At 59.2% G+C, this 110,306-nt stretch carries 119 protein-coding genes and 5 tRNA genes (2 of these 124 running past the window's edge); 57 read left to right on the top strand and 67 right to left on the bottom strand.

What is annotated here, in order from left to right; all coding sequences use genetic code 11:
• From ACJ8QI_RS05520 to hinT, 7 genes are all read right to left on the bottom strand, one after another.
• Positions 1-601, bottom strand: partial view of an NAD(P)/FAD-dependent oxidoreductase gene (locus tag ACJ8QI_RS05520; protein ID WP_004928794.1) — the start only. The gene continues 704 nt to the left of window position 1, outside the view; 601 of the gene's 1,305 nt are visible here — the first part of the coding sequence; the start codon lies at positions 599-601; its stop codon lies off the left edge, out of view.
• 332 nt (positions 602-933) lie between these two features.
• Entirely contained in the window at positions 934-1,476 is a 543-nt protein-coding gene (gene ycfP, locus ACJ8QI_RS05515) for an alpha/beta hydrolase YcfP (protein WP_033638056.1), read from the bottom strand.
• A gap of 79 nt (positions 1,477-1,555) precedes the next feature.
• Positions 1,556-2,575: a beta-N-acetylhexosaminidase gene (gene nagZ, locus ACJ8QI_RS05510; RefSeq protein WP_033646434.1), complete on the bottom strand. Its 1,020-nt coding sequence runs from the start codon at positions 2,573-2,575 to the stop codon at positions 1,556-1,558.
• Positions 2,576-2,613: 38 nt separating this feature from the next.
• Positions 2,614-3,480 (bottom strand): thiamine kinase, encoded by an 867-nt coding sequence (gene thiK / locus ACJ8QI_RS05505; protein ID WP_308342736.1) that lies wholly within the window; start codon positions 3,478-3,480, stop codon positions 2,614-2,616.
• Entirely contained in the window at positions 3,461-4,051 is a 591-nt protein-coding gene (gene lpoB, locus ACJ8QI_RS05500; protein WP_336842909.1) for a penicillin-binding protein activator LpoB, read from the bottom strand. Before lpoB ends, thiK begins: the two co-directional genes overlap by 20 nt.
• Before the next feature lie 26 nt (positions 4,052-4,077).
• On the bottom strand, positions 4,078-4,467 hold the full coding sequence (locus tag ACJ8QI_RS05495; RefSeq protein WP_336842910.1) for a YcfL family protein: 390 nt from the start codon (positions 4,465-4,467) through the stop codon (positions 4,078-4,080).
• 11 nt (positions 4,468-4,478) lie between these two features.
• Positions 4,479-4,829 carry a purine nucleoside phosphoramidase gene (hinT, locus tag ACJ8QI_RS05490; protein WP_004928776.1) on the bottom strand — a complete coding sequence of 117 codons (351 nt, stop codon included), beginning with the start codon at positions 4,827-4,829 and terminating at the stop codon, positions 4,479-4,481.
• A gap of 219 nt (positions 4,830-5,048) precedes the next feature.
• Here hinT and ACJ8QI_RS05485 point away from each other — a divergent pair, with 219 nt between their 5' ends.
• Positions 5,049-5,954 (top strand): transporter substrate-binding domain-containing protein, encoded by a 906-nt coding sequence (locus tag ACJ8QI_RS05485; RefSeq protein WP_336842911.1) that lies wholly within the window; start codon positions 5,049-5,051, stop codon positions 5,952-5,954.
• Here ACJ8QI_RS05485 and ACJ8QI_RS05480 read toward each other — a convergent pair.
• Positions 5,951-6,328: a winged helix-turn-helix transcriptional regulator gene (locus tag ACJ8QI_RS05480; protein ID WP_442532184.1), complete on the bottom strand. Its 378-nt coding sequence runs from the start codon at positions 6,326-6,328 to the stop codon at positions 5,951-5,953. The genes ACJ8QI_RS05485 and ACJ8QI_RS05480 overlap by 4 nt on opposite strands.
• 99 nt (positions 6,329-6,427) lie before the next feature.
• On the opposite strand from ACJ8QI_RS05480, the gene ACJ8QI_RS05475 reads away from it, so the two are divergent.
• Positions 6,428-7,177 (top strand): SDR family oxidoreductase, encoded by a 750-nt coding sequence (locus ACJ8QI_RS05475; protein WP_442532183.1) that lies wholly within the window; start codon positions 6,428-6,430, stop codon positions 7,175-7,177.
• Positions 7,178-7,219: 42 nt separating this feature from the next.
• On the opposite strand, the gene ACJ8QI_RS05470 is transcribed toward ACJ8QI_RS05475, so the two are convergent.
• Positions 7,220-8,524, bottom strand: coding sequence for an Nramp family divalent metal transporter (locus ACJ8QI_RS05470; protein WP_049271379.1), 1,305 nt, complete (start codon positions 8,522-8,524; stop codon positions 7,220-7,222).
• Between the two features lie 230 nt (positions 8,525-8,754).
• Between ACJ8QI_RS05470 and mntR the strand changes: the two genes are divergently transcribed.
• Positions 8,755-9,225, top strand: a complete 471-nt coding sequence (gene mntR, locus ACJ8QI_RS05465; RefSeq protein ID WP_038875534.1) for a manganese-binding transcriptional regulator MntR — start codon at positions 8,755-8,757, stop codon at positions 9,223-9,225.
• A 14-nt stretch (positions 9,226-9,239) separates the two neighbouring features.
• A complete protein-coding gene (locus tag ACJ8QI_RS05460; RefSeq protein ID WP_442532182.1) occupies positions 9,240-9,605 on the top strand; it encodes a DUF4180 domain-containing protein in 366 nt (121 codons plus the stop codon).
• Between the two features lie 56 nt (positions 9,606-9,661).
• On the opposite strand, the gene ptsG is transcribed toward ACJ8QI_RS05460, so the two are convergent.
• From ptsG to yceD, 14 genes are all read right to left on the bottom strand, one after another.
• Positions 9,662-11,095, bottom strand: coding sequence for a PTS glucose transporter subunit IIBC (gene ptsG, locus ACJ8QI_RS05455; protein WP_019455831.1), 1,434 nt, complete (start codon positions 11,093-11,095; stop codon positions 9,662-9,664).
• Between the two features lie 343 nt (positions 11,096-11,438).
• The gene (locus ACJ8QI_RS05450; RefSeq protein ID WP_442532181.1) at positions 11,439-12,215 is read right to left on the bottom strand and encodes a metal-dependent hydrolase; all 777 of its coding nucleotides are present in this window, start codon (positions 12,213-12,215) and stop codon (positions 11,439-11,441) included.
• Positions 12,216-12,234: 19 nt separating this feature from the next.
• Entirely contained in the window at positions 12,235-13,242 is a 1,008-nt protein-coding gene (holB, locus tag ACJ8QI_RS05445; RefSeq protein WP_197809075.1) for a DNA polymerase III subunit delta', read from the bottom strand.
• A complete protein-coding gene (gene tmk / locus ACJ8QI_RS05440) occupies positions 13,242-13,880 on the bottom strand; it encodes a dTMP kinase (protein WP_442532180.1) in 639 nt (212 codons plus the stop codon). The genes holB and tmk overlap by 1 nt, the downstream gene beginning before the upstream one ends.
• Positions 13,870-14,895, bottom strand: coding sequence for an endolytic transglycosylase MltG (gene mltG / locus ACJ8QI_RS05435; RefSeq protein ID WP_442532179.1), 1,026 nt, complete (start codon positions 14,893-14,895; stop codon positions 13,870-13,872). The genes tmk and mltG overlap by 11 nt, the downstream gene beginning before the upstream one ends.
• Positions 14,896-14,908: 13 nt before the next feature.
• Positions 14,909-15,706: an aminodeoxychorismate lyase gene (gene pabC / locus ACJ8QI_RS05430; protein ID WP_060419536.1), complete on the bottom strand. Its 798-nt coding sequence runs from the start codon at positions 15,704-15,706 to the stop codon at positions 14,909-14,911.
• A 145-nt stretch (positions 15,707-15,851) separates the two neighbouring features.
• On the bottom strand, positions 15,852-17,093 hold the full coding sequence (gene fabF, locus ACJ8QI_RS05425; RefSeq protein WP_049197999.1) for a beta-ketoacyl-ACP synthase II: 1,242 nt from the start codon (positions 17,091-17,093) through the stop codon (positions 15,852-15,854).
• Between the two features lie 82 nt (positions 17,094-17,175).
• Positions 17,176-17,412 (bottom strand): acyl carrier protein, encoded by a 237-nt coding sequence (acpP, locus tag ACJ8QI_RS05420; RefSeq protein ID WP_004719003.1) that lies wholly within the window; start codon positions 17,410-17,412, stop codon positions 17,176-17,178.
• Between the two features lie 154 nt (positions 17,413-17,566).
• The gene (fabG, locus tag ACJ8QI_RS05415) at positions 17,567-18,301 is read right to left on the bottom strand and encodes a 3-oxoacyl-ACP reductase FabG (protein ID WP_016928193.1); all 735 of its coding nucleotides are present in this window, start codon (positions 18,299-18,301) and stop codon (positions 17,567-17,569) included.
• A gap of 11 nt (positions 18,302-18,312) precedes the next feature.
• Positions 18,313-19,242 carry an ACP S-malonyltransferase gene (fabD, locus tag ACJ8QI_RS05410; RefSeq protein WP_015377451.1) on the bottom strand — a complete coding sequence of 310 codons (930 nt, stop codon included), beginning with the start codon at positions 19,240-19,242 and terminating at the stop codon, positions 18,313-18,315.
• An 18-nt stretch (positions 19,243-19,260) separates the two neighbouring features.
• Entirely contained in the window at positions 19,261-20,214 is a 954-nt protein-coding gene (locus tag ACJ8QI_RS05405; RefSeq protein ID WP_025302411.1) for a beta-ketoacyl-ACP synthase III, read from the bottom strand.
• Positions 20,215-20,220: 6 nt separating this feature from the next.
• Positions 20,221-21,255, bottom strand: coding sequence for a phosphate acyltransferase PlsX (gene plsX / locus ACJ8QI_RS05400; protein WP_071845251.1), 1,035 nt, complete (start codon positions 21,253-21,255; stop codon positions 20,221-20,223).
• Positions 21,256-21,266: 11 nt separating this feature from the next.
• Positions 21,267-21,434 carry a 50S ribosomal protein L32 gene (rpmF, locus tag ACJ8QI_RS05395; RefSeq protein WP_004927778.1) on the bottom strand — a complete coding sequence of 56 codons (168 nt, stop codon included), beginning with the start codon at positions 21,432-21,434 and terminating at the stop codon, positions 21,267-21,269.
• Positions 21,435-21,450: 16 nt separating this feature from the next.
• Positions 21,451-21,972, bottom strand: a complete 522-nt coding sequence (gene yceD, locus ACJ8QI_RS05390; RefSeq protein ID WP_004927780.1) for a 23S rRNA accumulation protein YceD — start codon at positions 21,970-21,972, stop codon at positions 21,451-21,453.
• Positions 21,973-22,113: 141 nt separating this feature from the next.
• On the opposite strand from yceD, the gene ACJ8QI_RS05385 reads away from it, so the two are divergent.
• Positions 22,114-22,695, top strand: a complete 582-nt coding sequence (locus ACJ8QI_RS05385) for a Maf family protein (protein ID WP_060419540.1) — start codon at positions 22,114-22,116, stop codon at positions 22,693-22,695.
• A gap of 6 nt (positions 22,696-22,701) precedes the next feature.
• Here the strand turns inward: ACJ8QI_RS05385 and rluC are convergent, their stop codons facing one another.
• Positions 22,702-23,661 (bottom strand): 23S rRNA pseudouridine(955/2504/2580) synthase RluC, encoded by a 960-nt coding sequence (gene rluC / locus ACJ8QI_RS05380; protein ID WP_442532178.1) that lies wholly within the window; start codon positions 23,659-23,661, stop codon positions 22,702-22,704.
• Positions 23,662-24,213: 552 nt separating this feature from the next.
• Between rluC and rne the strand changes: the two genes are divergently transcribed.
• The gene (rne, locus tag ACJ8QI_RS05375) at positions 24,214-27,573 is read left to right on the top strand and encodes a ribonuclease E (RefSeq protein ID WP_442532177.1); all 3,360 of its coding nucleotides are present in this window, start codon (positions 24,214-24,216) and stop codon (positions 27,571-27,573) included.
• Between the two features lie 61 nt (positions 27,574-27,634).
• Here the strand turns inward: rne and ACJ8QI_RS05370 are convergent, their stop codons facing one another.
• A complete protein-coding gene (locus tag ACJ8QI_RS05370) occupies positions 27,635-27,922 on the bottom strand; it encodes a putative quinol monooxygenase (RefSeq protein ID WP_015377446.1) in 288 nt (95 codons plus the stop codon).
• A gap of 213 nt (positions 27,923-28,135) precedes the next feature.
• Between ACJ8QI_RS05370 and pyrC the strand changes: the two genes are divergently transcribed.
• The 8 genes from pyrC (at position 28,136) to ACJ8QI_RS05330 (ending at position 33,709) form a co-directional block, all read left to right on the top strand.
• A complete protein-coding gene (gene pyrC, locus ACJ8QI_RS05365) occupies positions 28,136-29,182 on the top strand; it encodes a dihydroorotase (RefSeq protein ID WP_060440211.1) in 1,047 nt (348 codons plus the stop codon).
• A gap of 75 nt (positions 29,183-29,257) precedes the next feature.
• Entirely contained in the window at positions 29,258-29,497 is a 240-nt protein-coding gene (gene dinI / locus ACJ8QI_RS05360) for a DNA damage-inducible protein I (protein WP_038875499.1), read from the top strand.
• Positions 29,498-29,627: 130 nt separating this feature from the next.
• Positions 29,628-29,906, top strand: coding sequence for a hypothetical protein (locus tag ACJ8QI_RS05355; protein ID WP_159317894.1), 279 nt, complete (start codon positions 29,628-29,630; stop codon positions 29,904-29,906).
• A gap of 201 nt (positions 29,907-30,107) precedes the next feature.
• Positions 30,108-30,362 carry a biofilm formation regulator BssS gene (gene bssS, locus ACJ8QI_RS05350; protein WP_004927812.1) on the top strand — a complete coding sequence of 85 codons (255 nt, stop codon included), beginning with the start codon at positions 30,108-30,110 and terminating at the stop codon, positions 30,360-30,362.
• 141 nt (positions 30,363-30,503) lie between these two features.
• Entirely contained in the window at positions 30,504-31,619 is a 1,116-nt protein-coding gene (gene solA / locus ACJ8QI_RS05345) for an N-methyl-L-tryptophan oxidase (RefSeq protein WP_442532176.1), read from the top strand.
• Between the two features lie 216 nt (positions 31,620-31,835).
• Complete coding sequence (locus ACJ8QI_RS05340; protein ID WP_038875489.1) at positions 31,836-32,462, top strand: LuxR C-terminal-related transcriptional regulator; 627 nt, start codon at positions 31,836-31,838, stop codon at positions 32,460-32,462.
• A 122-nt stretch (positions 32,463-32,584) separates the two neighbouring features.
• A complete protein-coding gene (locus ACJ8QI_RS05335) occupies positions 32,585-32,701 on the top strand; it encodes a DUF2770 family protein (RefSeq protein WP_004927822.1) in 117 nt (38 codons plus the stop codon).
• A gap of 3 nt (positions 32,702-32,704) precedes the next feature.
• Entirely contained in the window at positions 32,705-33,709 is a 1,005-nt protein-coding gene (locus tag ACJ8QI_RS05330) for a zinc-dependent alcohol dehydrogenase family protein (protein ID WP_442532175.1), read from the top strand.
• On the opposite strand, the gene ACJ8QI_RS05325 is transcribed toward ACJ8QI_RS05330, so the two are convergent.
• Positions 33,657-34,715 carry an AI-2E family transporter gene (locus ACJ8QI_RS05325; protein WP_203088798.1) on the bottom strand — a complete coding sequence of 353 codons (1,059 nt, stop codon included), beginning with the start codon at positions 34,713-34,715 and terminating at the stop codon, positions 33,657-33,659. The genes ACJ8QI_RS05330 and ACJ8QI_RS05325 overlap by 53 nt on opposite strands.
• Positions 34,716-35,157: 442 nt before the next feature.
• On the opposite strand from ACJ8QI_RS05325, the gene ACJ8QI_RS05320 reads away from it, so the two are divergent.
• Both ACJ8QI_RS05320 and ACJ8QI_RS05315 read left to right on the top strand, forming a co-directional pair.
• Positions 35,158-35,712, top strand: coding sequence for a cytochrome b (locus tag ACJ8QI_RS05320; RefSeq protein WP_147839471.1), 555 nt, complete (start codon positions 35,158-35,160; stop codon positions 35,710-35,712).
• A 23-nt stretch (positions 35,713-35,735) separates the two neighbouring features.
• The gene (locus ACJ8QI_RS05315; protein ID WP_060440214.1) at positions 35,736-36,314 is read left to right on the top strand and encodes a YceI family protein; all 579 of its coding nucleotides are present in this window, start codon (positions 35,736-35,738) and stop codon (positions 36,312-36,314) included.
• A 43-nt stretch (positions 36,315-36,357) separates the two neighbouring features.
• Here ACJ8QI_RS05315 and trhO read toward each other — a convergent pair whose 3' ends face one another.
• Positions 36,358-37,425 carry an oxygen-dependent tRNA uridine(34) hydroxylase TrhO gene (trhO, locus tag ACJ8QI_RS05310; protein ID WP_442532174.1) on the bottom strand — a complete coding sequence of 356 codons (1,068 nt, stop codon included), beginning with the start codon at positions 37,423-37,425 and terminating at the stop codon, positions 36,358-36,360.
• Between the two features lie 33 nt (positions 37,426-37,458).
• Positions 37,459-37,755, bottom strand: coding sequence for a hypothetical protein (locus ACJ8QI_RS05305; protein WP_127554732.1), 297 nt, complete (start codon positions 37,753-37,755; stop codon positions 37,459-37,461).
• A 50-nt stretch (positions 37,756-37,805) separates the two neighbouring features.
• Here ACJ8QI_RS05305 and ACJ8QI_RS05300 point away from each other — a divergent pair, with 50 nt between their 5' ends.
• The 4 genes from ACJ8QI_RS05300 to ACJ8QI_RS05285 all read left to right on the top strand — a co-directional run bounded on the left by ACJ8QI_RS05300 (position 37,806) and on the right by ACJ8QI_RS05285 (position 42,576).
• On the top strand, positions 37,806-38,726 hold the full coding sequence (locus ACJ8QI_RS05300) for a Kdo(2)-lipid IV(A) acyltransferase (protein ID WP_038875457.1): 921 nt from the start codon (positions 37,806-37,808) through the stop codon (positions 38,724-38,726).
• Positions 38,727-38,826: 100 nt separating this feature from the next.
• Positions 38,827-39,111: a YciI family protein gene (locus tag ACJ8QI_RS05295; protein ID WP_336842920.1), complete on the top strand. Its 285-nt coding sequence runs from the start codon at positions 38,827-38,829 to the stop codon at positions 39,109-39,111.
• Between the two features lie 199 nt (positions 39,112-39,310).
• Positions 39,311-40,549, top strand: coding sequence for a multidrug efflux MFS transporter MdtG (gene mdtG, locus ACJ8QI_RS05290; protein WP_442532173.1), 1,239 nt, complete (start codon positions 39,311-39,313; stop codon positions 40,547-40,549).
• A gap of 473 nt (positions 40,550-41,022) precedes the next feature.
• Positions 41,023-42,576, top strand: a complete 1,554-nt coding sequence (locus ACJ8QI_RS05285) for a peptide MFS transporter (RefSeq protein WP_046686847.1) — start codon at positions 41,023-41,025, stop codon at positions 42,574-42,576.
• A 50-nt stretch (positions 42,577-42,626) separates the two neighbouring features.
• Here ACJ8QI_RS05285 and ACJ8QI_RS05280 read toward each other — a convergent pair whose 3' ends face one another.
• Genes ACJ8QI_RS05280 through ACJ8QI_RS05265 form a run of 4 tightly spaced genes read right to left on the bottom strand, consistent with a single transcriptional unit; the run spans position 42,627 to position 44,188 of the window.
• Positions 42,627-43,025 (bottom strand): VOC family protein, encoded by a 399-nt coding sequence (locus tag ACJ8QI_RS05280; RefSeq protein ID WP_038875445.1) that lies wholly within the window; start codon positions 43,023-43,025, stop codon positions 42,627-42,629.
• Positions 43,016-43,444, bottom strand: a complete 429-nt coding sequence (locus ACJ8QI_RS05275) for a YeeE/YedE family protein (RefSeq protein ID WP_169318259.1) — start codon at positions 43,442-43,444, stop codon at positions 43,016-43,018. Before ACJ8QI_RS05275 ends, ACJ8QI_RS05280 begins: the two co-directional genes overlap by 10 nt.
• 2 nt (positions 43,445-43,446) lie before the next feature.
• Positions 43,447-43,881 (bottom strand): YeeE/YedE family protein, encoded by a 435-nt coding sequence (locus ACJ8QI_RS05270; protein WP_060440216.1) that lies wholly within the window; start codon positions 43,879-43,881, stop codon positions 43,447-43,449.
• Complete coding sequence (locus ACJ8QI_RS05265; RefSeq protein WP_048233328.1) at positions 43,871-44,188, bottom strand: ArsR/SmtB family transcription factor; 318 nt, start codon at positions 44,186-44,188, stop codon at positions 43,871-43,873. Before ACJ8QI_RS05265 ends, ACJ8QI_RS05270 begins: the two co-directional genes overlap by 11 nt.
• A 137-nt stretch (positions 44,189-44,325) precedes the next feature.
• Here ACJ8QI_RS05265 and ACJ8QI_RS05260 point away from each other — a divergent pair, with 137 nt between their 5' ends.
• Positions 44,326-45,120 carry an AraC family transcriptional regulator gene (locus ACJ8QI_RS05260; RefSeq protein WP_442532172.1) on the top strand — a complete coding sequence of 265 codons (795 nt, stop codon included), beginning with the start codon at positions 44,326-44,328 and terminating at the stop codon, positions 45,118-45,120.
• On the opposite strand, the gene leuA is transcribed toward ACJ8QI_RS05260, so the two are convergent.
• Positions 45,077-46,759 carry a 2-isopropylmalate synthase gene (leuA, locus tag ACJ8QI_RS05255; RefSeq protein WP_442532171.1) on the bottom strand — a complete coding sequence of 561 codons (1,683 nt, stop codon included), beginning with the start codon at positions 46,757-46,759 and terminating at the stop codon, positions 45,077-45,079. The two genes, ACJ8QI_RS05260 and leuA, sit on opposite strands and share 44 nt — an antisense overlap.
• A gap of 209 nt (positions 46,760-46,968) precedes the next feature.
• On the opposite strand from leuA, the gene ACJ8QI_RS05250 reads away from it, so the two are divergent.
• Both ACJ8QI_RS05250 and ACJ8QI_RS05245 read left to right on the top strand, forming a co-directional pair.
• Positions 46,969-47,346 carry a MysB family protein gene (locus tag ACJ8QI_RS05250; protein ID WP_197756752.1) on the top strand — a complete coding sequence of 126 codons (378 nt, stop codon included), beginning with the start codon at positions 46,969-46,971 and terminating at the stop codon, positions 47,344-47,346.
• Between the two features lie 33 nt (positions 47,347-47,379).
• Positions 47,380-47,925 carry a GNAT family N-acetyltransferase gene (locus tag ACJ8QI_RS05245; RefSeq protein ID WP_442532170.1) on the top strand — a complete coding sequence of 182 codons (546 nt, stop codon included), beginning with the start codon at positions 47,380-47,382 and terminating at the stop codon, positions 47,923-47,925.
• Between the two features lie 6 nt (positions 47,926-47,931).
• On the opposite strand, the gene ACJ8QI_RS05240 is transcribed toward ACJ8QI_RS05245, so the two are convergent.
• From ACJ8QI_RS05240 to ACJ8QI_RS05230, 3 genes are all read right to left on the bottom strand, one after another.
• Positions 47,932-48,129 carry a YceK/YidQ family lipoprotein gene (locus ACJ8QI_RS05240; RefSeq protein ID WP_046688460.1) on the bottom strand — a complete coding sequence of 66 codons (198 nt, stop codon included), beginning with the start codon at positions 48,127-48,129 and terminating at the stop codon, positions 47,932-47,934.
• 212 nt (positions 48,130-48,341) lie between these two features.
• Entirely contained in the window at positions 48,342-50,900 is a 2,559-nt protein-coding gene (gene mdoH, locus ACJ8QI_RS05235; RefSeq protein ID WP_038875422.1) for a glucans biosynthesis glucosyltransferase MdoH, read from the bottom strand.
• A complete protein-coding gene (locus ACJ8QI_RS05230; protein ID WP_170310507.1) occupies positions 50,893-52,461 on the bottom strand; it encodes a glucan biosynthesis protein G in 1,569 nt (522 codons plus the stop codon). Before ACJ8QI_RS05230 ends, mdoH begins: the two co-directional genes overlap by 8 nt.
• Before the next feature lie 259 nt (positions 52,462-52,720).
• On the opposite strand from ACJ8QI_RS05230, the gene mdoC reads away from it, so the two are divergent.
• The 4 genes from mdoC to ACJ8QI_RS05210 all read left to right on the top strand — a co-directional run bounded on the left by mdoC (position 52,721) and on the right by ACJ8QI_RS05210 (position 56,766).
• Entirely contained in the window at positions 52,721-53,851 is a 1,131-nt protein-coding gene (gene mdoC / locus ACJ8QI_RS05225; protein WP_141958785.1) for a glucans biosynthesis protein MdoC, read from the top strand.
• A 304-nt stretch (positions 53,852-54,155) separates the two neighbouring features.
• On the top strand, positions 54,156-54,380 hold the full coding sequence (locus tag ACJ8QI_RS05220) for a hypothetical protein (RefSeq protein WP_442532169.1): 225 nt from the start codon (positions 54,156-54,158) through the stop codon (positions 54,378-54,380).
• 283 nt (positions 54,381-54,663) lie between these two features.
• On the top strand, positions 54,664-56,385 hold the full coding sequence (locus ACJ8QI_RS05215) for a potassium/proton antiporter (protein WP_038875414.1): 1,722 nt from the start codon (positions 54,664-54,666) through the stop codon (positions 56,383-56,385).
• Positions 56,386-56,637: 252 nt separating this feature from the next.
• Positions 56,638-56,766, top strand: a complete 129-nt coding sequence (locus ACJ8QI_RS05210; protein WP_019455877.1) for a hypothetical protein — start codon at positions 56,638-56,640, stop codon at positions 56,764-56,766.
• Between the two features lie 62 nt (positions 56,767-56,828).
• Here ACJ8QI_RS05210 and ACJ8QI_RS05205 read toward each other — a convergent pair whose 3' ends face one another.
• From ACJ8QI_RS05205 to cho, 5 genes are all read right to left on the bottom strand, one after another.
• Positions 56,829-56,960 carry a hypothetical protein gene (locus tag ACJ8QI_RS05205; protein ID WP_015377413.1) on the bottom strand — a complete coding sequence of 44 codons (132 nt, stop codon included), beginning with the start codon at positions 56,958-56,960 and terminating at the stop codon, positions 56,829-56,831.
• 69 nt (positions 56,961-57,029) lie between these two features.
• Positions 57,030-57,533, bottom strand: coding sequence for a YlaC family protein (locus tag ACJ8QI_RS05200; protein WP_038875410.1), 504 nt, complete (start codon positions 57,531-57,533; stop codon positions 57,030-57,032).
• A gap of 123 nt (positions 57,534-57,656) precedes the next feature.
• Complete coding sequence (locus ACJ8QI_RS05195; protein ID WP_016928230.1) at positions 57,657-57,956, bottom strand: sigma-S stabilization anti-adapter protein IraP; 300 nt, start codon at positions 57,954-57,956, stop codon at positions 57,657-57,659.
• A 185-nt stretch (positions 57,957-58,141) separates the two neighbouring features.
• Positions 58,142-58,238, bottom strand: a tRNA-OTHER gene (locus ACJ8QI_RS05190).
• Positions 58,239-58,350: 112 nt separating this feature from the next.
• Complete coding sequence (gene cho / locus ACJ8QI_RS05185; protein WP_060440223.1) at positions 58,351-59,199, bottom strand: excinuclease Cho; 849 nt, start codon at positions 59,197-59,199, stop codon at positions 58,351-58,353.
• Positions 59,200-59,439: 240 nt separating this feature from the next.
• Here cho and ACJ8QI_RS05180 point away from each other — a divergent pair, with 240 nt between their 5' ends.
• The 6 genes from ACJ8QI_RS05180 (at position 59,440) to ACJ8QI_RS05155 (ending at position 66,482) form a co-directional block, all read left to right on the top strand.
• A complete protein-coding gene (locus ACJ8QI_RS05180) occupies positions 59,440-60,621 on the top strand; it encodes an efflux RND transporter periplasmic adaptor subunit (protein ID WP_408602610.1) in 1,182 nt (393 codons plus the stop codon).
• A complete protein-coding gene (locus tag ACJ8QI_RS05175; protein ID WP_060440224.1) occupies positions 60,618-62,555 on the top strand; it encodes a MacB family efflux pump subunit in 1,938 nt (645 codons plus the stop codon). The genes ACJ8QI_RS05180 and ACJ8QI_RS05175 overlap by 4 nt, the downstream gene beginning before the upstream one ends.
• 3 nt (positions 62,556-62,558) lie before the next feature.
• Positions 62,559-63,926: a TolC family protein gene (locus ACJ8QI_RS05170; RefSeq protein WP_442532168.1), complete on the top strand. Its 1,368-nt coding sequence runs from the start codon at positions 62,559-62,561 to the stop codon at positions 63,924-63,926.
• A gap of 414 nt (positions 63,927-64,340) precedes the next feature.
• Positions 64,341-65,843 (top strand): glycine betaine/L-proline transporter ProP, encoded by a 1,503-nt coding sequence (proP, locus tag ACJ8QI_RS05165; protein ID WP_060419579.1) that lies wholly within the window; start codon positions 64,341-64,343, stop codon positions 65,841-65,843.
• Positions 65,844-65,984: 141 nt separating this feature from the next.
• Positions 65,985-66,122, top strand: coding sequence for a hypothetical protein (locus tag ACJ8QI_RS05160; RefSeq protein WP_162215441.1), 138 nt, complete (start codon positions 65,985-65,987; stop codon positions 66,120-66,122).
• A gap of 90 nt (positions 66,123-66,212) precedes the next feature.
• Positions 66,213-66,482: a hypothetical protein gene (locus tag ACJ8QI_RS05155; RefSeq protein WP_033646469.1), complete on the top strand. Its 270-nt coding sequence runs from the start codon at positions 66,213-66,215 to the stop codon at positions 66,480-66,482.
• A 66-nt stretch (positions 66,483-66,548) separates the two neighbouring features.
• Here ACJ8QI_RS05155 and ACJ8QI_RS05150 read toward each other — a convergent pair whose 3' ends face one another.
• The 3 genes from ACJ8QI_RS05150 to ACJ8QI_RS05140 form a co-directional block, all read right to left on the bottom strand.
• Positions 66,549-67,133 (bottom strand): hypothetical protein, encoded by a 585-nt coding sequence (locus ACJ8QI_RS05150; protein ID WP_204275744.1) that lies wholly within the window; start codon positions 67,131-67,133, stop codon positions 66,549-66,551.
• Positions 67,066-67,353 carry a hypothetical protein gene (locus ACJ8QI_RS05145; RefSeq protein WP_060419583.1) on the bottom strand — a complete coding sequence of 96 codons (288 nt, stop codon included), beginning with the start codon at positions 67,351-67,353 and terminating at the stop codon, positions 67,066-67,068. The genes ACJ8QI_RS05150 and ACJ8QI_RS05145 overlap by 68 nt, the downstream gene beginning before the upstream one ends.
• Positions 67,354-67,494: 141 nt before the next feature.
• A complete protein-coding gene (locus ACJ8QI_RS05140) occupies positions 67,495-67,947 on the bottom strand; it encodes a PaaI family thioesterase (protein WP_442532167.1) in 453 nt (150 codons plus the stop codon).
• Between the two features lie 232 nt (positions 67,948-68,179).
• On the opposite strand from ACJ8QI_RS05140, the gene ACJ8QI_RS05135 reads away from it, so the two are divergent.
• Complete coding sequence (locus tag ACJ8QI_RS05135) at positions 68,180-69,520, top strand: anaerobic C4-dicarboxylate transporter (protein WP_442532166.1); 1,341 nt, start codon at positions 68,180-68,182, stop codon at positions 69,518-69,520.
• 178 nt (positions 69,521-69,698) lie between these two features.
• Here the strand turns inward: ACJ8QI_RS05135 and ACJ8QI_RS05130 are convergent.
• The 10 genes from ACJ8QI_RS05130 to uvrY form a co-directional block, all read right to left on the bottom strand.
• A tRNA-Leu gene (locus ACJ8QI_RS05130) sits at positions 69,699-69,784 on the bottom strand.
• Positions 69,785-69,794: 10 nt separating this feature from the next.
• Positions 69,795-69,868: transfer RNA gene (locus ACJ8QI_RS05125), tRNA-Cys, on the bottom strand.
• Positions 69,869-70,229: 361 nt separating this feature from the next.
• Positions 70,230-70,682: a hypothetical protein gene (locus tag ACJ8QI_RS05120; RefSeq protein WP_442532165.1), complete on the bottom strand. Its 453-nt coding sequence runs from the start codon at positions 70,680-70,682 to the stop codon at positions 70,230-70,232.
• Between the two features lie 176 nt (positions 70,683-70,858).
• The gene (locus ACJ8QI_RS05115; protein WP_442532164.1) at positions 70,859-71,104 is read right to left on the bottom strand and encodes a TfoX/Sxy family protein; all 246 of its coding nucleotides are present in this window, start codon (positions 71,102-71,104) and stop codon (positions 70,859-70,861) included.
• Between the two features lie 97 nt (positions 71,105-71,201).
• Entirely contained in the window at positions 71,202-72,077 is an 876-nt protein-coding gene (locus ACJ8QI_RS05110) for an alpha/beta hydrolase family protein (protein ID WP_442532163.1), read from the bottom strand.
• Between the two features lie 159 nt (positions 72,078-72,236).
• Positions 72,237-73,007: a hypothetical protein gene (locus ACJ8QI_RS05105; protein ID WP_060419592.1), complete on the bottom strand. Its 771-nt coding sequence runs from the start codon at positions 73,005-73,007 to the stop codon at positions 72,237-72,239.
• A 314-nt stretch (positions 73,008-73,321) separates the two neighbouring features.
• Positions 73,322-73,397, bottom strand: a tRNA-Gly gene (locus tag ACJ8QI_RS05100).
• A 144-nt stretch (positions 73,398-73,541) separates the two neighbouring features.
• Positions 73,542-74,090, bottom strand: coding sequence for a CDP-diacylglycerol--glycerol-3-phosphate 3-phosphatidyltransferase (gene pgsA, locus ACJ8QI_RS05095; protein ID WP_033642639.1), 549 nt, complete (start codon positions 74,088-74,090; stop codon positions 73,542-73,544).
• A 58-nt stretch (positions 74,091-74,148) separates the two neighbouring features.
• Positions 74,149-75,981, bottom strand: coding sequence for an excinuclease ABC subunit UvrC (uvrC, locus tag ACJ8QI_RS05090; protein ID WP_072271027.1), 1,833 nt, complete (start codon positions 75,979-75,981; stop codon positions 74,149-74,151).
• Positions 75,974-76,630, bottom strand: a complete 657-nt coding sequence (uvrY, locus tag ACJ8QI_RS05085; RefSeq protein WP_004927947.1) for a UvrY/SirA/GacA family response regulator transcription factor — start codon at positions 76,628-76,630, stop codon at positions 75,974-75,976. The genes uvrC and uvrY overlap by 8 nt, the downstream gene beginning before the upstream one ends.
• Positions 76,631-77,334: 704 nt before the next feature.
• Here uvrY and ACJ8QI_RS05080 point away from each other — a divergent pair.
• Together ACJ8QI_RS05080 and ACJ8QI_RS05075 are read left to right on the top strand one after the other, a co-directional pair.
• Entirely contained in the window at positions 77,335-77,559 is a 225-nt protein-coding gene (locus tag ACJ8QI_RS05080) for a DUF2594 family protein (protein WP_004927950.1), read from the top strand.
• A 120-nt stretch (positions 77,560-77,679) separates the two neighbouring features.
• Positions 77,680-78,021 carry a GlpM family protein gene (locus tag ACJ8QI_RS05075; RefSeq protein ID WP_038875376.1) on the top strand — a complete coding sequence of 114 codons (342 nt, stop codon included), beginning with the start codon at positions 77,680-77,682 and terminating at the stop codon, positions 78,019-78,021.
• A gap of 19 nt (positions 78,022-78,040) precedes the next feature.
• On the opposite strand, the gene ACJ8QI_RS05070 is transcribed toward ACJ8QI_RS05075, so the two are convergent.
• Together ACJ8QI_RS05070 and ACJ8QI_RS05065 are read right to left on the bottom strand one after the other, a co-directional pair.
• Complete coding sequence (locus ACJ8QI_RS05070; RefSeq protein WP_038875373.1) at positions 78,041-78,472, bottom strand: hypothetical protein; 432 nt, start codon at positions 78,470-78,472, stop codon at positions 78,041-78,043.
• A 170-nt stretch (positions 78,473-78,642) separates the two neighbouring features.
• Complete coding sequence (locus tag ACJ8QI_RS05065) at positions 78,643-78,957, bottom strand: hypothetical protein (RefSeq protein WP_060419594.1); 315 nt, start codon at positions 78,955-78,957, stop codon at positions 78,643-78,645.
• Positions 78,958-79,498: 541 nt separating this feature from the next.
• Here ACJ8QI_RS05065 and ACJ8QI_RS05060 point away from each other — a divergent pair.
• Positions 79,499-79,858, top strand: coding sequence for a hypothetical protein (locus ACJ8QI_RS05060; protein WP_004927961.1), 360 nt, complete (start codon positions 79,499-79,501; stop codon positions 79,856-79,858).
• Between the two features lie 47 nt (positions 79,859-79,905).
• Here the strand turns inward: ACJ8QI_RS05060 and ACJ8QI_RS05055 are convergent, their stop codons facing one another.
• The 4 genes from ACJ8QI_RS05055 to ACJ8QI_RS05040 are packed head-to-tail and all read right to left on the bottom strand — an operon-like array spanning position 79,906 to position 83,495.
• Positions 79,906-81,174 (bottom strand): FAD-dependent oxidoreductase, encoded by a 1,269-nt coding sequence (locus ACJ8QI_RS05055; protein ID WP_442532162.1) that lies wholly within the window; start codon positions 81,172-81,174, stop codon positions 79,906-79,908.
• Entirely contained in the window at positions 81,167-81,427 is a 261-nt protein-coding gene (locus ACJ8QI_RS05050) for a (2Fe-2S)-binding protein (protein ID WP_084826452.1), read from the bottom strand. Before ACJ8QI_RS05050 ends, ACJ8QI_RS05055 begins: the two co-directional genes overlap by 8 nt.
• Complete coding sequence (locus tag ACJ8QI_RS05045; RefSeq protein ID WP_060440233.1) at positions 81,424-82,548, bottom strand: NAD(P)/FAD-dependent oxidoreductase; 1,125 nt, start codon at positions 82,546-82,548, stop codon at positions 81,424-81,426. Before ACJ8QI_RS05045 ends, ACJ8QI_RS05050 begins: the two co-directional genes overlap by 4 nt.
• Positions 82,548-83,495 carry a 4-hydroxyproline epimerase gene (locus ACJ8QI_RS05040; protein ID WP_060419601.1) on the bottom strand — a complete coding sequence of 316 codons (948 nt, stop codon included), beginning with the start codon at positions 83,493-83,495 and terminating at the stop codon, positions 82,548-82,550. The genes ACJ8QI_RS05045 and ACJ8QI_RS05040 overlap by 1 nt, the downstream gene beginning before the upstream one ends.
• Before the next feature lie 389 nt (positions 83,496-83,884).
• Here ACJ8QI_RS05040 and ACJ8QI_RS05035 point away from each other — a divergent pair, with 389 nt between their 5' ends.
• From ACJ8QI_RS05035 to ACJ8QI_RS05015, 5 genes are all read left to right on the top strand, one after another.
• Positions 83,885-84,739, top strand: coding sequence for an AraC family transcriptional regulator (locus ACJ8QI_RS05035; RefSeq protein WP_060419604.1), 855 nt, complete (start codon positions 83,885-83,887; stop codon positions 84,737-84,739).
• 209 nt (positions 84,740-84,948) lie between these two features.
• Positions 84,949-85,869, top strand: a complete 921-nt coding sequence (locus ACJ8QI_RS05030; protein ID WP_060419606.1) for a dihydrodipicolinate synthase family protein — start codon at positions 84,949-84,951, stop codon at positions 85,867-85,869.
• 55 nt (positions 85,870-85,924) lie between these two features.
• Complete coding sequence (locus ACJ8QI_RS05025) at positions 85,925-87,541, top strand: aldehyde dehydrogenase (NADP(+)) (protein ID WP_442532161.1); 1,617 nt, start codon at positions 85,925-85,927, stop codon at positions 87,539-87,541.
• Positions 87,542-87,585: 44 nt separating this feature from the next.
• Positions 87,586-89,151, top strand: a complete 1,566-nt coding sequence (locus tag ACJ8QI_RS05020; RefSeq protein ID WP_063989483.1) for an APC family permease — start codon at positions 87,586-87,588, stop codon at positions 89,149-89,151.
• Positions 89,152-89,170: 19 nt separating this feature from the next.
• Positions 89,171-90,184 carry an Ldh family oxidoreductase gene (locus ACJ8QI_RS05015; RefSeq protein WP_089185785.1) on the top strand — a complete coding sequence of 338 codons (1,014 nt, stop codon included), beginning with the start codon at positions 89,171-89,173 and terminating at the stop codon, positions 90,182-90,184.
• 46 nt (positions 90,185-90,230) lie between these two features.
• Here ACJ8QI_RS05015 and ACJ8QI_RS05010 read toward each other — a convergent pair whose 3' ends face one another.
• From ACJ8QI_RS05010 to ACJ8QI_RS05000, 3 genes are all read right to left on the bottom strand, one after another.
• Complete coding sequence (locus tag ACJ8QI_RS05010) at positions 90,231-90,911, bottom strand: hypothetical protein (RefSeq protein ID WP_060419615.1); 681 nt, start codon at positions 90,909-90,911, stop codon at positions 90,231-90,233.
• Positions 90,912-91,088: 177 nt separating this feature from the next.
• A complete protein-coding gene (locus ACJ8QI_RS05005) occupies positions 91,089-91,517 on the bottom strand; it encodes a universal stress protein (RefSeq protein ID WP_019456450.1) in 429 nt (142 codons plus the stop codon).
• Between the two features lie 179 nt (positions 91,518-91,696).
• On the bottom strand, positions 91,697-92,413 hold the full coding sequence (locus ACJ8QI_RS05000) for an autoinducer binding domain-containing protein (RefSeq protein ID WP_060440239.1): 717 nt from the start codon (positions 92,411-92,413) through the stop codon (positions 91,697-91,699).
• Between the two features lie 334 nt (positions 92,414-92,747).
• On the opposite strand from ACJ8QI_RS05000, the gene ACJ8QI_RS04995 reads away from it, so the two are divergent.
• From ACJ8QI_RS04995 to ACJ8QI_RS04965, 7 genes are all read left to right on the top strand, one after another.
• Positions 92,748-94,277, top strand: coding sequence for a 3-hydroxyacyl-CoA dehydrogenase NAD-binding domain-containing protein (locus ACJ8QI_RS04995; protein WP_442532160.1), 1,530 nt, complete (start codon positions 92,748-92,750; stop codon positions 94,275-94,277).
• Between the two features lie 9 nt (positions 94,278-94,286).
• Positions 94,287-95,498 (top strand): acetyl-CoA C-acyltransferase, encoded by a 1,212-nt coding sequence (locus tag ACJ8QI_RS04990; protein WP_060440241.1) that lies wholly within the window; start codon positions 94,287-94,289, stop codon positions 95,496-95,498.
• A gap of 15 nt (positions 95,499-95,513) precedes the next feature.
• Positions 95,514-96,725: a 5-aminolevulinate synthase gene (hemA, locus tag ACJ8QI_RS04985; RefSeq protein WP_060440242.1), complete on the top strand. Its 1,212-nt coding sequence runs from the start codon at positions 95,514-95,516 to the stop codon at positions 96,723-96,725.
• Positions 96,722-97,894, top strand: coding sequence for an MFS transporter (locus tag ACJ8QI_RS04980; RefSeq protein WP_442532159.1), 1,173 nt, complete (start codon positions 96,722-96,724; stop codon positions 97,892-97,894). The genes hemA and ACJ8QI_RS04980 overlap by 4 nt, the downstream gene beginning before the upstream one ends.
• Positions 97,887-98,606: an enoyl-CoA hydratase-related protein gene (locus ACJ8QI_RS04975; RefSeq protein WP_149572207.1), complete on the top strand. Its 720-nt coding sequence runs from the start codon at positions 97,887-97,889 to the stop codon at positions 98,604-98,606. Before ACJ8QI_RS04980 ends, ACJ8QI_RS04975 begins: the two co-directional genes overlap by 8 nt.
• Before the next feature lie 122 nt (positions 98,607-98,728).
• On the top strand, positions 98,729-99,295 hold the full coding sequence (locus tag ACJ8QI_RS04970) for a GNAT family N-acetyltransferase (RefSeq protein ID WP_442532158.1): 567 nt from the start codon (positions 98,729-98,731) through the stop codon (positions 99,293-99,295).
• A complete protein-coding gene (locus tag ACJ8QI_RS04965) occupies positions 99,279-99,821 on the top strand; it encodes a hypothetical protein (protein ID WP_169318246.1) in 543 nt (180 codons plus the stop codon). The genes ACJ8QI_RS04970 and ACJ8QI_RS04965 overlap by 17 nt, the downstream gene beginning before the upstream one ends.
• Before the next feature lie 128 nt (positions 99,822-99,949).
• Here the strand turns inward: ACJ8QI_RS04965 and ACJ8QI_RS04960 are convergent, their stop codons facing one another.
• The gene (locus ACJ8QI_RS04960) at positions 99,950-100,252 is read right to left on the bottom strand and encodes a putative quinol monooxygenase (RefSeq protein WP_087762370.1); all 303 of its coding nucleotides are present in this window, start codon (positions 100,250-100,252) and stop codon (positions 99,950-99,952) included.
• Positions 100,253-100,635: 383 nt separating this feature from the next.
• On the opposite strand from ACJ8QI_RS04960, the gene ACJ8QI_RS04955 reads away from it, so the two are divergent.
• A complete protein-coding gene (locus ACJ8QI_RS04955) occupies positions 100,636-101,949 on the top strand; it encodes an MFS transporter (RefSeq protein WP_087762294.1) in 1,314 nt (437 codons plus the stop codon).
• Positions 101,950-102,023: 74 nt separating this feature from the next.
• The gene (locus tag ACJ8QI_RS04950; RefSeq protein WP_442532157.1) at positions 102,024-102,527 is read left to right on the top strand and encodes a DedA family protein; all 504 of its coding nucleotides are present in this window, start codon (positions 102,024-102,026) and stop codon (positions 102,525-102,527) included.
• A 220-nt stretch (positions 102,528-102,747) separates the two neighbouring features.
• Here the strand turns inward: ACJ8QI_RS04950 and ACJ8QI_RS04945 are convergent.
• A tRNA-Lys gene (locus tag ACJ8QI_RS04945) sits at positions 102,748-102,823 on the bottom strand.
• A gap of 349 nt (positions 102,824-103,172) precedes the next feature.
• Between ACJ8QI_RS04945 and cycA the strand changes: the two genes are divergently transcribed.
• Positions 103,173-104,573: a D-serine/D-alanine/glycine transporter gene (gene cycA, locus ACJ8QI_RS04940; protein ID WP_197652030.1), complete on the top strand. Its 1,401-nt coding sequence runs from the start codon at positions 103,173-103,175 to the stop codon at positions 104,571-104,573.
• 51 nt (positions 104,574-104,624) lie between these two features.
• Here the strand turns inward: cycA and ACJ8QI_RS04935 are convergent, their stop codons facing one another.
• Entirely contained in the window at positions 104,625-105,548 is a 924-nt protein-coding gene (locus ACJ8QI_RS04935; RefSeq protein WP_049201628.1) for a DMT family transporter, read from the bottom strand.
• Positions 105,549-105,615: 67 nt separating this feature from the next.
• Here ACJ8QI_RS04935 and ACJ8QI_RS04930 point away from each other — a divergent pair, with 67 nt between their 5' ends.
• The 5 genes from ACJ8QI_RS04930 (at position 105,616) to ACJ8QI_RS04910 (ending at position 109,003) form a co-directional block, all read left to right on the top strand.
• Positions 105,616-106,191, top strand: a complete 576-nt coding sequence (locus tag ACJ8QI_RS04930; RefSeq protein ID WP_060440248.1) for a helix-turn-helix domain-containing protein — start codon at positions 105,616-105,618, stop codon at positions 106,189-106,191.
• A gap of 117 nt (positions 106,192-106,308) precedes the next feature.
• Positions 106,309-106,779 carry a helix-turn-helix domain-containing protein gene (locus ACJ8QI_RS04925; protein WP_049272896.1) on the top strand — a complete coding sequence of 157 codons (471 nt, stop codon included), beginning with the start codon at positions 106,309-106,311 and terminating at the stop codon, positions 106,777-106,779.
• An 86-nt stretch (positions 106,780-106,865) separates the two neighbouring features.
• Positions 106,866-107,465, top strand: coding sequence for an NAD(P)H:quinone oxidoreductase (gene wrbA, locus ACJ8QI_RS04920; RefSeq protein WP_049201633.1), 600 nt, complete (start codon positions 106,866-106,868; stop codon positions 107,463-107,465).
• 236 nt (positions 107,466-107,701) lie between these two features.
• A complete protein-coding gene (locus tag ACJ8QI_RS04915; RefSeq protein ID WP_016928271.1) occupies positions 107,702-108,016 on the top strand; it encodes a hypothetical protein in 315 nt (104 codons plus the stop codon).
• A gap of 186 nt (positions 108,017-108,202) precedes the next feature.
• Positions 108,203-109,003, top strand: coding sequence for a DNA/RNA non-specific endonuclease (locus ACJ8QI_RS04910; protein WP_442532156.1), 801 nt, complete (start codon positions 108,203-108,205; stop codon positions 109,001-109,003).
• Between the two features lie 49 nt (positions 109,004-109,052).
• Here the strand turns inward: ACJ8QI_RS04910 and ACJ8QI_RS04905 are convergent, their stop codons facing one another.
• A protein-coding gene (locus ACJ8QI_RS04905) for a MexW/MexI family multidrug efflux RND transporter permease subunit (RefSeq protein WP_442532155.1) crosses the window boundary here: on the bottom strand, positions 109,053-110,306 show its end. It continues 1,827 nt past the right edge of the window; 1,254 of the gene's 3,081 nt are visible here — the last part of the coding sequence; the start codon falls outside the window, past its right edge; it ends in the stop codon at positions 109,053-109,055.

The raw sequence follows: 110,306 nt of genomic DNA, 5'->3' as shown, positions 1-110,306 counted from the left end.
AACCGTAGCTGTGCAGCTGCTTCACCGCGTTGTGCAGTTCGGCGGACAGCTCAACGCCGGTGGCGCCGCCGCCGACGATGGCGATGTTGACCCGCTCTTTTTGCCCCGGCTGCGCCGAGAACTTCAGGAACAGGTTGAGCATTTCGTTGTGGAAGCGGCGCGCCTGATGCGGGTTATCCAGGAAGATGCAGTGCTCTTTCACGCCCGGCGTACCGAAATCGTTCGAGGTGCTGCCCAGCGCCATCACCAGGATGTCGTACGGCAATTCGCGCGCTGGCACCAGTTCGCCGCCCTGCTCGTCGCAGATCTGCGCCAGCTGCAGCGTTTGCGTCTCGCGGTTGATGTTGGTCAACGACCCCAGTTGGAAGCTGAAATGGTGGTTGCGCGCGTGCGCCAAGTAGCTGAGCGCATCCACGCCGTCATCGAGGGAACCGGTCGCCACTTCGTGCAACAGCGGTTTCCACAAATGGCTGTGGTTGCGATCCACCAGCGTGATCTCCGCTTTGTTCTTGCGGCCAAGTTTATGGCCCAGGCTGGTCGCCAGCTCCAAGCCACCGGCACCGCCGCCAACAATAACGATTTTCTTCTTTGGCGTTGTCAAAATAACCCCCTAAATGTGAACCATTTGTTATTCCAGGGTAAATAAATAATATCCTTAGAATACATAGGGTTCGCTTAAAATAAATCGGCTCTCTGAGGCCAGAATAACATGCGAGGTTATTTGGTCATACCAAAATTGACGTACATCAAATTTTTTTGGTTAAAGGCTGGACGCGGGGATTTTTTGGGGATTGTGATTCAAATAGTTAGCGCTGAGTCACAGTTTTAAATTTTGCCGATTGCCACGAAAAACTTTACCTTGGCGTACAAAAAAGCCGCACTTTCCGTCGGTACAAAACGGTGGGTGCGGCTCGCGGCGGCGTTATGAAACTGTTAACCCAGCGCCTTGAACGCCTTGATCCGCTGCAGATGGGGTGAGATGTTTTTGAACTTGTGCGTCTGCTGTTCATCCCAGACGATTTCGTAGTAGTGATGCAGCAATTCGGCGCTGCGCCGGTTATCCAGCACCTCGTCGTGCCGCGACAGCACCACCAGACAGCGGTCGCGGTTCTTCTCGCGGAAATCCTCCACGCACTTGGTGGCAATATCGCGATACTCTTCCGGCCGGTCTATCTTGCCGTGCATGTGCTCTTCCGGGTACAGATTGGGGTTGAACATCGCCTGGCGAATGCCGCACAGGAAGCCGATGCGCTCCGCCCAGAAGCCGCCGAGGCCGACCCCGCAGATCAACGGGTGCGCGTCGCCGCCCTGCTGCACCGCCTTGTCCACCTCTTTCAACAGATGCTGCATGTCGTGACGCGGATGCAGCGTGCTGTAGCTGATGAAGCGCACGTCCGGATCGATAAACTGCAGCTGTAACACCTTTTCATGATTGCCGGGACTGGTGGAATCGAAGCCGTGCAAATAGATAATCATGTGGATCCTCGCAACAAGCCAAGGGCCGCGGGCGCGGCCCTCATCATTTCCGCTCTGCGCCGCGATGCGGCGCCTGGATTCACCCTTGCGAACGCTGCTTGTGCTCCTCCCAGCGTTCGCTCAGCGCGCTGAGCGCCTTGTGCGCCTGCTGCCAGCGCTCGGAGTCGCGCAGTTCCTGACGGGTGAACTGACCGCGATGATATAACCGCTTCACCTTCTCTGCTTTGACCGGGGACAGGTTATCCAGCACGCTGACCGCACCTTCGCGGTGGTTGCACACCAGGATCATGTCGCAACCGGCATCGAGCGCCGCCTGACCGCGCTCGGCGTAGCTGCCCATAATGGCGGCGCCTTCCATCGACAGATCGTCGGAGAAAATTACGCCGTCGAAGCCCAGCTCCTGACGCAGGATCTGCTGCAGCCAGTAAGGCGAGCCGCTGGCCGGACGCGGGTCCGCTTCAGTATAGATGACGTGGGCCGGCATGACGGCGTCCAACAGCTGGCGGTTGATCAGCTCGCGGAAGATCGCCATGTCGTGCTCGCGGATCTGCGCCAGCGGCCGCGGATCGCGCGGGGTTTCCTTGTGCGAATCGGCGCTGACGGCGCCGTGCCCCGGGAAGTGTTTACCGGTGGTTTTCATGCCGGCGCTGTGCATGCCGAGGATAAAGCGTTCCGCCATCGCCAGCGCCTGCTGCGGATCGCTGTGGAACGAACGCTCGCCGATCGCCGCGCTGCCGTGGCCGATGTCCAGCACCGGCGCAAAACTGATGTCGATATCCTGTGCGATCATTTCCGCCGCCATCAGCCAGCCGGCCTCCTGCGCCAGCCGGCCGCCTTCCTGCGCATCGTGCAACGCGGCGAACGACTGCGCCGCCGGCAGGCGGGTGAAGCCCTCGCGGAAGCGCTGTACGCGCCCGCCCTCCTGATCCACCGCCACCACCAGCCGATCGTGCGAGGCGGCGCGGATCTGGCGCACCAGCTCACGCAGCTGCTCCGCATCGTGGAAGTTGCGGGTAAACAGGATCAATCCGCCAACCAGCGGGTGTTTCAAAATTTCGCGTTCTTCTGCATCCAGCTCGTAGCCGGCGACATCTAGCATTACTGGGCCCACGGGCACCTCACTTCATTATTGTTCGTTCAGAATTCGGATGGTGATAAACAAAGCCGCCGGCGCACCGCCGCGCCCCAGCGCAAAAATTCGGCGTCGCCGCTCTGCTGCCAGCGCACTTCGAACCACAGCAGCATCAGATAATCGACCCACGGCAGCCAGCGGTGCACCTGCGCCTGCAGCCGGGCGACGTCGTGATAGCCCTGGCGCGCGTAGTACTGCAAAAAGCGCTGCTGCTGGCCGGCCGACCAACCGTTGCCGCGAAACAGCGCGGCGATATCCAGCGCCACGTCGCCGTCGGCGGCATATTCCCAGTCGATCAGCCGCAGCCCTTCGCCGGTGGCGAGCAGATTGCCCGGATGGATGTCCATGTGCAGCGGCGCCAGGCGCAGCGGCCGTGGCGAGGCGCTGCGTAAAAAATGACGCTGCAGGCGCAGCCAGTCAGGGGTTAAACGCCGCCTATCCAGCTGCTGCCAGTAGCGGCGGAACTGCCGCTGCAGATCCAGTCGGTAACCGCTGAGCGGCCGCCGGTGCAGTTCCGCCGCCATCGCCGCCAGCTCGCCGCGCTGATTCAGCGCCGCAAACTCGGTATCGGTGACGACGTCACCCTCGAGCCATTCAAGGATAAGCCACTGATTATTCTGTGCGAAAACCCGTGGCCCTAGCCCCGGCGCGCAGCGGCGCAAGACCCGCGCTTCCCGCCGGCGGCTCACGCCCAGTGCGCGTTTTTCCGCACTGTGCTGCCGCGCCAACAGCGTGATGCCCGCGCCGTCGATGCGCCAGCTCTCGCCGGTCAGCCCCTGCACCGGGCTGAAATGACAACCGGCGGTATTCACCGCCGGCAGTCTGGTTTCCATCAATCGTCGCAGCGCGGCCTCAGCGTTTAACGGCGCCATTGCCCGACCAGACGATCTCGCCGGTTTGCACCAGCATCAGCTGCATATCCAACGCCGGCGACTTCACGTCGCCGCTGACGTCGCTGTACAGCACGTACTGCGCGCCGACGATGCGCGCCAGGCCAATCGCCTTGCTGCGCGAACCGAAGCTGTCATCCGCCGACAGGCCCAGCGTTTGTCGGGCGCTGGTCAGCTTCGCTTCCGGCACCACGCTGAAGGTGGAATTCGACGCCAGCGCCTTGTACAGCGCCGCGGTGGCTTTGCCCATCTGCAGCGAACCGTTGGTATTGTTCTTGACGCTGTCCAGCAGCAGCACGCTGCCGGCCGTGACGCCATCGGCCTTCAGCATCTGCCCCACCAGCGGCTGAACGCTGCCCAGCCAGTCAAGCTGCTGGATTTTCGGCGGCTGCGGCACCGGCTCGGTGGTTGGCGGCTGTGGCTGCTCGACCGGCGGCTTCGGTTGATCCGGCTCAACGGTGACCGGCGGCAGCGGCTGATCCGACTCAGGCGGACGCGACAGACAGCCGCTGAGGGTTAATGCGGCCAGCGCCACTAAGACGTACTTTTTCATGCTTTTTCTCCAAACCTGGCAAGCGCTTACAGGTACAGATACAGACGCGCGCTTTTGGCGTCCAGGTTGCCGTTAATCGAGTAGATTTTGGCGTCCGAGTCGGGCGCCACGACGATCTCGCGCGGTTTCTCGAAGGGGCGAATATCCAGCCCCTGCGCGTCGTACCAATAGAAACGATAATGCACGGTGACCGGCGTCGATTGGCTGTTGTTGAGCACCGAGGTCGCCATCACCCGCCCGGAGGCGTTCGAAATCGAGGGCGTATCGGCCAAAATGCCGGCGGTCAGCACCGAAGGATCCATCACCACCGTTTGGCGTTGATTAACCGCGATGCCGGACGGCGAGCTGCACCCCATCAGCAACGCGACGGGCAGCGCCAACGCCATCAGACCACGCAGAGTTTTTTTACCGCGCATGATTTCCTCGCTTAGCGTGACAGCAGCGGCCCCAGCGAGCGGCCACCGACCAGGTGCATATGAATATGATAGACCTCCTGACCGGCATGGCGGTTGCAGTTGACGATCAGACGATAGCCGTCTTCGGCGATGCCTTCCTGTTCGGCGATCTTCGCCGCGGCGGTGATCATGCGGCCCAGCGCGGCTTCGTGCTCCACGGTCACATCGTTGACGGTTGGGATCAGCACGTTGGGAACGATCAGCACATGGGTGGGTGCCTGAGGGGAGATGTCACGGAAAGCGGTGACCAGTTCATCCTGATAAACCACATCAGCAGGGATTTCGCGGCGGATAATTTTACTGAAAATCGTTTCTTCGGCCATCTGGCGTTCCTTTTTACACAATTAGCTGTACGCAGTATGAGTGACAAATTCTACTGCTTTCAACCTGATTGCGCACTTTCCGCGTCGAGTGCTGCAGATTCGCGCAGGCCGGCGCCCCGCTTGTGCATCTTTTCACTTTGGTTATTCACTATTGTTGCTTTACTTGCCCCGCGCCGCCGCCAATAGTAACCCCATGATTAACAAAGAGTAGAGGGTGTTATGCCACAGAGGATTTCGGCGCTGTGCGCGCTGTTGCTGAGCGCTGCCGTTCAGGCGGCCACGGCGGGCGGTATCGATCTGCAGGCTAACCGAGAGCCGATACGCGCAGAGCCGAACCCGGCCGCTATCGCACTGATTCCGGCGAATTTTCACTTTGCGGTGCCCGGCAAGCTGACGGTGGCGGTCGCGTTCGAGAACTCCCCGCCGCTGGCGCTGTTCGCCGAGGACAATAAAACGCTGATCGGCAGCGATCCGGACATCGCCCGCCTGGTGGCCGACAGCCTCGGACTGACGCTGAATCTGGTGCCCACCTCCTGGGAAGATTGGCCGCTGGGTATCAGCGCCGGCAAATATGATGCAGCGATCTTCAACATCGCCGTCACCAAACAGCGCAAGACCAAATTCGACTTCGCCACCTATCGGGTGGACACGCTGGGCTTTTACGTCAAATCCACCAGCCATATCACCTCGATCAACCGGCCGCAAGACGTCGCCGGGCTGCGGATCATCGTCGGATCCGGCACCAATCAGGAAAACATTTTGCTGGGGTGGGATAAACAGAATCGCGCCGCCGGGCTGCCGCCGGTGCAGCCGATCTATGTGACCGACGACGCCGCCACCAACCTGAGCATTCAGTCCGGGCGCGCCGACGCGTTCTTCGGCCCCCACTCCACCGGCGCCTACAAGGCGGCGCTGACCGGCAAGACCAAAATGGTCGGCATCGGCCCCAGCGTGGCCTACGTGGCGGTTACCAGCAAGAAAGGCAACGGGTTGGTCAACGCCATCAACGCCGCCATCAACGGCGTCATCGTCAGCGGCGAATACGCGCAGGTGCTGGAGCGCTGGGGCGAAGGCGACGAAAAGGTCGAGCGCTCCGCCATCAACCCGCCGGGCATCGGCGACTAGCCGCCGATCAGCTGCGGCGCGTGCCGACGCATCCACTCGGCCAACGAGTCCAACGTCGGCCGCAGCGACTTACCGAGCGCGGTGACCTGATACTCCACCCGCGGCGGCACTTCGGGAAACACCTGCCGCGTCACCAGGCCGCGCTGCTCAAACAGCCGCAGCTGGCGCGTTAGCTCTTTTTGCGCAATGGGCGCCACCGCCCGCTGCAGCTCGCTGAATCGTACCGGGCTGTCGATCACGATCAGCCGGTACAGGATCGGTATCGCCCACTTGCCCGACACCAGATTGACGAAGTCAACCATCGGGCAGGATTCGCCCGCCGTCGGCAACGCCGCCAAATTATTTTCCGCCGCTAATGGCGCTTGCGCCGTCATTTCATCCCACCTCGCCCTTTAGTATCCAAAAGGTGCCTACTATGCAAAAGGAACTATAGCGCAAATAATGCCGCAACTGACGCTAAAGAGGAATCGGTTATGTCACGACTGCAAGGCAAATACGCATTGATTACCGGCGGCACCAGCGGCATCGGGTTGGAAACCGCCCGCCAGTTCATCGCCGAGGGCGCGACGGTGGCGATCACCGGGCGCAGCCAAAGCGCCTTGGAAGCGGCGGGCCAGGCATTGGCGGGCAAGGCGCTGTTGCTGCTGAGCGACGCCGGCGACATCCCGCAGCAGCGCGCGCTGGCGCAGCAGTTGGATCAACGGTGGCCGCGGCTGGACGTGCTGTACGTTAACGCCGGCGACGTTACGCATCGCCCGCTGCCGGAGTGGGATGAGCAGAGCTACCAGCGGCTGATGGACATCAACCTGAAGGGGCCGTTCTTTCTGATCCAGGCGCTGCTGCCGCTGCTGGCCAACCCTTCCTCGGTGATCCTATGCGGTTCGGTCAGCGCCCATATCGGCCTGCCGCAGAGCAGCGCCTACGCCGCCAGCAAAGCCGGTTTGCTGTCGCTGGCCAGAACGCTGTCCGGTGAGCTGCACGCGCGCGGCATTCGCGTCAACGGCCTCAGCCCCGGCCCGACCGAAACCCCGGCGTTGGGTAAGCTGGGGTTGGCGGAAGCGGATGAGCAGGCATTGCGCGACGATATCCGCGCGCTGGTGCCGATCGGCCGCATGGGCAGCGCACTGGAGCTAGCCAAAGCGGCGGTGTTTCTGGCGGCGGACGAGTCGGCCTTTATGGTCGGCGCCGAGCTGCAGATGGACGGTGGCGTGGGGAATTTATAATTTAATTTAGCGACGCGGCCGCGCCCCGCGCGACCCATAAGATCACCCCAGCCCAGGGATCTCGACGCCGAAGGTCTGCAACAGCAGCACCACGTTGAGCAGCACGATCACCACCGTGCCGACCACCGCCGCCAGGCTGGTCCAGCGGCCGTTGGCGAACTCGCCCATGATGTCGCGGCGGCGGGTGAACATCACCAGCGCGATCATCGGGGCCGGCAGCGCCAGGCTCAGCACCACCTGGCTGTAGACCAGCGCGTCGGTGGCGTTGACGCCCATCGCCACCACGATAAACGCCGGCACCATGGTGACCAGGCGGCGCACCCACACCGGAATGCGGAAGCCAACGAAGCCCTGCATGATCATCTGCCCGGCCATGGTGCCCACCACCGAGCTGGAAATGCCGGAGGCGATCAGCGAAGCGAGGAAGATGCCGGCGGCCGCCGCACCGAACAGCGGCGTCAGCGTATGGTAGGCGGTGCCAATTTCGGCCACGTCGCTGTTACCGGCGTGGAAGGCGCTAGAGGCCATGATGACCATCGCGATATTCACCAACCCGGCGAGCGCCAGCGCGATCACCACCTCAATATTGGAGAAACGCAGCAGCTTGCGCCGTTCGCCGTTATCGCTGGCCGGGCTGCGGTGCTGGGTCAGCCCCGAATGCAGGAAAATGGCGTGCGGCATCACGGTGGCACCGATAATGCCGACGGCGATGGTCAACGCCTGCGCGTCCGGCAGCTGCGGCGTCACCATGCCGATCCCGGCCGCCTGCCAGTCCACCGGTACGATGAACATCTCGACCAGGTAACACAGCGCGATGATCCCCACCAGGCCGCCGATCATCAGCTCGACCGGGCGGAAACCTTTTTTTTCCACCATCAACAGCGCATAGGTGATCACCGCCGTCACCCCCATTCCCGCCAGCAGCGGCATATGGAACAGCAGCGCCAGCGCGATCGCCCCGCCGAGAAACTCCGCCAGATCGGTGGCCATCGCCGCCACTTCGCTGAGCAGCCACATGCCGATCACTACCGGCCGTGAAAACTGGTCGCGGCACATCTCCGCCAGATTGCGGTTGGTGACGATGCCCAGCTTGGCCGACAGCGCCTGGAACAGCATGGCGATCAGGTTGGCCATCACCACCACCCACAGCAGGCTGTAGCCGTATTTCGCCCCGGCCTGGATGTTGGTGGCGAAGTTGCCGGGATCCATATAGGCAATAGAGGCAATCACCGCCGGGCCGGCGAACAGCAACGGCGTAAAGGCGCCGCGCTTGCGTCCGGCAAGGGCGGCGCCAATCGCAATGTTGGTCCGTTCGGTTAACGATGGAGTGGTTGCCGCATCACGCATGAAGTACCCTCAATCTTTTACTGGTTATTTTTCCACCTATCATGTTGACAATGTAGCATCGGCTACACTTTATGCAACAGGCGAAATTCATTGGCTTTGTGTAGAGATATTTCTAACTACCACAATGCGTGGCATCGAATTGATAATGTGTGCTATTTGGACTAACTTAGGGCAACCCTCCCCGTATTGCCGGGAGATGCCATTTTTATGCTTACAGGACGCCCCACGCTATGGTTACCCGCGCGCCAGATAACGCCGACCGCCACGCCCAGACCGACATGCCGGACGAGGCCGAGCACGCCCTGCGTTTTAGCCGCGCCCGCGAAGCGCAGTCCAATGCGCTGATCGAAGATTACGTTGAGCTGATCGCCGATTTGCTGCAAAGCACCCGCGAAGCCAGAACCACCGACATTGCGCGCCGCTTCGGCGTGTCTCACCCGACGGCGATCAAAAATATCGCGCGGCTGAAAAGCGCCGGGCTGGTGGAATCGCGCCCTTATCGCGGGGTGTTTTTAACGGAAGAAGGCGAGCAGCTGGCACAGAAGGTGCGCCGCCGTCACCGCATCGTGGTCGATCTGCTGATGTGCGTCGGGGTGCCGAGCGAAACCGCCGAGCTGGACAGCGAAGGGATTGAACACCATATCTCGGACGAAACGCTGGCGGTGTTCGAGCATTACCTGCAAAAGCACGCCAAACCCTGACTCCCGGAGCGCCGATGCGCTACGCCGTGCGGCAAATCCATGATCTGCGCCTGGTGGTTTTCGCCGAAGCCGGGCCGCTGTTGAAAAACGAAAACGACGTCAGCCTGTTTATCGCGCCCGCCTTTGAACACGATGCCGGGATGATTGCCCTCCCCGTCAACCGCCTCGACGCCGCCTTCTTCCAACTCAGAAGCGGCATGGCCGGCGCCGTATTGCAGAAATTCATCAACTACCGCCTGCGCGTGGCGCTGCTGGGCGATATCACCCCCTGGCTGGCGCAAAGCAACGCGCTGCAAGATTTTGTGCGCGAAGCCAACCGCGGCGAACAGGTCTGGTTCCTCCCTTCTCTCGCCGAACTCGAACAGCGGCTTGGTGCCTGACGGCAGGCAACAAAAAAGGGAGGCTTTCGCCTCCCTTGGTAACTCCCCTGCCTGAATCAATGATTACGGATGTATTCGTCCATATCGGTTTTCAGGTTGTCAGACTTGGTGCCGAAGATGGCCTGCACGCCAGAGCCAGCGACGACTACGCCGGCTGCGCCCAGTTTCTTCAGGCCCGCCTGGTCAACTTTGGACACGTCGGCCACGCTGACGCGCAGACGGGTGATGCAAGCATCCAGGTTAGTGATGTTTTCTTTACCGCCGAAGGCCTGAACCAGCGCTGCGGACATTTCGGAACCGCCCTGCGCAGTCTGCTCGGCAGCGGTGTCTTCACGGCCCGGGGTTTTCAGATCCAGTTTGGCGATCAGCACGCGGAAGATGGTGTAGTACACCAGACCGTAGATGATGCCGACGATCGGGAACAGCCAGATTTTGCTGCTGTTGCCGCTCAGTACGATAAAGTCGATCAGGCCATGCGAGAAGCTGGTGCCGTCACGCATGCCCAACAGGATGCAGATTGGGAACGCCAGACCGGCCAGGATAGCGTGGATCACGTACAGGATCGGCGCGACGAACATGAAGGAGAACTCGATCGGCTCGGTGATACCGGTCAGGAACGAGGTCAGCGCGGCGGAGATCATGATGCCGCCGACTTTCGCGCGGTTTTCCGGCTTGGCCGAGTGCCAGATGGCAATCGCCGCAGCAGGCAGACCGTACATTTTGAACAGGAAGCCGCCGGACAGTTTGCCCGCGGTTGGGTCGCCCGCCATGTAGCGAGGGATGTCGCCGTGGAATACCTGGCCCGCCGCGTTGGTGAATTCACCAATTTGCATTTGGAACGGTACGTTCCAGATGTGGTGCAGACCGAACGGCACCAGAGCACGCTCAACCACGCCGTAAATGCCGAAGGCCACGACCGGGTTCTGATAAGCCGCCCACTGCGAGAAGGTCTGGATAGCCGTACCGATCGGCGGCCAGATGAAGGACAGCACTACGCCCAGAACGATCGCCGCCAGACCGGAAATGATCGGCACGAAACGCTTACCGGCAAAGAAGCCCAGGTATTCCGGCAGTTGAATGCGGAAGAAGCGGTTGAACATATAGGCCGCGATGGCGCCGGAGATAATCCCCCCGAGCACACCGGTATCCGCCAGGTGTTTGGCCGCAATCTCTTCAGCCGGCAGGTGCAGCACCAGCGGCGCAACCACCGCCATGGTTTTCACCATGATGCCGTAGGCCACCACCGCCGCCAGCGCGGAAACGCCGTCGTTGTTGGTGAAGCCCAGAGCGACGCCGATGGCGAAAATCAGCGGCATGTTGGCGAAGACCGAACCGCCCGCCTCCGCCATCACGTGGGAGACTACCGCAGGTAGCCAGCTAAAGTTGGCGGAGCCGACGCCCAGCAGGATACCTGCGATAGGCAACACGGACACCGGCAGCATGAGCGATTTACCTACTTTTTGCAGGTTTGCAAATGCGTTCTTGAACATAGTTGAGTGTGCTCCTGAGTAATAATGCTTTGCTACTTCTTGTCGCGATGATTCGCGCTGCAAGGGGGGGAGAAAAACCCCTGCAATTCAGGGTGTCTGAGCACCCCTTGAATTTATTACGCAGAGTAAAATAAATAGCCTGCGCAATGTTTGATGACAATCACGTTTCGATGATCGAGCCGCGGTAACTTTGCATAAACCGGCTATTTTTTGGCAAAACGGGCCAAAAAACACGCATCAATCACCCTGAAACGGGAGGGAACCTTACCCGTTTCAGTGATTAATTACGAGCTTAAAAAAAATTACGCAGACAATGACCTACAGCTATAGCCTAGGTCAAAGATCACAGATCAAGGTGAAATAAGCGTGAAAAGTTGGCGGTGGTCGCTTCGGCCAGTTGTTCCAGGCTGACGCCCTTCAATACCGCCATGTATTCAGCCACATCGCGCACATAGGCGGGTTGGTTTTCTTTGCCCCGATGCGGCACCGGCGCCAGATAAGGCGAGTCGGTTTCCACCAGAATGCGATCCAGCGGCACATAGCGGGCCACCTCACGCAGCTGTTCAGCGTTGCGGAAGGTCACGATGCCCGAGAAGGAGATGTAGAAGCCCAGATCCAGCAGCGCTTCGGCCGTGGCCAGATCTTCGGTGAAGCAGTGAAGTACGCCGCTGCAGTCCTGTGCGTTCTCTTCACGCAGGATCGCCAGCGTGTCCGCACGCGCATCACGGGTGTGGACGATCACCGGTTTGTTCAGATCCCGGCCGATGCGGATATGTTCGCGGAAAGAGTCCTGCTGCAGCTCGAGGTTGTCTTTCTGGTAGAAGTAATCGAGCCCGGTTTCCCCCAGCGCTACCACCTGTTCCGCCGCCGCCAGGCGGCGCAGCTCGGCGTAATCATACCCCTCTTCCAGATTGAGCGGATGCACCCCGCAGGAGAAGGCCACGTCGTTGCGCTTGCCGATCAGCTCGGTCATGGAACGGTAGCCCGGCAGCGTGGTGGCGACCGACAGCACATAGCCGACGTCGCGCGCTTTGGCCTTGGCCAGCGCATCGTCCACATTCTGGTGCAGCGTTTGATAATCCAGACTGTCAAGGTGGCAATGAGAATCGACTAACAACATAATGTTTAACTCTTTTACTTTACAGCGAATGAGGGTGGGAATAGCCGGCGGCGCCGAGCATCTGTTCCCAGCGAAGTAACTGTTCGGTCAGCAGCAGCTCGCGATTGACGCCCACCACGCTGAGCAGCTGATGGCGACAGTTCAGCCACTGCTGCACGTTCTGCTGCAGCGAGGCGCTGCTCAGCAGGCTGGCCAGCTGATGCACCAGCGGCTGCTGATCCTGATTCAATACATACTGATGCGCGCCCTGCTGCCACTTCATCGCGTCCACCAGCAGCGCGCACAGCCAGTGCAGGCGCTCGGCGACGTCTTCATGGTTCAACACCGGCAGCAGCGACAGCATATCGCGCTGCGGCAGCGCGGCGCTCAACGCGGCGCACAGGGCGCTGCGCTGTTGCCACTGCTGCGGCTGCAACAGCTGTTCGGCGGCCAGCGGCGCGCCATCGTGCAGGCGCAGCGCCGTGAGGCGGTCCGTCTGAGAGCCGGCCGCCTGTCGGCCCAGCCACTGCAGGCTGAGCTGCTCATCCGGGCTGGCCAAATGCCAATACAGGCAGCGGCTGCGCAGCGTCGCCATCAGCCGCGACGGCTCACGGCAACCCAGCAGAAAATAGGTTTTCTCCGGCGGCTCTTCCAGCGTTTTAAGCAGCGCGTTGGCCGCCGCCTCGGTCAGCTGTTCCGCCTGCGGCAGCCAAATCACTTTAGCGCCGCCCTGCTGCGCGTGGGCGTAAAGCGTTTCAATCACCTGGCGGATCGGCTCAATGCCCAGGCTGCTCTTGCCCTTTTCCGGCGCCAGCACGTGATAATCCGGGTGGTTGCCCGCCAGCATCAGCCGGCAGCTGTGGCACTCGCCGCAGCTTTTTTCACCGTTGCGCTGCTGGCAGATCAACCAGCGGCTCAGGCCGTAGGCCAGCGCGTCGTCACCGTTGCCCGCCGCCGCGTGCAGCAGCAGCGCATGATGGCCGCGGCCGTCGGCGTACTGCCCAACCAACTGGCGATAAGGGCCGTTCAGCCACGGGTACCAGTTCATTATGCGCCTTCCTGCTGCCGCAGCCAGTGGCCGACGCAGTCACGGATCGCCGCGGTCACCTGCTCCAGCGGCTGGGCGGCGTCGACGATGACGATGGTTTTATCCTGCGCCGCCAGCTCGAGATAGCGAGCGCGGGTGCGCTCGAAGAACGGCAGCGCTTCCTGTTCGATGCGATCCAACTGACCGCGCGCCTGTGCGCGTTGCAGGCCGACCAGCGGCGGCAGATCGAGATAGACCGTCAAGTCCGGGCGAAAATCCCCCAGCACGGTGTCGCGCAGCGAGCTCATCAGCTGCGGATCCACGCCGCGGCCGCCACCCTGGTAAGCCTGTGAAGAGAGATCGTGGCGATCGCCCACCACCCAGGCGCCGCGCGCCAGGGCCGGTTTAATCACGGTTTCCACCAGCTGCACACGCGCGGCGTACAGCATCAATACTTCGGCCTTGATGGTCGGCAATTCGCCGTCGATGCCGCGCTTGAACAGATCGCGCAGCTTCTCCGCCAGCGGCGTGCCGCCCGGCTCGCGGGTGAAGACGATGTCGCTGACGCCGTGTTCGCGCAGCACATTGACCACCGTATCGCGCGCGGTGGTTTTACCCGCGCCTTCCAGCCCTTCGATAACAACGAATTTACTTTTCATTCTTTTCCTTTAACGCCTGACGGTACACGCGCACCGCCTGGTTATGGCTCGCCAGATTGGTGGTGAAGGTATGCCCACCCTTGCCGTCGGCGACAAAATAGAGATAAGGCGTTTTGGCCGGATTGGCGGCCGCCTGCAGCGAGGCCTCCCCCGGCATGGCGATCGGCGTTGGCGGCAGGCCGGCGATCACATAGGTGTTGTACGGCGTCGGCGTCTCCAGATCCTTGCGCGTGATGTTGCCATTATAGCTTTCGCCCATTCCGTAGATCACCGTCGGATCGGTCTGCAGGCGCATGCCGATGCGCAAGCGGTTGACGAACACCGACGCGACCTTGCTGCGCTCTTCCGGCACCGCGGTCTCTTTCTCGACGATCGAGGCCATGGTCAGCAGATCTTCCGGCGTTTTATACGGCAGGCTGGTATCGCGGCCGGCCCAGGCGGCCTGCAGCGCTTTGTTCATGCGCACGTGTGCGCGTTTGAGCAGCGCGATGTCGCTCATGCCGGCGGTATACTGATAGGTATCCGGGTACAAATACCCTTCCGGCGTTTCTCCCGCAGGAATGCCGAGCGCTGCGGCAATCTCCGCTTCGCTCTTGCCCGCCAGGGTGTGTTTCAGGTATTTGGACTGCTGCAGCACCTGCTGCCAATCACGCAGGCGTGAGCCTTCGATAAAGCGTGCGGTGAACTGCGCCTCTTTGCCGCTGGCCAACAGTTTCAGCATCTGGCGCACCGTCATGCCCGGCGTGAACCGGTAGGTACCGGCTTTAAACTCCGCCAACTCCGGCTCCAGCTTCAGCAGCCACTGGAACCAGCGCCCGTTGTGCACCAGTTTATCGCGTACCAGTAGCCCTTCCAGCGCTACTCGGCCGGTGCCGGCCGGCAGTTTGAAGATGGTTTCTTGCTGGATAGCCAGCGGCGTATCGGCAAAGCGTTCGATCTTCTGGTAGCCCCAAAACAGCAGTGCCAATACCAGAACAACAATAACAGACAGGACCTTCAGCTTTCTTTTCTTCATCAATCAGCCATGGTTAACAGTGTGGACGCAAAAAATCATACAGCTGGCGCGAAGCATAACGCCATGATTGCGCAGCGTTTACCGGCAGCAGCGGCATCAGCGCATTGCTCACCAGCACTTCGTCGGCATCGGCCAGCGTCTCCAGCGGTTCACTGACGCACTGCAGACGGTATTCCGAGCCCGCCAGCAGCGCGATCACCCGCCGCCGCATCAGGCCCGCGACGCCGGCCTGGCTCAGATCCGGGGTAAATACCGCTTTTCCCTTACGCCAGAACAAATTAGCCGCACAGCATTCCACCAGCATACCGGCAGTGTCAAGCACCAGCGCCTCGTCGGCGGCCGTCTGGTCAAGATGCGCGCGGATCAGCACCTGCTCCAGGCGGTTCAAATGCTTCAACCCCGCCAGCAACGGATTGCGCGCCAGCGCCACCGGGCTGAGCGCAAGCGTGATGCCCTGCTCGCGCCACTGCAAATAGTGCGCAGGGTAGCTGCTGCGGGCGACGATACGCGTCGGGTTTTCGCACCCCGTCGGGCTGTAACCCCGCCCGCCGCTGCCGCGCGTCAGTATCGCTTTGACCACGCCGAGCGGAATTGATTCGGCCGCCAGCGCCATCTCCCGCTCGAAAGCCAGCCAATCGGTGGCAGGCAGCATCAGCCGCTGCGCCGCTTGCTGCAGCCGCTCCAGATGCCAGGGCAGCAGCTCGATGTTACCGTCGATAACCCGGGCGGTAGTAAAGCAGCCATCGCCGAACTGCAGGCCACGATCGCTCGGCGCCAGCGCATCGTGGCGTTGTCCGTTAATCCAGTACATGCTTCCTCCTGTTGCCGGGTTATCTCATTACGCTCGCAGGATAGCAGGCGGCGAGACGATACGCAGCCCCACCGGCGGCCAAACGGCGGGCGTAAAAAAGCCCGGTTAAAAAACCGGGCTTTTCGTCAGCTATCCGCAGCGCGAGTTACACTCGGCGGAAGATCAGCGAGCCGTTGGTGCCGCCGAAGCCGAAGGAGTTACACAGGGTGAACTCCATATCGCTGACCTGGCGCGCTTCATGAGGCACGAAGTCCAGATCGCAACCTTCATCCGGGTTATCCAGGTTGATGGTTGGCGGTACCGCCTGATCGCGCAGCGCCAGCACGGTGAAGATAGACTCGATCGCGCCTGCCGCACCCAACAGGTGGCCAGTCATCGATTTGGTCGAACTCACCAGCACGCGGTGGGCATCGGCGCCGAAGACGGATTTCACCGCCTGCGCTTCCGCCTGGTCACCCGCCGGCGTAGAGGTGCCGTGCGCATTGATGTAGCCGATTTGTGACGGGGTCACACCGGCGTCAAGCAGGGCATTTTCCATCGCCAGCGCAGCGCCTGCGCCGTTTTCCGGCGGCGACGTCATGTGATAAGCATCGCTGCTCATCCCAAAGCCCACCACTTCGGCGTAGATTTTCGCGCCGCGTTTTTTCGCGTGCTCGTACTCTTCCAGCACCATCATGCCGGCGCCGTCGCCCAGCACGAAGCCGTCGCGATCTTTATCCCACGGACGGCTCGCCGCCTGCGGGTTGTCATTACGGGTGGACAGGGCGCGCGCTGCGCCAAAGCCGCCGACGCCCAATGGGGTGCTGGCTTTCTCTGCCCCACCGGCCAGCATCACGTCAGCATCATTGTAAGCAATGATACGCGCCGCATGGCCGATGTTGTGCACACCTGAAGTACAGGCGGTGGCGATGGAAATGCTTGGGCCACGCATGCCGTACATGATTGTCAGGTGGCCTGCAATCATATTCACGATGGTGGATGGCACGAAGAACGGACTGATTTTCCGTGGGCCACCGTTAACCAGTGAACTGTGGTTTTCTTCGATCAAACCCAGGCCGCCGATGCCGGAACCGATCGCGGCTCCAATGCGGGTGGCGTTAGCCTCGGTGATGTCCAGACCTGCATCCTGCATGGCTTGCATGCCGGCAGCGATACCGTACTGGATAAAGGCGTCCATCTTGCGCGCATCTTTGCGAGAGATGAAATCCTCAGAATTAAAATTCTTTACCAGGCCAGCAAACTTGGTCGCATAGGCAGTGGTATCGAAATGGTCGATCAGGCTGATGCCACTCTGACCGGCAAGAAGAGCGTTCCACGTGGACTCTACCGTATTGCCGACAGGAGACAACATGCCCAGTCCGGTCACAACTACTCGACGCTTAGACACGTTTGTCCTCCAGGGAGGGAAAAATATGACACTAGGGATAGAAAAAACTTAGGCGGTCGAACGACCGCCTAGATATGTTCTCTTACTGCTGGCTAGCGTTGATGAAATCAATAGCTGCCTGAACAGTAGTGATCTTCTCAGCTTCTTCGTCTGGAATCTCGGTGTCGAATTCTTCTTCCAGTGCCATTACCAGCTCAACGGTGTCAAGAGAATCAGCGCCCAGATCTTCAACGAAAGAAGCGTTGTTCAAAACTTCTTCCTGTTTAACACCCAGTTGCTCAACAATGATTTTCTTAACGCGTTCTTCGATAGTGCTCATACTCTTAAATTTCCTATCAAAACTCGCTTTCGCGATGGTTTTCGTAGTGTATAAAATGCTGAAAAAGATGCAACTAAATCCCGGCTGGTCAAACCACGATTTTACGCTATTTTGCGGTTTTTGCCTCAAATAACGCAAATGGTTTTCACATTTTTTAAATCATGTACATGCCGCCATTGACATGTAACGTTTCACCGGTGATATAGCCGGCCTCATCAGAGGCCAAAAATGCAACAGCGCTGGCGATTTCTTTAGCATCGCCCAGCCGGTTGGCTGGAACTGATGACAAAATGCCTGCGCGTTGATCATCTGTCAACGCCCGTGTCATGTCCGTCTCAATAAAGCCAGGTGCCACGACGTTGACCGTAATGCCACGCGAAGCAACTTCACGTGCCAAAGATTTGCTAAAACCAATCAAACCGGCTTTAGCCGCCGCGTAGTTCGCCTGCCCTGCGTTCCCCATGGTGCCGACAACGGAACCGATGGTGATGATACGGCCAAACCGCTTTTTCATCATAGCGCGCATTACCGCTTTTGACAGGCGGAATACGGAAGTCAGGTTGGTGTCGAGGATATCCTCCCACTCGTCATCCTTCATACGCATCAGCAGGTTATCACGCGTGATGCCGGCATTATTCACTAAAATGTCGATTTCGCCAAATTCGGCGCGAATCGATGCCAGCACGCTGTCGATAGATTGCGCATCAACAACGTTCAACATAAACCCTTTACCGTTTGCGCCCAGGTAGCTGCTGATCGCTTCAGCGCCGCTCTCGCTGGTCGCGGTGCCGATCACTTTGGCGCCGCGTGCCACAAACGTTTCTGCAATAGCTCGGCCAATACCGCGGCTCGCGCCGGTGACCAGAACGATTTTACCTTCGAAGCTCATCATTTTCCTCTTTATTGTTCAAGCGCCGCCGACAGGCTGGCGGTGTCGTTCACCGCCGCAGCCGTCAGGGTGTCAACAATACGTTTAGTCAGGCCGGTCAGCACTTTGCCCGGCCCCACTTCCAGCAGCGACGTCACTCCCTGTGCTGCGATAAATTCTACGCTCTCGGTCCAACGTACCGGGCTGTACAGCTGACGCACCAGCGCGCTGCGGATCGCTTCCGGATCGTTTTCGGTGCGCACGTCGACGTTGTTCACCACCGGCACCTGCGGCGCGTTGAAGGTGATGTCCTGCAGCGCCACGGCCAGCTTGTCGGCGGCCGGCTTCATCAGCGCGCAGTGCGAAGGCACGCTCACCGGCAGCGGCAGCGCACGTTTGGCGCCGGCGGCTTTGCAGGCGGCGCCTGCGCGCTCAACCGCTTCTTTGTTGCCGGCGATGACCACCTGGCCCGGCGAGTTGAAGTTGACCGGAGAAACCACCTGCCCTTGCGCAGACTCTTCACACGCTTTGGCGATCGCGTCGTTGTCCAGACCGATGATGGCGTACATCGCGCCGGTGCCTTCCGGCACAGCTTCCTGCATCAGCTTGCCGCGCAGCTCGACCAGACGGATCGCCGCCTTGAAGTCCAGCACACCAGCGCAGACCAGCGCCGAGTATTCGCCCAGGCTGTGACCCGCCATCAGCGCAGGCGCTTTACCGCCCTGCTGCTGCCAAACGCGGAAAATCGCCACCGAGGCGGCCAGCAGAGCCGGTTGGGTCTGCCAGGTTTTGTTCAGCTCTTCCGCCGGGCCTTGCTGCACCAGCTGCCACAGGTCGTAACCCAGGGCGGAAGAGGCCTCGCCGAAGGTTTCTTCGACGATCGGGAACTGTGCGGCCAATTCGGCCAGCATGCCAACGGTCTGTGACCCCTGGCCCGGGAAAACAAAAGCAAATTGCGTCATTTTTTCTTCCTGTCCAAATCAGAAACGAACCAGCGCCGAGCCCCAGGTAAAGCCGCCGCCGAAGGCCTCCAGCAGCACCAGTTGGCCACGCTGAATTCGCCCGTCGCGCACGGCTTCGTCCAGTGCGGAAGGCACCGAGGCGGCAGAGGTGTTGCCGTGACGATCGAGCGTCACCACCACTTTGTCCATTCCCATGCCCAGTTTTTTCGCCGTTGCGCTGATGATGCGCAGGTTGGCCTGGTGCGGTACCAGCCAATCCAGCTCGCTGCGGTCCATGTTGTTGGCCTGCAACGTCTCATCGACGATGCGCGCCAGCTCGGTAACCGCAACCTTGAAGACTTCGTTGCCCGCCATGGTGACATAGGCCGGCTTGTCTTGATTCTGACGATCTTTGTACGGCAGCGTCAGCAGGTTGCCGTAGCTGCCGTCGGCATGCAGATGGGTAGACAGAATGCCCGGCGCTTCAGAAGCCCCCAGCACCACCGCCCCTGCGCCATCGCCAAACAGAATGATGGTGCCGCGATCTTCAGGATCCAGCGTGCGCGACAAGACGTCCGCGCCGATAACCAGCGCATGTTTGACCGCGCCGTTTTTCACATACTGATCGGCCACGCTGAGCGCGTAAGTGAAGCCGGCGCAGGCCGCAGCCAGATCGAACGCCGCGCAGTCTTTGATGCCCAGCATTTGCTGCACCAGGCACGCCGCGCTCGGGAACGCGTGAGTGGTCGTGGTGGTCGCCACGACGATCAGCCCAATGTCTTCTTTAGCCACACCTGCCATTTCCAGCGCTTTCTCAGCGGCCTGGAAGCTCATCGTCGCAACGGTTTCATCCGCAGCGGCGATGCGACGTTCGCGGATACCGGTACGCGTGACGATCCACTCGTCAGAGGTATCCACCATTTTTTCCAAATCAGCATTGGTGCGCACTTGTACGGGCAAATAACTCCCCGTACCGAGAATCTTTGTATACATGTACGATCAGTCACTCTTAGGTAATACAGCCTCAAGGCGCGCAGCAATCCTTTCCGGGACTTGCCGCTGCACCGCCTGCACAGCCTGTTCGATTGCGACTGCAAACGCGTGAGGGTTCGCAGCGCCGTGGCTCTTGACTACGGTGCTGCGCAATCCTAACAGACATGCGCCATTATACTGGTCGGGGTTCAGGTGGCCGAACCGCTTAACCACCCGTTTTTGCAACCAACGGCCCAACAATTTCAGCCACCACGCTTGCTTGTTTCCGTCGCCGGACGATTTCAGCAGCGATAAGAACACCCTGACCACCCCTTCCATGGTTTTCAGGGTGACGTTGCCCACGAAGCCATCGCAAACCAACACGTCGGTCTTGCCGGTGAGCAGTTCGTTTCCTTCCAGGTAACCAATATAGTTGATTGCCGGAGTATTTTTTAGCACAGCGGCCGCTTCGCGGATATTATCCAGGCCTTTGGTCTCTTCTTCGCCAATATTCAGCAGCGCCACCCGCGGTTGCGCAATGCCAATCACCTCTTCCGCCATCACCGCACCCATCACGGCAAACTGCACCAGCATGGTACTGTCGCACTCAACGTTGGCGCCCAGATCCAGCACCACGGTTTTACTGCGTTGCTGATTCGGGATCGCCGTCATCAGCGCCGGGCGTTCGATGCCCTCCAGCGGCTTGACCAACAGCTTCGCCAATCCCATCAGCGCGCCGGTATTGCCGGCGCTGACGCAGCCCTGCGCGTTTCCGCTGCTGAGCTGCTCGAGCGCAATGCGCATCGACGTGCCGCGGCTGGCGCGTATCGCTTGTGAAGGTTTGGCGTCGCCGGCAATCACGGACTCGGCGGGCACGACTTGCAGACGCTCCAGAAGAACCGGATCGGCATGGGCAAGCAAAGGGGAGATGACGTCGGGATTGCCGACCAGCAGGAGATGAAGCTGTAAATTAGAGGCCAGTGCCTGCAACGAAGCAGGCACTGTGACGCAGGGACCGAAGTCCCCGCCCATTGCATCTAACGCCAGGGTTAGACGAGTCAAGGTATCGCTACTTAGCCGATAACCTTGCGACCGCGGTAGAAACCGTCGGCAGTGATGTGGTGACGACGGTGAGTTTCACCGGATACTTTGTCTACAGACAGAGTAGTCGTGGTCAGAGCATCGTGAGAACGACGCATGCCACGCTTGGAACGGGTTGGTTTATTCTGTTGTACGGCCATGGACCTTACTCCTCAATTACTTACGCTTTAAACTGGCTAATACGGCAAACGGATTCGGTTTCTCCGCCTCGGGAGGCAGTTGGCCGAATACCATGTCCGCTTCGGACACTTCACAGTGTTCAGATTCATGTACCGGAACGACAGGCAGTGAAAGAATAATTTCGTCTTCAATCATTGCCAACAGATCGACTTCGCCAAACTCGTCAACTTCGATCGGTTCGTACGCTTCCGGTAATGCCTCAGCCTGCTCATCATTGACGACCGGGCTAAAACAATATGTTGTGTGAACCTGATGTTCGAACGGGACTCCACAGCGTTGGCACATCAACGTTACCGTGACGTCCGCATGCCCTGTTATCACCGCGAGGCGCTGATTGTCGATATTGAACGACAACGACACCTCGACATCACTGTCCACACTGACCACGGAGTCGGCAACACGAGTAACCTGCTCAGGCGCATAGACACCAGCATAGTCCAGGCGTTTCTGAGCGGTACGTACCGCATCAATGGTCAAGGGTAATTTTACCTTTTGCATAGGGCGCGCATATTAACTTTGTAACGACATAGAGTCAAAGAAAAAGGCCGTAAAACGGCTCCTTTCACCAATATTCGCTTCCACAGCGGCCGACAGTTTAAAATGCCGTACCCATTTACGCTACGGTTTGCGAAAAAAATTATGCAGAGATTGCTTTTAGCCTCCACCTCCCCCTATCGAAAAATGCTGCTGGAGAAGCTGCAGCTGCCCTTCGACTGCGCCGCACCCGAGGTGGATGAAACCCCACTGCCGGGTGAAAGCGCCGAAGCGCTGGTGCTGCGCCTGGCGGCGGCGAAGGCTCAGGCGCTGGCCCTCGCCTATCCCGAGCATCTGATCATCGGCTCCGATCAGGTCTGCGTGATCGATGGCAACATCACCGGCAAGCCCCATACCGAGGAGAACGCCCGGGCGCAGCTGCGCCAGGCCAGCGGCCAGGCCGTGACTTTTTATACCGGCCTGGCGCTGTACAACGGCCGTAGCAAGCAGCTGCAGGCCCTGTGCGAGCCGTTCCACGTGCATTTTCGCGCGCTGAGCGAAACGGAGATCGCTGCCTATGTTCGCCTGGAGCAACCGCTGAACTGCGCAGGCAGTTTTAAGAGTGAAGGATTGGGGATCGCACTGTTCGACAGGCTGGAAGGCCGGGACCCGAACGCCCTGATCGGCCTGCCGTTGATCGCGCTGTTGGAGATGTTGCGGGCTGAGGGCATCAACCCGCTGGTCTGACGCGGATTACTTGGCCGCCTGCCGGCGCAGCACCTGCAGGCAGTGGCGCAGCTCTTCGTCCATCGGCGCTTCGATGCGCATCGTTTCGCCGGTGGAGGGATGCTCAAAGCGCAGCGCCGCAGCGTGCAGGAACAGCCGCTTCAGGCCGGTACCCGCCAGCTGGCGATCGAACTCGCGGTCGCCATAGCGATCGTCAAAGGCGATCGGGTGCCCGGCATGCAGCGTGTGCACGCGGATCTGGTGGGTGCGCCCGGTGATCGGGCTGGCCTTCACCAGGGTGGCGAATTCGTAACGCTCTTCCACCTTGAAGCGGGTTTCCGAAGGCTTGCCTTCGCTGCTGACGCGCACGATGCGCTCACCGCTTTGCAGAATGTTTTTCAGCAGCGGCGCCTGTACGGCCTTGCAGTGGGATTGCCACTGGCCGCGCACCAGCGCCAGATAATCCTTCTGCATCCCCTTCAGCCGCAGCTGTTCGTGCAACGAGCGCAGCGCGGAGCGCTTCTTGGCCACCAGCAGCACGCCGGAGGTGTCGCGATCCAGACGGTGCACCAGCTCGAGGAAACGGGCTTCCGGGCGCAGCGCGCGCAGCCCTTCGATTACGCCGAAGCTCAGGCCGCTGCCGCCGTGCACCGCGGTGCCGGAGGGCTTGTTGAGGATCAGCAGGTGGTCGTCTTCATAAAGGATGCAGTCTGCCAGTGCGGCAACCTTATCCAGCTTGGCCGACACCGGCGTCTCTTCGCGCTCGGCCACCCATACCGGCGGCACGCGCACCACGTCGCCGGCCGCCAATTTGTATTCGACCTTGATGCGTCCTTTATTGACCCGCACCTCGCCCTTACGCACGATGCGATAAATCATGCTCTTCGGCACGCCTTTCAGGCGAGCGAGCAGAAAGTTGTCGATTCTCTGACCAGCTTCGTCGTCGGAAATCGTGATGAATTGTACTGCTGGATTGTTCGTTTTCATGGTGCGGGATTCTAAATAGAGCGCGTGAATAGCGCCACATCTTTTTCTGTGCTTAACTGTCTCTCTGACGGCGGGCGAAACCCCAGCGGACAATAAGGCAGCAAGCCGATTTGAACGTTTGCGATTTCTTCCGCAGTTAAGGAAAAGTCACCTTGCTATAACGGCATCAGCAGTGGAATAATGCAGTCACTTTCCGCGTTGATTCTCGTTAAACAGGGAAAACGGTGGAATTATAAAATTTGTCTGATCGCGCAAAAACGCAGCAATGGCGTAAGACGTAATGCGAAATCAAACAATTAGCGGGCTGCGGGTTGCAGCTTGGCCGGCAAATGGAATCAGATCTGTCGACGTAAATCAGAGGCTATTCCCCTAGTAAAAGTGCTGCCTTTCACAAAGAAAAGCAGGCTTACCGAGATAATGCGCCCCTATGCAGGCGACAACCGTGAGGTTGACGGCTTTGCGAGAAGACACGGGGCTTTCGGTTTAACTCCGGCCATGAGGTTATTTTGCCCGCAGCTTTGTCGATAATGTAAAAATAACGAGTAAGTTAAGATGAAAAGAATGTTGATTAACGCAACTCAGCAGGAAGAGTTGCGTGTTGCCCTCGTAGATGGACAGCGGCTGTATGATTTGGATATCGAAAGTCCGGGTCATGAGCAGAAAAAAGCGAATATTTACAAAGGCAAAATCACCCGCATTGAACCAAGTCTTGAAGCAGCGTTCGTGGACTACGGCGCAGAACGACATGGTTTCCTCCCCCTTAAAGAAATCGCCCGCGAATACTTCCCTAGCAATTACTCTTCCCATGGCCGCCCGAACATCAAAGATGTGCTGCGCGAAGGCCAGGAAGTCATCGTTCAGGTAGACAAAGAAGAACGTGGCAACAAAGGCGCCGCCTTGACCACCTTCATCAGCTTGGCGGGCAGCTATCTGGTGCTGATGCCGAACAACCCGCGTGCCGGTGGTATTTCCCGCCGCATCGAGGGCGACGATCGCACCGAGCTGAAAGAAGCGCTCTCCTCGTTGCAACTGCCGGACGGCATGGGCCTGATCGTTCGCACCGCGGGCGTAGGCAAATCCGCCGACGCGCTGCAGTGGGATCTCTCCTTCCGTCTGAAGCACTGGGAAGCGATTAAAAAAGCCGCCGAAGGCCGCCCTGCGCCGTTCCTGATCCACCAGGAAAGCAACGTTATCGTGCGCGCCTTCCGCGATTACCTGCGCCCGGACATCGGCGAAATCCTGATCGACAACCCGAAAATTCTCGATCTGGCCAAAGAGCACATCGCTGCGCTGGGCCGCCCGGATTTCAGCAGCAAAATTAAACTGTACAGCGGTGAAATCCCTCTGTTCAGCCACTACCAGATCGAATCGCAGATCGAATCCGCCTTCCAGCGTGAAGTGCGCCTGCCGTCCGGCGGCTCGATCGTCATCGACAGCACCGAAGCGCTGACCGCCATCGACATCAACTCCGCCCGCGCAACCCGCGGCGGCGACATCGAAGAGACGGCGTTCAACACCAACCTGGAAGCGGCGGACGAGATCGCTCGCCAGCTGCGCCTGCGTGACCTTGGCGGCCTGATCGTCATCGACTTCATCGACATGACGCCGGTTCGCCACCAGCGCGAAGTGGAAAACCGCCTGCGCGACGCCGTGCGCCAGGACCGTGCGCGCATCCAGATCGGCCGCATTTCCCGTTTCGGCCTGCTGGAAATGTCCCGTCAGCGCCTCAGCCCGTCGCTGGGCGAGTCCAGCCACCACGTGTGCCCACGCTGTAACGGCACCGGCACCATCCGCGACAACGAATCGCTGGCGCTGTCCATCCTGCGTCTGATCGAAGAAGAAGCGCTGAAGGAAAACACCAAAGAAGTTCACGCTATCGTGCCGGTTCAGGTCGCTTCGTACCTGCTGAACGAAAAGCGCGAATCCGTCAGCGCGATCGAAAAACGCCAGGGCGGCGTGAAAGCCGTCATCGTGCCGAACGATCAGATGCAAACCCCGCACTACTCGGTGCTGCGCGTGCGTAAAGGTGAGGAAACCTCTACCCTGAGCTACCTGCTGCCGAAGCTGCATGAAGAAGACATGGAGCGCCCGCTGGAAGATGCGCCGATGGAACGCAAGCGTCCGGAGCAACCGGCCCTGGCTTCCTTCTCCCTGTCCGCCGATGCGCCGCCGCCGGCTGAAGAAGCTGTCGCCGTGGCCAAGCCTGCCGCTGCCGCCGCCAAGGCTCAAGCCGCAGCGCCGGTCGCCACCAAGCCGGGCTTCCTGGGCCGCCTGTTCGGGGGGCTGAAGAGCCTGTTCGCCGGTGAAGAACAACCTGCCGTCGAAGAAGCCAAACCGGCCGAAACGCCGAAGGCGGAAGGCAACGGTGAAAACCGTCGTCAGGATCGTCGCGGTCAGCGCCGTCAAGGCACCGGCCGTAAAGAGCGCGGTGAGCGTGGCGATCGTCCGGAACGCGGCGAGCGTAAAGAGCGCGGTGAAGGCCGTGACAATCGCGAGCGCGACAACCGTGAACCGCGTGAGAACCGTGAAGGCCGTGAATCGCGTGAATCCCGCGATGAACAGCGCCGTAACCGCCGCAACCAGCAGCAGAACGCACCGGTCGCTGAGGAAGCCGCCTCGGAAGAAAGCGCTAAAGCGCCGCGCGAAGATCAGCAGCAGCGTCGTGAGCAACGTGCTGAACGCCAGCGTCGTCGTCAGGAAGAGAAGCGCCAGGCTCAGCAGGAAGTGAAAGCGCTGGAAAGCGTTGAAGCGGTCGAGAGCACCGACGAAGAGCAGGAAGAACGCCAGCAGCAGAACATGCAGCGCCGTCAGCGCCGCCCTCTGTCGCAGAAAGTGCGCATCCTGTCTGCGGAAGAAGAACTGCAGCGTGCAGCGGAAGAGCTGTTGGCGCCGAAAGCGCCGGTCGCGAAAGCCGCCGACGCACAGCCGACCGCCAACGACAGCGTCAAGCTGCTGCCGGAAACCGTTGCCGCTCAGCCGGAAGACGATGCCCAGGGCGAAAACCGCGGCAACGGCGAAGGCATGCCGCGTCGCTCCCGTCGTTCACCGCGTCACCTGCGCGTCAGCGGCCAGCGCCGCCGCCGTTACCGCGATGAGCGTTACCCGCTGCAATCCCCAATGCCGCTGGCGGGCGCGTTCGCTTCGCCGGAAATGGCGTCGGGCAAAGTCTGGGTAAGCTACCCGGTTGCTCAGGTTGAAGAAACCGAAGTGCAGGCCGAAGCCGTAGAACAGGCAGCGGCACCGGTTGTCGCCGCAGCGGTTGAACAACACAGCGTTGCCGTGGAAGAAACTCAGGCTGCGGCCAGCGTCAACGAGCCGGCACCAGAAGCCGCCGTTGAAACTGCAGCCGTCACCGTAACGGAAGAAGCTGCAGCCGTGGCACCGGTCGTTGCCACCCCGGCCGAGGAAACCCCGGCGCCGGTGGAAGCCGCACCGGCACCTGCCGCAGTTGAAGAACCGAAAACGGAAGAGACTGCCCCGGCAGTGGAAGCCGAGCCGGTAGCTGAAGCCGTAACTGCAGAACCTGTGGTTGAAGAGAAGCCTGTGGTCGAAACTGCACCGGTAGAAGCCACGCCAGCGGAAGAAACGCTAGTGGCAGAAGCCGCACCTGCGCCAGCCGCCGTAGAAGCCGCTCCGGTCGAAAAAGTCCCAGCGCCAATCGCCGCGGAACCTGCGCCTGTGGTTGCTCAGCAGCCGGCACCGGTGAAAGCCGTGCAGGACGTGCTGTACAAACACATCGCCACTGCGCCGATGACCAAAGCGCCTGCGCCGGCCTACGTGCCGGAAGAACGCAAGCACAGCGACTGGCAACGCCCTTCCTTCAACTTTGAAGGCAAAGGCTCGGCAGGCGGCCATTCGGCGGTGAGCCAGGCGACCGCGCCGGCCACCAAGCCACAGCCGGTTAACGAATGAGTTAATCTGCAACCCTAAAAAAACCCGCCATCGGCGGGTTTTTTCTTGCCTGTAAAAAGGCTCAGGCTATCTTTTTCAGTTTCTTGATGTCCAAAACGTCCAACTTGCCGTCAAGCCGGCTGACGAACTGCTGAAAATGTGCCGTCTCATTATGCTTATCCAGCGCTTCGCTGCTGGCCCAACGCTCAAAGAACACGAAGACGCCCGGCTTTTCCAGATCGCGATGTAAATCATACTGCAGGTTGCCCAACTCCTGGCGGCTCGGCTCGATAATATCGTGCACCGCTTCGCTGACGGCGGCTTCAAATCCCGCTTTCGCTTGCAGGGTGGCGATAACGCGTACTTCCATTGCTTTCTCCCTTTCCACTTGATGAAGGTCGACGGTATTGGCGTCGGCATCGTTGAAATCTCTGCCACTATGCGCCCGCCGCCCTATTGATTTCAACTTGTCGCCAACAAACAGATGCATCTCAGGCACTTTCCGCTTATCCTTACACCCCGGCGTGAATAAACCCATTATTCGCTTTTCATTAGACGTATTTGACCGCCGGAGCCTAGCTAGATGACCGCACAACCTCAAGTTCTGAAAATCCGCCGCCCAGACGACTGGCATATCCACCTGCGTGATGACGAGATGCTGAAAACGGTGGTGCCCTATACCAGCCAGGTATTTGGCCGGGCGATCGTGATGCCGAACCTGGTTCCCCCCGTAACGACCGTGGCCGCCGCGCGCGCCTACCGCGATCGCATTCTGGCGGCGGTCCCGCAGGGCCACAACTTCACTCCGCTGATGACCTGCTACCTGACCAACTCCCTGGCGGCCAGTGAACTGGTCAACGGCTTCGAGCAAGGGGTGTTTACCGCCGCCAAGCTGTATCCGGCCAACGCTACGACCAACTCCAGCCACGGCGTCAGCGACGTGACCGGCATTTACCCGCTGTTCGAACAGATGCAAAAAATCGGCATGCCGCTGCTGATCCACGGCGAAGTGACCGATCCTGCCGTCGATATTTTCGACCGCGAGGCGCGCTTTATCGAACAGGTCATGGAACCTATCCGCCGCCAGTTCCCGGAGTTGAAGATCGTCTTCGAGCACATCACCACCAAAGAAGCGGCGCAATATGTGCAGGCAGGCAATCGTTTCCTCGGCGCCACCATCACGCCACAGCACCTGATGTTCAACCGCAACCACATGCTGGTGGGCGGCATTCGCCCACACCTGTTCTGCCTGCCGATCCTCAAGCGCAATGTCCACCAGGAAGCGCTGCGTCAGGCGGTCGCCAGCGGTTCGGATCGTTTCTTCCTCGGCACCGACTCCGCGCCGCATCTCAAGCACCGCAAAGAATCCAGCTGTGGCTGCGCCGGCTGCTTCAACGCGCCGAATGCCATCCCGGCTTACGCTGCCGTGTTCGAACAACTCGGCGCGTTGGAACACTTTGAAGCCTTCTGCTCGCTCAACGGTCCACGCTTCTATGGTCTGCCGCTCAACGAAGACTTCATCGAGCTGCAGCGCGTGCCGACCACCCAACCGGAAGAGATCGCCCTGGGCAATGAATCCGTGATCCCCTTCCTGGCCGGTGAAACCCTGAACTGGTCGCTGAAAAACTGATATTTTTGCTTCGCCCTCTTGCTCCCGCACCCGGTTAACTGTATAAATAAACAGTAAATCGCTTCGGGGGCAATTATGCGTGTTGAAGTCACTATAGATAAAACCCGGCCGCTGCCGGCGGGTGCCATTGAGGCGCTGACCGGCGAACTGGGCAAGCGGGTCAATCGCCAGTTTCCAGACGCCGTCGTGCAAGTACGTTATGCCGGCGCCAACGGCCTCTCCGTGCTGGGAGGCGCCAAAACCGACCGGGATCTGATCGAGGAAATCCTTCAGGAAACCTGGGAAAGCGCGGACGAGTGGTTCAGCGCAGAATAACACTGCAATGCTGTTTTTGCCGGGGGTCGCTCTCCGGCTTTTTTGTTTCTGGCGCCCTGCCCATTCATCGCTTACCCTTACTTTGGAACAAAATCCGCCTCAGCGCTGTATTTAACGCAAAGGAGTAAGCATGGCCCCGGACAAGGTGAAATCCGAAGACGCGATGACGTTTGGTGAATTGCTGGCGCTGATTGCCGATCAGAAAAGGCGCCTGAACGTATTGGAAGTGGCTTTCTCTTATCTGGCCTTCAGCCTGGATGACAAAGCCAACCAACTGCTGATCCACAGTCTGAAGCTGGAATCGCACAGCCAGAACCGCGACGCCGAAACGCAGAAACATTTCGCCCATTTGGCCGAAGAGCTGGAAAAATGCCTGCACGGTTCACCGCCGCCAACCGGCGCGGAATAATGCCCTGCGCTTTACTCATCCAAAAATTCGCATACCGGTTTGTAGAATAATTGTTCAAATAAATATTTATTTTGCAAATTTCGGTGACAACCCCCTCCACCGATGAAAGCGGATGCGTATACTGTAATTGCTCTCATGATGATGAGCCGCATTGATCCTCGTTAGTCACTCACGGTAGTTACTACTCAATAAGGGGTCTTTATGGACAGAAATGATGAAGTAATTCAGACGCACCCGCTTGTCGGTTGGGATATCAGTACTGTCGACGTTTACGACGCCATGATGATACGCCTTCATTACCTGTCTTCACTAGACCAAACGCCAGAAGAAGCCCAAGTAGACAGAACGCTTTGGCTGACCACAGATGTCGCCCGTCAATTAATCAATATCTTAGAGGCCGGCATCGCCAAGATTGAAGCTACGGATTACCAGGATCTTGATCGCAGAAAACATTGATTCATCGTCCCCTAACCCCTGAGGCGCCGCGACCCATTCCCGGCGCCTTTTTCTTTGCCTTTCGCCGTTCAATCAGTGCATTGCGCTCGGCAACCTTTTATCATGGGGCGATAAGAAATCGCTATCAGAGAGGGTGGGCACGTGGAATATGATTTGATTGTGGTGGGCAGCGGTTCAGTCGGCGCGGCGGCAGGGTATTACGCTACCCGGGCCGGCTTGAAAGTGCTGATGATCGACAGCGCCATTCCCCCGCACCGCAACGGCAGCCATCACGGTGATACCCGCATCATCCGTCACGCTTACGGCGAAGGTGAAAAGTACGTGCCGCTGGTGCTGCGCGCACAGGCGTTGTGGAATGCGCTGATTCAACAATCCGGCGAGGAACTGTTCCAGTCGTGCGGCGTGATCAATTTGGGGCCGCAGCACTCCGAATTCATTCGCAATGCTCAGCAGAGCGCGCAGAAATTCCGCCTGAACGCACAAACCCTCAGTGCCGAACAGATCGCTCAACGCTGGCCGGAATTCCGCGCGCCAGACGGTTACGTCGGCGTTTTCGAGCCGGACGCCGGCTTCCTGCGCTCCGAGCTGGCGGTGGCCAGCCTGATCAAGCTGGCGAAAGAGGCCGGCTGCAGCCAGCTGTTCAACTGCCCGGTCACCACGGTGGAGCCTATCGATGGCGGCGTTGCAGTCGTCACCGGCGAAGGGCGTTTCACGGCGCGAAAAGCCGTGGTCACCGCCGGCACCTGGGTGAAAGCGCTGTTGCCGCAGCTGCCGATTGCGCCATTGCGCAAGGTATTCTCCTGGCATCAGGCGGACGGCCGCTACAGCGTGAACAATCGCTTCCCGGCCTTTACCGTCGAAGCGCAGGACGGCACACACTATTACGGCTTCCCGGCGGATAACGACGGCCTGAAAGTGGGTAAACACGACGGCGGACAGCCGATGGACGCCCCCGAGCAGCACAAACCCTTCGGTAGCTACGCCAGCGACGGCACCGAAGTTTTCTCCTTCCTGCGGCAGTTTTTGCCGGGTGTAGGCGTATGTTTACACGGCGAAGCCTGCAGTTATGACATGAGCCCCGACGAAGACTTTATTATCGATACCCTGCCGGAGTGCGATCGCCTGATGGTCATCAGCGGATTGAGCGGCCACGGCTTCAAGTTCGCCAGCGCGCTGGGTGAGATTGCCGCCCTGTTCGCGCAGGACAAAGCGCCGCCGGTCGACGTCGCCAGCTTTGGTCTGAAACGATTTAGCTAAGCGAAGGATTTCTCTGTCCAGGTTGCCGTCGTGCCCTGGACAGCAAAATTTGGCAGTTACAATTTATTAACCTGCTAACTCTTTTAAATACCAAGTAAAAATTCTGATAACGGAAATTTCTTGCATTCAGCATTTGAATTTCCGAATTGAACACTTGCAGTGTAAGTCCTATTTTACAGAAGATATGCTCCATCGGCTTTCAACAAGGACGTCACCATGAAACTACTTGTCGTGGACGAATGCTGCTTCACCCGGGTCGGTATAGCCAGCTACTTTGCTGATAGTGGGATTACAACGATCAAGTGCTGCCACAGCATTGAGTACGCTACGCCGCTGTTGGCCAGCTTTCAGCCGAGCCACATTCTGGTGAACCTCAGCAACCAGTGCCGCTATAACGAAGCGGACGCACAGCTGCTGGCGTTTATGGAAGCCAGTCAGTCTGCCTTGCTGTTTATCTATCTCGATACGCCTTACCCCTACAGCGAAACGCCAATGCGCATCGCCGATAACGCGTTCCTGTTCAATAAAAGCATTCTGCCGCTCACCTTGCGCACGCTGCGCGAAAATCCGCTGGCGCTGGCCGATGACGGCGAAGAGCGTTCCCTGTTCAGCCCGCAGGAACTGACGGTGATGAAATATTGGATGGCAGAAATGCCCAACTACCGCATCGCGAAAAAGCTGCAGATCAGCTCGCATACGGTGTATGTGCACAAGCGTCACATCACGGAGAAGATCAACGCGCGCAACCGGCTGGAGTTCTACTCGCTGTATAACGTGCTGCGTTATTTCTACCCGCCCAGCGCACCAACGAATTCGACGCCGCTGGCGCTGCTGGCGGTGTAACATCAAGCCTGCGATAACGCAGGCTTTTTTATCGCCACTCTTCCAGCGCTCACGCGCGCCCCGCTATAAAAGGTGCCGAGAAAAGGACTATAATCAAAGGTCTCTTTCTTCAGGCGGCTGAAATGTTAAACCGAATACTGGCGGCTATCGTCAACAACGTGCGTGAGCACCTGGTGCTGTATCTTTGTCTGTGGCTGGTGCTGCTGGCGCTGGATGTCTATTTTTTCTTCGTGATGTAACCCATGCCGCCGTCATTTCCCCGATTGAGCTTCAGCCGCTTCGGCGATCCCGCCCAGGTGCTGGCGCTGCAGCAGACGAGCAGGCCGCCGCTGCGCCCCGGCCGGCTGCTGCTGCAGATGCGCTATGCCCCGATCAACCCTTCCGACCTGATCCCGATTCACGGCCAATACGCGCACCGCATCGCCCTGCCGCAGGTGCCTGGCTATGAAGGCGTAGGCGTCATCGTCGATCCGCAAAGCGGACGCTCGACCGGCCGACGCGCACTGGCGGTAGCGGGTGACGGCAGTTGGCAAACCTTCGTCACGCTGCCTGAAGAACGGGTGGTCTGGGTACCGGACGACATCGACGACGCCAGCGCGGCGCAAATCTATATCAACCCGCTCACCTGCTGGGTGCTGCTGACGCAATGGCTGCCGCTCAACGCCGGCGACGTGCTGCTGCTCAACGGCGGCGGCTCCGCCGTTAGCCTGCTGCTGGCACAGATGACGGCGCTGCGTGGCATTCGTCTGGCGGTGGTGGTGCGCAACCTCACTCATCGCCCGGCGCTGCTGGCCGCCGGTGCCTGGCGCGTTATTGAGGCGCCGCAGCTGGCGCAAATGCCCCACTTTGGCGCCCGCGCCGCTATCGACTGCATCGGCGGAGAAGACGGATTGCAGCTGGCGCGGGCGGTTCGCACCGGCGGCAATTTTGTGGCGCTGGGCCTGCTGGGTGGGCGCCAGGTGGACTGGCGGCGCGTGGTGGACGAATTGAAGCTGCGCGCTTCGCTGTTCCACCTGCGTAAATGGAATGCGCAGGCGGCACCGGCGCAGTGGCAAACGGCGTTTTATCAGCTATTCCAGCTGCTGCGGCGCGGCCAGCTGACGCTGCGCCCGCCCGCCGCGATTTACCCTTTATATCAGTACGCAGCGGCGCTGCAACACGCTGTGCAGCCCGGTGTGAACGGCAAGATCTTCCTCACTCCGGCGGCGCCGGAGGCTGACGCGGCGGGCGGCCGTCGCCCAGGATAACCGCAAGCCGATAACCGCCCTCGGTGGTTTCCAGCGCGATGCGCGCCACGATCGTCAGCGGCACTGACAGCAGCATGCCGACCGGGCCGAGCAGCCAGCCCCAAAAAATCAGCGACAGGAACACCACCAGCGTCGACAACCCCAGCCCGCGACCCATCACCCGCGGTTCGAGGATATTGCCGATCACCATGTTGACAGCGATAAAGCCGCCCGCCACCACCAGCGCATCACCCAATCCGTTGAACAGCAGCGCCTGAATCAGCGGCGGAATGGCGGCCAATACCGAGCCGATATTGGGAATATAGTTGAGCAGAAATGCCAGCAGCCCCCAGATAAAGGCAAAGCGTACGCCGACCGCCGCCAGGAAGATCCAGACGATCACCCCGGTAGCCAGGCTGATGATGGTTTTAATCACCAGATAACGCGTCACGCCGTCCAGCGCCCGCCGCATCGCGGCGAGGCCTTCATTCGGCTTATCCAGCGCCTGCTGCAGCTTATAAGGCAGCAACTGCACTTCGAACAGCATAAACACCACGGTCATCAGCAGCAGGAAGACGTTGGTCATGGCGCCAGACAGGTGCCCCAGCATGCGGGTAACCAGATTCATCGCCGCGCTGGGATCGACATATTGCAGCATCGCTTCGCTGGAGAGGCTGATATTGAAGCGATCGGCGTAATACTGCAGCTCGCGCAGTTTCTCGATCATCATGCCGCGGTACTGCGGCAGCGAACGGGCGAACTCGTTCAGCGAAGCGCCCAGCATGCCGATGAACAGCATCACGACCACAATCACCGCCGTCACCAGCAGCGTCACCCCAAGGATGCGCGGCACCCGTCTGCGTTCCAGCATCGCCACCAGCGGGTTCAGCACCATGGCGAGGAACACCGCCAGTAGAAACGGCACCACGATGTCGGCGGCGGCTTTCACCCCAGCCAGAATGATCACCAACATCGCCAGCAGGACGGCCAAACGCAGGCTGTTGTCGGTTACACGGGTTCGGCCCATGACGTTTCCTTGTTATTTCACTGGGTTAGCCGGCCATCAAGAGCCGACGCTTGGCGCTAATGGTAGCAAAGTCCGCCGTTATGCCGCAGAGGATTTCGCGTAACCGTTCGAAAAAATTAATCTTTCCGCCCTGCTCTTCGCCGCGAGAAATAGGCATAACCTTTGCCAACAAATAATCCCACCGAGCAATTTATGGACGGTTTACGTAAAATGACAAAAGCTGACATTAATAGATAATAAGCCTAATTTTCAACAACTAGCATAATCATTACGTGAAAAAAATAATATCATCTTCAACGATTTATCTGATGAACTCCGAACATCTCAAACAAATTCACTGACTAATATTTCTAAGAAGTAACATAGTTAAATTTATTATTGATTTTATGTTTCCTAAAGTTTAATTATTGCAGCCAGCCAATCGGTAATCGAAGGAAACAGGATGCTCTGGAAAAATACCGCCGATCGTTTCGGCCATGTGTCAGTGTTGATCCACTGGCTGGTGGCGCTGACGGTGTACGGCATGTTCGCACTCGGCCTGTGGATGGTCACGCTGGGCTATTACGACGTCTGGTACCACCAGGCGCCGGAGATCCACAAAAGCATCGGCGCGCTGCTGTTCATCATCATGGTGATCCGCGTGATCTGGCGCTTTGTCTCGCCGCCGCCCAAGCCTCTGGCCAGCTATGGTCGCCTCACTCGCGTCAGCGCCATTCTCGCGCATCTGGCGTTGTACGCCGTGCTGTTCGGCATTCTGATCAGCGGCTATCTGATCTCGACCGCCGACGGCCAACCGATCAGCGTATTCGGCTGGTTCGACGTGCCCGCCACTGTGACCGGCATGGCGGAGCAAGCCGATACCGCCGGCGCCATTCACCTTTACCTGGCCTGGGCCGTGGTAGTGCTCTCGGTACTGCACGGGCTGGCCGCGCTTAAACATCACTTTATCGATCGTGATGTCACTTTGAAACGGATGCTGGGTAGCAGCGCCGATTAACCTTTGGATTTATGGAGATTGCTATGTTGAAAAAGACCGTATTGGGCCTGACCGCAGGCGCCCTACTGCTGAGCGCCGGTTCCGCACTGGCGGCGGACTACAAGATCGACAAACAGGGCCAGCACGCCTTTATCGAATTCCGCATCCAGCACCTGGGCTACAGCTGGCTGTACGGCAGCTTTAAAGACTTCGACGGCGGCTTCACCTTCGACGAAAAAGATCCGTCCAAGGACAAGGTCAACGTGACCATCAATACCGCCAGCGTCGACACCAACCACGCCGAACGCGACAAGCACCTGCGCAGCGCCGAGTTCCTCAACGTAGAGAAGAACAAGCAGGCCAAGTTTGAATCCACCGACGTGAAGAAAAGCGGCGACGGTTATGCGGTGGTCGGTAACCTGACGTTGAACGGCGTGACCAAGCCGGTCACGCTGGACGCCAAACTGATTGGCCAGGGCAACGATCCGTGGGGCGGCTACCGCGCCGGCTTTGAAGCCAACGGCAAGATCAAGCTGAAAGACTTCGGCATCACCACCGATCTGGGCCCGGCGTCGCAAGACGTTGAGCTGATCATCTCCGTAGAAGGCGTACGCGAGAAATAAAAAAAAGCCCGGCTTGGCGGCCGGGCTTCTCATTTCCGCAGGCTCAGCGGGCTGGGCCTTCTTCTTCCGGTGCCGGAATGTGCATCGTGGTCTGCAACAAGCCTTTCGACTTATTGAAGATCTTGACGCCGTTTTCACGGCCGGCACGGCGCGCGCGCTGCTCTTCGCGCGGCAGCTTCAGCTCTTCGCGGCAAATCTCGCTGCAGCACCCTTCAAACTTGGCGGCGCAACTCGGGCACTGAATGAACAGCAGATGGCAGCCGTCATTCTTGCAGTTGGTGTGGGTGTCGCACGGCGCACCGCACTGGTGGCAGTTGGCGATCACATCGTCGGAGATGCGCTCGCCCATGCGCTCATCGAACACGAAGTTTTTGCCGATAAACTTCAGCGGCAACCCCTGCTCTTTCGCTTTGCGGGTGTACTCGATGATCCCGCCTTCCACGTGGTAGATGTTTTTAAAGCCGTTGTGCAGCATATAGGCGCTGGCTTTTTCACAGCGAATGCCGCCGGTGCAGTACATGACGATGTTTTTGTCTTTGCTGTCCTGCAGCATCTCCACCGCCATCGGCAGCTGATCGCGGAAGGTATCCGACGGCACCTCCATGGCGTTTTCGAAGTGACCGACTTCGTACTCATAGTGGTTGCGCATATCGACGAACACCGTATTCGGATCGTCGATCATCTGATTGACGCGATCGGCCTGCAGATACTCGCCAACGTTGCTTGGGTCAAAGCTCTCGTCATCGATGCCGTCGGCCACGATACGCTCGCGCACCTTGAGGCGCAACACCCAGAAGGATTTGCCGTCGTCTTCCAGCGCGATGTTCAGGCGCACCTGATCCAGCGCCGGGTGCGAGGCGAACAGCGCGGCTTTGAACGCGTCGAAATTATGCTGTGGCACGCTGATCTGCGCGTTGATGCCCTCTTTCGCCACGTAGATGCGGCCGAACACCTTCAGTTTTTCGAACTGAACGTACAGGCTGTCGCGAAACGCTTTGGGATCGTCGATGGAGAAGTATTTGTAAAAAGAAACTGTGGTGCGAGGCTCGGTTTCCGCCAGCATGCGCGCCTTCAGTTCCTCGTTAGAAATTCGGTTATGTAACACTGGCATGGTGTACTTTCCTGTCTTTCGGGAGGTGACTGATTATCGCGCGCAGCCTGCCGGCCCGCGCGCGGCGCACATCATACCCGAAAAACCGCCGCCGCGCAGCCCCGCCATCATGCCTACACGGTTGCTCCTGAATAATGCCCGGCCATGATATTGCCGTTGGCCTTTAGCGGGAAATATTGTGGAAAAATCCGGCACCTGATGCATATTTAACGCCGAAAAGGGGATTTTAATGCGTTGTGTTTTCCCGGAGCACGAGAAAAATGCCACAATAGTCGCAAACAAACGGCAGAAACGAACCTTGCGGCCGAACTCACCCGGCTGCCAGACCATGCTATGACTCTGTCATTACACTTAAACAACCGTATTCAAACAGAGAACCCATGACTCAAGTTCCTACTTTCAATCGCTCCTTATTGCACCCACGCTATTGGCTGACCTGGGTCGGCATCGGCTTGCTGTATCTGCTGGTGTTGCTGCCTTACCCCGTCATCTACTGGCTCGGCACCTCGATCGGGCGGTTTGCCATGCGCTTTCTCAAGCGCCGCGTCGCTATCGCCCAACGCAACCTCGAGCTCTGTTTTCCCGACATGCCGCAGGCCGAACGCGATGCACTGGTGGTAAAGAATTTCGAATCGGTCGGCATGGGGCTGTTTGAAACCGGCATGGCGTGGTTTTGGCCTAACTGGCGCATCGAGCGCTGGTTCAAGGTCAGCGGCCTGGAACACATCCAAAAGGCGCGCGACAACCACCAGGGCGTGCTGCTGATTGGCCTGCACTTTTTGACGCTGGAGCTGGGCGCGCGCATCTTCGGCATTCATAACCCGGGCATCGGCGTTTACCGCCCGCACGACAACAAGCTGATGGACTGGCTGCAAACCTGGGGGCGCATGCGCTCCAACAAGTCGATGCTGGATCGCAAGGACGTCAAAGGCATGATCCGCGCCCTGAAACAGGGCGATATCATCTGGTATGCGCCGGATCACGACTACGGCCCGCGCAGCAGCGTTTTCGTGCCGCTGTTCGCGGTCGACAAGGCCGCTACCACCACCGGCAGCTACGTGCTGGTGCGGATGGGCAAACCGGCAATCATTCCGTTCACCCCGCGCCGCCTGCCGGACGGCAAAGGGTATGAGCTAATCATGCAACCGGCGGTGGAAAACTTCCCGCTGGATAATGAAATCGAGGCCGCCGCCTTTATGAATAAAGTGGTGGAAAAAGAGATCCTGATGGCGCCTGACCAATATATGTGGCTGCATCGTCGCTTCAAGACCCGCCCGGAAGGCGAGCCTTCGCTCTACTGATAAAGCAAACCCGCCACCGGCGGGTTTTTTATTGCGCACCTCTTGAGAATCGACGGCGAGGGTGGGATGGTAAAGCCTTTGCCGCCAACCTGGAGCCGCTATGTACATTGTCAGCCTGACCTACCATCGCCCGATCGTCGAAGTCGACAGCCACCTTGACGGGCACATCGCCTGGCTTAAGAAATATTTTCAGGACGGCACCTTCGTCGCCTCCGGCCGCAAAAATCCCCGTACCGGCGGCGTGATCCTGGCCAAGGGCATTGAGCGTGCGCGGCTGGATGCCATCCTGGCCGAAGATCCCTTCAACGCCGTGGCCCACTACGAGGTCACCGACTTTAGCGCCACCACCACCGCCGCCGGTTTCGAGGCGCTGGCCGGACTATAAAACACTGTAAATTCCGCGCGCTAAGCGCGGAATAAGGTTTAAACGTCTTTTTTAAAACTTTATTTCATTTTTTGCCCAATCCTTGCCCCCTCGTTTGCCGTCGCCGCGCTGGCGGCGCATACTTACCAAGCTAACTTTCACGTTTTGCCCCTTCATCTTGCCGCCGGCAAAGCGCGTCACCTTTCGGCAGTGGACATTTATGGCTTCGGCAGCAGAACCCGTTAACTGGAAACGCAACCTTTTCGTCGCCTGGGTAGGGTGTTTCCTCACCGGCGCCGCCTTCAGCCTGGTGATGCCGTTTCTGCCGCTGTATGTAGAGACGCTGGGCGTAACCGGCCATCAGGCGCTCAACATGTGGTCCGGTCTGCTGTTCAGCATCACCTTCCTGTTTTCCGCTATCGCCGCGCCATTCTGGGGCGCCCTGGCCGACCGACGCGGCCGTAAACTGATGCTGCTGCGCTCAGCGTTGGGCATGGCGATCGTCATGGTGCTGATGGGCATGGCGCAAACGGTCTGGCAATTTCTCGCGCTGCGAGCGGTGCTGGGGCTGCTTGGCGGGTTCATACCCAACGCCAACGCGCTGATCGCCACCCAGGTGCCACGCAACCGCAGCGGCTGGGCGCTCGGCACCCTGTCAACCGGCGGTGTCGGCGGTGCGCTGATCGGCCCGCTGATCGGCGGCCTGTTGGCCGACCTCTATGGTCTGCGCCCGGTGTTTTACATCACCGCTGCGGTGCTGTTCGTCTGCTTCGTGCTGACGCTGCTGTATGTCAAAGAGCAATTCACCCCGGTACAAAAACGCGACATGTTGCACGCACGGCAGGTGTTTGCCTCGCTGAAAAACCCGAAGCTGGTGCTCAGCCTGTTCGTGACTACCATGATTATCCAGATTGCCACTGGCTCAATTGCGCCGATCCTGACGCTGTATGTGCGCGATCTGGCCGGCGCCACCCATAACCTGGCGTTTATCAGCGGGCTGATCGCCTCGGTGCCCGGCATCGCGGCGTTGATGAGCGCTCCACGGCTGGGCAAGCTGGGCGATCGCATCGGCCCGGAGCGCATTCTGATATGTATGCTGATCGTCTCGGTGCTGTTGCTGATCCCGATGGCCTTCGTGCAAACGCCGTGGCAGCTCGGGGTGCTGCGCTTTCTGCTGGGGGCGGCCGACGGCGCGCTGCTGCCGGCGGTACAGACGCTGCTGATTTACAACTGCACCAATCAGGTGGCCGGCCGCATTTTCAGCTATAACCAGTCGTTCCGTGACGTCGGCAACGTCAGCGGCCCATTGCTTGGCGCCGCGGTCTCCGCCGGCTACGGTTTTCGTGCAGTCTTCGGCGTCACCGCTTTGGTGGTGCTGTTCAACGCCGGTTATTCCTGGTGGTGTCTGCGGCGGCGGCCGGGCTACATGCGGGAAGACACGCTGCAGGAAGAACAATAGCTGCATTTATCGCCAATTTCCGCCATTGGCCGGATCAACGCCGCGTTTCCCCTACTTTTAATAATGCTTCCTTCGGGCCTGCGAATTTTCGGCCCACTCGGAACATTCTTACCTCAACATCTTGTTTATCAACAATTAATTAACTTTCAGCGCATAAAACCCGCTGTCAATCATATTCCCGCCACAACCAACAGAAAAACCAGAAAAGGAGATGCTTGTCGACTTTTCGTCTAAAAAATGGGATACAGGTACTAGACAAAACCAACGACCAGTTATCAAATGGTTAAATAATATCACGCCAGATGTGAACCATCGGCCAAGTGAAAAAAGGTCAGCACGCTTTCCACGGTTTATCAGCGTTGCAGCCGCGGTTTTGTCGGGTAATCCGCATTGGGCGGATCGCCTTCATTAAATACACATACAACCACAGTACGGGCTGCAGCCATGCAGCGCCTTTTTATTGGGAAATCGTTATGCAATCCTCTGTCAATAAGTCAGAAAGCCGGACCTTCTTCGGCCATCCCTATCCGCTGGGTTCTCTGTTCTTCACCGAAATGTGGGAACGCTTTTCGTTCTACGGCATCCGTCCGCTGCTGATCCTGTTTATGGCCGCCACCGTGTACGACGGCGGTCTGGGTCTGGCGCGTGAGAACGCGTCGGCGATCGTCGGCATTTTCGCCGGCAGCATGTACCTGGCGGCACTGCCGGGCGGCTGGCTGGCGGACAATTGGCTCGGCCAACGCAAGGCCGTCTGGTACGGGTCTATCCTGATCGCCCTCGGTCACCTGTCGATCGCCCTGTCCGCGGTGATGGGCACCAACCTGTTCTTCATCGGCCTGATGTTCATCGTGCTCGGTTCCGGCCTGTTCAAGACCTGTATCTCGGTGATGGTCGGCACGCTGTACAAGAAAGGCGATGCGCGCCGCGACGGCGGTTTCTCGCTGTTCTACATGGGCATCAACATCGGTTCGTTCATCGCCCCGTTGATCTCCGGCTGGCTGATCAAATCACACGGCTGGCACTGGGGCTTCGGCATCGGCGGTATCGGGATGCTGGTGGCGCTGGTGATTTTCCGGGTGTTCGCCGTACCGGCGATGAAACGCTATGACCGCGAAGTGGGCCTGGATTCCACCTGGAACAGCCCGGTCGCGAAGAAAAAAGGCGTCGGCGCCTGGCTGCTGGCATTGGCGGTAGTCCTGGCTGCGGTCATCGTGCTGATCGCTCAGGGCACCATCGTCATCAACCCGGTTGAGGTAGCCAGCGTGCTGGTGTACGTCATCGCCGCGTCGGTCACCCTGTATTTCATCTACCTGTTCGCCTTTGCCGGCCTGAGCCGCAAAGAGCGTGCACGCCTGCTGGTGTGCTTCATTCTGCTGATCTCCGCCGCGTTCTTCTGGTCGGCGTTTGAACAGAAGCCAACCTCGTTCAACCTGTTCGCCAACGATTACACCAATCGCATGGTCGGCGGCTTCGAGATCCCGGCGGTGTGGTTCCAGTCGATCAACGCCCTGTTCATCATCCTGCTGGCGCCGGTGTTCAGCTGGGCCTGGCCTGCGCTGGCGCGCAATAACGTGCGTCCGAGCAGCATCACCAAGTTCGTGATCGGTATCCTGTGCGCCGCCGGCGGTTTCGGCCTGATGATGTTGGCCGCGCAGAATGTGCTCAGCAACGGCGGCGCCGGCGTATCGCCGATGTGGCTGGTGGGCAGTATCCTGATGCTGACGCTGGGTGAGCTGTGCCTGAGCCCGATCGGGCTGGCCACCATGACGCTGCTGGCGCCGGAGAGAATGCGCGGGCAAATGATGGGGCTGTGGTTCTGCGCCAGCGCGCTGGGCAACCTGGCCGCCGGCCTGATCGGCGGCCACGTCAAGGCCGACCAGCTGGATATGCTGCCGGATCTGTTCGCTCGCTGCTCCGTCGCGCTGCTGATCTGCGCCGCCGTGCTGATCGTGCTGATCGTGCCGATTCGCCGCATGCTGGAAAATACCCAGTCCAAGAGCGCGCAAAAACCGGCGACCAACGCCTGACGGATAACCCGTTTTTATCTCGCAAACCGGCGCTCGAGGCGCCGGTTTTTTTATGCTTGCCAGGCCTGATGTTGCAGGACCACCCGGTAGCCGTCAGGATCTTCAAAGGTTTGCCCCGCCCTATCCCAATAGGGGTTATAGGCGACGACCGCCAAGAATCCCGCCGCCCGCATCCGCTCACACCCGGCTCGCCATTCGTTCTCATCCGGCAGGTAAAACACCAGCAGATGATCCTGCGTCGGCGCCTGCCCGACCCGCACCCCGCGATGCTGCGTGAACTCCAGATGGTAGGCATGCTGCGGATGCCCGATCATAATGCCGTCAAAGCCCTGATGATCGACAAACTCGCCTAGCCTTTCAAACCCCAACCCGCGGCAATACAGCGTGGCAATCTCTTGCAACCGATCGGTCGGGCGCGCAATGCGCAGCACCGCCTTGGCTATCGACATGAACGCCTCCACCTCATGATAATCTCATACAGCGCCATGCCCGCCAGCATCGCCAGCAGGAACGGCCATACCCGTTGTATTTCCGCCCCCGTCAACACCCAGGCCGGGCCAGGGCAAATGCCCGCCATGCCCCAACCGATGCCGAACAGCGCGCTGCCCACCAGCAAACGGCGATCCACACGCCCGGCGGCCGGGATCTGCAGCGGTTCCCCCAACAGGCTCCGCTGGCGTCGGCGCGCCCACATAAAGGCCGGCGCCGCCACTGCAATCGCCCCAACCATCACCAACGCCAGCGAAGGATCCCACTGACCGGTAATATCGAGAAACGCCAGTACTTTAGCGGGATTGGCCATGCCGGCGATAATTAACCCCAGACCGAAAATCACGCCGCTCAGCAGCGCCAACAGAGACTTAAGCATCTTCAGCCTCCCAGCAGATGGCGCATCAGCCACACGGTCGTAAAGCCCAGCAGCATAAACACCGCCGTGGCGGCCAACGATCGCGGCGCCAACCGCGCGACGCCGCACACGCCGTGCCCGCTGGTGCAGCCGCTGCCCAACCGGGTACCCACCCCCACCAACAGCCCCGCGATCGCCAGCCAGCCGCTGCCGGCAGCGATCTCACCTGGAGGCAAAGCCGCCGCAGCAGCATACAGCCAGGGAGAAATCAGCAACCCGCCAAGAAATGCGGCGCGCCAGCCCCGCTCCCGGCCGCCCGCGCTCAATAAGCCGCCGGTAATGCCGCTGATGCCGGCGATGCGGCCGTTGAACAGCAGCAGCAGCGCTACCGCACCGCCGATAATGGCCCCGCCCGCGAGCGCGGAATAGGGCGTGAAGTGTTGCCAGTCAATGGTCATCGCGGTTCTCCGGCTGTGGGCAATACAGTTGATACAGGGTCGTTAGCAGCGCCAGCGCTTTGGCATCGGCCACCGCATAGTAAATCTGCTTGCCGGCTCGCCGGGTGGAGACCAGCCCCTCCTCGCGCAGCACGCCAAGCTGTTGGGACAATGTCGGCTGGCGGATAGCCAGCGCCTGCGCCAGCTCGCTCACTGCCATCTCGCCCTGGCTGAGTCGACACAGCAGCAGCAGCCGATCTTCATTGCCCAAGGTGCGCAGCATCGCGCCGGCCTGCGCCGCCGCCTTGCGCATCGCGTCAATATCCATCACCCCTCCAATCAGTTTATAAAATTATATAATATCATTTTATAAACTATTCATCTGCCGCGTGCCACAGGCTGGTGTGGAACCGCGCCGCATGGCATGCTGTCATCCCCCTTTTTGCCGCGCGGAGGCCGCTAACGATGCTGCTGTTTCATGACGTTCTGCCGGTCGATCAGCCCATCCGGCCGTTGGCCAAGGATTATCGCCACGGCGATAGCGAGCCGGATCACTACCATAACTGCGCGCAGCTGATCCACAGCCTGAGCGGCGTAGTGCAGGTCACGACCCGGCTCGGCAGTTGGGTGGTGCCACCCGGCCGCGGCGTCTGGGTACCGGCGAAAATGGTGCACAGCCTGCGCATCACCGGCCAGGTGGCGGCCAGGACGCTGTTCGTCGATCCGTTGGCGCGCGCCGATCTGCCGGCCCAATGCCAGGTGGTACAGGTTTCGCCGCTGCTGCGCGAGTTGATTATCTGTGCGATGGAGATTGCGCCCGGCTATCCAAGCGGCGGGCGCGATGAGCGCGTGATGGAACTGATCCTGGATGAGTTGAGAATGCTGCCGATCCTGCCACTGCACCTGCCCGAACCGCGTGAGGCCTCACTGCTTGCCCTATGCCGCCATATTCAGGCCACGCTGGCACAGCCCTGGACGCTGGAACAGGCGGCCGCTCAGCTCAGCGTCAGCGGACGCACCCTGTCGCGGCGCTTCCAGCGAGAAACCGGGCTGCATTTTAGTGATTGGGTGCGGCGCGCCCGTTTGCTGGCGGCGTTGAACGCGCTGGCGACCGGCCGCTCGGTGTTGGAAGTGGCGCTGGATCTTGGCTATGACAGCCCCAGCGCGTTCAGCGCCATGTTCCGCCGGTTATTGGGGGTCGCGCCCAGCGACTATTTCAGCCGAGCCGCGCCGACGACAGATAGCGCCCGGCAACGTTAAACAGCGCCTGCAGTGAGGCGCTGGCGGAGTCAACGTCGATGCCAACGCCGTAGGTCGCCTCACCTTGCGGCAGCGCACAGCGGATATAGGCCACCGCTCGGCTGTCGCTCTGATGCCCCAGCGTGTGCTCGTGGTAATCCTCGATCGCCAGCGGCAAGCCGAAGCGCTGGCGCAGCGCATCCACCGCGCTGGAAAGCAGACCGTTGCCAGTCCCCTGCAGACGCAGTGGCTCTCCCTCGCAGGCAACTCGCGCGTTGAAGCTGTAGGCCTCTACCCCATGACTTTCCGTCTGGTAGCTCAACAGCTGCAAGCACGGCTGCTCCACCAGCCCATAGGTGTCGCGGAATAAGCGCCACAGCTGTGCGCCGCTCATTTCCTTCCCGCTGCCGTCGGTCGCACGCTGCACCACCTGGCTGAAATCAATCTGCAGACCGCGCGGCAACGCCAGCCCATGATTTTGTTCCAGTAACCAGGCAGCCCCGCTTTTACCGGACTGGCTGTTGACCCGGATCACCGCCTCATAGCTGCAGCCGACATCGGCGGGATCGAGCGGCAGGTAAGGCACTTGCCACCAGCCATCTTGTCGCTGCCGTTGCGCGGCGAAACCTTTCTTGATCGCATCCTGATGCGAACCGGAGAAGGCGGTAAACACCAGCTCACCGGCATAAGGATGGCGAGGATGCACCGGCAGCTGATTGCACTGCTCCACCACTTCCACCACCTGTTTCAGGCGGCTGAAGTCCAGGCCCGGCGCCACGCCCTGGGTATAGAGATTCAACGCCAGCGTGACCAGATCGACGTTGCCGGTACGCTCTCCGTTGCCGAACAGGCAGCCTTCGACCCGATCGGCACCAGCCAGCAGCGCCAGCTCCGCGCAGGCCACGCCGGTACCGCGATCGTTATGCGGATGTACGCTGATCGCCACATCGGCGCGACGGCTGAAGTGACGGCAGAACCACTCAATCTGATCGGCATACACGTTGGGCGTACTCACCTCCACCGTCGCCGGCAGGTTGATGATCATCGGCCGCTGCGGCCCCGGTTGCCACACCTCCGCCACCGCCTCGCAGATCTCCAGCGCGAACTCTAATTCAGTAAAACAGAAGGTTTCCGGCGAATACTCGAAGCACCAGGCGGTATCGGGCTGAGCCTCGCAATGCCGGCGAATGCGCCGCGCGCCGTTCACCGCCAGCGCCACGGTTGCGGCCTTATCCTGACGGAACACGATGTCGCGAAACATCGGCGCCGTGGCGTTGTACAGATGCACGATTGCCCGTGGTGCCCCCAGCAGCGCCTCGAAGGTACGATCGATCAGATCGTCTCGCGACTGAGTCAGCACCTGAATCGTGACGTCGTGCGGGATCAGTTGCTCGTCGATCAGCGTGCGCACAAAATCGAAATCCGTTTGCGACGCCGAAGGGAAAGCCACCTCAATCTCTTTGAAACCGCACTGCAACAACAATTGATAGAATTCGCGCTTGCGCGCGTTATCCATCGGCTCCGCCAGCGCCTGGTTGCCGTCGCGCAGATCGCTGGAGCACCAGCGCGGCGCCTGCCGCAGGGTACGCGAAGGCCACTGACGATCCGGTAATGTCACCGGCGGGAACGGTCGGTATTTGCTTGAAGGGTCGATTAACATGGGCTTCTCCTGGCAACTGAGTGAACGATAGCGCCATTATTTCCCGCCATCGCCTCCTCTTCTCCCGCTTTGCGGACAACCGTCGTCGCAAAGCGGACAACAAAAAAATTTGCATCCTGCGCCAGTGAGACAACAATTAGTTTTGACGTTTATCCCACCGCACCGGCAATGCGCCGGGCGCTCTACTCTCATTGTCAACGGAGGCGAACATGAGCCTGTATGCAACCCTGGAAGAAGCCATCGAGGCCGCACGTGAAGAGTTTATCGACACCGCCGAAGGCGGCGGCGATGACGAACCGCCGGTGCCGCAGCAGTTCAATCTGCAAAAGTACGTGATGCAGGATGGCGACACGATGTGGCAGGCCGAGTTCTTCGAAGAAGAAGGCGAAGCGGTGGAATGCCTGCCGCTGCGCAGCGGTGCGGCGGCGCAGGCGATATTCGACGGTGACTACGACGAGGTGGAGATCACCGCCGAGTGGATAGACGAAAATACCCTGTACGAATGGGAAGAAGGCGACTTCCAGCTCGAGCCGCCGCTGGATACCGAAGAAGGCCAGACCGCGGCCGATGAATGGGATGAACGTTAACCCGCACCACGTTTTTATCGCCAAGGAGGCAGTATGATTATCCGCCGGGCCCGCCCTACCGACTACCCCGCCATTTTACAGCTGCAGGGGGAAAACGTGCCGGAAGCGCTCGACGAGCGCCAAAAACGACAGGGATTTATCGTATCGCGCATGAATGAGGCGCAGCTGACGGCGATCAACCGCGGCATCGGCATACTCGTGGCCGAACAGGAGAACCAACTGGCCGGGTTTGTTTGCCTGATGCCCGCCGACGTGCAACCGCGGCCGCCGGTGGTGGATGCGATGCTGGCGACGCTCGCCACGCAGTCCTTCGCCGGGCGGGCGCTGAGTGAGCAGCGGGTGTTTCTCTACGGCCCGGTTTGCCTCGACGCCGCCTGGCGCGGCAAAGGCGTGCTGAAACGCCTCTACGCCGCCGTCAAAGCGCACACCAGTCATGACTACGACGTGGGCGCGCTGTTTATCGACGACGACAATCCGCATTCGTTGGCCGCTCATGTGCAAGGGTTGGGCATGACGGCGCTGGTGCCTTTCCATTGTGGGCAGAAAGGCTATCAGCTGGTGGTGTTCGCCACCCGCTGAGCAGGTTTACTCATAGGGGCCGTGCTGCGCATCGAACGGCAGCATAAAGGTGTCCACCACCATCGACAGCGGCACATCTATCACCGTGACGTAACGCCAGGGCGTATCGCGCAAATCCCACTGCACGCCGGGATAGTACTGGTGGCCATGCCCCGCGCCGGGCACGGTGCGGCTGATGATGCTGCCGCAACCGGTTAAGACCATCACGCCGGCCGCCACGCAGGCCAGCCGAAGGTAGGAAGAGAGCTTCACGACATTGACTCTGAGCAAAGGGTTGTTTCGCGAGTGAACAACGCATCGGCCGCAGTCTATCACAGTTCCCTTTCTCCACCGGTACCGGCGCGCGTAAGCAAAAGGTAAAAAAAAACGGGGAACGCGCCATGCGCATTCCCCGTCTGAGCGTTACCGTTCAGCGATTAACGTCGACCCGTTGGGTGTGCCAGCGGGTTGTGCGGCAACTGCTGATAGTGCTCACGCCAGGCAGCGCCTTCCGGCAACAGCCAGACGCGCTGGTGCAGACGAGCCAGCGTGACCGGATCGCTCAGCAGCTCCAGACGTTTGCCCTTCACCAGCTTCTCCGGCCCCAGCTGCAGCGCTTCGTTCACCCGTTCCTCGCGGTTGCGATCGAGGGTAGCGCGCAGATGGTGACGCGCCGTCGCCAACGCCGTCGCCAGCGCGTTGAAGGACGGGTTGACCACCGCATGCATAAAGCCGTTGGTCAGCGCGCGGTTGCGGTTGAGATGCAGGTACTCTTCCGTCGCCAGCAGCTCGCGCGGCGGGTTGTACTCTTCCGGGATCAGGAACAGCTTGGCGCGTTTGCTCTTCATGCCCAGCGTCGCGCGGCTCGACAGCACCGACACGAACGGCGACAGGATCAGCGAGAACACGATCGGCGACAGCCACCACAGGAAGCGCAGATCCAGCCACGCCATGCCGCCGGCCCACACCAGGCCCAGCAACATCTGCGAGCCATGGCGGCGGAACGCTTCGCCCCAAGGCGTATCGTCATCGTCACGCTGCGGCGAATTCCACACCACTTCCCAACCGAGGAAAGCGCTCACCACGAACACGGTATGGAACAGCATGCGCACCGGCGCCAGCAGCACCGAGAACAGCATTTCCATCAGCATCGAAATGAACAGACGGAACGCCCCGCCGTACTCTTTCGCGCCCTTGGCCCAGATCAGCACGATGCTGAGCAGCTTCGGCAGGAACAACAGCACCAGCGTGGTGGAGAACAGCGCTATCGCCAGCTCGGGCCGCCACTGCGGCCAGACCGGGAACAGCTGCCGCGGCTGCAGGAAGTATTGCGGTTCCATCAGGGTGTGCACCACCTGCAATGCGGTGGAGAGCGCCAGGAACATGAACCACAGCGGCGCCGACAGGTAGGACATGACGCCGGTCAGGAACACCGCGCGGTGCACCGGGTGCATGCCTTTCACCAGGAACAGGCGGAAGTTCATCAGGTTGCCGTGGCACCAGCGACGGTCGCGTTTCAGCTCGTCCAGCAGGTTTGGCGGCAGCTCTTCGTAACTGCCCGGCAGATCATAAGCGATCCACACGCCCCAGCCGGCGCGGCGCATCAGCGCCGCTTCAACGAAGTCGTGCGACAAGATTGAACCGGCGAAGGAACCCTCGCCCGGCAGCGGCGCCAGCGCACAGTGCTCGATAAACGGCTTCACGCGGATGATGGCGTTATGGCCCCAGTAATGCGACTCGCCCAGCTGCCAGAAATGCAGGCCGGCGGTAAACAGCGGCCCGTAAACGCGGGTAGCGAACTGCTGCACGCGCGCATACAGGGTATCCATACCGGACGCCTTCGGCGCGGACTGGATGATGCCGGCGTTCGGGTTGGCTTCCATCAAACGCACCAGCCCGGTGAGGCATTCGCCGCTCATCACGCTGTCGGCGTCCAGGATCACCATGTAGCTGTACTCACCGCCCCAACGACGGCAGAAGTCGTCGATGTTGCCGCTTTTGCGTTTTACGCGGCGACGGCGGCGGCGATAGAAGATGCGGCCGTGGCCGTCGACATCGCGGCACAGCTCCATCCACGCCTTTTGCTCCGCCACGCAGATGTCCGGATCGTAGCTGTCGCTCAGCACGTAGATATCGAAGTGTTCCAGCTGACCGGTGGCGGCGACGGACTCATAGGTCGCACGCAGGCCGGCGAACACGCGTTCGACGTCTTCGTTACAGATCGGCATGATCAGCGCGGTGCGGTGCGCCGGGTTGATCGGCTCATCGCCCTTGATGGTGGAGGAAATACTGTATTTGTCTTTACCGATCAGCAGCTGCAGGAAGCCCATCAGCGCGGTCCAGAAACCGGCCGAGACCCAGCAGAACAGTACGGCGAACAGGATCAGAATGCCGGTTTGCAGCACATAAGGCAGCAGCTGCAGCACCGACTGCATCAGATCCTGATCCAGCATGGCGATAGGATCGATCAGCGCCCAGCCCTGATAAGGCAAGATGGTTTTCATGTACCAGGTGGCGATGCCGGTCTGCACCAGCATCAGCACCAGCAGCACATAGCGGCGCATGGAACCGACAACGCGCCAGCGGTTCTCGGCCTCGGCCTCCTCTTTGGTGGCGTGCCGATTGTGCGGCGAACGCCCCAGCAGAGAATCCCAGAAGCGCGCCACCGGGTTGGTACGCCAGGCTTCCGGGAACATGGTGGTTCGTTTGATCGGCGGCGTCGCCTTCAGAATGGCGCGCCCTTCGGCGTCGGTGTCGAAATCGTCATCGCTGACCGCATCCGGCCAGGCGCTTTCGATGCGCGGTTTGACCGAGGCCAACGCCACGTCATCCGCCGACAGGCTGTTGACGTTGGCGTCGGCGGCGCCCATCTGCCGATGGAGCGCCTCCAGTGCCTGAGCGTCATCCGCCGTGTGAGGGTTGAGCGCCTCCGACCGCTCGGCGGTCAGAGGCAGCGCCGCAAGATAATCCTGGGCGGGTTGAGTAGGCTTATTCATTGGCAGGTAGCTGATAGCTCCAGGTTTCCGACAGAGTCTTATCGCCATTGACCAGCGCTGCGCGCATTTCTACCGGCTTCTTGTCGTCTTTTACTTTCAGACGTACCGTCAGGCGCCAGCCTTTGGTCACTGGGTTATAGCGGACGTTGTTTTCTACCATTTCACCGTTGTCGCCGATGCTGATCTGAGAAGCGACCGGGGTGTTGGCGTCCAGCCCTTTCAGCACCGGGCCGACGAAGTCGACCAGGAAGGCCACGCTGCCGTCAGGCTCGCGAATCAGGTTGGACTGCTTCACGTCACCGGTCGAACGCATGGTCCGCGCCACATAGGCGATGTCTTGCGAATGCAGTTTATCTTCGTCGCGGGTGAAGTTCAGGCGGTAGCTCAGCGTCAGCGGCTTTTTGGCTTCCGGCAGCGTATCCGGCGTCCAGAACGCCACGATATTGTCGTTGGTTTCATCCGCCGTCGGGATCTCCACCAGCTCGACCTTGCCTTTACCCCAGTCGCCCTTCGGTTCGATCCAGGCGCTCGGGCGCAGATCGTAACGATCGTCCAGATCTTCGTAATCCTTGAAGTTGCGGCCGCGCTGCAGCAGACCGAAGCCTTTCGGGTTCTCGACGGTATAGGTGCTGACGGACAGGTGTTTAGGATTGTTCAGCGGGCGCCAGATCCACTCGCCGTTGCCGGCATGGATAGACAGACCGTTGGAGTCGTGCAACGCCGGGCGATAGTTCAGCGTCGGCGACGGCTGGTTCGGCCCGAACAGGTACATGCTGGTCAGCGGCGCCAGGCCCAGCTTGCCCACCTTGTCGCGCAGGAACACTTTAGACTCGACGTCCACGGTGGTGTCGCGGCCCGGGATCACCGTGAAACGGTAAGCGCCGGTGGCGCGCGGGGAATCCAGCAACGCGTAGATCACCAGGTGTTTGTCGCCCTGCTTCGGACGCTCAACCCAGAATTCGCGGAAACGCGGGAACTCTTCGCCAGATGGCAAAGCGGTATCGATAGCCAGGCCGCGAGCGGAAAGCCCGTAAACCTGCCCTTTACCCACCACGCGGAAATAGCTCGCGCCCAGCAGGCTCATGATCTCATCGTTTTTGTCGGCGCTGTTGATCGGGTAGATCACCTTGAAGCCGGCAAAGCCGAGGTTTTTCACCGATTCAGGGTCGTGTTTGACCGAACCGAAGTTGAAGTAATCCGGGCTGTACTTGATCTGTTTTACGCTGGTGGAGGTGACTTCATTGATTTTCACCGGCGTGTCGAAGTACATCCCCTGATGATAAAACTCAAGCTTGAAAGGGGTTTTCAGCTTGCTCCAATAGGCTTTATCGTGATTGAACTGAATCTGCTGATAGTCTGCGAACTTCATCTCGCGGAACTGAGAAGGAAGGTTGCTCTTCGGGGCTTCGAAACCTTTCGCGGCCAGATCCTGCGCCTGCTTGGCCACATCATCAATAGAAAAGGCCCATGCCGGCGAACTGAACAGCGTGAACAATACGGTAGCACCTAACCAACGAACGCTCGCGGCGCGTGGTTGTCCGGATAATATATTAACTAGCACATCCCCCCCTATTCGTGTGCTCAAATCATTTAAATCCATATTAATGGATTACTCAGCTTTCCGACAACATGATAAATGGATGGTTCATGTTTACGGCTCATTGTTTAAGCAGCTGATGGAACACCAGCGTAGCAAGCCGCGCAACAAGACGCTATGGAAAAATGCGGGGGGCTATAGTAGGGTTTCGGATAACAATTTAACGTTTGACGACTTATTAAGCGTGTTAATGAGCACCCGATTAAATCACCAGCGGTAATCTATGACTAAAGGCAGCAAACAGCGCGAGTTTTTCCTCGATTCGATCCGAGCCTATTTGATGTTGCTCGGGATTCCGTTTCACCTCTCCCTGATTTATTCCAGCCATGCCTGGGCGGTGAACAGCGCGTCCCCCTCCTTCTCGCTCACGGTGCTAAACGACTTCATCCACGCTTTTCGCATGCAGGTGTTCTTCGTGATATCCGGCTACTTCTCCTACATGCTTTACGAGCGCTACGAGCGCCACCAGTGGCTGAAGGTCAGGCTGGAGCGGGTGGCAATCCCGCTGTTGAGCTCCATCCCGCTAATTACGGTGCCGCAGTTTTTCATGCTGAAATATTTCACCGATAAATTAAACGGCTGGGATGAATTTTCTCTCTATCAGAAAATAAATGTAACAGTTTGGGAATTGGTTTCTCATCTGTGGTTCTTATTGACGCTGTCGTTGTTAACCTGTGCCTGCTTTTATCTGTTCCGTAAAATCAAGCGTCAAACTCGTGAGCATATTCCGGCGTTAATAAATAGACTGCGTGGATTAGGAAACATCTCACTGTTTTTCTTTATTTATGCGGTATGCTATTCGGCCGCGCACCGTATTATTTTAATTGTCGCGCCGCAGCTATTATCCAACGGCCTGTTCAATTTCGTGGTGATGGAGACGATGTTCTACCTGCCGTTCTTCATCCTCGGCGCTTATGCGTTTAAGTACGTGTGGCTTAAGGAGATTTTTCTGCGTCGCTCGCCGCTGGCGCTGCTCGGCTCGCTGCTGCTGTTTATCGCATATATGCTGAATCAAAAGCTGTTGGCGCACAGCAGCTATATGTTCGAGCTGGAAGTGGTGATCAAAACCCTAATGGGGATCCTGATGACCAACGTGGTGTTCTCTTTCGGGCATAACCTGCTGAATTATCACTCGCCGCGCATCACCTATCTGGTCAATGCCTCACTGTTTATATATCTGGTGCACCACCCGTTGACCCTGATATATGGCGCTTTCGTGACGCCTTATATCGGCAACAACCTGTTGGGATTCTTGCTGGGCCTGCTGTTTGTGTTCTCGCTGGCCTTCGCTTTATATGAACTGCACAAGCGTATTCCGGTGCTGCGCTTCTTGTTCTCCGGTAAGCCGCAATAACCTTGCGCCCCTGCAAACCCGATCGTTTGCAGGGGTTTCCTGTCATCTTGCCGTCGTGCAAAAAGCCTATACTGGTGGTTTGCATGCAAAGCACACATTGCTCAGCCTGGCGCCGTCCGTTAGGGCAAAGTGATACGGCTGAATACATACCCTAATCGTTATAACTGCGATGCATAAGTAGAAATCCGGATCCCTGCCTTACGGTAGTGATTGGGCTCAACACCCCCGAAGGGCTGCGCGATCGTTTACTTCATTCGATGGCGTTAGCTGCATCTCCCTTCCGTCACGACAGAGAGGATTTTGAATGACTGATAAGAAGACCCCGGCTCAGGAAGCCGAAGTGGAAAACGCCACCCTGCTGAAGATCCTCAGTAGGCTGCTGTCCGCGCTGGACGCCTCAATCAGCGGCAAAGAACGCAGCGTTTTGGTCACTGAACTCTCCAACTTCAATCTCGACGGCATTTCCGAAACGGAGAGCAAGTTGGCCAGCGAGCTGATCAAACGGGCGCTGGAATCGCTCGACCACTAACCCTACCGCGCCTGCAAACCATTGAGTCTGCCTGCGCGGGCTTAATGGTTTTTCCCTCAGCCACGATCGGCCATTGTTGCCAAAGCCGAAATACAGCAGCCTGATAATGTTGGATAAAAGGCAGGATTCTCTCTCTTCTCCTCACTTTCTTTGGTTAATCACACCAAAGGGCAATAATTGATCGGTTGTTTTCGCAATCAGCCTTGGCGTTTTACCCACTAAACACGCTATCATCGACACACGCGCAGTGCCCCCTATCCCCCAGCCTCAGGAGAACGATATTTTGGATGCCAGCACCATTAACAGTTTGTTCGTCATCGGTGCCGTGCTGGTGGGGGCAAGCATTCTGCTCAGCTCATTTTCTTCCCGGCTCGGCATTCCGATCCTGGTGATCTTCCTGGCGATCGGCATGTTGGCCGGCGTCGACGGCCCCGGCGGCATCGTCTTCAGCAATTATCCGGTCGCTTACCTGGTCAGTAACCTCGCGTTGGCGGTGATCCTGCTCGACGGCGGCATGCGCACCCGGGTCAGCTCTTTCCGCGTCGCCCTGTGGCCGGCGCTGTCTCTCGCCACCGTCGGCGTGGTGATCACCGCCGGCCTGACCGGCATGGCCGCCGCCTGGCTGTTCAATCTCGATCTGCTGCAGGGGCTGTTGATCGGCGCCATTATCGGTTCCACCGACGCCGCCGCGGTCTTCTCGCTGCTGGGCGGCAAAGGCCTGAACGAGCGCGTCAGCGCCACGCTGGAGATCGAGTCCGGCAGCAACGATCCGATGGCGGTGTTTCTCACCATCACGCTGATTGCGATGATCGCCGCCGGGGAAACCGCGCTGAGCTGGACCTTCCCGCTGCATCTGATGCAGCAGTTCGGCATGGGCATCGTCTTCGGTCTGGGCGGCGGCTGGCTGCTGCTGACGCTGATCAACCACATCAAACTGGCGGACGGCCTCTATCCGCTGCTGGCGGTGAGCGGCGGCATTCTTATTTTCGCGCTGACCACCGCGCTGGACGGCAGCGGCATTCTGGCGGTGTACCTGTGCGGACTGCTGCTGGGCAATCGGCCGATCCGCAACCGTCACGGCATCGTACAAACCTTCGACGGCTTGGCCTGGCTCAGCCAGATCGGCATGTTCCTGGTGCTCGGCCTGCTGCTCAACCCGCACGAGCTGCTGCCGATCGCCATCCCTGCCCTGCTGCTGTCGCTGTGGATGATCCTGTTCGCCCGCCCGCTGTCGGTGTTCATCGGCCTGCTGCCGTTCCGCAGCTTTACCCTGCGCGAACGCGGCTTTATTTCCTGGGTCGGCCTGCGCGGCGCGGTGCCGGTGATCCTGGCGGTGTTCCCGATGATGGCCGGGCTGCCCAACGCCCAGCTGTTCTTCAACGTGGCGTTCTTCGTGGTGCTGGTCTCCCTGCTGCTGCAAGGCACCACGCTGTCGTTTGCCGCCAAAAAAGCCAAGGTGATCGTGCCGCCGGCGCTGACGCCTATCTCCCGCGTTGGGTTGGATGTGCACCCGGAGAACCAGTGGGAACAGTTCGTTTATCAGCTTTCGGCGGAAAACTGGTGCGTCGGCGCGGCGCTGCGTGAGCTGAGAATGCCGCCCAACACCCGCATTGCCGCCCTGTTCCGCGGCAAAGAGCTGCTGCACCCTAGCGGCAGTACCCGCCTGCGGGAGAACGATATTCTGTGCGTCATCGGTCATGAGCACGACCTGCCGATCCTCGGCAAGCTGTTCAGCCAGGCGCCGGCCGTGACGCTCGACGAGCGCTTCTTCGGTGACTTTATCCTGCAATCCGACGCCCGTTTAAGCGACATCTCGCAGCTTTATGGCCTCAATCTGCAGGACGACGTGGACGAGCAGCAGACGCTTGGCCAGTTCGTCATTCAGCTGATTGGCGGCGAACCGGTGATCGGCGACCAGGTGGAATGGGACGGCCTGACCTGGACCATCGCCGAAATGGACGGCAATCAAGTCAGCAAGATAGGCGTGCGGATTGTAACCGACTGACGCTGCCGCACCGGCTGCGTTACCAGACGAGGGAACTTCTGGCCTTAAGAACGTTCTTAATCACTATCATGATGCATGAAGTACGGCGTCGCTGAATTATATCCGGTTGATATAAAAACAATTTAACAGCGGCGCCAACAGGGATTAGGGATGTGAACGGCAAGACTCGATTTCTTTCGGTGATGATGATCATGGCGCTGGGTGTAGCGGCGCTCGATCTCAGCATCGCCGGTTTGGTCCATAGACTTTTAATTGGATAATTTCAACGTGACGCAGCGGGAACAAGAAAAAGACATTCTGGGGAAAATACTGGTGACGGTGTCCGCGCTTTGCCTGATTCTGGTGGCGGCGTTCCTCATCTGGGGATTCGTGCTGGATTGATACCGCCCGACGCTCAGAGATAAAAAAAACCGCCGCGGCGTTTTTTTTTATGGGTCAGGCGATCAGATCTTGCAACCTTCGCAGTCCGCTTCGTCTTCGAGGAACTCAGGGACCTCTTTTACCTTCTGCGCCGCTTTTTCTTCGGCTTTCGCCAGTTCGGCATCGATATCAAAATCGAAAATATCATCACTCATCGCTTGGTCCTCACTCTGCTTCACGTTCAAACGCTGAGTATAATCGACAAGCCGCTGGCCGGAAACCTTTCAGTTTGCCGCCGCCAGCTGCGGTGGCTCATCCTGCGGCTTTTTTCCGTAGGCCATGTCATACACGTCGTAGAAGTCGATTTCGCCCTTGTTGCCGATGATCACCCGCATCTTCTGTTTCAGCGCGGCGCCGATAGACGGCTCATCCAGCAGCTGCTGCACCGCATAAGGCGACAGCGCGCGGGTAAAGTACCATTCGCCGTTGTAGCAAACCCGCAGATCCAGCACCCCGATGTCCTCGAAGCGGTATACCGGCCGGATCTCTATCAGCAGCATGGCGAACATGAACAGCACGAAAGCGGTGAAGCCCAGGAAGGCATATATCCCCATGTACGGCACCTGGTACATCACGGCGATCACCGCGAAATAACCGGCGAACATGGCAAGGCACAGATAGCGGTGAGTGCGGGCGAATTCGCTGTTGAAGCGCGGCTTGCCGTCACGCCCTTCGCGCCGATTGATCTGTTCAATCTCTTTAACCAAGATGCTTTTAATCGCGTCCATCGTTACAACCTTATGCTGGAAACAGCATTGCCATCAAATCTCACCGCTAAAAGTAACACAAGTACAGTTTCGCCGGGTAGATCAGTTAGCCAACTTAATGGCGGCAACTGTTATAGTTCGGATTCAGCGCGGCTGGGCGGCCTTGCCTTGCGCAAACATGAACATGCGCTGGGCCACATCGTCGGCCTGTTTGATTTTCTGCTTTTGCGGTTCGTTGCTGCGTTGAATGGCGCGGGCGTAAGCGATTTCATGAGCCTGATCGATCATCGCGATGATCCGGTCACGTTCGGTCTTCTCCATATTGCCCAACATGGTGGTGATAATCGCCTGATAAGCGTTGGACGCGGCGCTCAGCGCTTTCTCTCTCGCCTCGAGGGCGGCGACGCGTTGCAAGAGTTCCTGCAGTTGCTCGGAGTGAGACATATCGACCTCCTGTTGCCGGGCAGCAAGCCTGCCTGATTACAGTTTAGCAAAGGATCGAAAGAGAAAGAGGAAGGAAAGCCAGCGGTTACGGTAAAGCACACCCGAAAATCCCAACGAGGAGCCGATAGTGCAAATCAACCCGGGTGCGCTTTACGGTAAGCGCGGTGAGATGAAGGGAAGAAAGCTGGCGCGCTATGCAGGACTCGAACCCGCGTCTATCAATTTTCAAGCCAAAACAAGCCATTATAAAACCAATCACTCTGCCAACTGAGTTAATAGCGCGTTCCTTCGCTTCGGGGCGCCATTATCCATAACAACATTATGGACACAAGCTTTTTTAGCATAATGCCCTGAATTTACAGATAAGTCTTAGGTTATCGATAGCGTTATGGCATTACGGCAGCTCAATAATCCGATAATCGCCGGCGATGAGCGGCTTGCACAAAATCTTGTAGCCATCGCTGTCAAAGTGGCTGGCCGCGCTCTGCAACCGCTGCGCCTGCGCCAGGCTGCTGACCGAGCCCAGATAAAACCAATTGTGAATCACATGATACTGGCGCAGCGTCTCGCCCTGCTCTTCCAACGCCACGCGCCCGGCGAACGGCCAACAGGCGATGCGCAGCTGTTCCAGCGCCGCGCCGAGCCGCCGCGCATGTTCCTGCGCCGGCTCCACGCCGCAGCAGGCGCCGGCGCACTTGCGCAGGCTGTAGCGGAAGCAGGCTCGCCCGGCGGGCAGCTTGTCGATCCCCAGCTTGCCGTAACATAAACGATGCTCGTCGGCGATGGCGCGCAGCTTTTCCAGCGCGGCATGGCGATTGGCAAACAGCCCATAAAGGTGGGGCGTGACGGCGAAATCGATCTCTTTGGCGTGGGCAATCGTCACCGTGTCCGCCTGCAGACGCAGCGCGCACAGCTGTTTCGAGCGCCGCAGGCGCTTGTTGAACAGCGGCTGCTGTTGCTTGATCAACTGCGCCTCCAGCAGCAGTGCCCCCAACTCGCCGGCGGTCTCGATAAAGCTGATATGCCGGGTTTGCCGCAGCATTTTTGCCTCGTCCTGCGCACGGAAATGCGCCATTACGCGGCTGCGTACGTTGACGCTTTTACCGATGTAAAGCGGCAGGCTTTCGCTCTGGCCGTGAAACACATAGACGCCCGGCCCTTTGGGCAACGGCGCCAGGCAGGCGCGCAGGTGCTCCGGGTATTGGTAAATGTCGAGTTCCGGCTCGAGGCGGTTTGGCATCATGGCGGCGGCGTTATCCTGCTGATGAATGAATACTGTTTTTTTAGCCAGTATAGCGTGCCGCGCAGCCGGTTGCACACCCGGCGGATAATAACTCACCGTGATCTTTAGCGGGAAAGCCTTTACTATCCCCTTTCCAGCGGGAAAGCGCCTCACGTTTAGCGCCAGTTCAGGCTGGCGCTGCCATGATGGCAGACTGGAACCGCCGCTTTTATCGTTATGGAAAACCTGGGCATGCCATTACTGAAACTCACACCCCGTCGTCTGGCGTTGATCGCCGCCATCGTTTTCATCGCCATCGCTGTCGCGCTGGCAATCTATTGGCAACGCCCGCCGCAGCAGGATTACGTTACCGCGCCGGCCCGCCTGGGCGATATCGAAAACGCCGTGCTGGCCACCGGGCGACTGGATGCCGTCGAACGCGTTAACGTCGGCGCGCGGGTCTCCGGTGAAGTCAAATCGCTGAAGGTCAAACTGGGGGATCGCGTCACCAAAGGGCAGCCGATCGCCGACATCGACGATCTGCAACAGCGCAACGATCTGCGCAACGCCGAGGCTGCGCTGAACGTCATCAAAGCCGAACTGCAGGCCAAGCAGGCACAGCTTAAGCAGGCCGAGTCGCGTTTCAAACGCCAGCGGCGCATGCTGAACGACGAAGCCAGCTCGCGTGAAGACTTCGAAACCGCCGAGGCTACGCTCGCCACCACCCGCGCCGAACTGCTTTCGCTCAATGCGCGCCTGGTGCAGGCGCAGATTGAAGTCGACAAGAAAAAGATCGACCTGGGGTATACCCGCGTCGTCGCGCCGATGGACGGTATCGTCATCGCCGTGGTCACGCAGCAGGGGCAAACGGTCAACTCCACCCAAAGTGCGCCGACCATCGTCAAGCTGGCGCGGCTGGATATGATGACCATCAAAGCGCAGATCTCCGAAGCCGACATCACCCGCATTTCGCCGGGGCAAAAGGCTTACTTCACCATTTTCTCCGATCCGGATAAACGCTACGACGCCACGCTGCGCACCATCGAGCTGGCGCCGGAATCGGTGATGAAAGACGACTCGCTCGCCGGCACCAGCTCCGCTTCGGGCTCCGGTACCTCGAACGCGTCGGTCTATTACAACGCGCTGCTGGACGTGCCCAACCCGGAAAACCGCCTGCGCATCGCCATGACCGCGCAGGTTTCCTTACTGCTCGGCGAAGCGAAGAATGCCCTGCTGGTGCCGATCCAGGCGGTGCATAAAACCGAAGGAAAAGGGCAACAGGTGCAGGTTCTGACCCAGGATCAGCGGCTGGAAACGCGCGAAGTGACCACCGGCATCACCAACAACGTCGACATTCAGATCCTCAGCGGCCTGAAAGCCGGTGAAACCGTGGTGCTGTCGCAGCCCGCCGCCAAGTCGGCTGAGGATGGCATTTTCCTGTGAACGCGATCATCGAGCTAAAAGGCATCAGCCGGACCTACACCAACGGCGGTCAGGCGCTGACGGTGTTGAAAGACATCGATTTGACCATCGCCGCCGGCGAGCTGGTGGCGATCATCGGCGCCTCCGGCTCCGGCAAATCGACGCTGATGAACATCATGGGCTGTCTCGACGTGCCGGATCGCGGCGACTACTACATCAGCGGCCAGAACGCCGCCCACCTGTCGCCGGACGAACTGGCCCGCCTGCGCCGCGAGCATATCGGCTTTATCTTCCAGCGTTATCATCTGATGCCCGATCTCAGCGCGCTGGGCAACGTTGAAATTCCGGCCATCTACGCCAACGCCCGGCGCGATCAGCGGCGGCAGCGGGCAGCGCAGCTGCTCGCGCGGTTGGGTCTGGAAGGACGCGAAGACCACAAGCCCGGCCAGCTTTCCGGCGGCCAGCAGCAGCGCGTCAGCATCGCGCGCTCGCTGATCAACGGCGGCGAAATTATCCTGGCGGACGAACCGACCGGCGCACTGGACACCCAATCCGGCCAGGAAGTGCTGGCGATCCTCAGCGAGCTGAATCAGCGCGGCCACACCGTGGTGATCGTCACCCACGATATGAACGTGGCACAACATGCGCAGCGCGTCATCGAGCTGCGGGACGGTGAGATCATCGCTGACAGCGGCCGCCAATCGGCACCCGCCGTCGCGCTGCCGCCGCCGAACCGCAGCCGGCAAAGCGGCTGGCAAAGCCTGATCGACCGCACCCGTGAATCGCTGCACATGGCGCTGAAAGCGATGAACGCCCATCGCCTGCGCACCGCGCTGACCATGACCGGCATTATCTTCGGCATCGCCGCCGTCGTTACGGTCGTGGCGCTGGGCGAAGGGGCCAAGCAGCGCACGCTGGAGAATATCAAGGGACTCGGCACCAACGTGGTGAGCATCTATCCGGGGCGTGATTTCTTCGACGACGCCATCGACAGCATCCGCACCCTGGTGCCGGCCGATGCCGACGCGCTGGCGCAGCAAAGCTTCGTCGACAGCGTCAGCCCGGAGGTCAGCGCGTCCGACAGCATTCGTTTTCGCAGTAAATCTGCCACTGCGTCAATCACCGGCGTCGGGCGCGACTATTTCCGCGTCAACGGCATCACGCTGGTGCAAGGCGCCACCTTCCGCGACGATCGCAACGCGCTGCAGGAAGTGATCATCGACGACAACGCGCGCCAGGCGCTGTTCGGCGATTTCGGCGTCGAGCCACTCGGCCAGATCGTGTTTCTCGGCTCGGTGCCGGCGCGGGTGGTCGGCGTCGCCAAAAGCGAACGCAACTATGCGCCCAACCGCATCAGCGTCTGGATGCCCTACAGCACGGTGATGTACCGCATGGTCGGCAAAACCACGCTCAGCGGCATTACCGTGCGGCTGAAGGATGACGTCGCCAGCGAAGCCGCCGTCAGCGCCATTACGCAGTTGCTGACCCAGCGCCATGGCGTCAAGGATTTCATGACGTTCAACCGCGATCAGTTCCGTAAATCGATCGAGCGCACCTCGATGACGCTCAGTTTGCTGATCCTGATGGTGGCCTCGATCTCGCTGGTGATCGGCAGCCTGGGCGTGATGAACATCATGCTGGTCTCGGTGACCGAGCGCACCCACGAGATCGGCGTGCGCATGGCGGTCGGCGCAAGGCGCGGCGACATCATGCAACAGTTCATGATCGAGGCGGTGCTGGTCTGCCTGATCGGCGGCGCATTGGGTATCGCACTGTCGTTCGCCGCCGGGTCGCTGTTCACCTCGCTGGCGGGCGGCATGTTCACCGCCATCTATTCCTGGCAAGCCGCCGCGACGGCGTTTTTCTGTTCAACCTTAATCGGCATGATCTTCGGTTATCTCCCCGCCCGCAAAGCGGCAAGGATGGATCCGGTCGTTTCATTGGCCAGCGAGTAACCCATGAAAATTTTCTCTCCCTTGGCATTAAGCCTCGCCGCCCTGCTCACCGCCGGCTGCGGCAACGCCCTGAAAAGCGACTACCGGGCGCCGCAGGTCAACTATCCGACGAACTGGCAGCACGCCGCCGAAAACGCCGCGCCGACGCCGTTCGACTGGCGCGATTTCCACGATCCCGAGCTCGATCGCTGGCTGCGACAGGTGATGGCGAGCAACAACGATCTGGCCGTCGCCGTGTTGCGCGTCTACCGCGCGCGCCTCGAGGCTGAACGCGTTGGCATCAGCACCGCGCCCGACGTCAACGCCTCGTTGAACAGCGGCATCAATCGCCCGCTGTCGGAGTCCTCCGCCTGGAATAAAACCAGCGGCGCGACGCTCTCTACGAGCTATGAAGTCGACCTGTGGGGCAAATTGGCGCGCCAGCGCGACGCCGCCGAGTGGGCCAGCCAGGCTTCCGAGCAGGATCTGCAGACGGCGCGCCTGACGCTGCTGGCCAACGCCGCCACGAATTACTGGCGTATCGGCTTCCTCAATCAGCAGATCGGCGTCAGCCAAGCGAGCATCGCCTACGCCAAACAGACGCTGCGGCTGGCCAACGCCCGCTACCTGGCCGGCAGCATCTCGGCGCTGGACATGGTGAACGCGGAACAAAACGTGCTAACGCAGGAAAGCCGGCTGCTGACGTTGCAACACGAACGTCAACAGGCGTTGAACGAACAGGCGGTGCTGCTGGGCGTACCTTCAGGCCAGACCACCATCGCGCCCGCACGTCTGCCGACGGCGGCAATGCCGCAGATCAGCACCGGCATTCCCGCCAACGTCTTGAGCCGTCGCCCGGATCTCAGCGCCAAAGAGCTGCGGTTGCGCGCCGCTCTGGCCAACGTCGACGAGAAACGTCTGCAATACTACCCCGCTTTCAGCCTGACCGGCTCGCTGGGCGCCAGCAGCAGCGCGCTGCTGGAGTTTCTGCGCAACCCGACGGGCAGCCTCGGCGCCGGCCTGACGCTGCCGTTCCTGCAATGGCGGCAAATGGGCGTGGATATCAAGATCGCCCGTAACGACTACGAACAGCAGGTGCTGGAATTCAGGCAGGCGCTGTACAAGGCGATGGGCGATGTAAATAACGCCCTGTCGCTGCGCGCGCAGCTGCTGGCGCAAGAGGCGCAGTTGCAGGCCTCGCTGGCGCTGGCGCGCAAATCGGAGCGGCTGAACGAGGTGCGTTACCGGCAGGGCGCCGTCACCATTACCGATTGGCTGAATGCTCAGGAGCAGCGTCGTCAGGCGGAGCTGGCGGTGGACGAAAACCGCTTCGCGCAGTACCAGAACCTGGCGAAAATCTATCTGGAATTCGGCGGTTCATCGGCCCTCTGATCCAAACTGCCTGGCCATCCGGCCAGGTGGTTTTTTAGCGGCAAACACATCAATTTTTCCTGTTTTATCTCCCGCACTCTCTATACTTCAAACATGGCCAATCAGACGAAAAACCGTCAAATCGCACAATTATTAGACCATTCTCGCACCAAATCGGTGCAAAAACTTAAGTTAAACTGCTGGATTTGATCGCCGCAAGATATAACGTTAAGCTATAGATGCAAAATAATTAGTCACCTAAATGACATAACCTTGGCATAAACGACGATATTTTGTGATCCACATCCCAACTTAAATGTGGATAATGAATCGTCTTGAACCGCGATTCGATTAGCCGATTTGATAACTCGAAAACAACAGTGAATGGAGATTACGCTTTCACGAACAACGAATAATTCATTAAGGGATGATTATATGAAGTTAAGAAAAAAACGACATAAACCGATGCACATCAGCGACATCACCATCATCGATGACAGCAAACTCAAGAAAGCGATCACCGCGGCGGCCCTGGGCAACGCGATGGAGTGGTTCGACTTCGGCGTATACGGCTTTGTCGCCTACGCACTTGGTCAGGTCTTCTTCCCCGGCGCCTCGCCCGGCGTACAAATGATCGCCGCGCTGGCAACCTTCTCCGTGCCCTTCCTGGTACGTCCGCTCGGCGGTCTGTTCTTTGGCGCCATGGGTGACAAGTTCGGTCGCCAAAAGGTGCTCTCGGTCACCATTATCATCATGGCGGTCAGCACCTTCTGTATCGGCCTGATCCCGTCCTATGCGTCGATCGGTATCTGGGCACCGATCCTGCTGCTGCTGGCCAAGCTGGCGCAGGGCTTCTCCGTCGGCGGTGAATATTCCGGTGCGGCAATTTTCGTCGCCGAATACTCGCCGGACCGCAAACGCGGCTTTATGGGCAGCTGGCTGGACTTCGGCTCCATCGCCGGCTTTGTGATGGGCGCAGGCGTGGTGGTGCTGATCTCCAGCATCGTCGGCGAAGCCAACTTCCTCGACTGGGGCTGGCGTATCCCGTTCTTCATCGCCGCGCCGTTGGGCCTGATCGGTCTCTATCTGCGCCATGCGCTGGAAGAAACCCCGGCGTTCCAGCAGCACGTGGACAAGATGGAGAAAGAGGATCGCAACGCCATCGAAAATCCGCCAAAAACCTCGTTCAAAGAGATCGCGGCCAAACACTGGAAAAGTCTGCTGGTGTGCGTCGGCATCGTGATTTCCACCAACGTGACCTATTACATGCTGCTGACCTACATGCCGAGCTACCTGTCGCATAACCTGCACTACTCGGAAGATCACGGCGTTCTGATCATCATCGCCATCATGATCGGCATGCTGTTCGTACAGCCGGTAATCGGCCTGACCAGTGACCGCATCGGCCGTAAGCCGTTCATTATCGGCGGCAGCATCGGCCTGTTGGCGCTGGCGATCCCGTGCTTCATTCTGATCAACAGCAACGTGATTGGCCTGATCTTCGTCGGTCTGCTGGTGCTGGCGGTGCTGCTCAACTCCTTCACCGGGGTGATGGCCTCAATTCTGCCGGCGATGTTCCCGACGCACATCCGCTACAGCGCGCTGGCGATTTCGTTCAACATTTCGGTGCTGATCGCCGGTGCGACGCCGACCGCCGCCGCCTGGCTGGTCGAAGCGACCGGCAACCTGTACATGCCGGCCTACTATCTGATGGTCGTGGCGGTGATCGGTCTTATCACCGGTCTGTACATGAAAGAAACCGCCAACAAACCGCTGCGCGGCGCGACGCCGGCTGCGTCTGACCGTTCAGAGGCGAAAGAGCTGCTGCAGGAGACCTACGACAACATCGAACAGAAAGTCGAGGACATCAACGCGCAGATCGCCGAATTGGAAAAGAAAAAGCAGATCCTGATCGACCAGCATCCCAAGCTGGACTGATCGGCGCTGAAAGACAAAAGCCACCCGATTGGGTGGCTTTTTTGCTTTAAATTCAACCGAAATAATACGCAGCGCATTTTATGACAATCGCGTTTGATGGTAGGCTTTACAGCACACTCTTAATTGATGAAGCACGCGATCATGAGCAAAATGGACCTTCCCGTCATCATCGGTATCCTTGTTATGCTCACCCTGTGGCTCGGCGCACTCTTCAACATCGGCGATATCACCTTCACCATTTCACGCCTGTTCCACTGGATTGAAAGCCAACGCGGCTAACCCGCACAGGCGGTGGAAAACATCGGCTATGATTGAAAGACCTTACCGCCATTTTCCGCGATTATCGCTCGCGATAAAGGGGACTGTATCATGACCGATTATGCGTTCTACAATCAGATCCTGACCCGGCTGGCCGCCAATCACCCCGGCACGCTGGATGAAAAAACCTACGAACTGTGGAAACAAGACGCCACCAGCCCGCATGCGTTCGCCGATCCCTTCGCCTATCTCAAAACCAAGGGCCTGATACAGGCCTATGTGATGAGCGACATCGACGAGAACAACTATGATATCGACCCGCATCAAACGCGGATCACCGCCGCCGGTCTCGAATTCATTCGCAACGGCGGGTTCAAATAAGGGTGACACGCGCCAATAAAAAACCGCCAGACGGCGGTTTTTTACTCTACAAGCATGCGGACCGGCTCAGGCGGGGAAAGGCCGATAAAATATGCGCAGCACTTCGTTGTCGCCCTGGCGTAAAAAGCCGCCTTCAGGCTGCCAGCGCAGATCGCGCGCCAGATTGAGATTTTCCCAGCCGACCGCGCCCCCCACGCCGATGCAAAGATTTTTATTGCCTGCGGCAAATCCCGCACCGGTACCGATCATGGCATGCAGCAAACGGGGCGCCGCCGCGTCACGCAGGGAGAATATGCCGATAAAACATCCCTGCGGCGCGCGCAGCATATCGGCCATCGTGCGGATCTCGGTATCGTCCGGGCTAACGAAATGTTTGTATTGCTTATCGAACACCGTCTGCCACAGCTGCTTGTATTTCGCCTTGCTGAGCGCGCCTGAACGGTGGGCACAAAGCACCACCGCATCCCAGCACATCTCCCCGCTCAACGAAAGATACTCTTCCGTATCGGTTTGCGGCTTATCGGCGTAATGCCGTGCAAATTCAGCCGCATTCAAATGCGGCGGCACGGCCTGTCTGGCAACGTCACTCTTGTAGCGCTTGAAATTCAACCAATGCACGGGAAGCCTCCTCTTCACCCGGTAGATTAACAAACCGGCAGCCGTGGATGAGACGCGCCATCAAATCCAGGGCATCGTCGGCAGCGGCGATTTCGTCGTCATTCAGCCCCTGTTCCACCGACCGCTCAATCGCGTTCATCACCCCTGGAGCGCTGGTTTCATCTCCCTGCGCCACCACGTCCAACACGGCTTTGCCAATCGCCAAACAAAGCTCATGATCAAACTCAACCTCTTTATACGGATACGGTTGCATAATCACTCCGATAAATTTTTACCCCAGAATACTAGACCACAATGGCGTATCGCGCCTGCCGCCGTAGCGCAGCGCTGTATGCAACCGAAGAGAAATGCATCAGGCCCCGGGTTGATAGCCCGAAGCCCGATAAAAGGCAGGTTATTGCGATGCTTGTTCGCTAGGGCGAATGATAAAACAAGTGGCGGTTGCCGAAGCCAGCAGCTTCCCTTGCGCCGTTTTGAGCGTGCCTTCCGCGAAGGCCACGTTTTTGGCCACATAGACCAGACGCCCTTCGGCGATCAGGTCAGTTTCCTTCGGCACAGGGCGCAACATTTTAACCTGCAGATCGACGGTGCCATACCCAATCCCCGCGCCCAGTGTACTGTGCACCGCGCAACCGGTCACCGAGTCCAAGACCGTGGCGGCAAAGCCGCCATGAACGCCCCCCAGCGGATTCAGGTGGCGCCCGTCAGCCCGCGCCACGATGCGGATATACCCCTCTTCAACCGCCACCGGTTTCATGGGCACGGTTTCAGCGATCGAAGCCGGTGGGATTTTACCGGCCATCGCAGCCTGTAACAGCGCCAGTCCGGTCATTTTTGTCGGGTCCATGGGTTTCTCCTCGGGTCAGTAAACCTCTCATATAGTAGAGGTCTGACCTGTTAGCTTGCTTTTTCGTGCGGATGCCACCTCCGCCCTGACTCCTTTGAGTGTGACCAGCATCACTCTTTAGGGTTAATGACCACAAATTTATTAGTGCCTTTAGATTTAAAACAACTTTCTGCAGCCAACACAGCCGGAAACTGAGCGCAGTTAAGTTCAACATTATTAAGGCGTATTTATCATGGATTTCTTTCTGCAATTAGCGGTGATATTGGCATGCCTGCTGTATGGGGCGCGTAAGGGCGGCATTGCGCTGGGGTTACTGGGTGGGATCGGGTTGATGATCCTGGTGTTCGGCTTTCACCTGCAGCCCGGCAAACCGCCGGTAGACGTGATGCTGGTGATCATCGCGGTGGTGGCGGCCTCCGCCACCCTGCAGGCCTCAGGCGGGTTGGACGTCATGCTGCAGAGCGCCGAACGGATGCTGCGACGTAACCCGCGCTATGTCTCGATCATCGCGCCGTTCGTGACCTGCATTCTCACTATTCTGTGCGGCACCGGGCACGTGGTGTACACCATCTTGCCGATCATTTATGACGTGGCGATCAAAAATAACATCCGCCCGGAGCGGCCGATGGCGGCCAGCTCGATCGGCGCGCAGATGGGCATTATCGCCAGCCCGGTTTCGGTGGCCGTGGTCTCACTGGTGGCGATGCTCAGCAGTTACACCTTCAATGGCCGCCATCTGGAATTCCTCGACCTGCTCTCTATCACCATCCCTTCTACCCTGTGCGGCATTCTGGCGATCGGCATCTTCAGCTGGTTCCGCGGCAAAGACCTGGACAAAGACCCGGAGTTTCAGAAATTCATATCGGTGCCGGAAAACCATCGCTACGTCTATGGCGATGCCGCCACCTTGCTGGACCGGGTGCTGCCGCGCAGCAACTGGATCGCCATGTGGATTTTCCTTGCCACCATCGCACTGGTGGCGGTGCTGGGGGCGTTTTCCGATCTGCGGCCCAGCTTCGGCGGCAAGCCGCTCTCCATGGTCCTGGTGATCCAGATGTGCATGCTGATGGCCGGGGCGTTGATCGTCATCATTACCCGCACCAACCCGGCGTCTATCTCTAAAAACGAAGTGTTCCGCTCCGGCATGATCGCCATCGTGGCGGTGTATGGCGTCGCCTGGATGGCGGAAACCATGTTCGGCGCGCACCTGGCGCAGATCGAAGCCACGCTGGGCGTGCTGGTGAAAGAATATCCCTGGGCCTATGCGCTGATCCTGCTGCTGGTGTCGAAATTCGTCAACTCGCAGGCCGCCGCGCTGGCGGCACTGGTGCCGGTGGCGCTGGCGATCGGCGTCAACCCGGCCTATATCGTCGCTTCGGCGCCGGCCTGTTACGGTTATTATATTCTGCCGACCTACCCCAGCGATCTGGCGGCGATCCAGTTCGACCGCTCCGGCACCACCCGCATCGGCCGCTTCGTGATCAACCACAGCTTTATTCTGCCCGGCCTGATCGGCGTCAGCGTCTCCTGCGTCTTCGGCTGGATCCTCGCCGCGGCGTTCGGTTTCTTATGAGTTGTATTTCGGAGCCCTGCGGGGCTCCGTGCAGGCAGGCTGACAATCCAAGGGTGTAGGGGATAACAAGAAAGGAAAAAGTGCAGGTGCAATACGAATTTCAGGCACAAAAAAACCGCCTCTCGGCGGTCTACGACATTACTACTTATTGCTTTGATTATTCGGTATTTTCGTTCCCTGGTACCCGGGGCGGGACTTGAACCCGCACAGCCATAAGCCGAGGGATTTTAAATCCCTTGTGTCTACCGATTTCACCACCCGGGCTCGGGAAAGTTGGAGGCGCGTTCCGGAGTCGAACCGGACTGGACGGATTTGCAATCCGCTACATAACCGCTTTGTTAACGCGCCTTTATTCTGTTTGCCTTTTCAGGCCAAAGCCGGTGATTCACCCACTTCGTTTTGTTCTTTTGGTTGGCGATGTTGAAATCGCTTATCCTAATCATCTGATTCTTAAGTAATTTATTTCGTTACCGCCGAATCGATGGACTGCATTATGGACTAAACCCCCCACCTTGGCAACCCCCCGAAATAGCAAAAAGTTCTCTAACGCTTTCAACTGCTTATTTTGTGGGCGCACTGTTCACAATGCCGACGCAAAGGCAAGCGGAATGTTGATTTTATATGCATCGGCTCAGGAATTCACGGGCAAATCGGTTCTTTTTTCTCGGCAGGAACCGCTTACCCGCGCCCTCTCCGGCTTTTCATTTGCTTATGGTGATGGGGTACCGTGCATAACATCCTCATGGGGGGCATCGCGCAACCTCCGGCGCCACCATAAAAACCCAGCGATAGTGCCCGGCAAAACCGCGATCGCACCAAAAATACGCTGATCGGTATTCAGCAAACCAGGAGCAACGGCGGATAGCACCGCGCATAACAGCAGAAACCACCGCAATCGGCGAATGCCGGGATGAGCGATTCCGACGATAGCCCCCACCAAACATGCCGGCAGAAAACCGAGCGCATAGGAAAAAGCCCCAATGAACACCAGCATTCCCAGCACATCGCCGACGTTAAAGTACCCGGGATCCACATAGCCACTGATACCAAACGTCATCAGCAGCAGCATCAGCATGCCCCCCAACGGCGGGGCGACCAGCCCGAAGAACAATATGCATCCTGCCAGTCTCCTGACCAGATGCCGTATAGCGCCAGACTTCATACTCCCTCCCGTTCCCGCTTCCTTAATGATACCAGCAGGATTGCAATAATGAGGCCCCTACCCGGCGGGCGCCCCAATCCATAGGCTTAAGTGGGTTTCTTCGAGACCTTTTCCTTCGCCGCAGGCAGCTGAGCATAAGTCAGCGCGATTAATTGGGAAAGCCAGGCGCTATCGCCTCACTTCTCTTCCGGAATCACAAAACAAGGCTTTGCACCCGGATAAGGCGGCGCTTCTGAATATTCGTTCAGAAACGCTTTGCCGCCCTGCGTCGGTTTAACAAACAACCGATCATCGCAGACAAGCGCCACCATTTTCTCAGCGCAATAAATACCATACTCACCGAACATCTTCTTCGCCGAAAGCTTACCCGACGCAGAGATATTGCCGATGATAAACTCTACCGTACTCAGTTTTGAAACCATCGGGCTCCCTTCTTCGTATTCGCAGTCCATCCGTATCAGGCTGGGCCTATTTCAGCTCCTCACCATAAACGCTCTTTCATCATGCAGACAGACCACTTCACTTTGCCGATATCCCAGCAATTAGCCGCGGCCAAAGCGCAGCGCGGCTGCGCCTGAACATGTTGATATGCCCGATCGCCTGACCATCAACCTCCGCCGGCTGCAGCAAGTGGACGGCATGTCGCGCGTTAGGCAACAGCCGCAGCCAGTCAGCGATACTGCGCGGCGTTACCAGCACGTCATCGGCGGCGGCAACCACAGCGATCGGTGCCTGGAACGCGGCATAGTAATGACGTTGAATTTCCGTACCAAAGGCATTTTCCACGTAGCCCGGCCGCCGGCACCAAGCGGCCCATTGCCGGGCGACGCCGGCGGGTAAATCCTCTCCCCACCCCAGCCACTTTGCCGGCCCATAGCCGAGCAGCCGTACCGAGAGCGGAATATAGCCCCACATCAAGCCCATAGCCATCGCCCTGAACGGCCAACGGATATTACCGATATAGCCGGAAGAAGCGGAAACCGCCGTCAGGCTGCGCACGGCATGGTGGTTCGGCATCAACCCCGCCAGCTGAGCGCCGGCGCTGTGCCCGATCACATGCGCCTGTTGCGCAGCCGTTTTCGCCAGCAGCCAGTTCAGCGCCGCCGGCATATCACGCTCTCCCCAGTCCTGTTTACGGGCTTTGGAGTACCGGACATGCGCTTCCGCCAGTGAAACACCCACGCCCCGATAATCGAACACCATCACCGGATGCCCCTGCTCGCTCAGCCACTGTGCAAAGGCATAGTAGAACCCTTGTTTAACGCCTGTGGCGGGGCAAATCAGCACCGGCGTATTGCTACCGCCCAATGCAGGAAAATAGCTGCCGCCCAACACATAGCCGTCCGCAGCGGTAAAGCGGATGGCGTCGTGCGCCGTCTTATTTTCTTCCTGCATGGCGATCCTCCCGGCCTAGCCAAAATTCTGCCGCTCATTCTTGCATCGTTCAACGGCGGCATCCAGCAGGCGAGCGCTTGCGGGAGACCGCGATCGCGTATCTGCCTCATCGGAACGGCTTTGGCCACAGAAAGAAAACGAGCGTCCAACGGCGCCTTGTTACTCGTTATGCCACAGGTAGCTATTCTCCACCTCAGGCCGCCAGGTTGCGCAGCTCTCCCCCGTTCCATGATTGGCCGAAGTCCAGGGGTTTTCGATAAACGGCCATGGCCTATTTGTGCGTGACGCCTGCTGAACGAGGACCCTCATCGAAAGCACCCCGGAGTGGCTCCAGCTCAACGGGTTCGGGATCTCCGCACAATAGTTCAGCGTGGGCCCAAATTCCCCCGGCGTTTTCGGCAGCGCGAGATTGACAGACACCGAAGCCCCCATGCTCAAAGCATGCCGGTTTTTTGCATACTCAGGTAAGGCAACCTCTGCGCGCTGCAACGCCTGTTGCACACTGGGCTGGCGCCACACAGGTTTCAGAGGCAGCACCAAAGTGACCCCATCCAGCAACGCACCACGGTGGCTGACAGGGAGATTGAAAGTAAGGCGCGTCGGCTGCTGTTCCGACGGGCCAGGTATAATTTGCGGCCGCACGGTCACCGTATGGTCTATTATGTCATCCGCAAAATGCGGTGAGGGGTAACACGTCACGCCGGTCATGCAGCGCGTAAGCTTTAAGCGCCTGCTCTGCTTCCAATAATGCCCGGTCACTCCCGAGCCCTGAATCATCGCGGCCAGCGCGGCTTGATTATCTGTCGGGCTCGCATACGGATAATGCAGCGCGTAAGTTTCAACGGTGAACGCGACGGTGTCGCCGGCTGTCGATTCCGCTGACCAAGACCACCCTATCGTTACCATGACGATCCACAAAATGCGGTGCATACCCACAGCCACCTCCTTGTTATCAGACTTACGGAAATATCCCTTCCTGCAGTCGCTTGTTCATCATCGCCGGGTGGTGACAATGCCTGATCGGTCGCTTAGATATCCAGACTATTTGTCAGGAGAGAAAAAGTACATCATGTAAGAAGAAAGCGCGATTCTGTTGCTTCGGTATATCGAATCGACGGCCAGAAACATAGCCGCTGATTAAAGAGGGGTGAGGTACAGAAAGCGAGAGGGAATAGAAAACTAAAAAGGGGCCGAGGCCCCTTTCGCTTACCTGCCGAATCACGGGGATTCAGCAGGTTAATGTTTGGAGCGGGAAACGAGGCTCGAACTCGCGACCTCAACCTTGGCAAGGTTGCGCTCTACCAACTGAGCTATTCCCGCATTGCCAGAACTGACTGATTTCTTTGCTATCTTTCGGCAATTCATCGTTGTCGTCTGATGCGATGCATTCTACTTACCTGACGTGATGAGTCAATAAAATTGTTGGCTCATCACGATCGTTTGCCGATTTTTGCAGCGCATCGATCACGGTTCCAGCAGATCGTTGCGCGCGGCATTCAAATATTGGAACATCGACCAGAAAGTCAGCACCGCCGCGATATACAGCAAACCGATCGCCACATACTCTACGGAGCGGTCCGGCCGCCACAGCAAGCCCACCAGCGACATCATCTGCGCCATGGTTTTCACTTTGCCGATCCAGGACACCGCCACGCTGCTGCGTTTGCCAATTTCCGCCATCCACTCTCGCAGCGACGAAATGATGATTTCACGGGCGATCATGGTGGCCGCCGGCAGCGTGATCCACCAACTGTGGTAGTGCTCCGCCACCAGCACCAGCGCCACCGCCACCATCACTTTGTCCGCAACCGGATCCAAAAACGCCCCGAAGCGCGTCGTTTGTTTCCAGCGGCGTGCCAGGAAGCCGTCAAACCAGTCGGTGACGGCGGCAAACACAAAGATAACGGCGCAAACCATCGGAGCCCAGCTGAACGGCAGATAAAACGCCAGCACAAAGAATGGGATCAGAACTACGCGAAACAGGGTAAGCCAAGTCGGTATATTCAATTGCATAATGCTACGGTAACTATCTGGCTAGAGTGGAAATTAAGAGTATGTTGCTACATTGCCCTCAGTGTTTCAATGCATTGTAGATCTTTTCTGCCAATGCTTGTGAAATACCCGGCACTTTTGCAATTTCCTCCACGCTGGCGTTCAACAAAGGTTGCAGTCCGCCCATATACTTCAACAGCACCTGGCGCCGTTTCGGCCCTACGCCTTCAATCAGCTCCAGTGCGCTGGTATTTCTGACTTTCGCCCTTCTCTGCCGGTGGCCGGTAATCGCATGATTGTGCGAATCATCGCGGATGTGTTGGATCACATGCAGCGCCGGCGAATCCGGCGGCAGCGAAATCCCCTCGCCTTCCGGCACGAAGAACAGCGTTTCTAACCCGGCCTTGCGATCGGCGCCTTTGGCGATGCCAATCAGCAGCGGCTTGTTCTTGTCCCAGGTAACGTTCAGCGATTTGAACACGTCGATCGCCATGCCGAGCTGCCCTTTGCCGCCGTCGATGAAGATGACATCCGGGATCTTTTTCTCTTCCAGCGCCTTACCATAACGGCGCTTCAGCACCTGCGTCATCGCCGCGTAGTCATCGCCGGGGGTGATGCCGCTGATATTGTAGCGCCGATACTCCGCGCGCACCGGGCCGTTACCGTCGAACACCACGCACGAAGCCACGGTTTGTTCCCCCATGGTGTGGCTGATATCGAAGCACTCCATACGGTTGATTTCCGTCAGGTTCAGCACCTTGGCCAGCTCCGCCAGCCGCTGATGGATCGTCGACTGTTGCGAAAGCTTGGTGGTCAACGCCGTTGCCGCGTTGGTACGCGCCAGCTTCAGATAACGGGCGCGGTCACCGCGCGGTTTGCTTTGAATTTGAATCTTGCGTCCCGCCAGCTCGGAGAGCGACTCCGCAAGCAGGTCTTTTTCCGGCAGGCTGAAATCCAACAGGATCTCGCCGGGCAACGTACGCGCCTGGCTGCCTTGCAGGTAGAACTGGCCGACAAAGGTCTGCACCACTTCGCTCATATCCGTGCCGCCCGGCACTTTAGGGAAATAGCTGCGGCTCCCCAGCACCTTGCCCTGACGGATGAACAACACATGCAGGCACGCCATACCGGCGTCGAACGCCACGCCGATCACGTCCAGATCGTCGCTGTCGCCCGACACGAACTGCCGTTCGGTAACGCGGCGCACGGCCTGAATTTGATCGCGAATGCGCGCCGCCTCTTCGAAATTGAGCAGTTTGCTGGCTGCTTCCATGCGCGCAATCAGCTGATGCAACACCTGCTGATCTTTGCCCGAAAGGAACAGCCGCACGTAGTCCACCTGCTGCCGGTACTCTTCTTCACTCACCAGGCCGGCGACACAAGGGCCCAGGCAGCGGCCGATCTGATACTGCAGGCACGGGCGCGAGCGATTACGATACACGCTGTTTTCGCACTGGCGGATCGGGAACAGCTTCTGCAGCAGCGCCAGCGTTTCACGCACGGCGTAAGAGTTGGGAAAAGGCCCGAAATATTCGCCCTTGGCGTGTTTGGCGCCGCGGTGCACCGCCAAACGGGGATGGGTATCCGCGCTGAGAAAAATCAGCGGATAAGATTTATCGTCGCGCAAAAGAACATTATATCGCGGTTGGTACAATTTAATGTAGTTATGTTCCAACAACAGCGCTTCCGTTTCGGTGTGGGTAACCGTTACGTCTATTTGCGCGATATTTTTAACCAGCGTCTCGGTTTTACGGCTGCTGACCTGCTGCCGAAAATAGCTGGCGAGACGTTTTTTCAGGTCTTTGGCTTTACCGACGTAGATCACCGTGCCCGTGGCGTCGTACATACGGTAGACGCCGGGCTGGCTGGTGACGGTACTCAGGAAGGCTTTGGCATCAAAACGGTCATTCACTGCTTAACAACGTCTCCGCATTGAACAATCCATGTCGGATGGCCAGGTGAGTCAGTTCGACGTCGCCGCTGATATTCAGTTTGCTGAACATGCGGTAACGGTAACTGTTCACCGTTTTCGGGCTGAGACTCAACTGCTCCGAGATCTCATTCACTTTTTTGCCTTTGGTGATCATCAGCATGATCTGCAACTCGCGTTCAGACAGGCAGCTGAACGGCGTTTCGGCCTGGGGCTCCAGCTGACTCAGGGCCATCTGCTGGGCGATATCAGACGCGATATAGCGCTGCCCCGCATGCACGGAGCGCAAGGCGTTAATCACTTCCTGCGGCGCGGCGCCCTTGCTCAGGTAACCGGCGGCCCCCGCCTGCATCACCTTCGCGGGCAGCGGGTTTTCAGTATGGATAGTCAACATGATGACTTTGACGTCGGGTGCATAACGCACAATCTTGCGCGTGGCTTCCAGCCCGCCAATGCCCGGCATATTCATGTCCATCAGCACGATATCGACAGCGTTGCCACGGCACCATTTTACGGCGTCTTCACCGCACTGGGCCTCACCGACAACTTTTATACCTTTGATATCTTCAAGAATGCGTCGTATCCCTGCGCGCACCAGTTCGTGGTCATCAACAAGAAGAACGCTAATCAAGGAAAAATCTCCAAAAAAAGGGAGTAACGCAATCAGCCTCTGTTTTCGCCAGAGATATTACTTGTTTTTCAGACAAGAATGAACACAGATTAATACATACTTCCGAATAACTTTGCGGAGCAGAGCTGATTTTTCAATTTTAGCCATCTATGCCGCCAATAAATCGTCACGTCGGAAAAGATCGGGCGACGAAAATAATTTCGTTGCGCCGCGTCAGACACAGGATAGCGCGATAATCATGCAGCGAGGGGGAAATCTGTGTAAGCAATCACGACATGAATAATATTAGCACGGCGGTTGGCCGTTTGTAATCATTTGATATTTAAAGACGTAGCAAAAACCACCGCCATCGCCGGCCGAACACCCGGCGTGCAGAACTATTATTCCCGGCGAACATCGGCAAAATCGGTGCCAGCCGCCTCAAATAATTATAATAACCCCAATGGTTCAACAATAACGTGCCGGACAAATACTTGTTAACCGCCCCGAAATAACTTACCGATAATGGATGATTCAGGCTGGCGGTGAACGGGCGCTGCCCACCGGCGTGAGTGGAGCAAGCCCGGTGCAGATGATGGACGCATGCTATGCTATACTCCGCGCCCAGTTAAATTCGCCGCCGCGCATGGGGCAACGTTTAGCCCGCGCGCGGTGCGCCAAAGCAGCTTGTATCAGGCTACGGCCTCAAAAAATCAGGAGAGAAAATGAGCAACGTTGATTTCACTACGTCTGCAAACCCGGAGATCTTGGCGACCGAGGTTGCCTGCCTCAAAGCCACGCTGACGCTGATCCTGAAGTCGATCGGCCAGGCCGACGCCGGGAAAGTTATCATCAACATGGAACGTTTTATCGCCCAGATTGAAGATCCCACCCAAGCGGAAATCTTCAAGAACAGCATTCAGCAAATCAAGCACGCTTACCGTCAGTAAGCGTTGCGTCTCAGGCCCGCGCTTCATGCGGGTCTGCTTTTCCCGCGTTACGCCACACCCCATTGATCTTGCACGTGCTTTCGGGCAGTGTGTTGGCTTTCTCCCACACCCGAGACCATTATGGGCATCCTTGTCAAAGCGCTGATCGGCGCACTGGTCGTGGTTCTGATCGGCCTGCTGGCCAAAACGCGCAACTATTATATCGCCGGTTTAGTTCCGCTTTTCCCCACTTTCGCCCTGATTGCGCACTACATTGTCGGCAACGAGCGTTCCATTGCGGCGCTGAAAACGACGCTGATTTTCGGCATGTGGGCAGTGCTGCCCTATCTGGTGTATTTGATTTCTCTGTATTTCCTGATTAACAGCCTGCGGCTGTCGTTGGCCCTGGGGGCGGCGGTGCTGTGCTGGATTGCGGCGGCGTGGCTATTAATTACGCTATGGGGATGGTGGCAAGGACGTTAACGCCCTTGCCCAGGCGGGGTTACGGTCGCCCCGCCTGCAAAACGAAACCGCGCTGCCGGTCACCGGCGATGCGCAGATAGCGGCTTTCACCGGCGCGCAGCGTCATCGGTATACTGCCTCCGGTATCACGCCAAATGCACAGGTGATTCTCGATCATATCTTGCCCGATACTGACCGAGATATTGCCTGGCGGCACGCGAAACTCTGCTTTTTCTTTCGCCTCCAGCGAAGCGGCAAACTCCCCATTCACATAGACGCCGGTGCGGCAGCTGCCTGCCAGCATTCCGCTGTCGCGAACCACCACCACCGTGGCGTAAGGCGTATCCGGGATATTCTGATAGAGCATCAGACGGCTCGGGGGCGGTAACTGAGCCTGTTGCGGCGGTATGGCTTGAGTCGCACATCCCGTTAACAGTGCAGAGGCAAATAACAACGCTGCGTAATGCTTCATCCTTGGCTCCTGAAGAAAATAATGCTTATCGTAACAAGAGAATAGCTGCCTCCAGTAGCATTCATGTCGCAGAGGCGAAAAAATCGGACAACTTCCCACGCCCCCACCACCCCGCAGGAATAAGAAGATTCTGCATTAAAGCTCTTGAAATAAAGGCGATTCTTGCAAATTTAAAACTTGACCATGCCACGTTGGATATCTGCCGCAAACGCACCGCTGACGTAACTGAAACCATCCGGCGTGACGTAAACCCGGGTATGGCCGGTCTCTGATAACACCGCCACCATATATCCCAGGCTGATCATTTCATGTGAAGGCACATTCATCGGGGTTAGAAATCCACGCCCGCGGCACCACTGATAAAAGCGAGTTCGCCCATATCCCAACACGGTGCCAACATCAGAGAGGTGCTTAAACGTATCATAATCCTCTGATGATGAAGGTAAACCGTCATGACTTTCAGGCGTTTTCTTTATCCCAGACAAAATAAACTCCTTTTTTGACTCTGTCGCTAACGGTTATCCTTCATCTGAGCTGAATTTAAAAAATCCAAATTTAAAATGCAAATGAATTCCCTGTAACTAAAAAGCCTTTCATGGATGAAATCTGAAAATAAAACCACAATAAAAAAACAGAAATAAAAAAATAAGGTATTAATACCGGGAATTAAATCTTAGGTATGGGTAAATATCCTAAATAAAAATGACATTAAAATAGGATAAGAAAATACTTAGCATGCATATTGTTTCCCTTCTCAAAATGATGCAATGGCGATCGGTATATTGCGGCAAAAAAGAGAATGGATAAAACCAGCGTCACGTCGCCCTCTCGTCGTGAGATCGCGATCCCTGCCGGCCTCCCTCAATTCGCCACATCCTCTCGCGACGCGGCGCTACCTCAATCATACCTAAACAATAACCATTATCATTTCCAATTGTTCCGTCAGTTTATTACACTTTCTCACCTCGCCAGTTAGGAACATTCCTAGGCGGCGAGCCCCAGGATAGAGAAAGAATTAGGGACACCATGAAGAATTGCCGTTGTTTGATTGTTTTGCCGTTATTGATGTTGACCGCCTGCACACAATGGGAAAGGCCCGGCGCGGTTGAGAGTACCCGGAATGCCGAATATGCCGAATGCCGTAGCCGCGGCTATGATCGCTTCCCCCCGGACGTGGTGCGGGACGTGGAGTTCAGCTACGAAAACAAATACATTCCTTGCGAGAAGAACAAGAAAGACTGCCCATCGGGATACCGCTATGACAAGGAACCGTCGATTAAAACAGTGCAGACCGATCGCAATCAGTCCGCCCGAGACGCCACCATCGAAGCCTGTATGTACGGCAAAGGCTGGCGTGAGAAAACCTACTATTGGCCGCAATGGTGATGCAGCGACGTAGGATTGGACTGAAACGTCACCGCAGCGATGCGCCATCAATTGGCATCGTCGCTGCAATGCCCTCCCAGAGCAACCAGCGTTTCCGCTCTGACCGGCGTTAAAGGCACACGCGGTGGCGGTAAAGGCCAGCCCAAAAGCTGCCTCGCCGCCGTCGCACAGACTTTGCCCTGGCAAGCCCCCATGCCACAACGGCTGCTCAACTTGGCCGTGTTCCAATCTGGCTGATGGCTAATTTGTTCCAGCATGACGTCTTCGCAGCGACACAGTATCGTTTGCGGTTTGGCCAGCGAATTCAAGCGATCATCAAGTGCAAAGGTGCTTGCCACCGCCGTGGCGAAACGTCGCCACTGCCGCCGCTGCGCCGCCAGGCGCTCTGCCTTTTCCCGCTGCCCAGTGGCAGCATAACCGGCGATAGCGCCTTCAGTGAGTGCCAATTCACTGCCGCCGATGCCGGTACACTCCCCGGCAGCAAAAATATGCGCCAGGCTGGTTTGCTGCCAATGATCCACCGCTACGGCGTCGTGTTCTATCCGACACCCCAGCAGCATCGCCAACTCAATATTCGCCACCAGGCCAAAACCGCAGGCCAACCTGTCGCAGGCGATCGTTCTCTCCCGCCCGCCGTTATTGACGTGCACCGAGGTTAAACGTTCCTGCCCCAACGCCGCCAGTACCCGGCTGCCGGCAAGGTAACGACGCGGCATCAGGGAAAACGCCTGACGCAGTTTGGCCGGCCAGCGCCACAGCCCGCCGGCGAACGCCGCCAACCGCCAAAGCGGCGCCTGTTCCGCCACCAGCACTACCTCGCCGCCGGCCTGTTTCACGCTGTTCGCCACCGCCAGCAACAGCGGACCACTGCCGGCGATCGCCACTCGCTCACCACGGATCGCCAGCCCCTGCTTGATTTGCGCCTGTAGACCACCGGCGCCGGTCACCCCCGGCCGCGTCCAGCCGGGAAACGGCAACAACAGTTCACGCGCGCCATTGCATAAAATCAGCTTCTGATAGCGAATCACGCCGCAGCCTTCGGCATCTTCATAGGCCAATCGGTTAGCGCCACACTGCGCCACCAGCTTGCAGCCGGACTGCAGCGCAATATTTTCCATCGTCGCCACCGCCTGCCGATAGCGGTTCGCCGTTTCAGGCAAAGCCACCTGCGGCCCATCGCGCCAGATTTGCCCGCCGGGATGCGGATTATCATCAATCATTCGCACCTGGCCACCACTTTCCGCTGCGGCCAGCGCCGCCGCCATGCCGGCCGGCCCGGCACCGACGATCAGCACCTCACAGTCGAAGTTACTCATCATCGCTCCTCTCAATGCGCATACCGGCTTGGCACAGCGTCTGGCACGCCAGACGACGCAGACCATTAATGGTCACCCGGCACTCCTGGCAAACGCCCATGCCGCAAAAGGGGGGGCGCGGTTGGTGAGAAATAGACAACCGACAACGATCGTCGCCACACAGGCTGAGTGCCGCAGCAACGCTAATGCCAACCGGCACCCGGCAGGGATCGCCATCGATGCTCAACGTAAGCGTGTTTTGTCCTTCATTCATACCGGCAGCTCCTCGGCAGCAAACGCCCGTGCCGCCAAATACGGGGTATCGTCAATCTCCGGCGTTTGCCGGCCGATCTGAGCAGTAATCAGCGCGGCGCTGCCGAGGGCAGTCGTGACGCCCAATCCCTCGTGCCCCAACGCCAGCCACAGCCAGGAATGCCGCGGATGCACGCCCAGCAGCGGCAGCCCGTCGACAGAGGCGGCGCGCAGCCCGGTCCAGCAGCGAATGATGTTCATCTGCGCCAGCGCGGGCAAGAAATGCTGCGCACGCGTGAGCATCGCCGCCAGCACTGGCATGTCCAACGCCGAATCGACGGCATCGAACTGGCGGGAAGAACCGATCAGCCATTGCCCGGTGGGCCGTGCCTGCACATTGAATGCCACCGATGTGCCGCCGCTGGCATGCGCGCTGGCACCGTATCCCAACTCCACCAACTGATGCCGCACCCGCGGCGGATAGCGATCGGTGATCGCCAGATGGCCCTTCTTGGCGTGCAGCAAAGTCTGCGGCAATAGGCTATTGGCCCTAAGGCCGCAGGCCAGGACCACCGTCGGCGCAGCCAGGCGCCTGCCGTCCGCCAGCCGCACAGCCCCCTCTTCCAGCGCGGCTGCTTCGCCATGCACCACGTCGATCGCCGCGCCACCGTCGGCCAATAGCCAGCGAGCCGCGAGCGGCGCATACAGAATGCCGTCGCCCGGCACCCGCAGCCCACCGGCCAGGCCGTGCCGCAGCATCGGCTCCATGGCGGCGATCTGCTCCGCCGTCAGCAATTCAGCGGCTACGCCCTGCTCCGCTAGCCGCGCCCGCTTTTGCTCGGCGATGGCCATTTCATCCGCTTTATCCGCCAGCCATAGCGTTCCGCAGCCGCGCCAGGCACACGCTTGCGGCATGCGCCCCGTCACTTCACGCCATAACCGCAGCGAATAAGCGCTCAACGCCAGCTCGGCCGGGTTGTCGTCCATGCACACCAGATGCCCCATGCCGGCGGCCGTAGCGCCGGCGCGGCGATCGTCCACCACCGAGACGCGATACCCTTCCCGCGCCAGCCACCAGGCGCAGGCGGCACCGATGATGCCGGCGCCGATCACGATGACATCGGCTTTCCGCCCGACGCCCATCAGCGTATTCCCCAGACAAAGGGATCGCGTTCGTCGAGCAGCAGTTGGCTATCGGCGCACACATAGGCTTGCCCGCGAATAAAGGGGGTAATGCGATCGCCATTCCGGCGATAGTAGGCCTGAAATTCGCTGCCGATCACGCTGGCCTGCCGCCACTGCGTGTCCGGCGGCAGCTTGCCGTCCGCCGCCAGACACGCCAGTTTGGCACTGGTGCCGGTGCCGCACGGGGAGCGATCGTAGGCTTTTCCAGGGCACAGCACGAAGCTGCGGCTGTCGGCCTGCGGATCGTCACCGAACAGTTCGATATGGTCTATCGCTCCGCCGTCTTCACCGCAGATACCCGCCTGCTCCAACGTCTGCCGCACCGCCCAGGTGAACGCGGTCAACGCCTCCAGATTTTGTTTATCGATGGGCAACGGCGACTCGCCGATCAGGAAGAACCAGTTGCCGCCCCAGGCGATGTCACCCGTCACCGGCCCGTAACCCGCCACCTCAAGCCGCACCTGGCGGCGGTAACGATAAGCCGCCACGTTCTCCACCGTGACGCTGCCGTCCTCGTGCAGCGTGGCGTTTACCGGGCCGACCGGGGTCTCTATCAGGTGACGCCCGGCGTGGATGCGCCCCAGGTGCGCCAGCGAAGCGATCAGCCCGATGGTGCCGTGCCCGCACATGCCCAGGTAGCCGCTGTTGTTAAAGAAGATCACGCCGGCGGTGGCCTGTGGCGAACAGGGGCGGCACAGCAACGCCCCCACCAACACGTCGTTACCGCGCGGCTCGAGCATCACCGCACAGCGCCAATCGTCATAATGTTGCGCGAAACGCGCCCGCCGTTCCGCCATGCTGCCCTCGCCAAGATCGGGAAAGCCTTCCACGATCAGGCGGGTCGGCTCTCCGCCGGTATGAGAATCGATCGCCCGCAAAGCGGTGATATGCGCAGAAAGTGCCATCGGCGTCTCCTGGGTTAATGAGATGTTACCAATGGCGTTAGCCTGAACGAATGTGGCCATTACGGCTTGATGCGTTTCGGCGCGGCAAATGAAGAAATCAGCACAGTGACAAAAGTCAGGCCTGACGCGTCACGGGCGCGCCCTTAACGAAAACCATAACAATAACTTATTTATCATAGTCTTAATTTCATGCTAAACCTCCCCGTGGCGAGAAGCGCCGCAGTTTTCAAGCAACCGCCACGCACCGCGCGGCAAAAGTATGCGGCAATCCGCATATTTGGCAGGCGGCCGGAAATAGCGCTTGATTCGTTAAAGAAAAGTTAATATTGATGCGAAGACATCAACCCGAGCCGCCTGTTTTTCCGGCTAACGACCGAAAAGGGACAGCTATGCGATTCACTTCAGACTATCAGCCTCCGGTTTCTCTCTCTCCGCCTTCGCTCGTGGGGCTGCCGGAGCAAGAGGACGTTTTCGCCGTTGAACATCTGTCGCGCCTGTGCGACGGCCTGGCGCAGCAGCGCCCGAACAACCTGCGCGATCTGCTGAATACGCTGGCGCTGATCGCGCCGCTGCTGAACGCGATCCCTAACGTGGTGTTCTTTATCAAAGACGCCCAGGCCCGCTACCTGCTGGCCAACCTGACGCTGGCCAGGCGCTGCGGTTTCAAAACTGTTACGCCGTTGCTGGGCAAGACCTCCGCCGACGTTTTTCCCGCCCAGCTCGGATCCGGCTACACCGAGCAGGATCTGCGGGTATTGCGCCACGGCGTGCTGATCCAGGATCAGTTGGAAATGCACCTGTACAACGGCCGCGAAACCGGCTGGTGCCTGACGCAAAAGCTGGCGCTGTACGACGCGCAGGGAAAAATCATCGGTATGGCGGGTATTTCTCACGATCTGCAGGAGGCCAGGGCCCATCACCCGGCCTACCAACGGCTGGCGGCGATCGACGTGCACATCCGCCGCCACTACGCACGGCCGATCGCGCTTGAGGAGCTAACGGCGCTGACCGGCTTGTCGGTGGCGCAGATCGAACGCTACTGCAAACGTATCTTCCACCTCACCCCGCGCCAGATGATCCACAAAGTACGGTTAGAAAAGGCCACGGAACTGCTGGCCGGCGATCTGCCGATCACCGACATCGCGCTGCTGTGCGGCTACACCGATCACAGCGCCTTCAGCCGTCAATTCAAAGCGATGACCGGCTCTACGCCGCGCGATTTCCGCCTGACGCTTTCCGCTTAATGCGCTGATTTATCTGGTTAACCCCCCTCTTTTCACGGTGCACCGGCGCCCGGTTTTTTCACGCCCGCTATTCGGCGCCATTGTGCCAATTTCGTCGCGGCAATCGGCGAAAAGCGTCAAGCCTCTCCGCGCAATACCGGTCAATCTGTCGGTGAGCCTTACCAAAGATTCACTTTTCATTAACACTTTCGGACGACAGGACAAACACGATGAGCCATAAAGCAATAAGCTGGAGCGGCGTATTCCCGGCGGTGACGACCCAGTTCCGCAACGATTTCTCTCTGGACCTCGATGCCACTCATACGGTGATTAAAAACCTGGTGCGCGACGGCGTCTCCGGCCTGGTGGTGTGCGGCACCGTCGGTGAAAACACCTCGATGACGGCGCAAGAGAAGCTGGCGGTGATCGAAGTGGCAAGAGACGCCGCCGACGGTAAAGTTCCGGTGATCGCCGGCATCGCCGAGTTCACCACCGCCTTCGCGCAGAACATGGCGCGTGAAGCGCAAAAGGCCGGCGTCGACGGGATTATGGTGATGCCGGCGCTGGTCTACTCCGCCAAGCCGCACGAAACCGCCGCGCACTTCCGCAGCGTCGCCGGCGCGACCGATCTGCCGATCATGGTCTACAACAATCCTCCCATTTACAAAAATGACGTCACGCCCGACATCCTGACCTCGCTGGTCGACTGCGAAAATATCGTGTGCTTCAAAGACTCTTCGGGCGACACCCGCCGCTTTATCGATCTGCGCAACGAAGTCGGCGATCGCTTCGTGCTGTTTGCCGGGTTGGACGATGTGGTGCTGGAAAGCCTCGCCGTTGGTGCGCAAGGTTGGATCTCCGGCATGTCCAATGCCTTCCCGCGCGAAGGAGAAACGCTGTTCCGGCTGGCGAAGGAAAAACGCTATGAGGAAGCCTTGGCGCTGTACAGCTGGTTTATGCCACTGCTGCACCTCGATGCCCGCCCCGATCTGGTGCAGTGCATCAAACTCTGCGAACAGCGGGTCGGCCGCGGCAGCGCCGTCACTCGTCCGCCGCGCCTGCCGCTGCAGGGCGAGACGCTCACCGAGATCAACGCCGTGATCGAGAAAGCGCTGGCCACTCGCCCTGCGCTGCCGAACGTCGGCCTGTAACACCTTCATCGCCCGGCCATGCCGGGCGTCATGCTTTCTCTACCGGGGGGAACCGATGCCCAACGATCGCTATGCCGCCATCAGCGGCCAACAATTTATCGGCGGCCAGCGCTGCGCCGCAGGGGAAGCGACGCTGCTCAGCCTGCGCGCCGACGACGGTGAGCCGACCGGCTACCGCTTCCACCAGGCCACGGCGGCAGAAACCGCCGCCGCCGCAGAAGCTGCCGCCGCGGCCTTTGCACCCTATTCGCAGCTCAGCGCGGAACAACGCGCGAACTTTCTCGACGCCATTGCCAAGGAGTTAGACGCGTTGGATGAGGCTTTCTTCGCCTTCGCCATGCAGGAAACCGCCTTGCCGCCGGCGCGGTTGAGCGGCGAACGAGCCAGAACCAGCGGCCAGATGCGGCTGTTCGCTACGCTGCTGCGGCGCGGCGACGTCGAGGGCGTGCGCATCGACTGCGCGCTGCCGCAGCGCTCCCCCCTGCCGCGCCCCGATCTACGTCAATACCGCACGGCGCTCGGCCCGGTGGCGGTATTCGGCGCCAGCAACTTCCCGCTGGCGTTCTCCACCGCGGGTGGCGATACCGCCGCCGCGCTCGCCGCCGGATGCCCGGTCGTGTTCAAGGCGCACAGCGGCCATATGATCACCGCCGAGCTGACCGCTCAGGCGATCGAGCGCGCCCGGAAACGCACGGGGATGCCTGCCGGCGTCTTCAACATGATCTTCGGCAACCGCGTGGGAGCCGACCTGGTACAACATCCGGCGATTCAGGCCGTGGGATTCACCGGCTCACTGCCAGGCGGTCGAGCGCTCTTCGATCTGGCGACGCAACGCCCCCAACCCATCCCGGTCTTCGCCGAAATGTCGAGCATCAACCCGGTCGTGATCCTGCCACAGGCGCTGGCGCGGCGCGGGCAGCATATCGCGCAGGAACTGGTCTCTTCCTTTACGCTCGGTTGCGGTCAGTTCTGCACCAAGCCCGGCGTGATCGTCGCGCTGCGTGGCGCCGCCTTCGATCGGCTGGCCGAAACGATGAGCGCCTTGGTCAACGCCGCCGAGCCGCAACCGATGCTGAATACCGGCACGCTGGAACACTACCGTCACGGGCTGGCGGCCCTCGATGCGCACCCGGGTATGCGCCGTCTGGCGGGCCGCGGCGAAATGCCCCCTCATCGGGCGACGGCACAGCTGTATCAAGCGGAGGAGGCGCTGCTGCTGCAGGCCGATCCGCTGCTGCAACAGGAGGTCTTCGGCCCGGCCAGCATCCTGGTCGCTGTAGATAGCGAAGCACAGCTGTACGCGGCGCTGGCGGCATTGCAAGGTCAGTTGACCGCCACGCTGCTGGCGGATGACGGCGATCTCGATATGGCCGCCGGGCTGACGACGTTGTTGGCGCGCAAAGCCGGCCGGGTGCTGTTCAACGGGTATCCGACCGGGGTAGAAGTGTGCGACGCCATGGTGCACGGCGGTCCCTATCCGGCGACCAGCGACGCACGCGGCACCTCGGTAGGCACGTTGGCCATCGAACGTTTCCTGCGGCCGGTCTGTTTGCAAAACACGCCAGCGGCGCTGTTGCCGCCACCGCTGCAGGACGCCAACCCGCTCAACCTTCTGCGGCTGATGAACGGCGTATTCACCCGAGATCCCCTGGTTTCACCTGCCCAAAATTAGCCCGGCCGCATCTGCCTGCCACTCAATAACAAAAGGGTAATACCATGACAACCCAAGGCAAATTCAAGAAGCAGCTTACGCTCACCGATCTGACGTTCATCGGTCTGGGCGCCATCTTCGGCTCCGGTTGGCTGTTCGCCGCCAGCCATGTCTCCTCCATCGCCGGCCCGGCCGGCATCTATTCCTGGCTGATCGGCGGCCTGGCGGTGCTGCTGCTCGGTATCGTCTACTGCGAACTGGGCGCCGCCCTGCCGCGCGCCGGCGGCATCATTCGCTATCCGGTGTTCTCGCACGGCGAGCTGATGGGTTATCTGCTGGGGTTTATCACGCTGATCGCCTTCTCCAGCCTGATCGCCATCGAAGTCGTCGCCGCCCGGCAATACGCCGCCGCTTGGTTCCCGTTCCTCAGCCAGCCGGGTTCCGGCGACCCTACGCCGATCGGCTGGCTGGTGCAGCTGGCGCTGCTGTGCTTTTTCTTCGCGCTCAACTACTACAGCGTCAAAACCTTCGCCAAATCCAATAACCTGATCAGCGTGCTGAAATTTCTGGTGCCGCTGCTGGTGATCGTGGTGTTGTTCAGCTTTTTCAAACCGGAAAACCTGCACAGCCAGGGCTTTGCTCCCTTCGGTTCCGCCGGGGTTGAGGCCGCCATTTCCGCCGGCGGCATCATCTTCGCCTACCTCGGCCTGACGCCGATCATTTCGGTCGCCAGCGAGGTGCAAAGGCCGCAGCGCACCATTCCCATCGCGCTGATCCTGTCGGTGGTGCTGTCCACCATCATCTATGTGCTGCTGCAGATAGCGTTTCTCGGCAGTATCCCCAGCGAGATGCTGAGCGGCGGCTGGGCCGGTATCAGCCAACAGTTCTCCCTGCCGTTCCGCGATATCGCCATCACGCTGGGCATGGGATGGTTGGCATTTCTGGTGGTCAGCGACGCGATCGTTTCACCGAGCGGCACCGGCAATATCTATATGAACGCCACGCCTCGCGTAATCTACGGTTGGGCGCGCGCCGGCACCTTCTTCAAACTGTTCACCCGGGTAGATGGCGAGTCCGGCATTCCCCGCCCGGCGCTGTGGCTGACCTTCGCTCTCTCGGTATTCTGGACGCTGCCGTTCCCGTCGTGGGAAAAGCTGATCGGCGTGGTGTCCGCCGCGCTGGTACTGAGCTACGCCATCGCCCCGGTCACCGCCGCCGGGCTGCGGCGCAATGCGCCCGATATGCCGCGTCCGTTCCGGGTGCGCGCTTTCTGCGTGCTCGGCCCGTTGTCGTTTATCATTTCGGCGCTGATCGTCTTCTGGTCCGGCTGGGATACCGTCTCCTGGCTGCTCGGTTTGCAGATCCTGATGTTCTTCATCTACATCCTGTTCAAAAATCAGGTGCCGACCCACGCCGTTAGCCTCCGGCAGCAAATTTGGTCCTCGCTGTGGCTGATCGTCTTCTATGCGCTGGTGATCGCACTCTCCTACCTCAGCAGCTTCGGCGGCATCGGCGCCATTGCCCACCCGTGGGACACCCTTACCATGGCGGTGATTGCGCTGGCGGTTTACTACTGGGGCGCCTATACCTGTTTACCCCAGGCCAATTTTATCGGCGATGAAGAAGAATGAACCCAGGGAGGACATCAAAATGACATCCATGCACGTTCTGTCGCTGGAACAGGCTTATCAACTGGCGTTGCGCGCACTGCGCAGCAACGGTTTCAATCAGGCGCATGCCGAGGCGGTAGCGCAAAATGTCACCCAGGGTGAACGCGACGGCTGCGCTTCGCACGGGTTGTACCGGCTCTTGGGCTGCGTGCGATCGCTGCAGGCAGGCAAGGTTTCTGCCGATGCGATACCCAGGCTGTTCGACCAGGCGCCGGCTATCTTGCGCGCCGATGCCGGCGGCGCGTTTTCTCTGCTGGCCTACCGCACCGCTCTGCCGGCCTTTATCGATAAGGTGCGCACCAACGGTATCGCCGCGTTGGCGATCAACCGCTGCGTGCACTTCTCCGCGCTGTGGGCCGACATCGAACCGCTGACCGAGCAGGGGTTGGTGGCCTTGGCCTGCACGCCCAGCCACGCCTGGGTGACGCCGGCCGGCGGTTCGCGCCCGCTGTTCGGCACCAACCCCATCGCCTTCGGCTGGCCGCGCCCGGATCGGCCGCCGTTTTTGTTCGACATGGCCACCAGCGCGACGGCGCGCGGCGAAATCGAATTGCATCGCCGCGCAGGCACCCCGCTGCCTGAAGGCTGGGGCATTGATAAGGCAGGCAATCCGTCCACCGATGCCGCCAGCGTGTTGGAGGGCGCAATGCTGACCTTCGGCGGACATAAGGGCTCGGCGCTGGCGGCGATGGTTGAATTGTTGGCCGGGCCGCTGATCGGCGATATGACCAGCAAGGAATCGCTGGCCTACGACGACGGCACCGGTTCGTCGCCTTACGGCGGTGAACTGATCATCGCGTTGGATCCTGAACGTTTTCTCGGTGCGGATAAGGCGAAATATTTCGCCAGCGCAGAGGCGATGTTTGCTGATATGCAGGCGCAAGGCGCACGCATCCCCGGCGAACGCCGTTATCGGCAGCGGAGGCTGAGCGAACAAGACGGCGTGGAGATCCCCAGAACGCTGTTCGACGAAATCGTGGCGCTGTGCGATTAGCGCCGGATTGATTCCCTCGCGCCGGCAATTCGGCGCGAGGCGAGTTTTACCCTGCCTGAGCCAAGTCGCTGTGCAGACGCTTGCGCCATACCGGTTTGGTATCCCAGCGGGCGAAGTGTTTCGCCTCTTTACCCGACTGCACCTGATGCCACATGTCTTCTTGCCACCGGATCGGTTCCTTTCCTCGCAACGTTGGGCGGGTCTGTTTAATCGTCCGTTGCAAAATGCCCGCTTCCTTAGCGGTAATGGGCGGCGCCTGTCTGGCGGCGTCCAGCGCCCGGCGGCCCAACGGCTCCATCACCCGGTACAACACGTTGACCTGCTGCTGCGTCGCCTGCTGGTTAGTGCTCATCCCCTTACCCGACCAACCGTCGAAATTTTCACCGGGATCGTCTCCCTGCGCACGATATTCATTACCCGGCCCCTCGACGATATTCCATCCTTGCCAGGTCACCAAAGTGTGTAATCCATCGCGATCCTGCAGGTTTTTATTCTTGATCTGTTTGAGCACCTCGGCGCGGTTTGGCACACCGATCAGGTTCATAAACTCGTCCAGCGCGTCCCAATGCTGCCCCGCGACCAGACCATTCCAGACATTACGCAAACAGTTCCAGGGAATGGTGTGATGCCAGGTCAGCGTGATAAGCGGTTTGGTTGACGCGTGTTGCCAACGGCTCGGTTCACTGCCCCGATCGCCTCTGATGATCCCATCGACTTCTAATGGCATAGCTGCCCCTCTTCTGGCTGAGATGAAGAATATGCGCAAGGCCGGTGGCCCGGTTGGCATAAAAACGTCAGCTAAAATCGTAGCAGCTCAGGCTGAGATGGCAATAAAACGCCAGGCACGCTCTGCAGCCGACTGGCAAACGCAGAACGCGCCCGAAAACGGTGGGCTTAAAACGGATTATCTGACGACCATCACCGAAATATTGGCATGGCGAACGATAGCAGCAGCGTTAGACCCCAGCAGATAGGTTTTCACGCTCGGGCGGCGCGAACCGATGATGATCAGATCGGCGTCGATCTCTTCTGCCAGCTCCAGCGCCTGATCGCGCGCAGAGCCGAAGCTGACGGTGTAATTAAGGCGATCCAACGGCAGATCGATTTCCGACATGATTTTCTTCAGTTTATCCACCGCCTTCACTTCCGCCTGATTCTCAAACTCCTTGAGACCGAACGAATAGGCAGTAACAAAAGCCGAAGCATCCGGCAGCGCATGGAAGAAATGCACTTTAGCGCCGGACATCTTCGCCAAGTATTCCACATGCTTCAGCGCATGCTCGGTCAACAGATCCTCTTCAATATCGATCGGCACCAAAATAGTCTTGTACATATCACGTCCTTTCTATGTAAACCGGGTGCCTACAGAATACTGCCGCGCACGGGCGCGGTGAATCGCTTTATCACGCTTTTGTGATCGGGGGTAAATACTGATAAGGATAGTTCTTAATTTAACAAAATATAAACATCGCGCCGCTAACGGATAGGCGATTAATTATTTAATACTCGAGATTAAATCAGCTGCAAATAAACCGCTTTGGCGGTAGCGGCGGTCTTATTAGCGACAGAAAGTTTTTTAATCGAGTTGCCGATATGGAAATTGACCGTGCGCTCGCTCACTCCCATCAACAGCGCGATCTCTTCCGCCGTTTTCCCTTCGCTGCACCAGCGCAAGATGTCTTTTTCGCGCAGCGTCAGCACATCTTTTATCGCGTCGTCATTCACCGATATCAAGGCTTCACGCAGCGTTTTATGGGCGGTTTGCGCCAGCCAAAGGAAAAAAGTTTCATTTACTGCGCGCGCTTGCGGCGCTTGCTCGGGTAGTGCTTTACCGGCAAACGTCAGGATCCCCAGCCGGCCATAGCAATCCTTAACCGACTGCGACCAACCTGCGCACAGGCCGAATTGCGCCATATGCCGCCAAAGCGTCGGCCGCTCGTGATAAAAGCTTTCGTCCCACTGGAACTGCAGCGTGGAATGGTGAGCGCGCTCAATAACCGGATCCTGCAAATACACCCGCTGCCGCCGATAATCCTCGAGATAGTTCGCTGAAAAATTCCCTTCGATCAGCATTTTGGGGCGGCTGGCCGGATAACAGGAAAACACGATATAGGAGAAGTAATCAAACCCTAACGCCTCGGCGCAGGGCTCCAGCTGCGTCAGAAAGCATTCGCGATCGGCCAGGCTGCCAATTACCTCCGCCATGAGCCGTTGAGTGCGGGTATCCATAACGCAGGTTCTCCAGATAGCGATGCCGATTTATCGATAGGTCAGACTCACTATAGAATATCGTCGCCCGGCGCCAGTAGCCGTTTCATATAATAAAAAATACCAACGCTATAACGAAAACAGCTATTCCCTTTAAAATAAGCCTTTTATTGCACCGAATTGGAAAACTGCGCGAATAGCATAATCTCCTCGGCACGTAAACCTGTCATTTCTACCGTTAGACAGCCGGGACACCGCCAATTACTTTCCAGACAGGCACCCAGTGCCGCCGTAAATCCAAAGAGATAATAAGCATTTGCGAATTTCGCATGGCATACAGTGACGGGGATTTTCTATGGCAGAAAGTAATGCGGCAATTCAGTCGGCTGCGATTATCGGCGCGGGAACGATGGGCAGAGGCATCGCTTATCTTTTCGCGCAAAAAGGCATTCGCACGGTGCTTTATAATCGCAACGGCAATACCCTCAGTCAGGCTCGCGACTATATCGAGCTAGACCTGAACAAGAAAGTCGAACAGGGCAAGATCGCGCTGCAGGATAAAGGCGCGGTGTTGGCCAATCTGGTGTTCACCTCGGTATTTGAGACCATTGCCGACAGCGAGCTGGTGATAGAAACCATCGCCGAGCAAGAGCAAACCAAACTTGAGGTGCTGGCGACCATCGCCGCTGCAGTCAAGCCCGACACGCTGATCGCCACCAATACCTCCTCACTGTCGCTAAATAAGCTGGCAACCGCGGTGACGCACAGCGAGCGGTTTATCGGTTTGCACTTTTTCAACCCCGCGCCGCTGATGAAACTGATTGAAATCATCCCGGCCTACTGTACCGCATACGCCACCACGGAGCGTTGCCGCCAGCTGGTGGCCGCGTTGGGGAAACGTGACGTCGTCTGCCAGGCCACGCCGGGGTTTATCGTCAACCGCATGGCCCGCCCCTACTACCTGGAAGGGTTCCGCCTATTGGAAGAACACGTGGCGCACGCGCCGCAGATCGACCGTGCCCTCAAGGCCGGTGGGCACTTTCGTATGGGGCCACTCGAACTGACCGATTTTATCGGCCAGGACATCAACTATCAGGTCAGTCGGCAAATCTGGCAGGACATGCAATACGACGCGCGCTATACCCCCGGCCACCTGCAGCGTTCGCTGGTCGATGCCGGTCTATTGGGAAAAAAGAACGGCCGCTCCTATTTTGCCGTCGAAGAAAACGCCCCGCCGGTGATGGCCGCCACCGATGCAGACATTGAGACGCTGCACGTTTACGGCGAACACCCTTTTTTTACCCTGTTACAACAGCGGGCCGCGCTTCAGTGGCCACGGCTGCGCGTGGAACAACGGCCGGCATTACCGGGCCTGGGGCCGGCCGTCCGGATCAATGACGCTTTCACCATCAGCATCACCGATGGCCGCACGGCAAACCAGCTGGCCGAGCAGACGGCGGCGGATGCCTTTGTGGTCGATGTTGCCCTGAATTACGCCGACACGGCGTATCTGGTGGCAGCGCACAGCCGCCACGCCTCTGGGGCCAATAAAGCGCTGTTCTTACGCCTGCTGCACACGGCAATCCCGCAGGTTGAATTTATCAAGGATTCCCCGGCCTTGATCGTCGCCCGCGTCCTCAGCAGCCTAATCAACGAGTCGGTGATCATGGTGGAAAGCGGCGTCTGCAGCCGGGAAGACATCGATGTCGCCGCCGTCGCCGGCGTTAACTACGCCGACGGCATTTTCGGCTGGCTCGATAGCCTGGGGGAGAAAAACGTCAGGACGACGCTGAGCAACCTGGCGCAGTTGCTGCACGCGGCGCGCTATGCGCCGCATTACACCCTTCTGCACGCCGCGCAACCGGCGCTGACGACAACGCCTTAAGGATTAATGATGAGCATTCAAGATGACGGCGTTTATCTGATCGACGGCACGCGCACGGCGATCGGCACCTATGGTGGCAGCCTGGCGCATACCCGCCCCGACGACATGGCGGCAACGATCATTCGCAGTCTGCTGCAGCGCCATCCGGCGGCGGAAACGAGCCTGGACGAAGTGGTTCTGGGCTGCGCCAACCAGGCCGGCGAGGACAACCGCAATGTCGCCCGCATGGCGGCGCTGCTTGCCGGACTGGATCCGTCGGTGCCGGCCATCACCCTCAACCGCCTTTGCGCCTCCGGGTTGGATGCCGTGATCTACGCCGCGGCAAAAATCCGCAGCGGCCTTAGCGAACTGATTCTGGCCGGCGGCGTGGAAAGCATGAGCCGCGCGCCCTATGTGCTGAGCAAGAGCGAAACGCCGTTCGATAAGGGGGTAAAGCTGTACGACACCACGCTGGGATGGCGCTTTGTTAATCCGCGGCTGGCGGAGCGCTACGGCAGCGATCCGCTCGGCATCACGGCAGAAAACGTGGCTCAACGGCAGCATATCTCACGCGAGGAACAGGATCTGTTCGCGCTGGCCTCGCAGCAAAAGGCTCGCCGGGCGATCGACAGCGGCCGGCTGGCACGGGAAATCACGCCCGTAGACGTGCCGGCGGATCGTAAAACGACCCGCATATTCGCGCAGGACGAGTTTCCCCGGCTCAGCACGCTGCAACAGTTGCAGACGCTGAAACCGGCGTTCTCCGCCGGCGGTACAGTCACGGCAGGCAACGCTTCCGGCATCAACGACGGCGCCGCCGTGCTGCTGCTGGCTTCCGGGCGCTACGTGAAGCGTCAGGGGTGGCAACCTCTGGCGGAGATCGGCGACAGCACGGCCGCCGGGGTTGAACCGGCGCTGATGGGGCTGGGGCCGATCGCCTCCACCGAGCGCTTACTGCAGCGCGGCGGGTTCACCTTGAACGACTTCGACATCATCGAGATTAACGAAGCGTTCGCCTCACAGGTCCTAGCGGCGCTGAAACACTGGCGTATCGACGCCAACGACGCGCGGGTTAACCCGAACGGCGGCGCCATCGCGCTCGGTCATCCGTTGGGGATGTCCGGTGCGCGCCTGGTGCTGTCGGCGGCGCTGGAATTACGCGACCGACAGGCGAGCAACGCATTGGTGACGATGTGCGTCGGCGTCGGCCAGGGTCTGTCACTAAACCTTAAAGCCGTTTAACACAAGGAATATGCTATGAGCGTACTGAACATTCTTGAAGAAAAGCTGGCGGAAACCAAAAAACAGGGGCGTTTTCGCGAGTTCCTCAACCTTGAACGCGGCGTACAGGACAAACCCTGGGCCACCAGCCACGGACACCAAGGTGAGCGCCGTCTCAACGTCTGGTGCTCGAACGACTATCTGGCGATGAGCCACCACCCCAAAGTGCTGCTGGCCACCACCGAAGCGGTTAACCGGGTCGGGTTGGGCACCTGCGGCGCCCGCAGCATTTCCGGCACCTCGGTCTACCACAGCGAGCTGGAAACGCTGCTGGCCAGCGCTTACGGCAAAGAATCGGCTCTGCTGTTCACTACCGGTTTCGGCGCCAACGACGCCACCTTGTCCACCCTGTGCGACGCCATTCCCGATCTGATCGTATTCTCCGACGAGCTGAATCACGCCTCGATGATTTACGGTATCCGCTACAGCAAGGCGGAGAAAAAGATCTTCCGCCACAACGATGTGGCACACCTCGCCGAGCTGCTGCAGGCCGCCGATCCGGCGCGGCCAAAGCTGATCGCCTTCGAGTCGCTGTATTCCATGGACGGTGACTTCGCTCCCTTGGCACAGATCGTGGCGCTGGCGGAACAGTATCAGGCGCTGACCTATCTCGACGAGATCCACTCCGCCGGCGTCTATGGCGAACGAGGGCTGGGCTACGCCGAACAGCTGGGCCTGCTGGATAAAATCACCATTATTCAGGGCGGTTTCGGCAAGTCTTACGGTGCGGCGGGCGGCTATATCGCCGCCCCCCGCTCGGTGGTGGAGGCGGTGCGCAGCTGGGCCCCGGCATTCGTCTTCAGCACCTCGTCACCGGCGCCGGTGGTGGCCGCCGCGCTAGCCAGTTTTAAATACAACCTCGAGCATGACACCCAGCGCAAGCACCTGCTGGCGATCGTCGATCACCTGAAAACCGGCCTGCGCGCCGCCGGCATTCCGCTGGTGTCGGCCGACAGCCATATCCTGCCGCTGCGGGTCGGCGATCCGCACCGCAACAAACACATCAGCAAAGTACTGCTCGATGAGCATGATATTTACGTGCAGCCGGTCAATGCGCCGACGGTGCCCGCAGGCAGCGAGCGGCTGCGGGTAACGCCAACCTCGGCGCACTCCCATGCCGACGTGGAGACGTTCCTGGCGGCGCTGGGACGGGTCTGGGCAGCGAACGATCTGCGGAGGGCAGGATGAAGTTAGCGGATTATAACGGCCATCTGGTCACGCTCTGTCTAATGGCGACCGGCACGTTCGCCATCGGCACCGACGCCTTTATCGTCGCCGGCGTGCTCAGTGACATTTCCGATACCTTTGCCGTCAGCCCCGCGCAAGCGGGGCAGTTGATATCGGTATTCGCGCTGGCTTATATGCTGTTCTCGCCACTGACCGCCTGGCTGCTCGGCAACGTCAACCGCAAGCATATCCTACAGTTGGCGCTGGTGCTGTTCATCGCCGGCAATTTGGCCTGCGCCTGGGCCACCAGCTACCTGCAGATCTCGTTCGGCAGAGTGCTGGCCGCATTGGGTGCAGCCTGTTACACGCCGCAGGCCGCCGCCGCCGCAGTGGGGCTGGTGGCGGAAAAACGCCGCGGCCTGGCCATTTCCATCGTCTATGGGGGCATGACGTTGGCTATTGCGCTCGGTATTCCATTCGGTACCTTTCTCGCCAAACTGATCGGCTGGCGTGAAATATTCCTGTTCATCGCCCTGTTGGGGGCAATTGCGCTGCTGGGCCTTTCGCTGGCGCTGCGCGCCATTGCGCCACCGGGCAAGCATTCGCTGAAAGAGCGGCTCGCCCCGCTGCGGCAAAAGGCGGTGCTGACTACGCTGCTGATCACCTTTTTTGCCGTTTGCTCGGAACACATCGTCTATAGCTACGTCAGCGTCTTGCTGAAAAACACCCAGTTCGGCCCGCAGGCGATTCTGCCCCTCGCGCTGCTGGTGTTCGGCATTGGCGCGGTAATCGGCAATTTTGCCTCCGGTGCGTTAACCGATGCCCTCGGCAGCAAGTTTGTGCTGCTATTTTCCGTGGCGTTCCAGACGCTGTCCCTGTTTCTGCTGGCCTTTTATGTCACTTCCCCCTGGTGGGTACTGGCCATCTTCCTGGTCTGGGGCATTACCGGCTGGATGTATCTGGTGCCGATCCAACATCACCTGTTGTCGCTGTCGAAACGCTTTGGCGCACTGACCGTGTCGCTCAACAGCTCGGTGCTGTACGCCGGCATCGCGGCGGGCGGCATGCTGGGCGGCCTGACGCTCTACGCGCTGCCGGCCCATTACCTGCCGCTGTTTTCGCTGCCGCTCGGCGCCATCGCCCTGCTGCTGACGCTGCTGTTTTTCCGGGGAGAGACCAACAATGAATGAAGCCCTCCCGGTGCTTTATGAGCGCCATGGCGAGCTGGTTGCGGTCATCACCCTCAATCGGCCGGAAAAAAAGAACGCCATCAACCTGCAGATGGCCGAGCTGATCCGCACCTACCTGCGGCAGGCAGATAACGATGACTCGGTGCGCGCGATCGTCCTGGCCGGTCAACCGGCGGTATTTTCCGCCGGCATGGATATCAACGCCTTTCATCAGGGTGAACTGCCCATTGTCACGCCGGAGGGGTTTGGCGGGCTGATCCATGCACAGATCGCCAAGGTGATCATCGCCGCCGTTGATGGCATCGCTTGCGGAGGTGGCTTTGAGCTCGCCCTGGCCTGCGATCTGATCGTCGCCGGCCAGGGCGCACGCTTCAGCTTCCCCGAAACCGGGCTCGGATTGGTCGCCGCACAAGGCGGGTGCGCGCGCTTGCCGGCGCGAGTTTCTCCCTATGTCGCACTCGACTGGCTGCTGACCGGCAGAATCGTCGATGCGCAGGAGGCGTTATCACACGGCGCCATTTCCCGTATCAGCGAGGGAACGGCCCGGGAAGAAGCACTGCGCATCGCCGAACAGATCGCCGGAAAAGATCTTGCCGCCAGCCAAACGGTTAAGGCCATCGTGCGCCAGGGGCTGGCACGACAGGAAGCTCCCTCATTCGATTTTCAACAAGGCCCGGTCGAGCGCCTGCGTCAGGCTGCCGCCCGCCGATAATCCCCCTGCCGGTTCGCCTGAACCGGCATTTCCGCTTTTCCGCCACAGCTCATTTTACGCAGCCCACCTCTCGGCGCTGGGCTACACTGCCGGTAGCCCTAATGCGCTGATAAGGAAAAACAATGCGCCCTTTGCCTCTGCAGACTCCCAGGCTGATCCTGCGCCCGTTCACGGCCGACGATCTGCCCCATTTTACCGCCTACCGCAGCCACCCCGACGTGGCGCGCTATCAAAGCTGGAGCGACTACGACACCGCCGATGCGCAGGCCTTTTTCGAACGGCAGCGGCGGCTCGAGTTCAACCGTGACGACAGCTGGTTTCAACTGGCGGTCGAGCGCCGCGAAGACGGCGCGTTGCTGGGCGATGTCGCGGTGCATTTCTTCGATGCGGGGCGCCAGGCTGAACTGGGCGTGACCTTCGCGCCCAGCCATCAGCGGCAAGGGATGGCGCACGAGGCGCTGAACGCCGTCATCGCCCTGCTGTTCGGGCCGCTGGCGAAGCACCGCATTACCGCAGTGGTGGACGCGCGTAATCTTGGCGCCGCCGCGCTGTTCGGCAAGCTGGGTTTTCGGCGCGAGGCCCATTGGCGGCAAAACGTGTTTTTTAAAGGCGCGTGGGGCGACGAATTCGGTTTCGCTCTGCTGCAAAGTGAATGGCGGGAGAATGCAAAGCATGGCGCTGCTGAATAAATACCTTGGGCAATACCAGTTCTCGGAGCGGCATGCCATCACCATCGCCGCGCCGTCGGCCCGGATACTGGCGGCCGTGGCCGCTTACGATCCCAAGCACGATCGCTTTTTCCGCAGCATGATAGCGCTGCGCGAATTGCCCGCACGGCTGATGCCACGCGATAAACCCAGCCCACCGCCGTTTGGCCTGCATAACTTTTGCCTGCTTGAGCAAGATGACAACGCGTTGGTCTATGGCCTGATCGGCCGATTTTGGCAGGCTGAATACGGTCTGGAGCATGTCGCTGACGGGGCGGGCTTTCTGGCCTTCGCTCAGCCCGGCGTCGCCAAACTCGCGCTGGGCTATGTTGTGAGTCCTCTCGAGGGCGGGCGCTGTCGTCTGGTGACGGAAACGCGCATCTTTTGCCCCGACGACGCCAGCCGGCGGCGGTTTATTCCCTATTGGTATACTATTCGCCTGGTGAGCGGGTTGATACGGCGCCGTATGTTGCACGCCATCAAAACCGCCAGCGAAGCCCCCACCTAATACATTCATTTAGTGAATGCGTTTAGGAGCATTCTCAGAGCATGCCTCAAGTAATAAGGTTATTTTTTAACCACTACAAAATGCATTGAGAAGCCATTAGCCCCGCCCCCCTGCGGGGCTTTTTTCATCTAGTCATCGTTCACCTCGGGAAATGCCTGCATAAACAGGAAGGTGCAAGGCTTGCGCTGATAGTGGTTGATCTGCGGTACCAGCCGAGTGAAATGCTCAGTCTGGCAATGCACATCCAGGGCGGCGCGATCCGGCCAGCTTTCGATAAAAATAAAATGCCCGGGGTCCTGCTGGTCGATGCACAGTTCATAACTGATGCACAGCGGTTCTTGACGGGTTTTCTCCACCAGCTCGCGATACCATGGCATAACGGTTTCAATGTGTTCCGGCTGGATAAAGTCTTCAGCGATGACCTTCAGCATGTTGCGCTCCTGCATTCTGTTTTGCCGTGCCTCACCTTATCGTCCTCACTCCCGAGATGAAAGCACCCTACTCCAGGCCTATCGCCGGGTTGCCAATTCGGTGATAGCGCACACAGATCTCGATCAAAGCGCTTGAACCTACCCTGGCCCTGTGTGAACTTCCGGTTAACAAAAAAGCAACACACCATTCACCATGGTGATGTCTGCACCCCCCTGCCGACCCGATACGCGGCGTTTTTTTCGCCCTTAAAGGCCTGACCATTAGTCCTTTAGACCTTTAAGGATCGCGAAAAGAAACCGTGGTTACCGTCGTGTTGAGGGCAACGGCATCAGGACGGTCCTGTGACCGACGCTTGTCATTCTCAGAAGAGAGGTTAACGCCAGTGAATCACACCACCTATGCCGCTCCTGCGCTCAACGTCGCCATTCGTAAAACCTGGCGCAGGCTGGTGCCATTGATGTTCGCCATGTACTTTATCGCCTTTATCGACAGGGTTAACGTCGGCTTTGCCAAGGACGCGATGGCCATCGATATCGCGCTGTCGCAATCCGCCTTCGCATTGGGTGCCGGGATATTTTTTGCTGCCTATGCGCTGTTCGGCATCCCGGCCAACCTGCTGATGAATCGCTGGGGCGCCAAACGCTGGCTCAGCGCCACCACTGCGCTGTGGGGGGCGCTGTCGGCCTGCACCGGGCTGGTGACTAACGAACAGCAGTTTATCGTCCTGCGGTTTCTGCTGGGGATCGCCGAGGCCGGGTTTTACCCCGGCATCCTGCTGCTCGCGTCGATCTATTTTCCCAATAAGGTGCGCGCCTCGGTCATTGGCATTTTCGTGCTCGGCGTGCCGGCGGCCCTGACGCTCGGCTCCCCGCTGTCGGGGGCATTGCTGGAGATGCACGGCGTACTGGGTAAGCCCGGCTGGTTCTGGATGTTCGTGCTGGAAGGGTTGCCGGCCGTCGCCCTCGGCGTCTTCGCCTTTTTCTATCTCGACGATAGCCCGCAGCAGGCCCGCTTTCTGACTGAGGAAGAGCGCACGGCGCTGGTCGCACAGTTGGCCGCCGAACAGCAGCAGACCGAAACCAGCAGCGTCAAAGCGGCGATGAGAAGCGGCAAAGTTTGGCATCTGGCGTTGATCTACGGCACCCTGCAGATCGGCGTGTACGGCCTGATGTTTTTCCTGCCTTCGCAGGTCGCCTCGCTGATGGGCACCCATCTCGGCTTCAAGGCCTCGCTGGTGGCCGCCATTCCCTGGGCGTTCTCTGCGCTGGGCGTCTATTTCCTGCCGCGCTTTGCCGACAGAAACACCGCCAGAAGACTACCGATCGCCGTCGCCTGCATGGTCGCGGCGGCGTTAGGGCTGGTGGTCTCTTCCTATGCCGGTCCTTTGCTCGCTATCGCCGCCTTGAGCTGTTGTGCAGTCAGTTTCCTGGCGGTACAGCCGATTTTCTGGACGTTTCCCGCTCAGGTGCTTACCGGCCCGGCGCTGGCGGCCGGCATCGGCTTTTGCACCACGCTCGGCGCGGCGTTCAGCTTTTTAGCTCCGCTTATCCGCACCGAGGCGGAACAGCGTTTTCACAGCCCGCATGCCGGGCCGCTGGTGCTGGCCGCCTTTGCACTGCTGTGCGCCGCGCTGTTGTGGGCGCTCAAAAACCGGCGCGCCGACGTGAGCAAGCAAGACGCAAAGATTGCCGGATAGCGGCGCGTTATTTAGCCATTATTGAACCTGCGGATGGGACACTGGCATTCAGCCTCCTCGCCCACAGGTGTTAAATGGATGAATTGACGCACATTATCGCCAAATACAGCCCGGAGCCGGAGATGTTGCTGCTGCTGATTTTCCTGTTTGCGCTGGGTAAATCCGTGATCTTCGTTTCCTCCGTCCTGCCGCCCGCCTCGGTCACGCTGCTGATGGGCATCGTTGCGGGCAAGCACGCGCTGCCTGTCGGCACCGTTTGGGCGGCCATCGCCTTCGGCGCCGCGCTGGGATCGATCTTGTCATTCCACTGCGGCGCGCTGCTATGCCGCCGCGATCTTGGCAGCCGGCTACCGGCGCGTTTTCATGCTCCGCTGCACAAAGCCCAGCGCGCCCTGCAAAAGCGCGGGTTGCCATTGCTGTTCGCCTCGCGTTTTCTGGCGGTAATGCGCTATACCGTACCGCTGATGGCCGGCATGCTGAAGCTGCCGCTGGGGCGCGTCTATGCCACCGCCGCACTCTCGGCCGCCGCCTGGGCGCTGATCTTGATGTCGGCTGCGCATTTATTCCCCGCATCTTGACCTGAAAGATTCTTGGGCAAATGACCGCCCCATGCGCCGACGTTGCGCCAGCGCACAGCCTCTCTTGCCGTATAAACTGCCGTGCAACACCGCAGTTTGCGCCAGATCACCTTTCTGAACATCAGTCGAAAAATGCGAATTTTTTTGCAGAATGCGCGCTTAAAACGGCGCAATGCGGGAAGAAACGGAGAAAAGCCTGGGCGTAACACGCTGATTTGGTTGGTGGGTCGTATAGGGTTCGAACCTGTGACCCATTGATTAAGAGTCAACTGCTCTACCGACTGAGCTAACGACCCAACGAGATAAATTGTCCTCCTCGCCAATGCCGCTGTCAAACGCTTACACTCATTACTTTTTCTCATGCGAATTTTACAACCCTTTGTTTAATCAACGAGATAAGCCGCATAAGGTCTATTAATCCCACCTTTTGAAGAGTAATCTTCCGCTCCCTGAACGTCCGATTTGCCTCCTCCGTGTAAAGATTGATCGACTTTTATCCCGCGTATAAATGTTGTAAACATGTTGCACAAAGGTGGCGTTATTGCACTACCTTACTAAAGCCGGGCCAACCGGATAAATGTATAAAAAAGAGCCACTTCAGAGCTCGCGACTTCACTAATGACAGGTAAAACAGGACATCATCAGATGGTAGATCACTCTAAAATAGCGACTGACGCGACGCCCGCTTCAGAAGATCATCTACGGCGAAACCTCACTAACCGACATATTCAACTGATCGCCATCGGCGGCGCCATCGGCACCGGTCTGTTTATGGGCTCAGGTAAAACCATCAGCCTGGCCGGCCCTTCGATCATCTTCGTGTACATGATCATCGGCTTTATGCTGTTCTTCGTGATGCGCGCCATGGGCGAGCTGCTGCTGTCCAATCTGGAATACAAATCGTTCAGCGATTTCGCTGCGGATCTGCTCGGCCCGTGGGCCGGTTTCTTCACCGGCTGGACCTACTGGTTCTGCTGGGTGGTCACCGGCATCGCCGACGTCGTAGCGATTACCGCCTACGCCCAGTTCTGGTTCCCCGGGTTGTCGCAATGGATCGCTTCGCTGCTGTGCGTACTGTTGCTGCTCGGCCTTAACCTGGCGACGGTGAAGATGTTCGGCGAAATGGAATTCTGGTTTGCGATGATCAAAATCGTCGCCATCGTCGGGCTGATCGTCGCCGGGCTGGTGATGATCGCCATGCAGTTCCAGTCGCCGACCGGCACCGTGGCCTCATTCACCCATCTGTGGAATGACGGCGGCATGTTCCCGAAAGGCATCAGCGGCTTCTTCGCCGGCTTCCAGATTGCGGTATTCGCCTTCGTCGGCATTGAGCTGGTGGGCACCACCGCCGCAGAAACCAAGGATCCGGAGAAATCGCTGCCGCGCGCCATCAACTCGATTCCGATCCGCATCATCATGTTCTACGTGTTCTCCCTGATCGTCATCATGTCGGTGACGCCGTGGAGCTCCGTGGTGCCGGACAAGAGCCCGTTCGTTGAACTGTTCGTGCTGATCGGCCTGCCTGCCGCGGCCAGCGTGATCAACTTCGTGGTGCTGACCTCCGCCGCCTCCTCCGCCAACAGCGGCGTGTTCTCCACCAGCCGCATGCTGTTCGGGCTGGCGCAGGAAGGCGACGCGCCAAAATCGTTCGCCAATCTGTCCAAGCGCGCGGTGCCGGCCAACGGCCTCACCTTCTCCTGCATCTGCCTGCTGGGCGGCGTGGTGCTGATTTACCTGATCCCGAACGTGATGACGGTCTTCACCCTGGTGACCACCGTATCGGCGATTCTGTTCATGTTCGTTTGGACCATCATCCTGTGCTCGTATCTGGTCTACCGTAAACAGCGCCCGGCGCTGCACCAGAAATCGATCTACAAGATGCCGGCCGGCAAACTGATGTGCTGGGTGTGCATGGCGTTCTTCGTGTTCGTGCTGGTGCTGCTGTCGCTGCGCGAAGACACCCGCCAGGCGTTGATCGTCACCCCGCTGTGGTTCATCGTGCTCGGCCTGTCTTACGTGTTCCTGCGCAAGAAGAAAACCGCATGATGCAAAAAGGGGCGGATATCTCCGCCCCTTTTTTCCTTCTAAGCCTCCGCGCTAATCCGCTTCCGTCGCCACCGCCGCTTTATCCTTGCGCCGCACGCGCAGCTCGCTGACCACCACCCCAATCACGATCAACGCGCCCCCCAATAACGCCACGCCCGGCAAACGCTCGCCGGCCAACCGCCCGACGATGCCCGCCCAGACCGGTTCGCCGGCGTAAATCACCGTGGCCCGCGTCGGCGAAACGCTGCGCTGCGCCCAGTTCATGGTCAACTGAATCAAGGCGCTGGCCAGCCCCAGCCCAATGGCGCTGTACAGCAGATAATCCGAATACGGCGGCGGCGACTCGCCGGTCGGCGCCATCATTAAAAATGAGGTCAGCGAGGCGGTCGCCAGCTGCACGATGGTCACCCGGCGGATATTCACCTTACCGGCGAAGGCGCCGATCAGAATGATCTCTGCCGCCATCCCCAGGGTGCCGGCCAGCGTCAGAATTTCGCCGAGGCTCAGCGTCATGTCGGTGCTGCTCGGCGCCGCCAGCAGCATCAGGCCGGTAAAGGCCAGCAGAATGCCGATCCACGACATGATGCCGGGGAACCGCCCCAGCACCAGCCATTGCAACAGTGGCACGATCGGCACGTACATGGCGGTGATAAACGCCGATTGGCTGCTGGTGATGGTCTGCAGGCCGACGGTTTGCATACTGTAACCAAACATAATCGCCAGCCCAATCAGCCCGCCCGCCTTCAGTTCATACAGGGTCAGGCCGCGCAACACGCGCAGCGAAAACAGGGTCAGCGCCAGCGTCGCGGTGGCGAAACGCAGGCCGACGAAAAAGAACGGCCCGCTGACCTGCATCGCGTGATGCACCGCCAAAAAGGTGCCGCCCCAGATCATGGTGATGAAAATCAACACCGCTTCCGGCAGCCTGATTTGCGGAACCACGGCGGAAATAAAGGATTTTTTTGCTGCTGACACCGGCTTGCCCTTCCTGCTGAGTGCAATATAATGCACAGATCCTGCCAGTATGAGATAAAGTCCGGCGATGAGCAATACGGCGCATAACGCAAAAACCGATCCCCCCAAGGTGCTGCAGTACCTGAGCAGCAATCTGCGCGGCTACCGCCAACAGGCGGGCCTGAGCCAAATGGCGCTGGCCGAGCTTTCCGGCGTCAGCCGCCGCATGTTGGCGGGCATCGAGGCCGGCGATCGCAACGTCAGCCTGGCGGTGCTCGACAAGATCGCCGCCGCCCTGGCGATTTCCTTTACCGACCTGATCCAGGCACCGGAGGCGCGCGGCAGCCATATGGTCGGGGAATTGGCCTGGCAAGGCGCGCAGCCGGGCAGCCAGGCGCTGTTCGCCGCCAGCGTACCGGCGCGGCAGCGGGCCGAGCTGTGGGAATGGACGCTGATGCCGGGCGAGCGCTATGACTCTGCGCCGGACGCCGAAGGCTGGAGCGAAATGATCTACGTGATTGCCGGTACCCTGACGCTGGAGCTGGAACAAGATACGCTGACGCTCACCGCCGGCGCCGCGCAAACCTTCAACAGCGATCAACGCTACGCTTACGCCAACCACGGCGACCTGCCCCTGCGTTTTATCCGCAACGTCGCCTTCTGACCGCCCGCCGGCCCGCACCGGCGGCGGATGTCGTGTCGCTGTCGTGCCGCTGTCGTGGCGCCGCCACCGCGCTCGCCCTACACTGAATGACAGTGACAGCGAACTCAGGAGTGCATCATGCAAAAGTACCGCATCAGGCCATTACGTCTGGAAAAAGGCTGGTCGCAGGAGCAGCTGGCGACGATCGCCGGCCTCAGCACCCGCACCGTCCAGCGGATTGAAAACGGTGAACAGGCCAGCCTGGAAACCTTGACCGCGATCGCTGCCGCGCTGGGCGTGCAGGTCAGCGATCTCAATGCGCAGCCGCAACAGGCAATGGAGGAGGAGACGCCTGACGAACAGCGCATTCGTCGCCAGGTCGCGGCAGAAGGCAAACTGCTGAGCATGGCGGTGCGTTTCGCCGTGATTGGCGTGATGTTGTTCGCCATCAACTGGTTTACCCATCCGCAATATCTCTGGTCGCTGTGGGCTATCGGCGGCATGAGCCTCGCGCTGGTCATGCGGGCGGTTCGTACCCTGCTGCTGCGCAATGTCTTCAGCCGCTGGCAGGAACAGCGGCTGGCGCACAAGCTGCGGCGCTTGCCCTGAATCCGCCATTCGACAAAACCAAATTCGTCATTCGCTTCTATGCTTATCAAGGGTTTTTGTTAATCATCTGAGCGGGAGTTCGGAACATGACGAAAGTGTTGGTGCTTTATTACTCAATGTACGGCCATATCGAACACCTGGCGCAGGCGGTGGCCGAAGGCGCGAATCGGGTTAACGGCGTGGACGTGACGATTAAACGCGTGCCGGAAACCATGACGCCGGAGGCCTTTGCCAAAGCAGGGGGCAAACAACATCAGCAGGCGCCGGTCGCCAGCCCGCAGGAGCTGGCGGACTATGACGGCATTATCTTCGGCACGCCGACCCGCTTCGGCAATATGGCCGGGCAGATGCGCACCTTCCTCGATCAGACCGGCGGCCTGTGGGCTTCCGGCGCGTTGTACGGCAAGGTAGGCAGCGTCTTCTCTTCCACCGGCACCGGCGGCGGCCAGGAACACACCATCAGTTCCACCTGGACCACGCTGGCGCACCACGGTTTCATCATCGTGCCGATCGGCTATGCCACGCCAGAGCTGTTTGACGTTTCGCAGGTACGCGGCGGCACCCCGTATGGCGCCACCACCATCGCCGGCGCCGACGGTTCGCGGCAACCGAGCAACGAAGAGTTGACCATTGCCCGCTATCAGGGCGAGCACGTGGCAAAAATCACCGCCAAGCTGAAAAGTTAAGCACCCTCCTGCGCCTGTGATTCAAAGGGCCGCGCATTCGCACGGCCCCATCTTGTTGCCGACCCGCCGCAAGGTTAGAATGCCCCTCCCCCGGCCATTCAGCGTCTGAAGGCCAGGCCCGAATTCGTTCTGCCCGTCGCTTGTCAGCCTTAGGCGCGAGGACGGGCGTTCTGTTTTTTGCGCACAGCGAAGGGAATAAGTCAGTGTCTAAAGATTTTGATGAACTAATAAGAGACATGGATCTTATTATTGAAAATGTAGACAGCTTCAAGGCTCTGGCTCCGCGCGCGCCCGAGCCGGCTCCGGCCCCGCCGCCGCCGGTTCATCACTACGACTCGTTCTGCGAGAACATCGCGCTGAAAGTGGTCTTGAAGGTGCTGCTGTCTTCGGTGGACAAGATAGTCAAAGTGCAGATCGCCAACAAGGTCGAGCAAGAGATCGCCCAGATCGAACAGCAAGTGGTGCGCGCCGGCGGCGGCCCGGTGTCGCCGGACGATCTGGCGCAAATGACGCACTATGTGCGCCGCACGGTCAACGACCTGCTGGAATAACCCCCTTTGAAACGGCGTCTGTTGGACGCCGTTTTCATTTCTGCCGCATTTCACGTACGGCTTGGCTGTACCATGACTGACACATTCACAACATGAATATGTTGCATTGTTGTATTCGTTTCACTGCGATAAGTTTAATTCACTGTAAATATATACAGTATTTTTTAACTTATTGAGGATATGAATATGCGCTTTAACAACAAGATGTTGGCCCTGGCCGCCCTGCTGTTCGCCGCTCAGGCGTCGGCCGACACGCTCGAATCCATCGACAACTGCGCGGTCGGCTGCCCGACCGGCGGCAGCAGCAACGTGTCTATCGTGCGTCATGCTTATACGTTGAACAACAACAGCACCACCAAGTTCGCCAACTGGGTGGCCTATCACATCACCAAAGACACGCCGGCCAGCGGCAAGACGCGCAACTGGAAAACCGATCCGGCGCTCAACCCGGCGGACACGTTAGCGCCCGCCGATTACACCGGCGCCAATGCGGCGCTGAAGGTCGATCGCGGTCATCAGGCGCCGCTGGCTTCGCTGGCGGGCGTTTCCGACTGGGAATCGCTGAACTACCTGTCCAACATCACGCCGCAAAAGTCCGATCTTAACCAGGGCGCCTGGGCGCGGCTGGAAGATCAGGAACGCAAGCTGATCGATCGCGCCGATATCTCCTCGGTCTATACCGTGACCGGGCCGCTGTATGAACGCGATATGGGCAAACTGCCGGGCACCCAGAAAGCGCACACCATCCCCAGCGCCTACTGGAAGGTGATTTTCATCAACAACAGCCCGGTGGTAAACCACTATGCCGCCTTCCTGTTCGATCAAAACACGCCGAAGGGCGCCGATTTCTGCCAATTCCGCGTGACGGTGGACGAGATCGAGAAGCGTACCGGCCTGATCATCTGGGCCGGTCTGCCGGACGACGTACAGGCCTCGCTGAAGAGCAAGCCCGGCGTCCTGCCGGAATTGATGGGCTGCAAAAACTGACGAAAAAACCCGCCGAGGCGGGTTTATTTTTCATCCGGGCGCCGGCGGTTTATTCCGTCAGCGCCTTTTGCGCGGCGGCCAACTCACGCTGCCGGGGCGACGCCACCGCGTGATCGCGCGCCAACAGTGTGTACACCGTCGGCAGCACGAACAGGGTAAACAGCGTGCCCACCAGCATGCCGGACACGATCACCAGCCCCAGACCGAAGCGGCTGGCGGCACCGGCGCCGCTGGCGAACAGCAGCGGGATCAAGCCGAACACCATCGCCCCGGTGGTCATCAGCACCGGCCGCAGGCGAATTTGCGCCGCCTGCAAAATCGCGGTGCGCCGCGTCAACCCCTGATGCATCTGCAGTTCGTTGGCGAACTCCACCATCAGAATACCGTGCTTGCTAATCAGCCCTATCAGGGTCACCAGCCCGACCTGGGTATAAATATTCATCGTGGCGTAACCCAGCGCCAGCGGCAATAAGGCGCCGCAGATCGACAGCGGCACGGTGATGAGGATGATCAGCGGATCCTTCAGGCTCTCATACTGCGCCGCCAGCACCAGGTAGATGATCACCAACGCCGCCAGGAACGCGAACGCCAGCGCGCTGCCTTCCTGGGTATATTGGCGCGAATCCCCCTGCCAGTCGTGGCTAAATTCGGCCGGCAGCGCATTGGCCTGCCGCTCGAGGAAGGCGACCGCTTCGCCCATCGAAACGCCGGGGGCGGGGATGGCCTGCAGGGTGGCGGCGTTCTGCTGGTTAAACTGGGTCAGCTTGTTCGGCTCGACCTTAACGGCCACCGACACCACGGTGGAGAGCGGCACCAGCGTATTGTCCTGCGTGCGAACGAACTGCCGCGCCAGCGCCTGCGGCGTCAGCCGCTGTTCACGCAGGCTCTGCGGGATCACGTCATAGGCGCGCCCGTCCATGCCGAAGCGGTTGAGGTAGTTCTCCCCCACCAGCACCGCCAGCGATTCGCCGATATCGCTCATGCGGATCCCGAGGCTGTTGGCCTTGGCGCGGTCGATATGCACCTCCGCCAGCGGGTTGTTGTAGTCCAGATCGCTGTCCACCACCATAAACAGGCCGCTGTTTCTGGCATTCTGCTTCACCTCTTCCAGGGTGCGATACAGCTGCGGGTAGTCCTGCGGCGTGCGCAGCACCATCTGCACCGGCAGCCCGCCGGTGGAGCCCGGCAGCGCGGGCAGTTGGAAGGCGAAAATGCTGGTGCCTTCGACGTCGTTCACCGCCCGTTGCAGATCGGCCTGCACCGTCGACGCCGAGCGCTGGCGCGCCTGCCACAGCGTCAGGTT

Origin of the sequence: Serratia sp. CY84636, assembly GCF_052166245.1 — a bacterium.
Lineage (GTDB): Bacteria > Pseudomonadota > Gammaproteobacteria > Enterobacterales > Enterobacteriaceae > Serratia > Serratia nevei.
This window is presented reverse-complemented; position numbering and strand designations above follow the sequence as displayed.

Excerpts from the sequence above, each read along its gene's own strand:
- ACJ8QI_RS05120 (WP_442532165.1), bottom strand. The coding sequence starts at position 70,682 with ATGAAGTCTGGCGCTATACGGCATCTGGTCAGGAGACTGGCAGGATGC.
- ycfP (WP_033638056.1), bottom strand. The coding sequence starts at position 1,476 with ATGATTATCTATTTGCACGGCTTCGATTCCACCAGTCCCGGCAATCAT.
- ACJ8QI_RS05045 (WP_060440233.1), bottom strand. The coding sequence starts at position 82,548 with ATGGGCGTCGGGCGGAAAGCCGATGTCATCGTGATCGGCGCCGGCATC.
- ACJ8QI_RS05325 (WP_203088798.1), bottom strand. The coding sequence starts at position 34,715 with ATGGGCCGAACCCGTGTAACCGACAACAGCCTGCGTTTGGCCGTCCTG.
- ACJ8QI_RS05110 (WP_442532163.1), bottom strand. The coding sequence starts at position 72,077 with ATGCAGGAAGAAAATAAGACGGCGCACGACGCCATCCGCTTTACCGCT.
- ACJ8QI_RS05475 (WP_442532183.1), top strand. The coding sequence starts at position 6,428 with ATGTCACGACTGCAAGGCAAATACGCATTGATTACCGGCGGCACCAGC.
- ACJ8QI_RS05005 (WP_019456450.1), bottom strand. The coding sequence starts at position 91,517 with ATGTACAAGACTATTTTGGTGCCGATCGATATTGAAGAGGATCTGTTG.
- ACJ8QI_RS05020 (WP_063989483.1), top strand. The coding sequence starts at position 87,586 with ATGACAACCCAAGGCAAATTCAAGAAGCAGCTTACGCTCACCGATCTG.
- ACJ8QI_RS05305 (WP_127554732.1), bottom strand. The coding sequence starts at position 37,755 with ATGGTCTGGCAGCCGGGTGAGTTCGGCCGCAAGGTTCGTTTCTGCCGT.
- ACJ8QI_RS05115 (WP_442532164.1), bottom strand. The coding sequence starts at position 71,104 with ATGGTTTCAAAACTGAGTACGGTAGAGTTTATCATCGGCAATATCTCT.
- ACJ8QI_RS04915 (WP_016928271.1), top strand. The coding sequence starts at position 107,702 with ATGGATCTTATTATTGAAAATGTAGACAGCTTCAAGGCTCTGGCTCCG.
- ACJ8QI_RS05470 (WP_049271379.1), bottom strand. The coding sequence starts at position 8,524 with ATGCGTGATGCGGCAACCACTCCATCGTTAACCGAACGGACCAACATT.
- ACJ8QI_RS05035 (WP_060419604.1), top strand. The coding sequence starts at position 83,885 with ATGCGATTCACTTCAGACTATCAGCCTCCGGTTTCTCTCTCTCCGCCT.
- ACJ8QI_RS05205 (WP_015377413.1), bottom strand. The coding sequence starts at position 56,960 with ATGAGTGATGATATTTTCGATTTTGATATCGATGCCGAACTGGCGAAA.
- ACJ8QI_RS05370 (WP_015377446.1), bottom strand. The coding sequence starts at position 27,922 with ATGGAAGTACGCGTTATCGCCACCCTGCAAGCGAAAGCGGGATTTGAA.
- ACJ8QI_RS05265 (WP_048233328.1), bottom strand. The coding sequence starts at position 44,188 with ATGGATATTGACGCGATGCGCAAGGCGGCGGCGCAGGCCGGCGCGATG.
- ACJ8QI_RS05340 (WP_038875489.1), top strand. The coding sequence starts at position 31,836 with ATGAAACTACTTGTCGTGGACGAATGCTGCTTCACCCGGGTCGGTATA.
- fabG (WP_016928193.1), bottom strand. The coding sequence starts at position 18,301 with ATGAGCTTCGAAGGTAAAATCGTTCTGGTCACCGGCGCGAGCCGCGGT.
- ACJ8QI_RS05050 (WP_084826452.1), bottom strand. The coding sequence starts at position 81,427 with ATGAATGAAGGACAAAACACGCTTACGTTGAGCATCGATGGCGATCCC.
- ACJ8QI_RS05260 (WP_442532172.1), top strand. The coding sequence starts at position 44,326 with ATGCTGCTGTTTCATGACGTTCTGCCGGTCGATCAGCCCATCCGGCCG.
- mltG (WP_442532179.1), bottom strand. The coding sequence starts at position 14,895 with ATGAAGAAAAGAAAGCTGAAGGTCCTGTCTGTTATTGTTGTTCTGGTA.
- ACJ8QI_RS05355 (WP_159317894.1), top strand. The coding sequence starts at position 29,628 with ATGGCCCCGGACAAGGTGAAATCCGAAGACGCGATGACGTTTGGTGAA.
- acpP (WP_004719003.1), bottom strand. The coding sequence starts at position 17,412 with ATGAGCACTATCGAAGAACGCGTTAAGAAAATCATTGTTGAGCAACTG.
- ACJ8QI_RS05295 (WP_336842920.1), top strand. The coding sequence starts at position 38,827 with ATGTACATTGTCAGCCTGACCTACCATCGCCCGATCGTCGAAGTCGAC.
- wrbA (WP_049201633.1), top strand. The coding sequence starts at position 106,866 with ATGACGAAAGTGTTGGTGCTTTATTACTCAATGTACGGCCATATCGAA.
- ACJ8QI_RS05025 (WP_442532161.1), top strand. The coding sequence starts at position 85,925 with ATGCCCAACGATCGCTATGCCGCCATCAGCGGCCAACAATTTATCGGC.
- ACJ8QI_RS05385 (WP_060419540.1), top strand. The coding sequence starts at position 22,114 with ATGCAGAGATTGCTTTTAGCCTCCACCTCCCCCTATCGAAAAATGCTG.
- ACJ8QI_RS04980 (WP_442532159.1), top strand. The coding sequence starts at position 96,722 with ATGAAGTTAGCGGATTATAACGGCCATCTGGTCACGCTCTGTCTAATG.
- ACJ8QI_RS05240 (WP_046688460.1), bottom strand. The coding sequence starts at position 48,129 with ATGGTCTTAACCGGTTGCGGCAGCATCATCAGCCGCACCGTGCCCGGC.
- ACJ8QI_RS05245 (WP_442532170.1), top strand. The coding sequence starts at position 47,380 with ATGATTATCCGCCGGGCCCGCCCTACCGACTACCCCGCCATTTTACAG.
- mdtG (WP_442532173.1), top strand. The coding sequence starts at position 39,311 with ATGGCTTCGGCAGCAGAACCCGTTAACTGGAAACGCAACCTTTTCGTC.
- fabD (WP_015377451.1), bottom strand. The coding sequence starts at position 19,242 with ATGACGCAATTTGCTTTTGTTTTCCCGGGCCAGGGGTCACAGACCGTT.
- ACJ8QI_RS05495 (WP_336842910.1), bottom strand. The coding sequence starts at position 4,467 with ATGCGCGGTAAAAAAACTCTGCGTGGTCTGATGGCGTTGGCGCTGCCC.
- ACJ8QI_RS05270 (WP_060440216.1), bottom strand. The coding sequence starts at position 43,881 with ATGACCATTGACTGGCAACACTTCACGCCCTATTCCGCGCTCGCGGGC.
- ACJ8QI_RS05000 (WP_060440239.1), bottom strand. The coding sequence starts at position 92,413 with ATGGATACCCGCACTCAACGGCTCATGGCGGAGGTAATTGGCAGCCTG.
- bssS (WP_004927812.1), top strand. The coding sequence starts at position 30,108 with ATGGACAGAAATGATGAAGTAATTCAGACGCACCCGCTTGTCGGTTGG.
- lpoB (WP_336842909.1), bottom strand. The coding sequence starts at position 4,051 with ATGAAAAAGTACGTCTTAGTGGCGCTGGCCGCATTAACCCTCAGCGGC.
- ACJ8QI_RS05315 (WP_060440214.1), top strand. The coding sequence starts at position 35,736 with ATGTTGAAAAAGACCGTATTGGGCCTGACCGCAGGCGCCCTACTGCTG.
- ACJ8QI_RS05145 (WP_060419583.1), bottom strand. The coding sequence starts at position 67,353 with ATGCAACCGTATCCGTATAAAGAGGTTGAGTTTGATCATGAGCTTTGT.
- ACJ8QI_RS05275 (WP_169318259.1), bottom strand. The coding sequence starts at position 43,444 with ATGCTTAAGTCTCTGTTGGCGCTGCTGAGCGGCGTGATTTTCGGTCTG.
- ACJ8QI_RS05460 (WP_442532182.1), top strand. The coding sequence starts at position 9,240 with ATGCGCTACGCCGTGCGGCAAATCCATGATCTGCGCCTGGTGGTTTTC.
- hemA (WP_060440242.1), top strand. The coding sequence starts at position 95,514 with ATGAGCGTACTGAACATTCTTGAAGAAAAGCTGGCGGAAACCAAAAAA.
- ACJ8QI_RS05060 (WP_004927961.1), top strand. The coding sequence starts at position 79,499 with ATGAAGAATTGCCGTTGTTTGATTGTTTTGCCGTTATTGATGTTGACC.
- ACJ8QI_RS05320 (WP_147839471.1), top strand. The coding sequence starts at position 35,158 with ATGCTCTGGAAAAATACCGCCGATCGTTTCGGCCATGTGTCAGTGTTG.
- ACJ8QI_RS04910 (WP_442532156.1), top strand. The coding sequence starts at position 108,203 with ATGCGCTTTAACAACAAGATGTTGGCCCTGGCCGCCCTGCTGTTCGCC.
- ACJ8QI_RS04970 (WP_442532158.1), top strand. The coding sequence starts at position 98,729 with ATGCGCCCTTTGCCTCTGCAGACTCCCAGGCTGATCCTGCGCCCGTTC.
- pyrC (WP_060440211.1), top strand. The coding sequence starts at position 28,136 with ATGACCGCACAACCTCAAGTTCTGAAAATCCGCCGCCCAGACGACTGG.
- ACJ8QI_RS05170 (WP_442532168.1), top strand. The coding sequence starts at position 62,559 with ATGAAAATTTTCTCTCCCTTGGCATTAAGCCTCGCCGCCCTGCTCACC.
- mntR (WP_038875534.1), top strand. The coding sequence starts at position 8,755 with ATGGTTACCCGCGCGCCAGATAACGCCGACCGCCACGCCCAGACCGAC.
- ACJ8QI_RS05195 (WP_016928230.1), bottom strand. The coding sequence starts at position 57,956 with ATGTCTCACTCCGAGCAACTGCAGGAACTCTTGCAACGCGTCGCCGCC.
- cycA (WP_197652030.1), top strand. The coding sequence starts at position 103,173 with ATGGTAGATCACTCTAAAATAGCGACTGACGCGACGCCCGCTTCAGAA.
- holB (WP_197809075.1), bottom strand. The coding sequence starts at position 13,242 with ATGAACTGGTACCCGTGGCTGAACGGCCCTTATCGCCAGTTGGTTGGG.
- thiK (WP_308342736.1), bottom strand. The coding sequence starts at position 3,480 with ATGGCGCCGTTAAACGCTGAGGCCGCGCTGCGACGATTGATGGAAACC.
- ACJ8QI_RS05335 (WP_004927822.1), top strand. The coding sequence starts at position 32,585 with ATGTTAAACCGAATACTGGCGGCTATCGTCAACAACGTGCGTGAGCAC.
- ACJ8QI_RS05015 (WP_089185785.1), top strand. The coding sequence starts at position 89,171 with ATGACATCCATGCACGTTCTGTCGCTGGAACAGGCTTATCAACTGGCG.
- ACJ8QI_RS04960 (WP_087762370.1), bottom strand. The coding sequence starts at position 100,252 with ATGCTGAAGGTCATCGCTGAAGACTTTATCCAGCCGGAACACATTGAA.
- ACJ8QI_RS05285 (WP_046686847.1), top strand. The coding sequence starts at position 41,023 with ATGCAATCCTCTGTCAATAAGTCAGAAAGCCGGACCTTCTTCGGCCAT.
- rpmF (WP_004927778.1), bottom strand. The coding sequence starts at position 21,434 with ATGGCCGTACAACAGAATAAACCAACCCGTTCCAAGCGTGGCATGCGT.
- ACJ8QI_RS05200 (WP_038875410.1), bottom strand. The coding sequence starts at position 57,533 with ATGGACGCGATTAAAAGCATCTTGGTTAAAGAGATTGAACAGATCAAT.
- ACJ8QI_RS05220 (WP_442532169.1), top strand. The coding sequence starts at position 54,156 with ATGACTGATAAGAAGACCCCGGCTCAGGAAGCCGAAGTGGAAAACGCC.
- ACJ8QI_RS05450 (WP_442532181.1), bottom strand. The coding sequence starts at position 12,215 with ATGTTGTTAGTCGATTCTCATTGCCACCTTGACAGTCTGGATTATCAA.
- ACJ8QI_RS04925 (WP_049272896.1), top strand. The coding sequence starts at position 106,309 with ATGCAAAAGTACCGCATCAGGCCATTACGTCTGGAAAAAGGCTGGTCG.
- ACJ8QI_RS05330 (WP_442532175.1), top strand. The coding sequence starts at position 32,705 with ATGCCGCCGTCATTTCCCCGATTGAGCTTCAGCCGCTTCGGCGATCCC.
- ACJ8QI_RS05160 (WP_162215441.1), top strand. The coding sequence starts at position 65,985 with ATGAGCAAAATGGACCTTCCCGTCATCATCGGTATCCTTGTTATGCTC.
- ACJ8QI_RS05135 (WP_442532166.1), top strand. The coding sequence starts at position 68,180 with ATGGATTTCTTTCTGCAATTAGCGGTGATATTGGCATGCCTGCTGTAT.
- ACJ8QI_RS05030 (WP_060419606.1), top strand. The coding sequence starts at position 84,949 with ATGAGCCATAAAGCAATAAGCTGGAGCGGCGTATTCCCGGCGGTGACG.
- ACJ8QI_RS05080 (WP_004927950.1), top strand. The coding sequence starts at position 77,335 with ATGAGCAACGTTGATTTCACTACGTCTGCAAACCCGGAGATCTTGGCG.
- trhO (WP_442532174.1), bottom strand. The coding sequence starts at position 37,425 with ATGCCAGTGTTACATAACCGAATTTCTAACGAGGAACTGAAGGCGCGC.
- ACJ8QI_RS05055 (WP_442532162.1), bottom strand. The coding sequence starts at position 81,174 with ATGAGTAACTTCGACTGTGAGGTGCTGATCGTCGGTGCCGGGCCGGCC.
- ACJ8QI_RS05040 (WP_060419601.1), bottom strand. The coding sequence starts at position 83,495 with ATGGCACTTTCTGCGCATATCACCGCTTTGCGGGCGATCGATTCTCAT.
- ACJ8QI_RS05480 (WP_442532184.1), bottom strand. The coding sequence starts at position 6,328 with ATGACGGCGCAAGCGCCATTAGCGGCGGAAAATAATTTGGCGGCGTTG.
- leuA (WP_442532171.1), bottom strand. The coding sequence starts at position 46,759 with ATGTTAATCGACCCTTCAAGCAAATACCGACCGTTCCCGCCGGTGACA.
- ACJ8QI_RS05140 (WP_442532167.1), bottom strand. The coding sequence starts at position 67,947 with ATGGACCCGACAAAAATGACCGGACTGGCGCTGTTACAGGCTGCGATG.
- ACJ8QI_RS05300 (WP_038875457.1), top strand. The coding sequence starts at position 37,806 with ATGACTCAAGTTCCTACTTTCAATCGCTCCTTATTGCACCCACGCTAT.
- mdoH (WP_038875422.1), bottom strand. The coding sequence starts at position 50,900 with ATGAATAAGCCTACTCAACCCGCCCAGGATTATCTTGCGGCGCTGCCT.
- ACJ8QI_RS04995 (WP_442532160.1), top strand. The coding sequence starts at position 92,748 with ATGGCAGAAAGTAATGCGGCAATTCAGTCGGCTGCGATTATCGGCGCG.
- nagZ (WP_033646434.1), bottom strand. The coding sequence starts at position 2,575 with ATGCTAGATGTCGCCGGCTACGAGCTGGATGCAGAAGAACGCGAAATT.
- rne (WP_442532177.1), top strand. The coding sequence starts at position 24,214 with ATGAAAAGAATGTTGATTAACGCAACTCAGCAGGAAGAGTTGCGTGTT.
- ptsG (WP_019455831.1), bottom strand. The coding sequence starts at position 11,095 with ATGTTCAAGAACGCATTTGCAAACCTGCAAAAAGTAGGTAAATCGCTC.
- cho (WP_060440223.1), bottom strand. The coding sequence starts at position 59,199 with ATGATGCCAAACCGCCTCGAGCCGGAACTCGACATTTACCAATACCCG.
- proP (WP_060419579.1), top strand. The coding sequence starts at position 64,341 with ATGAAGTTAAGAAAAAAACGACATAAACCGATGCACATCAGCGACATC.
- ACJ8QI_RS05405 (WP_025302411.1), bottom strand. The coding sequence starts at position 20,214 with ATGTATACAAAGATTCTCGGTACGGGGAGTTATTTGCCCGTACAAGTG.
- mdoC (WP_141958785.1), top strand. The coding sequence starts at position 52,721 with ATGACTAAAGGCAGCAAACAGCGCGAGTTTTTCCTCGATTCGATCCGA.
- pabC (WP_060419536.1), bottom strand. The coding sequence starts at position 15,706 with ATGTACTGGATTAACGGACAACGCCACGATGCGCTGGCGCCGAGCGAT.
- ACJ8QI_RS04930 (WP_060440248.1), top strand. The coding sequence starts at position 105,616 with ATGAGCAATACGGCGCATAACGCAAAAACCGATCCCCCCAAGGTGCTG.
- yceD (WP_004927780.1), bottom strand. The coding sequence starts at position 21,972 with ATGCAAAAGGTAAAATTACCCTTGACCATTGATGCGGTACGTACCGCT.
- tmk (WP_442532180.1), bottom strand. The coding sequence starts at position 13,880 with ATGAAAAGTAAATTCGTTGTTATCGAAGGGCTGGAAGGCGCGGGTAAA.
- ACJ8QI_RS05070 (WP_038875373.1), bottom strand. The coding sequence starts at position 78,472 with ATGAAGCATTACGCAGCGTTGTTATTTGCCTCTGCACTGTTAACGGGA.
- dinI (WP_038875499.1), top strand. The coding sequence starts at position 29,258 with ATGCGTGTTGAAGTCACTATAGATAAAACCCGGCCGCTGCCGGCGGGT.
- ACJ8QI_RS05010 (WP_060419615.1), bottom strand. The coding sequence starts at position 90,911 with ATGCCATTAGAAGTCGATGGGATCATCAGAGGCGATCGGGGCAGTGAA.
- ACJ8QI_RS04975 (WP_149572207.1), top strand. The coding sequence starts at position 97,887 with ATGAATGAAGCCCTCCCGGTGCTTTATGAGCGCCATGGCGAGCTGGTT.
- ACJ8QI_RS05250 (WP_197756752.1), top strand. The coding sequence starts at position 46,969 with ATGAGCCTGTATGCAACCCTGGAAGAAGCCATCGAGGCCGCACGTGAA.
- ACJ8QI_RS05485 (WP_336842911.1), top strand. The coding sequence starts at position 5,049 with ATGCCACAGAGGATTTCGGCGCTGTGCGCGCTGTTGCTGAGCGCTGCC.
- hinT (WP_004928776.1), bottom strand. The coding sequence starts at position 4,829 with ATGGCCGAAGAAACGATTTTCAGTAAAATTATCCGCCGCGAAATCCCT.
- ACJ8QI_RS05105 (WP_060419592.1), bottom strand. The coding sequence starts at position 73,007 with ATGCACCGCATTTTGTGGATCGTCATGGTAACGATAGGGTGGTCTTGG.
- pgsA (WP_033642639.1), bottom strand. The coding sequence starts at position 74,090 with ATGCAATTGAATATACCGACTTGGCTTACCCTGTTTCGCGTAGTTCTG.
- rluC (WP_442532178.1), bottom strand. The coding sequence starts at position 23,661 with ATGAAAACGAACAATCCAGCAGTACAATTCATCACGATTTCCGACGAC.
- ACJ8QI_RS05075 (WP_038875376.1), top strand. The coding sequence starts at position 77,680 with ATGGGCATCCTTGTCAAAGCGCTGATCGGCGCACTGGTCGTGGTTCTG.
- ACJ8QI_RS05155 (WP_033646469.1), top strand. The coding sequence starts at position 66,213 with ATGACCGATTATGCGTTCTACAATCAGATCCTGACCCGGCTGGCCGCC.
- ACJ8QI_RS04990 (WP_060440241.1), top strand. The coding sequence starts at position 94,287 with ATGAGCATTCAAGATGACGGCGTTTATCTGATCGACGGCACGCGCACG.
- ACJ8QI_RS05280 (WP_038875445.1), bottom strand. The coding sequence starts at position 43,025 with ATGTCGATAGCCAAGGCGGTGCTGCGCATTGCGCGCCCGACCGATCGG.
- ACJ8QI_RS04950 (WP_442532157.1), top strand. The coding sequence starts at position 102,024 with ATGGATGAATTGACGCACATTATCGCCAAATACAGCCCGGAGCCGGAG.
- ACJ8QI_RS04965 (WP_169318246.1), top strand. The coding sequence starts at position 99,279 with ATGGCGCTGCTGAATAAATACCTTGGGCAATACCAGTTCTCGGAGCGG.